This is a genomic window from Frankiales bacterium (genome assembly GCA_016125335.1).
GTDB lineage: Bacteria > Actinomycetota > Actinomycetes > S36-B12 > CAIYMF01 > Longivirga.
Genome location: WGLY01000016.1, coordinates 1 through 115,343, shown reverse-complemented (window position 1 = coordinate 115,343; position 115,343 = coordinate 1). Strand labels below are relative to the sequence as shown.

At 74.9% G+C, this 115,343-nt stretch carries 99 protein-coding genes and 2 tRNA genes (1 of these 101 running past the window's edge); 33 read left to right on the top strand and 68 right to left on the bottom strand.

Annotated elements, in window-relative coordinates; genetic code table 11:
• The 20 genes from GC157_09800 to GC157_09705 form a co-directional block, all read right to left on the bottom strand.
• Positions 1–2,242: the 5' portion of a [protein-PII] uridylyltransferase gene (locus GC157_09800; protein MBI1377758.1), read on the bottom strand. Its footprint begins 158 nt before the window's first position; only the first 2,242 of its 2,400 coding nucleotides appear in the window; its start codon is at positions 2,240–2,242; the stop codon falls past the left edge of the window.
• Positions 2,243–2,271: 29 nt separating this feature from the next.
• Positions 2,272–2,610 (bottom strand): P-II family nitrogen regulator, encoded by a 339-nt coding sequence (locus GC157_09795; protein ID MBI1377757.1) that lies wholly within the window; start codon positions 2,608–2,610, stop codon positions 2,272–2,274.
• Complete coding sequence (gene amt / locus GC157_09790) at positions 2,607–3,944, bottom strand: ammonium transporter (GenBank protein MBI1377756.1); 1,338 nt, start codon at positions 3,942–3,944, stop codon at positions 2,607–2,609. The genes GC157_09795 and amt overlap by 4 nt, the downstream gene beginning before the upstream one ends.
• A 239-nt stretch (positions 3,945–4,183) precedes the next feature.
• On the bottom strand, positions 4,184–4,702 hold the full coding sequence (locus GC157_09785; GenBank protein ID MBI1377755.1) for a GNAT family N-acetyltransferase: 519 nt from the start codon (positions 4,700–4,702) through the stop codon (positions 4,184–4,186).
• Positions 4,703–4,705: 3 nt separating this feature from the next.
• Positions 4,706–5,857: a signal recognition particle-docking protein FtsY gene (ftsY, locus tag GC157_09780; protein ID MBI1377754.1), complete on the bottom strand. Its 1,152-nt coding sequence runs from the start codon at positions 5,855–5,857 to the stop codon at positions 4,706–4,708.
• Entirely contained in the window at positions 5,854–7,197 is a 1,344-nt protein-coding gene (locus GC157_09775; GenBank protein ID MBI1377753.1) for a DUF2029 domain-containing protein, read from the bottom strand. Before GC157_09775 ends, ftsY begins: the two co-directional genes overlap by 4 nt.
• A 14-nt stretch (positions 7,198–7,211) precedes the next feature.
• On the bottom strand, positions 7,212–10,832 hold the full coding sequence (gene smc, locus GC157_09770) for a chromosome segregation protein SMC (protein ID MBI1377752.1): 3,621 nt from the start codon (positions 10,830–10,832) through the stop codon (positions 7,212–7,214).
• Positions 10,833–10,972: 140 nt separating this feature from the next.
• Positions 10,973–11,185, bottom strand: a complete 213-nt coding sequence (locus GC157_09765; GenBank protein MBI1377751.1) for a hypothetical protein — start codon at positions 11,183–11,185, stop codon at positions 10,973–10,975.
• Between the two features lie 190 nt (positions 11,186–11,375).
• Positions 11,376–11,684: an acylphosphatase gene (locus GC157_09760; GenBank protein MBI1377750.1), complete on the bottom strand. Its 309-nt coding sequence runs from the start codon at positions 11,682–11,684 to the stop codon at positions 11,376–11,378.
• Entirely contained in the window at positions 11,681–12,553 is an 873-nt protein-coding gene (gene mutM, locus GC157_09755; protein MBI1377749.1) for a bifunctional DNA-formamidopyrimidine glycosylase/DNA-(apurinic or apyrimidinic site) lyase, read from the bottom strand. Before mutM ends, GC157_09760 begins: the two co-directional genes overlap by 4 nt.
• On the bottom strand, positions 12,554–13,420 hold the full coding sequence (locus GC157_09750; GenBank protein ID MBI1377748.1) for a ribonuclease III: 867 nt from the start codon (positions 13,418–13,420) through the stop codon (positions 12,554–12,556).
• Positions 13,288–13,554 (bottom strand): hypothetical protein, encoded by a 267-nt coding sequence (locus tag GC157_09745; protein ID MBI1377747.1) that lies wholly within the window; start codon positions 13,552–13,554, stop codon positions 13,288–13,290. Before GC157_09745 ends, GC157_09750 begins: the two co-directional genes overlap by 133 nt.
• A 177-nt stretch (positions 13,555–13,731) precedes the next feature.
• Positions 13,732–13,908, bottom strand: coding sequence for a 50S ribosomal protein L32 (gene rpmF, locus GC157_09740; GenBank protein MBI1377746.1), 177 nt, complete (start codon positions 13,906–13,908; stop codon positions 13,732–13,734).
• A 5-nt stretch (positions 13,909–13,913) separates the two neighbouring features.
• Positions 13,914–14,552: a DUF177 domain-containing protein gene (locus GC157_09735; protein MBI1377745.1), complete on the bottom strand. Its 639-nt coding sequence runs from the start codon at positions 14,550–14,552 to the stop codon at positions 13,914–13,916.
• Between the two features lie 63 nt (positions 14,553–14,615).
• On the bottom strand, positions 14,616–15,083 hold the full coding sequence (locus GC157_09730; GenBank protein ID MBI1377744.1) for a hypothetical protein: 468 nt from the start codon (positions 15,081–15,083) through the stop codon (positions 14,616–14,618).
• A gap of 54 nt (positions 15,084–15,137) precedes the next feature.
• Positions 15,138–15,626 (bottom strand): pantetheine-phosphate adenylyltransferase, encoded by a 489-nt coding sequence (coaD, locus tag GC157_09725; GenBank protein MBI1377743.1) that lies wholly within the window; start codon positions 15,624–15,626, stop codon positions 15,138–15,140.
• Between the two features lie 39 nt (positions 15,627–15,665).
• Complete coding sequence (rsmD, locus tag GC157_09720) at positions 15,666–16,244, bottom strand: 16S rRNA (guanine(966)-N(2))-methyltransferase RsmD (protein ID MBI1377742.1); 579 nt, start codon at positions 16,242–16,244, stop codon at positions 15,666–15,668.
• A gap of 13 nt (positions 16,245–16,257) precedes the next feature.
• Positions 16,258–17,130, bottom strand: a complete 873-nt coding sequence (locus GC157_09715; protein ID MBI1377741.1) for an alpha/beta fold hydrolase — start codon at positions 17,128–17,130, stop codon at positions 16,258–16,260.
• A gap of 49 nt (positions 17,131–17,179) precedes the next feature.
• On the bottom strand, positions 17,180–19,405 hold the full coding sequence (gene recG / locus GC157_09710; protein MBI1377740.1) for an ATP-dependent DNA helicase RecG: 2,226 nt from the start codon (positions 19,403–19,405) through the stop codon (positions 17,180–17,182).
• Complete coding sequence (locus tag GC157_09705; GenBank protein MBI1377739.1) at positions 19,405–21,009, bottom strand: DAK2 domain-containing protein; 1,605 nt, start codon at positions 21,007–21,009, stop codon at positions 19,405–19,407. Before GC157_09705 ends, recG begins: the two co-directional genes overlap by 1 nt.
• Before the next feature lie 258 nt (positions 21,010–21,267).
• On the opposite strand from GC157_09705, the gene rpmB reads away from it, so the two are divergent.
• Positions 21,268–21,456, top strand: coding sequence for a 50S ribosomal protein L28 (rpmB, locus tag GC157_09700; GenBank protein ID MBI1377738.1), 189 nt, complete (start codon positions 21,268–21,270; stop codon positions 21,454–21,456).
• Positions 21,457–21,542: 86 nt separating this feature from the next.
• The gene (locus GC157_09695; protein MBI1377737.1) at positions 21,543–21,752 is read left to right on the top strand and encodes an RNA-binding S4 domain-containing protein; all 210 of its coding nucleotides are present in this window, start codon (positions 21,543–21,545) and stop codon (positions 21,750–21,752) included.
• A gap of 19 nt (positions 21,753–21,771) precedes the next feature.
• Here the strand turns inward: GC157_09695 and GC157_09690 are convergent, their stop codons facing one another.
• Positions 21,772–22,734, bottom strand: coding sequence for a thiamine-phosphate kinase (locus tag GC157_09690; GenBank protein ID MBI1377736.1), 963 nt, complete (start codon positions 22,732–22,734; stop codon positions 21,772–21,774).
• A gap of 204 nt (positions 22,735–22,938) precedes the next feature.
• Between GC157_09690 and GC157_09685 the strand changes: the two genes are divergently transcribed.
• Entirely contained in the window at positions 22,939–23,172 is a 234-nt protein-coding gene (locus tag GC157_09685) for an Lrp/AsnC family transcriptional regulator (GenBank protein MBI1377735.1), read from the top strand.
• 12 nt (positions 23,173–23,184) lie between these two features.
• Positions 23,185–23,673 (top strand): DUF3515 family protein, encoded by a 489-nt coding sequence (locus GC157_09680; GenBank protein ID MBI1377734.1) that lies wholly within the window; start codon positions 23,185–23,187, stop codon positions 23,671–23,673.
• 9 nt (positions 23,674–23,682) lie between these two features.
• On the opposite strand, the gene GC157_09675 is transcribed toward GC157_09680, so the two are convergent.
• The gene (locus GC157_09675) at positions 23,683–24,789 is read right to left on the bottom strand and encodes a D-alanine--D-alanine ligase (GenBank protein ID MBI1377733.1); all 1,107 of its coding nucleotides are present in this window, start codon (positions 24,787–24,789) and stop codon (positions 23,683–23,685) included.
• 51 nt (positions 24,790–24,840) lie between these two features.
• Here GC157_09675 and GC157_09670 point away from each other — a divergent pair, with 51 nt between their 5' ends.
• Positions 24,841–25,965 (top strand): aminotransferase class I/II-fold pyridoxal phosphate-dependent enzyme, encoded by a 1,125-nt coding sequence (locus GC157_09670; protein ID MBI1377732.1) that lies wholly within the window; start codon positions 24,841–24,843, stop codon positions 25,963–25,965.
• Positions 25,966–25,973: 8 nt separating this feature from the next.
• Here GC157_09670 and GC157_09665 read toward each other — a convergent pair whose 3' ends face one another.
• Positions 25,974–26,978, bottom strand: a complete 1,005-nt coding sequence (locus GC157_09665) for an NAD(P)H-dependent glycerol-3-phosphate dehydrogenase (protein MBI1377731.1) — start codon at positions 26,976–26,978, stop codon at positions 25,974–25,976.
• Positions 26,978–27,904, bottom strand: coding sequence for a 1-acyl-sn-glycerol-3-phosphate acyltransferase (locus tag GC157_09660; protein MBI1377730.1), 927 nt, complete (start codon positions 27,902–27,904; stop codon positions 26,978–26,980). Before GC157_09660 ends, GC157_09665 begins: the two co-directional genes overlap by 1 nt.
• On the opposite strand from GC157_09660, the gene cofC reads away from it, so the two are divergent.
• Complete coding sequence (gene cofC, locus GC157_09655; protein ID MBI1377729.1) at positions 27,894–28,550, top strand: 2-phospho-L-lactate guanylyltransferase; 657 nt, start codon at positions 27,894–27,896, stop codon at positions 28,548–28,550. The genes GC157_09660 and cofC overlap by 11 nt on opposite strands.
• A 91-nt stretch (positions 28,551–28,641) precedes the next feature.
• On the opposite strand, the gene GC157_09650 is transcribed toward cofC, so the two are convergent.
• From GC157_09650 to leuC, 3 genes are all read right to left on the bottom strand, one after another.
• Positions 28,642–29,058, bottom strand: coding sequence for an HU family DNA-binding protein (locus GC157_09650; GenBank protein MBI1377728.1), 417 nt, complete (start codon positions 29,056–29,058; stop codon positions 28,642–28,644).
• 217 nt (positions 29,059–29,275) lie between these two features.
• Entirely contained in the window at positions 29,276–29,863 is a 588-nt protein-coding gene (gene leuD, locus GC157_09645) for a 3-isopropylmalate dehydratase small subunit (protein MBI1377727.1), read from the bottom strand.
• A gap of 25 nt (positions 29,864–29,888) precedes the next feature.
• Positions 29,889–31,292, bottom strand: coding sequence for a 3-isopropylmalate dehydratase large subunit (gene leuC, locus GC157_09640; GenBank protein MBI1377726.1), 1,404 nt, complete (start codon positions 31,290–31,292; stop codon positions 29,889–29,891).
• A 77-nt stretch (positions 31,293–31,369) separates the two neighbouring features.
• On the opposite strand from leuC, the gene GC157_09635 reads away from it, so the two are divergent.
• Both GC157_09635 and GC157_09630 read left to right on the top strand, forming a co-directional pair.
• Positions 31,370–32,092 (top strand): helix-turn-helix domain-containing protein, encoded by a 723-nt coding sequence (locus GC157_09635; GenBank protein MBI1377725.1) that lies wholly within the window; start codon positions 31,370–31,372, stop codon positions 32,090–32,092.
• 65 nt (positions 32,093–32,157) lie between these two features.
• Positions 32,158–34,095, top strand: coding sequence for a hypothetical protein (locus tag GC157_09630; GenBank protein MBI1377724.1), 1,938 nt, complete (start codon positions 32,158–32,160; stop codon positions 34,093–34,095).
• Positions 34,096–34,105: 10 nt separating this feature from the next.
• Here GC157_09630 and GC157_09625 read toward each other — a convergent pair whose 3' ends face one another.
• Entirely contained in the window at positions 34,106–35,785 is a 1,680-nt protein-coding gene (locus GC157_09625) for a hypothetical protein (GenBank protein MBI1377723.1), read from the bottom strand.
• 9 nt (positions 35,786–35,794) lie between these two features.
• Between GC157_09625 and GC157_09620 the strand changes: the two genes are divergently transcribed.
• The gene (locus GC157_09620; protein MBI1377722.1) at positions 35,795–36,745 is read left to right on the top strand and encodes a 5,10-methylenetetrahydrofolate reductase; all 951 of its coding nucleotides are present in this window, start codon (positions 35,795–35,797) and stop codon (positions 36,743–36,745) included.
• An 82-nt stretch (positions 36,746–36,827) separates the two neighbouring features.
• Here the strand turns inward: GC157_09620 and GC157_09615 are convergent.
• From GC157_09615 to GC157_09595, 5 genes are all read right to left on the bottom strand, one after another.
• Positions 36,828–36,900, bottom strand: a tRNA-Glu gene (locus GC157_09615).
• Positions 36,901–37,030: 130 nt separating this feature from the next.
• Positions 37,031–37,102 (bottom strand) — tRNA-Gln (locus tag GC157_09610).
• Positions 37,103–37,239: 137 nt separating this feature from the next.
• Positions 37,240–38,832, bottom strand: coding sequence for a glutamate--tRNA ligase (locus GC157_09605; GenBank protein MBI1377721.1), 1,593 nt, complete (start codon positions 38,830–38,832; stop codon positions 37,240–37,242).
• Positions 38,744–39,538 carry a DUF2437 domain-containing protein gene (locus GC157_09600; GenBank protein ID MBI1377720.1) on the bottom strand — a complete coding sequence of 265 codons (795 nt, stop codon included), beginning with the start codon at positions 39,536–39,538 and terminating at the stop codon, positions 38,744–38,746. Before GC157_09600 ends, GC157_09605 begins: the two co-directional genes overlap by 89 nt.
• Positions 39,539–39,547: 9 nt before the next feature.
• Entirely contained in the window at positions 39,548–41,152 is a 1,605-nt protein-coding gene (locus GC157_09595) for a citramalate synthase (GenBank protein MBI1377719.1), read from the bottom strand.
• 267 nt (positions 41,153–41,419) lie between these two features.
• Here GC157_09595 and GC157_09590 point away from each other — a divergent pair, with 267 nt between their 5' ends.
• Entirely contained in the window at positions 41,420–42,712 is a 1,293-nt protein-coding gene (locus GC157_09590) for a hypothetical protein (protein ID MBI1377718.1), read from the top strand.
• An 11-nt stretch (positions 42,713–42,723) separates the two neighbouring features.
• Here GC157_09590 and GC157_09585 read toward each other — a convergent pair whose 3' ends face one another.
• Entirely contained in the window at positions 42,724–43,830 is a 1,107-nt protein-coding gene (locus GC157_09585) for a branched-chain amino acid aminotransferase (GenBank protein ID MBI1377717.1), read from the bottom strand.
• 74 nt (positions 43,831–43,904) lie between these two features.
• Entirely contained in the window at positions 43,905–44,948 is a 1,044-nt protein-coding gene (locus GC157_09580; GenBank protein ID MBI1377716.1) for a 3-isopropylmalate dehydrogenase, read from the bottom strand.
• A gap of 28 nt (positions 44,949–44,976) precedes the next feature.
• Between GC157_09580 and leuA the strand changes: the two genes are divergently transcribed.
• Positions 44,977–46,932, top strand: a complete 1,956-nt coding sequence (gene leuA / locus GC157_09575) for a 2-isopropylmalate synthase (GenBank protein ID MBI1377715.1) — start codon at positions 44,977–44,979, stop codon at positions 46,930–46,932.
• An 88-nt stretch (positions 46,933–47,020) separates the two neighbouring features.
• On the opposite strand, the gene GC157_09570 is transcribed toward leuA, so the two are convergent.
• Genes GC157_09570 through GC157_09560 form a run of 3 tightly spaced genes read right to left on the bottom strand, consistent with a single transcriptional unit; the run spans position 47,021 to position 49,866 of the window.
• Complete coding sequence (locus tag GC157_09570) at positions 47,021–48,022, bottom strand: reductase (GenBank protein MBI1377714.1); 1,002 nt, start codon at positions 48,020–48,022, stop codon at positions 47,021–47,023.
• A 40-nt stretch (positions 48,023–48,062) separates the two neighbouring features.
• Entirely contained in the window at positions 48,063–48,842 is a 780-nt protein-coding gene (locus GC157_09565) for a DUF4386 family protein (protein MBI1377713.1), read from the bottom strand.
• 37 nt (positions 48,843–48,879) lie between these two features.
• Positions 48,880–49,866, bottom strand: coding sequence for a zinc-binding dehydrogenase (locus GC157_09560; protein ID MBI1377712.1), 987 nt, complete (start codon positions 49,864–49,866; stop codon positions 48,880–48,882).
• 175 nt (positions 49,867–50,041) lie between these two features.
• Between GC157_09560 and GC157_09555 the strand changes: the two genes are divergently transcribed.
• Positions 50,042–50,707 carry a TetR family transcriptional regulator gene (locus GC157_09555; GenBank protein MBI1377711.1) on the top strand — a complete coding sequence of 222 codons (666 nt, stop codon included), beginning with the start codon at positions 50,042–50,044 and terminating at the stop codon, positions 50,705–50,707.
• Positions 50,708–50,744: 37 nt separating this feature from the next.
• Here GC157_09555 and GC157_09550 read toward each other — a convergent pair whose 3' ends face one another.
• On the bottom strand, positions 50,745–52,334 hold the full coding sequence (locus GC157_09550; protein ID MBI1377710.1) for a phosphoglycerate dehydrogenase: 1,590 nt from the start codon (positions 52,332–52,334) through the stop codon (positions 50,745–50,747).
• A 135-nt stretch (positions 52,335–52,469) separates the two neighbouring features.
• Between GC157_09550 and GC157_09545 the strand changes: the two genes are divergently transcribed.
• Positions 52,470–52,814 (top strand): DUF952 domain-containing protein, encoded by a 345-nt coding sequence (locus GC157_09545; GenBank protein ID MBI1377709.1) that lies wholly within the window; start codon positions 52,470–52,472, stop codon positions 52,812–52,814.
• Positions 52,815–52,848: 34 nt separating this feature from the next.
• On the opposite strand, the gene GC157_09540 is transcribed toward GC157_09545, so the two are convergent.
• Positions 52,849–53,718 (bottom strand): hypothetical protein, encoded by an 870-nt coding sequence (locus tag GC157_09540; GenBank protein ID MBI1377708.1) that lies wholly within the window; start codon positions 53,716–53,718, stop codon positions 52,849–52,851.
• Positions 53,715–54,032 (bottom strand): PadR family transcriptional regulator, encoded by a 318-nt coding sequence (locus GC157_09535; protein ID MBI1377707.1) that lies wholly within the window; start codon positions 54,030–54,032, stop codon positions 53,715–53,717. The genes GC157_09540 and GC157_09535 overlap by 4 nt, the downstream gene beginning before the upstream one ends.
• A gap of 125 nt (positions 54,033–54,157) precedes the next feature.
• Here GC157_09535 and GC157_09530 point away from each other — a divergent pair, with 125 nt between their 5' ends.
• Positions 54,158–55,096: a DUF1214 domain-containing protein gene (locus GC157_09530; GenBank protein MBI1377706.1), complete on the top strand. Its 939-nt coding sequence runs from the start codon at positions 54,158–54,160 to the stop codon at positions 55,094–55,096.
• Between the two features lie 79 nt (positions 55,097–55,175).
• Here the strand turns inward: GC157_09530 and ilvC are convergent, their stop codons facing one another.
• From ilvC to GC157_09500, 6 genes are all read right to left on the bottom strand, one after another.
• On the bottom strand, positions 55,176–56,204 hold the full coding sequence (gene ilvC, locus GC157_09525; protein MBI1377705.1) for a ketol-acid reductoisomerase: 1,029 nt from the start codon (positions 56,202–56,204) through the stop codon (positions 55,176–55,178).
• Between the two features lie 80 nt (positions 56,205–56,284).
• The gene (gene ilvN, locus GC157_09520) at positions 56,285–56,809 is read right to left on the bottom strand and encodes an acetolactate synthase small subunit (protein ID MBI1377704.1); all 525 of its coding nucleotides are present in this window, start codon (positions 56,807–56,809) and stop codon (positions 56,285–56,287) included.
• Positions 56,810–56,816: 7 nt separating this feature from the next.
• The gene (locus tag GC157_09515) at positions 56,817–58,559 is read right to left on the bottom strand and encodes an acetolactate synthase large subunit (GenBank protein MBI1377703.1); all 1,743 of its coding nucleotides are present in this window, start codon (positions 58,557–58,559) and stop codon (positions 56,817–56,819) included.
• A 230-nt stretch (positions 58,560–58,789) separates the two neighbouring features.
• Positions 58,790–61,120: an EAL domain-containing protein gene (locus tag GC157_09510; protein ID MBI1377702.1), complete on the bottom strand. Its 2,331-nt coding sequence runs from the start codon at positions 61,118–61,120 to the stop codon at positions 58,790–58,792.
• Positions 61,121–61,202: 82 nt separating this feature from the next.
• The gene (ilvD, locus tag GC157_09505; protein MBI1377701.1) at positions 61,203–62,888 is read right to left on the bottom strand and encodes a dihydroxy-acid dehydratase; all 1,686 of its coding nucleotides are present in this window, start codon (positions 62,886–62,888) and stop codon (positions 61,203–61,205) included.
• 88 nt (positions 62,889–62,976) lie between these two features.
• Entirely contained in the window at positions 62,977–63,894 is a 918-nt protein-coding gene (locus GC157_09500) for a dihydrofolate reductase (GenBank protein ID MBI1377700.1), read from the bottom strand.
• A gap of 88 nt (positions 63,895–63,982) precedes the next feature.
• On the opposite strand from GC157_09500, the gene GC157_09495 reads away from it, so the two are divergent.
• Complete coding sequence (locus GC157_09495) at positions 63,983–64,930, top strand: aldo/keto reductase (protein MBI1377699.1); 948 nt, start codon at positions 63,983–63,985, stop codon at positions 64,928–64,930.
• 158 nt (positions 64,931–65,088) lie between these two features.
• Positions 65,089–66,336 (top strand): L,D-transpeptidase family protein, encoded by a 1,248-nt coding sequence (locus tag GC157_09490; protein MBI1377698.1) that lies wholly within the window; start codon positions 65,089–65,091, stop codon positions 66,334–66,336.
• A 20-nt stretch (positions 66,337–66,356) separates the two neighbouring features.
• Here GC157_09490 and GC157_09485 read toward each other — a convergent pair whose 3' ends face one another.
• The 13 genes from GC157_09485 to GC157_09425 all read right to left on the bottom strand — a co-directional run bounded on the left by GC157_09485 (position 66,357) and on the right by GC157_09425 (position 82,703).
• The gene (locus GC157_09485) at positions 66,357–67,367 is read right to left on the bottom strand and encodes a phosphotransferase (GenBank protein MBI1377697.1); all 1,011 of its coding nucleotides are present in this window, start codon (positions 67,365–67,367) and stop codon (positions 66,357–66,359) included.
• A gap of 51 nt (positions 67,368–67,418) precedes the next feature.
• The gene (locus GC157_09480; GenBank protein ID MBI1377696.1) at positions 67,419–67,802 is read right to left on the bottom strand and encodes a hypothetical protein; all 384 of its coding nucleotides are present in this window, start codon (positions 67,800–67,802) and stop codon (positions 67,419–67,421) included.
• Between the two features lie 51 nt (positions 67,803–67,853).
• Positions 67,854–69,389 (bottom strand): Asp-tRNA(Asn)/Glu-tRNA(Gln) amidotransferase subunit GatB, encoded by a 1,536-nt coding sequence (gene gatB / locus GC157_09475; GenBank protein MBI1377695.1) that lies wholly within the window; start codon positions 69,387–69,389, stop codon positions 67,854–67,856.
• The gene (gatA, locus tag GC157_09470; protein MBI1377694.1) at positions 69,386–70,888 is read right to left on the bottom strand and encodes an Asp-tRNA(Asn)/Glu-tRNA(Gln) amidotransferase subunit GatA; all 1,503 of its coding nucleotides are present in this window, start codon (positions 70,886–70,888) and stop codon (positions 69,386–69,388) included. Before gatA ends, gatB begins: the two co-directional genes overlap by 4 nt.
• 8 nt (positions 70,889–70,896) lie before the next feature.
• On the bottom strand, positions 70,897–71,202 hold the full coding sequence (gene gatC / locus GC157_09465; protein ID MBI1377693.1) for an Asp-tRNA(Asn)/Glu-tRNA(Gln) amidotransferase subunit GatC: 306 nt from the start codon (positions 71,200–71,202) through the stop codon (positions 70,897–70,899).
• Positions 71,203–71,264: 62 nt separating this feature from the next.
• A complete protein-coding gene (locus GC157_09460; GenBank protein MBI1377692.1) occupies positions 71,265–73,337 on the bottom strand; it encodes an EAL domain-containing protein in 2,073 nt (690 codons plus the stop codon).
• A gap of 164 nt (positions 73,338–73,501) precedes the next feature.
• A complete protein-coding gene (gene ligA, locus GC157_09455; GenBank protein ID MBI1377691.1) occupies positions 73,502–75,664 on the bottom strand; it encodes an NAD-dependent DNA ligase LigA in 2,163 nt (720 codons plus the stop codon).
• A gap of 64 nt (positions 75,665–75,728) precedes the next feature.
• Entirely contained in the window at positions 75,729–76,781 is a 1,053-nt protein-coding gene (locus GC157_09450) for a methionine synthase (protein MBI1377690.1), read from the bottom strand.
• Between the two features lie 89 nt (positions 76,782–76,870).
• A complete protein-coding gene (gene mnmA, locus GC157_09445) occupies positions 76,871–79,165 on the bottom strand; it encodes a tRNA 2-thiouridine(34) synthase MnmA (protein MBI1377689.1) in 2,295 nt (764 codons plus the stop codon).
• Positions 79,166–79,229: 64 nt separating this feature from the next.
• Positions 79,230–80,183 (bottom strand): electron transfer flavoprotein subunit alpha/FixB family protein, encoded by a 954-nt coding sequence (locus GC157_09440; protein ID MBI1377688.1) that lies wholly within the window; start codon positions 80,181–80,183, stop codon positions 79,230–79,232.
• Between the two features lie 14 nt (positions 80,184–80,197).
• Positions 80,198–80,977: an electron transfer flavoprotein subunit beta gene (locus tag GC157_09435; protein ID MBI1377687.1), complete on the bottom strand. Its 780-nt coding sequence runs from the start codon at positions 80,975–80,977 to the stop codon at positions 80,198–80,200.
• Positions 80,978–81,143: 166 nt separating this feature from the next.
• Positions 81,144–81,917, bottom strand: a complete 774-nt coding sequence (locus tag GC157_09430; GenBank protein ID MBI1377686.1) for a maleylpyruvate isomerase family mycothiol-dependent enzyme — start codon at positions 81,915–81,917, stop codon at positions 81,144–81,146.
• 117 nt (positions 81,918–82,034) lie between these two features.
• The gene (locus GC157_09425) at positions 82,035–82,703 is read right to left on the bottom strand and encodes a methyltransferase domain-containing protein (GenBank protein ID MBI1377685.1); all 669 of its coding nucleotides are present in this window, start codon (positions 82,701–82,703) and stop codon (positions 82,035–82,037) included.
• Between the two features lie 130 nt (positions 82,704–82,833).
• Here GC157_09425 and GC157_09420 point away from each other — a divergent pair, with 130 nt between their 5' ends.
• From GC157_09420 to GC157_09400, 5 genes are all read left to right on the top strand, one after another.
• Positions 82,834–83,607, top strand: a complete 774-nt coding sequence (locus GC157_09420; protein ID MBI1377684.1) for a methyltransferase domain-containing protein — start codon at positions 82,834–82,836, stop codon at positions 83,605–83,607.
• Between the two features lie 17 nt (positions 83,608–83,624).
• Complete coding sequence (locus GC157_09415; protein ID MBI1377683.1) at positions 83,625–85,121, top strand: DUF1957 domain-containing protein; 1,497 nt, start codon at positions 83,625–83,627, stop codon at positions 85,119–85,121.
• A 54-nt stretch (positions 85,122–85,175) separates the two neighbouring features.
• The gene (locus GC157_09410; GenBank protein MBI1377682.1) at positions 85,176–86,438 is read left to right on the top strand and encodes a glycosyltransferase; all 1,263 of its coding nucleotides are present in this window, start codon (positions 85,176–85,178) and stop codon (positions 86,436–86,438) included.
• A gap of 95 nt (positions 86,439–86,533) precedes the next feature.
• The gene (locus tag GC157_09405) at positions 86,534–87,985 is read left to right on the top strand and encodes a PQQ-binding-like beta-propeller repeat protein (GenBank protein MBI1377681.1); all 1,452 of its coding nucleotides are present in this window, start codon (positions 86,534–86,536) and stop codon (positions 87,983–87,985) included.
• An 87-nt stretch (positions 87,986–88,072) separates the two neighbouring features.
• A complete protein-coding gene (locus GC157_09400; GenBank protein MBI1377680.1) occupies positions 88,073–88,636 on the top strand; it encodes a GNAT family N-acetyltransferase in 564 nt (187 codons plus the stop codon).
• A gap of 7 nt (positions 88,637–88,643) precedes the next feature.
• Here GC157_09400 and GC157_09395 read toward each other — a convergent pair whose 3' ends face one another.
• Positions 88,644–89,432 (bottom strand): acyltransferase, encoded by a 789-nt coding sequence (locus tag GC157_09395; GenBank protein MBI1377679.1) that lies wholly within the window; start codon positions 89,430–89,432, stop codon positions 88,644–88,646.
• Positions 89,433–89,551: 119 nt separating this feature from the next.
• Here GC157_09395 and GC157_09390 point away from each other — a divergent pair, with 119 nt between their 5' ends.
• Entirely contained in the window at positions 89,552–89,743 is a 192-nt protein-coding gene (locus tag GC157_09390) for a hypothetical protein (protein ID MBI1377678.1), read from the top strand.
• 19 nt (positions 89,744–89,762) lie between these two features.
• Here the strand turns inward: GC157_09390 and GC157_09385 are convergent, their stop codons facing one another.
• Entirely contained in the window at positions 89,763–90,731 is a 969-nt protein-coding gene (locus GC157_09385; protein ID MBI1377677.1) for a methyltransferase domain-containing protein, read from the bottom strand.
• Between the two features lie 71 nt (positions 90,732–90,802).
• A complete protein-coding gene (locus GC157_09380) occupies positions 90,803–91,582 on the bottom strand; it encodes an enoyl-CoA hydratase/isomerase family protein (GenBank protein MBI1377676.1) in 780 nt (259 codons plus the stop codon).
• Positions 91,583–91,769: 187 nt separating this feature from the next.
• Between GC157_09380 and glgX the strand changes: the two genes are divergently transcribed.
• On the top strand, positions 91,770–93,905 hold the full coding sequence (gene glgX / locus GC157_09375) for a glycogen debranching protein GlgX (GenBank protein ID MBI1377675.1): 2,136 nt from the start codon (positions 91,770–91,772) through the stop codon (positions 93,903–93,905).
• A gap of 13 nt (positions 93,906–93,918) precedes the next feature.
• On the opposite strand, the gene glgP is transcribed toward glgX, so the two are convergent.
• Complete coding sequence (gene glgP, locus GC157_09370; protein ID MBI1377674.1) at positions 93,919–96,537, bottom strand: alpha-glucan family phosphorylase; 2,619 nt, start codon at positions 96,535–96,537, stop codon at positions 93,919–93,921.
• A 112-nt stretch (positions 96,538–96,649) separates the two neighbouring features.
• Here glgP and GC157_09365 point away from each other — a divergent pair, with 112 nt between their 5' ends.
• Both GC157_09365 and glgB read left to right on the top strand, forming a co-directional pair.
• On the top strand, positions 96,650–98,707 hold the full coding sequence (locus tag GC157_09365) for a DUF3416 domain-containing protein (protein MBI1377673.1): 2,058 nt from the start codon (positions 96,650–96,652) through the stop codon (positions 98,705–98,707).
• A gap of 203 nt (positions 98,708–98,910) precedes the next feature.
• On the top strand, positions 98,911–101,163 hold the full coding sequence (gene glgB, locus GC157_09360; protein ID MBI1377672.1) for a 1,4-alpha-glucan branching protein GlgB: 2,253 nt from the start codon (positions 98,911–98,913) through the stop codon (positions 101,161–101,163).
• 31 nt (positions 101,164–101,194) lie between these two features.
• Here the strand turns inward: glgB and GC157_09355 are convergent, their stop codons facing one another.
• On the bottom strand, positions 101,195–103,348 hold the full coding sequence (locus GC157_09355) for a hypothetical protein (GenBank protein ID MBI1377671.1): 2,154 nt from the start codon (positions 103,346–103,348) through the stop codon (positions 101,195–101,197).
• A gap of 393 nt (positions 103,349–103,741) precedes the next feature.
• Here GC157_09355 and GC157_09350 point away from each other — a divergent pair, with 393 nt between their 5' ends.
• From GC157_09350 to GC157_09335, 4 genes are read left to right on the top strand one after another with little or no spacing between them, the layout of a single operon-like run.
• The gene (locus GC157_09350; GenBank protein ID MBI1377670.1) at positions 103,742–105,127 is read left to right on the top strand and encodes a PDZ domain-containing protein; all 1,386 of its coding nucleotides are present in this window, start codon (positions 103,742–103,744) and stop codon (positions 105,125–105,127) included.
• Positions 105,124–106,308 (top strand): AAA domain-containing protein, encoded by a 1,185-nt coding sequence (locus tag GC157_09345; GenBank protein MBI1377669.1) that lies wholly within the window; start codon positions 105,124–105,126, stop codon positions 106,306–106,308. Before GC157_09350 ends, GC157_09345 begins: the two co-directional genes overlap by 4 nt.
• Positions 106,305–107,330, top strand: a complete 1,026-nt coding sequence (locus tag GC157_09340; GenBank protein ID MBI1377668.1) for a DUF58 domain-containing protein — start codon at positions 106,305–106,307, stop codon at positions 107,328–107,330. Before GC157_09345 ends, GC157_09340 begins: the two co-directional genes overlap by 4 nt.
• On the top strand, positions 107,327–108,295 hold the full coding sequence (locus GC157_09335) for a VWA domain-containing protein (protein MBI1377667.1): 969 nt from the start codon (positions 107,327–107,329) through the stop codon (positions 108,293–108,295). The genes GC157_09340 and GC157_09335 overlap by 4 nt, the downstream gene beginning before the upstream one ends.
• Positions 108,296–108,307: 12 nt before the next feature.
• On the opposite strand, the gene GC157_09330 is transcribed toward GC157_09335, so the two are convergent.
• Positions 108,308–109,276: a tetratricopeptide repeat protein gene (locus GC157_09330; GenBank protein MBI1377666.1), complete on the bottom strand. Its 969-nt coding sequence runs from the start codon at positions 109,274–109,276 to the stop codon at positions 108,308–108,310.
• A gap of 188 nt (positions 109,277–109,464) precedes the next feature.
• Between GC157_09330 and GC157_09325 the strand changes: the two genes are divergently transcribed.
• The gene (locus tag GC157_09325) at positions 109,465–110,220 is read left to right on the top strand and encodes a DUF2127 domain-containing protein (GenBank protein ID MBI1377665.1); all 756 of its coding nucleotides are present in this window, start codon (positions 109,465–109,467) and stop codon (positions 110,218–110,220) included.
• A 55-nt stretch (positions 110,221–110,275) separates the two neighbouring features.
• Positions 110,276–110,683 (top strand): hypothetical protein, encoded by a 408-nt coding sequence (locus GC157_09320; GenBank protein ID MBI1377664.1) that lies wholly within the window; start codon positions 110,276–110,278, stop codon positions 110,681–110,683.
• 82 nt (positions 110,684–110,765) lie between these two features.
• Here the strand turns inward: GC157_09320 and meaB are convergent, their stop codons facing one another.
• Entirely contained in the window at positions 110,766–111,734 is a 969-nt protein-coding gene (meaB, locus tag GC157_09315; GenBank protein MBI1377663.1) for a methylmalonyl Co-A mutase-associated GTPase MeaB, read from the bottom strand.
• 36 nt (positions 111,735–111,770) lie between these two features.
• Positions 111,771–112,967, bottom strand: coding sequence for an acetyl-CoA C-acyltransferase (locus GC157_09310; protein MBI1377662.1), 1,197 nt, complete (start codon positions 112,965–112,967; stop codon positions 111,771–111,773).
• A 47-nt stretch (positions 112,968–113,014) separates the two neighbouring features.
• On the opposite strand from GC157_09310, the gene mce reads away from it, so the two are divergent.
• Positions 113,015–113,458, top strand: a complete 444-nt coding sequence (mce, locus tag GC157_09305; GenBank protein MBI1377661.1) for a methylmalonyl-CoA epimerase — start codon at positions 113,015–113,017, stop codon at positions 113,456–113,458.
• A gap of 205 nt (positions 113,459–113,663) precedes the next feature.
• Positions 113,664–115,001, top strand: coding sequence for a crotonyl-CoA carboxylase/reductase (gene ccrA / locus GC157_09300; GenBank protein ID MBI1377660.1), 1,338 nt, complete (start codon positions 113,664–113,666; stop codon positions 114,999–115,001).
• The last annotated feature ends 342 nt before the right edge of the window (positions 115,002–115,343 follow it).

Here is a 115,343-nt window from a genome sequence, read left to right as displayed (position 1 = left end):
CGATGGCCCGGGTCACGCGGTGCAGCAGCGCCGGCGCGTCGTGGGCCCGGACCTCGAGCACGGTGGCCCGCTCGCTGGCGCCCGGCACGACGTCCACGCGGGGTGCGGCGACCTCGCGGGGCCCGGCGTAGGCGGCGTCCCGCGCGTCGAGACGGGCCGCGACGTCCAGCGAGCCGGCCACGGCACGGGTCACGTCCTCGCGCAGCCGCTCGACGGGGGGCGGGTCGCCGTAGGCCGGCGTCACGGTCCACACCTGCACGGCCCGGCGGCCGCCGTCGGGGGCGGTCACGGTGTCGACCTGCGCCCCGCGCACGGCGAGGCGGTGCAGCGAGAGCACCCCGGCCACGGTGGACAGCAGGCCGGTGCGGTCCGGCGCGGCCACGGTGACCGTGACGACGCCGGCCTGCGGCTCGTCGTCGAGGAGCACCGCGATGCCCTCGGCCGACACCAGGCGCACCGCCTCGGCCACGCGCGCCTGGGCCATCGTGGTGCGCGGTGCCTCGGGCACGGGCCGCCCGGCGAGCACCGCTCGGGTCCGCGCCACGAGGTCGTCGATCAGCGAGCGCTTCCAGTCGCTCCACGCGGCCGGGCCGGTGGCGGCCGCGTCGGCCTCGGTGAGCGCGTGCAGCAGGTCGAGCACGTCCTGGGAGCCCACCGCCGCCGCGACCGACGCGACGGTCGCCGGGTCGTCGAGGTCGCGGCGGGTGGCCGTCTCCGGGAGCAGCAGGTGGTGGCGGACCAGCGACACCAGCACGTCGCAGTCGTCGGGCGCGAAGCCCAGCCGCGGCGCGATGTCCTGCACGAGCGCGACGCCCACGTCGGTGTGGTCGCCCGGCCGGCCCTTGCCGATGTCGTGCAGCAGCGCGCCCACCAGCAGCAGGTCCGGGCGTCCGACCCGCCGCGCGTGCGCCGCGGCCTGCACGGCCGTCTCGACGAGGTGGCGGTCGACGGTGAAGCGGTGCACGGGGTTGCGCTGGGGGGCGCTGCGCACCGGCGCCCACCCCGGGATCAACCGGTTCCACACCTCGGCCTGGTCGAGCGCCTCCCACACCGGGATCGCCGGACGGCCCGCGCCCAGCAGCGACACCAGCGCGTCGCGGGCCGGCGCCGGCCACGGCTCGGGCATCGGGGCGGAGTCGCGGGCCAGCCGGTCGACGGCGTGGGGCGCGAGCCGCAGGCCCGCCTGGGCCGCCGCGGCGGCCGCCCGCAGCACCAGCACGGGGTCGCGCTCGGGCCGGGCCTCGGCCGCCAGCACCGCCTCGCCGTCCTGCACCACGACGCCGTCGGCCAGCGGGGCCCGCTCGCCGCGGGAGCCGCGCAGCCGGCGTGCCGTGGCGGCGATGCCGTTGCGGACGCCGGTGCGCCGGGTCAGCCGCTCGACCCGGTGCCACGTGGTGTCCGCGGCGTACGACACGGCGCGGCCCGCGGCCGACACCCGCCGCAGCAGGGTGTCGGCGGGGTCCTGGCCCTCGACCTCCATCCGGGCGGCGACCGCGGTCTGCTCCTGCTGGAGCAGCCGGTCGGTGGCCCGGCCGGTCACGAGGTGCAGGGCGTCGCGGACGTCGAGCAGCAGCTCGCGGTGCGGCGCGAGCGCGGCCACCGGCGCGTCGGTGACCCACGACGCCGCGACGGCGCGCAGCGCCACGAGGTCGCGCAGGCCGCCGTAGCTGTCCTTGAGGTCGGGCTCGAGCAGGTGCGCGAGCTCCCCCGAGCGCGCGATCCGCTCGTCGACGCCGTGGTGCAGCTCGTCGAGCCGGCGCGGCGCGAGCGCGCGCCAGTCCCCCAGGACCGACTCGCGCAGCGCCTTCGTCAGGCCGTCGTCGCCCACGACGGTCCGCGCGTCGAGCAGGCCGAGCACCACCTTGATGTCCTGCGCCGCCAGGCGACGTGCCTCCGCCGGCGCCCGCACGGCGTGGTCGAGTCGCAGCCCGGCGTCCCACACCGGGTACCAGAGCCGGTCGGCGACGGCGGTGACCTCCTGCACGGCGACGTTCGCCGGGTGGAGCAGGAGCAGGTCGAGGTCGCTGCCCGGCGCGAGGTCGCCGCGGCCGTAGCCGCCCACCGCCACCAGCGCCGCCCCCACGTCGCCGGCACCGGCCGCCACGTAGAGGGCGTGCAGCCACTCGTCGGTGAGCGCGGTGAGCGCCCGGCGCCTCGCGGCGCCGGGCGCTCCCGGTCGTGCCAGGAGCTCGGCGCGGGCCTCGGCGTAGGAGCTCGTCGCCTCGTCCACCGTGACCCGCACCGCGCCTCCTCCCGTTGATGCTCCCCGCGCTAGAGGGCGGCGGGGCCGCGCTCGCCGGTGCGGACCCGGGCCACCGTCTCGACGGGGACCGACCACACCTTGCCGTCGCCGATCCGCCCGGTTTGGGCGGCCTTGACGATGACCTCGACCACGGAGTCGGAGTCGTCGTCCTCCACCAGCACCTCCAGCCGGACCTTGGGCACCAGGTCGACGGTGTACTCCGCCCCCCGGTACACCTCGGTGTGCCCGCGCTGGCGGCCGTAGCCGCTGGCCTCCGACACGGTCATGCCCTGGATCCCGTACGCCTCCAGCGCCGACTTCACGTCGTCGAGCTTGAAGGGCTTGATGATCGCGGTGACGAGCTTCATGCCGAGACCTCCTCGTCGGTCGTGATGGCGATCCTCTCCTTGACGGCGGTGCTGCCGCCACCGAGGCCGCCGCCGGCCAGGCCCTCGAACTCGTACGCGGTCTCCGCGTGCTCGGTGAGGTCGATGCCCTCGAGCTCGGCGTCGCGGCTGATCCGGAAGCCGATGGTCTTCTCGAGCAGGAACCCGAGCACCAGCGCGACCACGAACGAGTACGCGAGCACGGAGAACGCGCCGATCGCCTGGTTGCCGAGCAGCTCGGTGCCGCCGCCGTAGAACAGCCCGTCGGCGCCGCCGATCGCGGAGGTGCCGAAGAAGCCGATGAACAGGCAGCCGACGATGCCGCCGACCAGGTGGACGCCGACCACGTCGAGCGAGTCGTCGTAGTTGAACCGGTACTTCAGGCCCACGGCCAGGGCGCAGATCATGCCCGCGAGGACGCCGAGCAGCACGGCCGCCCACGGCGCCACGAACGCGCACGCCGGGGTGATGGCCACGAGGCCGGCGACGGCGCCGGACGCGGCGCCGAGGCTGGTCGGGTGACCGTCGCGGATCTTCTCCACGAGCAGCCAGCCGCCGAGCGCGGCGGCCGTCGCGACCTGCGTGTTGAGCAGGGCGACCGCGGCGGTGCCGTTGGCGCCGAGCGCCGACCCGGCGTTGAAGCCGAACCAGCCGAACCAGAGCATGCCCGCGCCGATGAGCACCAGCGGCAGGTTGTGCGGGCGGCTCGGGTTCTTCTTGAAGCCCACCCGCCGGCCGAGCACGATCGCGAGCGCCAGGCCCGCCGCACCGGCGTTGATGTGCACCGCCGTGCCTCCGGCGAAGTCCTCGACGCCGCGGGCTGCGAGCCAGCCGGCGCCGACGCCGTCGGCGTCACCGAAGTCGAAGACCCAGTGCGCGACCGGGAAGTAGACGATCGTCACCCACAGAGCGACGAAGATGCCCCAGGTGAGGAACTTCGCGCGGTCGGCGATCGCACCGCTGATGAGCGCCGGGGTGATCACGGCGAACATGAGCTGGAAGCCGGCGAACGCCAGCAGCGGGATCGGGTAGTCCCCGCCGTTGTACGTGAGCGCGTCGACCGACGTGCCGATGTCGGTGATGCTGAAGTCACCGAACAGGCTGTGGCCCTGCGAGCTCCCGAACGCGAGGTTGAAGCCGTAGATCACCCACAGCACGCTGACGATGCAGATCGTGATGAACGACATCATCATCATGTTGAGGGTGCTCTTGGCCTTGGTCATGCCGCCGTAGAAGAACGCGAGACCCGGGGTCATGAGCAGCACGAGCGCCGTGCTGGCCAGGACCCAGGCGGTGTCTCCCGAGTTCAGATCCATCGATCGATCTCCTCCCCAATGAGCAGCGGCGCGTGGGACGCGTCCGGCTGCACCCGACGCGTCCCTGCGCCGACCTGGGGTGAACTCCATCGGCGGGGTGTTCCAGCGCCGGGCACCCCGTGTTTCGCGTCGGTGACGTTTCGCCGCGGCGTGTTACGGGCGTGTGTCGCGCCCGGTCACCGGGTCGCCCGTCCGGCGCAGGCCGCCCGGCTTCAGCGGGGCAGGGCGCGGGGATCGCGTCAGAGCCGCCGGGCGAGGTGCAGGAGCCGGAAGTCCGTGCGCACCGGCGTGATCCCGGCGTGCCAGGGGAAGTCGTCGACCTCGCCGGTGGGGGCGTAGCCGCGCCGCTCGTACCAGGCGATGAGGTCGGTGCGCCGGTCGATCACCGTCATCTCGAGCCGGGCGCAGCCCCACTCGTCGCGCGCGAGCGTCTCGCAGGCGGCCAGCACGGCCGCGCCGGTGCCCAGCCGCTGGCGCTGCGGGTCGACGGCGAACATCCCGAAGTAGGCCGTTCCGCCGCGCCGCTGGAGCAGCGCGGTGCCGACGACCTCGTCGTCGAGCACGGCCACCACGAACACGCTGCCGGGGACGGCGGCCAGGCCGCGCACGGTCGCGACGTCGGTGCGCGGGCCGGCGATGTAGTCGGCCTCGCTGGTCCAGCCGTGCTCGGACCCGGGGCCGCGGTAGGCGCGCACCACGAGCGCGGCGACGGCCGGCAGGTCCTCGTCCGTCGCCGTCCGCAGCTCGAGGGCGCCCACCGGTCAGTCGAGCAGCGCGTCGACGAACGCCTCGGCGTCGAACGGCGCGAGGTCGTCGGGGCCCTCGCCGAGGCCCACCAGCTTCACCGGGACGCCGAGCTCGCGCTGCACGGCCACGACGATGCCGCCCTTGGCGGTGCCGTCGAGCTTGGTCAGCACGATGCCGGTGACGTCGACCACCTCGCCGAACACCTGCGCCTGGCGCAGGCCGTTCTGGCCGGTGGTCGCGTCGAGCACGAGCAGCACCTCGTCGACGGGCGCCTGCTTCTCCACCACCCGCTTGACCTTGCCGAGCTCGTCCATGAGGCCGGTCTTGGTGTGCAGGCGGCCGGCGGTGTCGAGCAGGCAGACGTCGGCGTGCTCGTCGAGCGCGTGCTTTACCGCGTCGAAGGCCACCGCCGCGGGGTCCGCGCCCTCCGGGCCGGTCACCACGGTGGCGCCGACGCGGTCGCCCCAGGTCTGCAGCTGCTGGCTGGCCGCCGCGCGGAAGGTGTCGGCCGCGCCGAGCACCACGGTGCGGCCGTCGGCCACGAGCACCCGGGCGAGCTTGCCGGTGGTGGTGGTCTTGCCGGTGCCGTTCACGCCGACGACCAGCACGACGGCGGGACGCTCGGCGTCGGTGTGGGTGGCGACCGACCGGTCCAGCGCGGGGTCGACCAGCGCGAGCAGCTCCTCGCGCAGGATCGCCCGCGCGCCGGCGGCGTCGGCGACGGACTCGGCCCGGGTGCGGGCCCGCAGCCGCTCGACGAGCTCCTGCGTCGGGCCGACGCCGAGGTCCGAGGCGAGGAGGGTCTCCTCGACCTCCTCCCAGGTGGCCTCGTCGAGCCGGTCGCGGGTCAGCAGGGCGAGCAGGCCCTTGCCCACCGCGGTGTTGGACCGGGCCAGCCGGGCGCGCAGCCGGGCCAGGCGCCCGGCGCTGGGCTCCGGGCGCTCGAGCACTGCTGTGGGCGCCTGCCCGCCGGGCAGCTCGACGTCCTCGATCACCGCGACGTGCGACGCGGGCTCGTGCGTGGGCGGTGCCGTGGGGTGGATCGGCGGGAGGGTCGGGGTGCGGTGCCCGCCCTCGCGGCCGCGGCCGCGCACGAGCGCGACGGCGACCACGGCGACGAGCAGGACCGCGACCGCGATCAGGACGTAGAGGAGCGCGGGGTTCACCCCGGCATCCTCCCATCGGCGGCCGGGCGCCCCGACCCGGCGCCGGTCGCAGCGGACGCCGGGACCGCGCCGGACGCGACGCGCTCCGAGGACGGTTCCGAGGGCAGGAGGCGGCAGTCGCGCCACATGACCGCCCACAGCCCGAGCAGGGGCAGCGTGCACCACGACGCGGCGAGCACGACGCCCGGCCACTCCAGCCCGCCGGCCCAGCGGTGCCGGGGCAGGCTCGACCAGGTGAGAGCAGCCATGAGCAGCAGCGACAGGCGCACGAACGGCCGGTCGTGCCGGTCGAGCACGACGAGCAGGGCCGGCAGGGCGACCACGAGGTCGTAGCCCAGCAGGTGCGGGTTCGCGACGACGGTGGTGAGCAGTCCGAGCGCCCACACCGGCACGACCGCCCCGCGGGGTGCGCGCCAGGCGACCACGAGCGTCGCGACGACGAGGGCAGCGGCCACGGCGTAGCCGACGGCGCCGGCGGCCGGCCCGAGCGCGGGCGGGACCACCGCCGTGAGGAACGACGGCACCCCCTGCATCATCCAGGCCTGGAACGACTGGATCCGGTCGTGGTACTCCTGCGACACCAGCACTGATGCCCAGTCGGCCACCGCGCGCGGACCGACCACGGCCACCGACACGAGCGCGAGGCCGCTCGCCGCGGCGCACCAGGCCGCGAGGCCGCGCCAGCGTCGCTGCACCAGCAGCAGGAGCGGCACCAGGGCGAACAGCTGCGGCTTGACCAGGCCGAGCGCGAGCACCGCGCCCGCCGCCGCGTCGCGGCCCGAGGCCAGCAGGCGCAGCCCGCACACCCAGAGGAACAGGCTCAGCGCCGAGTCCTGCCCGATGCCCACCACCTCGAGCACGGGTTGCGTGGCCGCGACCACGAGCACCACGGCCGGCCACGTCCGCGCGGACCCCAGGCGGGGCAGCAGCGGCCGGGCCAGCACGGCCGAGCCGACCAGCAGCGCGAGCGAGACCACGGTCCACGCCGCGGCGCTCGCCGGGTAGGGCAGGAGGGCGAACGGCGCGAACAGCACCGCCGCCACCGGCGGCCCGACGAACCACGACAGCTCCGTCGCGCTGCCGGTCACCGGCGTCTGCACGGTGTGCTGCACCGCGACGTCGTACAGCGTGTCGGTGCGCCCGTCGAGCAGCAGGCGCCCGCCGGTCCAGTGCGCCACGTAGTCGGGCAGCAGCGCCGTGCCGATGAACGTGCGCGGCGGGTGCCCCAGCACCACGTTGACGACGAGCCCGACGACGTCGAGCACCACGACGACCACCGCGCCGGTGAGCAGCACCCGACGGGTCAGCAGCGCGTCGAGGCGCAGGGCCGCGGCGCGCACGGGCCGACCCCGGCTCAGGCCGGGAGGGCGGCGGGCTCGGCCGAGCCGTCGGTGACGTCGACCTCCCCCGGCTCCGGGTCGCGCGCGTCGCGCAGCCGCTGCCCGATGACGGTGGTGACGCCGTCGCCGCGCATCGAGACGCCGTAGAGCGCGTCGGCGATCTCCATGGTGCGCTTCTGGTGCGTGATGACCAGCAGCTGGGAGTCCGCGCGCAGCTCCTCGAGGATGCCGAGCAGCCGCTGCAGGTTGACGTCGTCGAGCGCCGCCTCGACCTCGTCCATGATGTAGAAGGGGCTCGGGCGGGCCTTGAACAGCGCCACGAGGAAGGCGACCGCCGTCAGCGAGCGCTCGCCGCCGGAGAGCAGCGAGAGCCGCTTGACCTTCTTGCCGGGGGGCCGGGCCTCGACCTCGATGCCCGTGGTGAGCATGTCGCCCGGCTCGGTGAGCAGCAGCCGGCCCTCGCCGCCGGGGAACATCCGCGGGAAGATCCGCTCGAACTCGCGCTCGGTGTCGGCGTAGGCCTCCGCGAACACCTGCTGCACGCGCTCGTCGACGTCCTTGATGATCGAGAGCAGCTCGTCGCGCGAGCGCTTGAGGTCGTCGAGCTGCTCGTTGAGGAAGCGGTGGCGCTCCTCGAGCGCGGAGAACTCCTCCAGGGCGAGCGGGTTGACCTTGCCCAGCAGCGCCAGGGACTTCTCGGCGCTGCGCAGCCGCTTCTCCTGCTCGGCACGCACGTAGGGGTACGCCGCCGGCTCCGGCTCGTCGGGGTGGACCTCGTCGCCCGGGGCCACCGCGGACGGCGGGACGAGCACGTCCGGGCCGTACTCGGCCTCGAGGGTCTCGGCGTCGACGCCGTGGTCCTCCATCGCCTTGCCCTCGATGGCCTCGATGCGCAGCCGCTGCTCGGCGCGGGCCATCTCGTCGCGGTGCACGGACGACGTGAGCGACTCGAGCTCGGTCTGCAGCTCACGGGTGCGGCCCCGCAGCGCGAGCAGCTCGCCCTCCCGGCGCGTGCGGGCGCGCTCGGCGTCCTCGCGCTCGCTGGAGGCGATGGCCAGCGACACCTCGAGCCGTGCGAGCGTGGCGCGGGCACCGGCCGCGACGGCCGTGGCCACCGCCGCCGCCCGCGCGCGGGACTCGCGCCGCTGCACCGAGGCGGCCCGGGCGGCCCGCTCGGCCGTCGCGGCCCGCTCGAGGGACTCCGCCCGGCCGGACAGCGCACGGGCGCGCTCCTCCCCCGTGCGCACCGCGAGCCGGGCGTCGACCTCGGCCTGACGCGCCGCGACGGCGAGCCCGCCGAGCCGGTCGCGCTCGTCGGTGGAGGGCTCGTCGTCGGACGGGGCCGCCTCCGCGGCGGCGAGCCGGGCCGACAGCTCGTCGTGGGTGGCCTGGTCGGCGTCCTTCGCGGCGGTGGCCGAGGCGATCGCCGCGGCGAGCCGGTCGGCCTCGCCCGCCGCCGCCCGGGCCGCGGAGCCGAGCTGGCCGAGCTGCTCGGCGACGGCGGCCATCCGGGCGTCGGACTCGTGCAGGCGGGCGAGCGCCGCCTCGACGCGCTCCTGCGCCGCGTGCAGCGCCGACGCCGCCCCGCCGAGCTCGAAGCGCACGCGCTCGCAGCGGTGGCCGGCGCGCTCGAGGAACTCGCGCGCCTCGTCGACCGCCGCCTGCACCTCGAGCAGCGAGGGCGCCGACGACGAGCCGCCGTGCACCACCCCGGCGGACACGAGGTCGCCGGCGCGGGTGACCGCGACGACGTCCTGGCGGGCCAGCGCCCGGGCCGTGGCGAGGTCGTCGACGACGGCCACGCGCGCGAGCGCCACGGCCACCGAGCCGGCCAGCGCGTCGGGCGCGCGCACGAGGTCGACCGCCCAGCGGGCGCCCGGCGGCAGGGCCGGCCAGGCCGAGCGGTCCGGCGCCCCGGCTCCGCCCACGAGCAGCGCGGCCCGCCCGGCGTCGTCGTCCTTGAGCAGGGTGAGCGCGTCGACGGCGTGGTCGACCGTGCCGACCGCGACGGCGTCGGCCAGGGGCCCGAGCGCGGCGGACACCGCCGCCTCGAAGCCGGGCTCCACATGCACCAGCGCGGCCACGGTGCCCAGGACCCCGGAGAGCCGCTCGCCTGCGGCGAGCAGCGCGGCGCCGCCGTCCTTGCGGGCGAGGCCGAGCTCGAGCGCCTCGACCCGGGCGGTGAGCGCGTGGCGCTCCCGCTCGGCCTCCTGCTCCTCGAGCCGCAGCGCCTCGACCCGGGCCTCCACCTCGGCGAGCGCGGCGGCGGCGAGCTCGTGCTCCTCGTCGAGCCCCACCTCGCCCTCGTCGAGGCCGGCCACCTGGGACTCGAGGGCGTGGAAGTCGGCGGTCGCGCGGTCCGCGCGGGCGCGCGCGTCGGCGTGCTGCGCGGTCAGCCGCTCGACCTCGGCGGCACGCGCCTCGAGCCGCGACGTGGCCGCGTGCACCTGGCCGGTGAGCCGCACCAGGCCCTCGCGCCGGTCGGCGGCCGCCCGCACGAGCGCGGCCAGCCGGCGCTCCTCGGCGGCGTGGTCGGCCTCGGCCTGGGCCCGCGCCGAGACGGCCGCGGCCAGCACGTCGCGGTCGGCGGCCACCTGCCGGGCGAGCGCGGCCTCCTGCTCGCGGACCTCGTGCGCCTCGGCCTCGAGCTCCTCGGGGTCGCGCCCGCGGCGCTCCTCCTCCGGCTCGGGCTCGAGGTGGCGCACGCGCTCGCTCGCGAGGTCCGCGGTGCTGCGCACCCGCTCGCGCAGGCTCGAGAGCCGGTACCAGGTCTCCTGGGCGCGGGCGAGCGTCGGCGCCTCGTCGGCGATCTCGGCCTCGAGCACGGCCTCGCGCGCGGTGGCGCCGGCGAGCTCGGCCTCGACCTCGGCGCGCCGCTCGCGCAGCGCGGACTCGTCGGCGACCTCCTGCTCGAGCGCCTCGCGCAGGGTGACGAGGTCGTCGGCGAGCAGGCGCAGCCGGGAGTCGCGGACGTCGGCCTGGATCACCGCGGCGCGCCGGGCCACCTCGGCCTGCTTGCCCAAGGGCTTGAGCTGGCGGCGCAGCTCGCTCGTCAGGTCCTGCAGGCGGGTGAGGTTGGCCTGCATCGACTCGAGCTTGCGCAGCGCCTTCTCCTTGCGCTTGCGGTGCTTGAGGACGCCGGCAGCCTCCTCGATGAACCCGCGGCGCTCCTCGGGGGAGGCGGAGAGGATGTCGTCGAGCTTCCCCTGCCCGACGATGACGTGCATCTCGCGCCCGATGCCCGAGTCGGAGAGCAGCTCCTGGACGTCGAGCAGCCGGCACGGGGCGCCGTTGATGGCGTACTCCGAGCCGCCGTTGCGGAACATCGTCCGCGAGATCGTGACCTCGGCGTACTCGATCGGCAGGACGCCGTCGTGGTTGTCGATGGTGAGCAGGACCTCGGCCCGGCCCAGGGGCGGGCGGCCGGCGGTGCCGGCGAAGATGACGTCCTCCATCTTGCCGCCGCGCAGGCTCTTGGCGCCCTGCTCGCCCATGACCCACGCGATCGCGTCCACGACGTTGGACTTGCCGGACCCGTTCGGGCCGACGACGCAGGTGATCCCCGGCTCGAAGTGCAGCGTGGTGGACGACGCGAAGGACTTGAATCCGCGCAGGGTGAGGCTCTTGAGGTGCAAGAGAGGAACTCCAGGCGCGTCGGCGGCTACGGGTGTGGGGCGTGCGTCCGGGGAAGAGCCCTCACCCTACCCTCGCGGCCCGGGCGCGCGGCTGCCGCGCCACACCGGTCGGGTGGTGGGCAGCGGGCCGGACGGGGGCCTCAGGTCAGGGCCGGCTCGGCGGTGCCGAGCTCGCGCAGCGCGTGGTCGAGGTCGGCGTCGCGCAGCGCCACGACGTCGGCGCCCACCGCGAGGTCGGCCTCGTGGGCCGCGACCTGCTCCTCGAGCTCACGGACCCGGCGGCGCAGCCGCGCCACCTCGGCGAGGAGCTGGGCGTCCGGACCGCCCAGGTGGCCGTAGATCGCCTTGGACATCGGGTCTCCCTCGACACGTGTCTCGTTCAGGGCGCCGGACGGGCGCGCGACCGGTGCGCCGTCACCGGCGCGAGGTACGGATGCGTCGGCCGCGCTGTCGCAGGCGGCCTCGACACTCAGGGTGACAGCGGCGCTCCCGCAGCGTCAACCCGGCGGGACCGCCTGCTGCGTCACACCGGTGACGGCCCGCTCAGCGCTCCCGGAACCCGGTCTCGCCGCGCGGCGCCGACCACCGCTCGGTGACCGTGGCCACGAACCCCGGCGTCGTGCCGGAGCGCAGCGCGACGAGCAGCGCGCGGCAGCCCTCCACCGGGCCCTCGGCCACCACCTCCACCCGGCCGTCGTCGAGGTTGCGGGCCCAGCCGGTCAGCCCCAGCTCGAGCGCGCGGGCGCGGGTCCACCACCGGAACCCCACCCCCTGCACCCGCCCGCTCACCCACGCCGTGACCCGGGCCGGGCCCTCGGCCGGCGGCCCGCCGCGGGTGCCCGGCGCGCTCACGGGCGCGGGGCCCTGGGGGTGCGCTGGCACCGCGGGCACCGGTAGGACGAGCGGTTCATGAACGGCTCGCGCACGATCGGGCGACCGCACCGAGGGCACGGGCGGTCGGCCTGCCCGTAGGCGGCGAGGGAGCGGTCGAACCAGCCGGACTCGCCGTTGACGTTGACGTAGAGCGCGTCGAAGGACGTGCCGCCCTGCGCCAGGGCCTCCCCCATCACGTCGCGAGCGTGGCCGAGCAGCTCGCGGGCGCGTGCCGGGGCGAGGGCGTCCGTGGGTGCCGCCCAGTGCAGCCGGGCCCGCCAGAGGGCCTCGTCGGCGTAGATGTTGCCGATGCCCGAGGCCAGGGTCTGGTCGAGCAGGGCCCGCTTGAGCCCGGTGCGCCGGGCGCGCAGCCGGCGCACCCACGCGTCGTCGTCGAAGTCCGGGTCGAGCGGGTCGCGCGCGATGTGGGCCACCGACGCCGGCACCGCGCCGCCGCGGTCGTCCGGCACGAGCGGGTCGAGCATCAGCCCGCCGAAGGTGCGCTGGTCCACGAAGCGCAGCTCGCGGCCCCCGTCGGTGAACGCCACCCGCGCCCGCAGGTGGGTCTCGGCCGGCGCGTCGGGCGGCTGCACGAGCAGCTGGCCGCTCATCCCCAGGTGCGCCACGAGCGCCACGTCGCGGCCGTCGAGGGGCAGCCACAGGTACTTGCCGCGGCGGCTGGCGCCGGCCACGGTGCGCCCGACGAGCCTCGCCGCGAGGTCGGCGCCGCCGGCGGGGTGCCGGCGCGCGGCGCGCGGGTGGCGCACCTCGGCCTCGGCGACGGTCCGGCCGGACACCCAGCGGTCCAGGCCGCGGCGGACCACCTCGACCTCGGGGAGCTCGGGCACCTACGCGCCCTCGGCGGCCGGCGGGTCGTCGGCGTCCTGGAGCTCCGCGTACGCGGTGGACGCGGCCTGCTGCTCGGCCTCCTTCTTGCTGCGGCCCCGGCCGTCGCCGTAGAGCGCGCCGTTGACCCGCACCCGCGCGCGGAAGGACTTGGCGTGGTCCGGGCCGCTCTCGTCGACGACGTACTCCGGCACGCCGTAGGACCGGGCGGCGCACAGCTCCTGGAGGCTGGTCTTCCAGTCCAGGCCGGCCCCGAGCCCGGCGGACTCCGCGATGAGCGGGTCGAACAGCCGGTGGACGAGCCCGGTGGCGACCTCGAGGCCGCGGTCGAGGTAGACCGCGCCGATGACCGCCTCGACGGTGTCGGCGACGATCGAGGACTTGTCGCGCCCGCCGGTGGTCTCCTCGCCGCGGCCCAGCAGGAGGTGCTCCCCCAGGCGCAGCCCCCGGCCGATGCCGGCCAGCGCCTTGGCGTTGACCACCGCCGCCCGCAGCTTGGCCAGCTGGCCCTCGGGCAGGTCCGGGTGGGTGCGGTAGAGGGTGTCGGTCACCACGAGGCCCAGCACGGAGTCGCCGAGGAACTCCAGCCGCTCGTTGGTGGGCAGCCCGCCGTTCTCGTACGCGAACGAGCGGTGGGTGAGCGCCCGCTGCAGCAGCTCGCCGTCGACCGCGACGCCCAGGCGGTCGGTGAGGTCGTCCAGCGGGGGGCGCGACGGGTCGAGCGGGACGGCCGCGGTCACCGTCCACCCGCCGGGGCGAGGCGGGCGGCGAGGTCGCCGAGCGTGGTGGCCGTGGCGAGCGCGGCGTCGTCGTCGACGACGAGCGGGCTCCCCGCGGCTGCGGTCTGGTCCTCGACGGCGTCGGCCCACAGCACCCGGGCGATCGAGTCGGCACCCAGGTCGTCGAGCGGGCTGTCTGCCCGCAGGTCGTCGGCCTGGAGGTCGAGCACGACCGCGAGGGCCCGGGCCGCGACGTCGAGCGTCGGGTCGGTCCTGCCGGTCATGGGGGTCACGCTAGCCGGACACCCGGCCGCCCACCTCGCGGGTCGCCCGGGCGGGCGGCGCCGGGGCCCGGACACGCCACGACACCGGCTCGCCCCGGGGGCGCTCCGGTGTCGTGGGAGGTGTGCGGCGCGGTGCCCGCGGTGCTCGCGGGTCCGCGGCCCGGGCGGTGGCCCGGCTCAGACGTCGAGGACCTGGCGGCCGTTGTACTCGCCGTCGACGTCGACGCGGTGGGGCACCACGAACTCGACGCGGCCGTTGCGCACCACCTTGTTGATCTGCGGCAGCTTCGCCTTCCACTGCGAACGGCGGTGGCGCGTGTTGCTGCGCGAGGTCTTCCGCTTGGGGACGGCCATGGCCCTCAGCCCTCTTCCTTCTCGGTACCGATCTCTGTCTGCCCGACCGTGCCGAGGGCGCCGAGGGCGGCCCACCGCGGGTCGATCACGTCGTGCTGGTGGCCCGGGTCCTCCTCGAGGCGGAACCCGCACTGCGGGCACAGCCCCGGGCAGTCCTCCCGGCACACCGGTGCGAGCGGCAGGTCGAGCACCACCGCGTCGCGCAGCACCGGCTCGAGGTCGAGGTGATCCCCGACCACGTGGTACTGCTCGTCCTCCTCGTCGTCCTGCTCGGGCTCCACCGGGCGACCGCGCGCGTCGGTCTCCTCGTAGACGAAGAGCTCCTGCAGGTCGATCTCGAGCTCGTCGGAGACAGGGTCCAGGCAGCGGCTGCACTCGCCGGCCAGCTGCACCGTCGCCGTCCCCGACACGAGGACGCCCTCGATCACCGACTCGAGCCGGAGGTCTAGCTCGATGTCCGATCCCGGGGGCACGCCGATCGACATGATCCCGATCCCCTCCGGGGCCGGCACGGTGAGCGACACCTGCTTCATCGACCCCGCACGTCGTCCCAGCTCTCGGGTGTCGAGCACGAGAGGGGAACGGGGGTCGATCGCGGTCAGGTGACGCCTTCCGGGGCCGGGCACGGTGGGGCTCGGCCTCATGCAGGCCGACACGCCAGGGTAGCCGAGGGGGCCGGTCCGGCCCAAACCGGTCCGCGGCCGGGCTCAGCCCGGCAGCGGCCGGTCGTCCTCGTGCCCGGCCAGCTCCTCGAAGTCGTGCCGGCCGCGGATCTTGTCCCGGCCCTTCTGCACGGCGGCGATGGTCTTGTGCAGCGCCACCTCGAAGTTGGCCAGCTTGGCGTCGACGTAGTCGTCGGTCTCGCGGCGCATCCGGGCCGACTCGGCCTCGGCGACGGCGGCCCGGTAGACCTCGTGCTCGGACACCATCTCGGCCGCGTGCCGCCGGGCGTCGGCGAGGATCCCCTCGGCCTCCTCGCGCGCGGCGGCGACGATGTCCTCGCGGTTGCCGAGCAGGTCGTCGGCCTGCGCCAGCGAGTGCGGCAGCAGGGCGCGCACGTCGTCGAGCAGGTCGAGCACCTGCCCGCGGTTGACCACGCACGACGCCGACATCGGCATGGCGCGGGCGCCCTCCACCAGGGTGGAGAGCTCGTCGAGCTTGTCGTGGACGTCCACGTGGTTCCTTCGCTGTGAGGGGCGCCCGGGCGCGGGTCCGCCGCTGCTCCGGTGCTAGCCGTCGTGCCGCGCGCCCACCCGCTCGGTCAGCCGGGCGAGCACGGAGTCGGGGACCAGCCCGGACACGTCACCACCGTACGTCGCCACCTCCTTGACCAGGCTCGAGGACAGGTAGCTGTAGCGCGGGTTGGTGCTGATGAAGACGGTGTCGATCTTCGCGAGCCGGTGGTTCATCTGCGCCATCTGCAGCTCGTAGTCGAAGTCGCTGACCGCCCGCAGCCCCTTCACGATCGCCGGGATCTCGTGCTCGCGGCAGTAGTCGACCAGCAGGCCGTGGAAGGAGTCGACGACCACCGTGGGGTAGGGCGCCACGACCTCCCGGAGCATGTCCATGCGCTCCTCGACCGTGAACAGGCTGCTCTTGGTCTTGTTGATCAGGACCGCGACCGTGACCTCGTCGAAGATCTCCGCGGCGCGCACGAACACGTCGAGGTGCCCGTTGGTCACCGGGTCGAACGACCCGGGGCAGACAGCCTTGCGCACTCTCACGACCTCCTCGCGGACACCCCGGCAGCGGGTGGCTCAGGCGCCGCGACCGTACCAAAGGGCGCTCCTCACGACGGTGCCGCCGTAGCTGCGGTCGCGCAGGGGCTCGAACCCCGCCGGCCAGGCGAAGCCCTCGCCACGGCGCGCACGCTCCACCACCACGAGCGAGCCGTCGTCGAGCCAGCCGCCCTCCCCCAGGGCCGTCAGGACCTCGACCACCTCGGCGTCGGCGACCTCGTAGGGCGGGTCGGCGAACACGACGTCGTACGGCGCCCGCGCGGCGGCCGGCGGCGTGCGCGAGACGACGCTGCGCACGTCGCCGCGCACGAGCTCGGCGCCGGGCAGCGCGACCGCGGCCACGTTCGCGCGCACCACCTCCGCCGCGGCCCGGTCGCGCTCCACGAGCAGCACGTGCGCCGCGCCGCGCGAGAGGGCCTCGAGCCCCACCGCGCCGGACCCGGCGTAGAGGTCGAGCACGCGCAGGCCGCCGAGGGCGCCCAGGCGCGACTCGATCGCGCTGAACAGGGCCTCGCGCACACGGTCCGAGGTAGGCCGCGTGCCCGCCGCCGGCGGGGTCAGCCGGCGCCCGCGGGCGGCCCCCGCCACGATCCTCACGGCCGCGGCCCGCTCAGGCGCGCAGGAGGTCGTCGAGGATCTCGTCCATCCGGCCCACGAGCACCGAGAGGTGCCCGTCGCCCTCGAGCAGGTGGGCCCGGACGTCGGGCAGCCGCTCGGCCAGCCACCCGCCGTGCGCGAACGGCACCATCAGGTCCGCGCTGCCCTGCCACAGCGAGACCGGGACCTCCACCGCGGCGAGGTCGAACCCCCACGGCCGCACGAACGCGAGGTCGTCGTCGATCCAGCCGTCGACGCCCACCGACACCGCGTCGCGCATGATCGCGGCGAGGTCGTCGCCGAACTCGTCGGTGCAGTGGGCGCGGTCGACGTCGGGCAGCAGCGAGGCCATCGACTCGACCACCTGGTCGGCGGTGATCCGGGCGAGGACCGGCTGCTGCGGCTCGAGGTGGGCCCGCAGGGCCGCCTCGCCCCGCTCGGCCGCGCCGAACTCGTCGTGGTTGTCCTGACCCATGCCCTCGATCCACGCGAGCGAGCCCCACGACTCCGCGAACGGCGCGACCCCCGCGATGACGCCGACCGCGCGGAAGCGGTCCGGGCGCAGGGCGCCGCACGCCAGGGTGTGCGGCCCGCCGCCGGACCAGCCCAGCGTGACCGCCGTGCCGACGCCGAGCCCGTCGAGCACCTCGACCGCGTCGTCGACGACGTCGGCCACGGTGCGGCCCGGGCGGCGCGCGCTGTCGGCGTAGCCGGGACGCGACCACGACACCACCTGCAGGCCCCGCGCGAGGGCCGCCCGCTCGAGCACGCCGGAGATGCGGCTGCTGCCCGGCGTGCCGTGGTGGTAGACGAGGGCGGGCGCCGACGGGTCGCCGGTGCGCCTCACGTCGAGGGTGCGGCCGTCGGCGAGCGGGAGCGTCGTCATGACGGGAAACCTAGGCCCTGCGCCCCGCGGGGGCAGCCCGTGCCGGCGGTCAGGACTTGTCGAGGTAGTCGGCCCGCTCCTCGTCGAGGGTCGCGGCGACCGCGCGGGCGAGGGCGGGGTGCTCCACGAGGGTGGGGTCCTCGGCGACGATCACGCTCGCCTCCTCGCGCGCCGCCGCGATCACGTCCTCATCGCGCAACACGGAGAGCACCCGCAGGCTCGAGCGCTGCCCGGACTGCGAGACGCCGAGCACGTCGCCCTCGCGCCGTGTCTCGAGGTCGAGGCGGGACAGCTCGAAGCCGTCGAGGGTCGCGGCCACCGCGCCGAGCCGCTCGCGCGCGGGCGCGCCGGCCGGCAGGTCGGTGACGAGCAGGCACAGGCCCGGGTGCGCGCCTCGGCCCACGCGGCCGCGCAGCTGGTGCAGCTGGGAGACGCCGAAGCGGTCGGCGTCCATCACGACCATCACCGTCGCGTTGGGCACGTCGACGCCCACCTCGATGACGGTCGTGGCCACCAGCACGTCGAGGCCGTCGGCGGCGCCGGGACCCGCGGCGAAGCGGCGCATCACGTCGTCCTTCTCGTCCGGCGGCATGCGGCCGTGCAGGACGCCGACCCGGACCCCGGCCAGCTTGCCGTCGATGAGCTCCGGGGCCAGGTCCAGCACGGCGACGGGCGGCCGGTCGCCCGCGCCGCCGACGTCCTCGGCCGCGGCCCGGTCGCCGCCGATGCGCGGGCAGACGACGTAGGCCTGCCGTCCCTGGCCCACCTCCTCGACGATGCGCTCCCAGGCGCGGTCGAGGAACGCCGGCTTCTCCTGCGCGGGCACCACGTGGGTCTCGATCGGCGAGCGGCCCTGCGGCAGCTCGGTGAGCACCGAGGTCTCGAGGTCGCCGAACACCGTCATGGCGATCGTGCGCGGGATCGGCGTCGCGGTCATCACCAGCACGTGCGGCCGGCGGTCGTCTCGCGCCTTGGCCGCCAGCGCCGCCCGCTGCTCGACGCCGAACCGGTGCTGCTCGTCGACCACGACGAGCCCGAGGTCGAAGAACTGCACGGCCTGCTCGAGCAGGGCGTGCGTGCCGACGACGATGCCGGCCTCGCCGGAGGCGATGTCGAGCATCGCCTGACGCCGCCTGGCCGCGCCGGCCGACCCGGTCAGCAGCGCGACCCGGGTGCCCAGGTCGCCGCCGCCGAGCATGCCGCGCTCGGCCAGCGGGCCGAGCATGGCGGTGATCGAGCGGTGGTGCTGCTGCGCGAGCACCTCCGTGGGGGCCAGCAGCGCCGCCTGGCCGCCCGTGTCGACGACGGTGAGCATCGCGCGCAGCGCCACCAAGGTCTTGCCGGAGCCGACCTCGCCCTGCAGCAGGCGGTGCATGGGGTGCGGCCGGTCGAGGTCCTGGGCGACCACCTCGCCGACCTCCACCTGGCCGCGGGTGAGCTCGAACGGCAGGCGCCGGTCGAACGCCTCGAGCAGGCCCCCGGCGCGCGCCGGCCGGGGCACCGCCGGGAACGCGGACGCCGCGCGCCGCCGCTGCGCGAGGACGGCCTGGAGCACGAACGCCTCGTCCCAGCGCAGCCGGTCGCGGGCCCGGGCGATCTCGCGGTGGTCCTCGGGGCGGTGGATGCCGAGCAGCGCCTCGCGCAGCGAGGGCAGCCCGTGGCGCTCGCGGATCGACTCGGGGACCGGGTCGTCGAGCTCGTCGGGCAGCTGGTCGAGGACCACCCCGACGGCGCTGGCGATCTTCCAGGTCGCCAACGTCGCCGTGGCCGGGTAGACGGGGATCAGCGACCCGGCGTACCGGAGCACGGACTCGTCGCCGTCGATCGAGGACGGCGCCGCCGAGCGCGGGTCCGGGAGCAGGATGTAGTCCGGGTGGGTGAGCTGGCGGCGTCCGCGGAACACCGAGACCTTCCCGCTGAACAGGCCGGACCTGCCCGGCGCCAGCTCGCGGGCCCGCCACGACTGCTTGAAGAAGGTGAGCCGCAGCTCGCCGGTGCCGTCGGTGACGACGACCTCGAGGCGCTCGGCGCGCCGGCGCGTGCGCTGGTCGACGTAGGAGTGGGTGCTGGCCGCGGCGACCCTGGCCATCACCGTGACGTGCTCGTCCATCTCGAGCGACGCGAGGTCGGTGAGCTGCCCGCGCTCGGCGTAGCGGCGCGGGTAGTGGCGCAGCAGCTCCTCGACCGTGTGCAGCCCGAGGGCCTCGCCCAGCACCTTGGCGGTGCGCGCGCCGACCACCGGGCCGAGGCGGTCGCCCAGCGAGAGCTCGGGCATCACTCCACCCCGACGATGAGCGGCCACAGGGGCTGCCCGCCGGAGTACGCGACCACCTCCACACCGTGGTGGTCGCGGCGCATGCGGCGCTCCACCGTCGCCGCGACGTCGGCCGGGCAGTCCTCCCCCAGCACGAGCGTCACGAGCTCGCCGCCGCCCGCGTGCAGGATCCGGGTGAGGATCCGCACGGCGACGTCCTCGACCGTCTCGCCGATCTCGACGACGTCCCCCTCGACGATGCCGAGCACGTCGCCCACGCGGCACACGCCCGCGGAGGTGATCGCCTCGCGCGAGGCCACGGACACGCCGCCGTAGCGCGTGGCGCTCGCCGCCCGGGTCATGGCCACGACGTCGTCGTCGAAGCGCGTGTCGGGGTCGTGCACGGCGACCGCCGCGAGGGTCTGCACGATGGAGCGGGTGGGCACCACCGAGGCGCGCAGCCCCTCGGCGCGGGCCTCCTCCGCCGCGGCCTCCGCCACGGGCCGGCTGTCGGAGTCGCTGGGCAGCAGCACGATCTCGCGGGTGCCGGCGCGGTGCACGGCGTCGAGCATCTCCGCAGTGGACGGCGCGACGTTGGCGCGGGCGCGCACCACGGCGGCGCCGGAGGCCTCGAGCAGCGCGGCCGTGCCCGGGCCGTGGGCGACGGCCACCACCGAGCGGCCGCGGGCCAGCCCGCGCAGCGTCTCGACCTGCTCGCGCAGGTCCGTGACGCGCACCCGGTGGGGCCGGCCGGCCTCGATCCCCGCCTCGATCGCGGCGCCGACGTCGTCCACGTGGGCGTGGACGTTCCACAGGGCCGGGCCGCCGACGACCACGACCGAGTCGCCGAGGGCCACCAGGGCGGTGCGCAGGGCGTGCACCGCCGCCTCGTCGGCGTCGAGGAGGTACATGACCTCGTAGCGGCCGCCGCCGGCGTCGGGCTCGCCGTGGGCGTCGATCGGGATCGCGGGCGCGGTGGGGCCCGGGTCGCGGCGCACGCCGGTGACGGTCTCCACCAGGGCCTCGAGGACGACGACGAGCCCACGACCGCCGGCGTCGACCACGCCCGCGCGGGCGAGCACGTCGAGCTGCTCGGGCGTGCGCGCCAGCGCCTCCGCCGCGGCGTCGGCGGCCGCGGTCACGACGGCCGCCAGGCTGGTGCCCGGCCCGAGCCGTCCGACGGCGTCGGCCGCGGCGCGGGCCACGGTGAGCACGGTGCCCTCGCGCGGCTCGGCCACCGCGTCGTAGGCCGACTGCGCCGCCCGGCGGAAGGCCTGGGCGAGCACCTCGTGCTGGGCCAGGACGTCGGCGGAGAGGTCCACCGAGGACACGGTGTCGGCGAACCCGCGCACGAGCTGGCTGAGGATGATCCCGGAGTTGCCCCGGGCGCCGAGCAGGGCGCCCTGGGCGAAGGTGGCGACCGTGGCCGGCAGGTCGGCGGCGGCCTCGAGCCCGCACAGCGCCGTGCGCGCCGCGTCGAAGGTGAGGAACAGGTTGGTGCCCGTGTCGCCGTCGGGCACCGGGAAGACGTTGAGCGCGTCGATCTCGCCGCGGTGGCGCGCGAGGCCCTCGAGCCCGAGGTCGGCCCACCGGCGGATGCCGGCGGCGTCGAGACGCTCGAGCACGGTGGCGGGCTCCTCGGGATGGGCGGGGCCGCGGCGGGACCGGCCGCGCGGACCGGCCCCGGTCACGGCCGGGACGTCGTCGTGCCCGCGAGCGTAGTGTCGCCCCGCGACGCACGCCGGTGCTGCGCGCCGCCGGCCGCCGGTTTGGGGCTCGGCCGGGCGTCGCTGTAGTCTGTGCGGGCTGCCCGGTCGTCCCGGGCTCGCCCCGGCCCTCGCCGGGCGCGACGACACCCGATCTCGACCGTGAGGACTACGACTGTGGCTGCCACCTGCGACGTCTGCGGCAAGGGCCCCGGTTTCGGCCACTCGATCTCCCACTCGCACCGCCGGACCAAGCGCCGCTGGAACCCGAACATCCAGACCGTGCGCGCGATGGTGGGCGCGAGCCCCAAGAAGCTCAACGTGTGCACCTCGTGCATCAAGGCCGGCAAGGTCGCCCGCGTCTGAGCGTCCCAGGCTCCCCAGGAGGGCCGCACCCCGTCAGGGGTGCGGCCCTCCTGCCGTTCCCGGGGCCGCTGCGCCACACTGGCGCGGTGAGCGTCGAGGTCCCGATCGGCCCGGAGGGGATCCGCCTGGGCCAGTTCCTCAAGTACGCCGGCGCCGTCGAGTCCGGCGGCGAGGCCAAGTCCGTGCTCGAGGCCGGCGAGGTGACGGTGAACGGCCGGGTCGAGACCCGTCGCGGCGCGCAGCTCGGGCCGGGCGACGAGGTGTCCCTCGCCGGTCGCCGCTGGCGGCTGACCTGAGCGGCGGGCCCGCGGCGGGTCAGCCGGCGAAGTGGTCGTGCCCGGCCGCGCCGGCGTAGGGCTCGCCCCCCACGAGCACGGCCGGCTCGCCCTCGCGCACCGCGCCCACGGCGCGGAAGCCCTCGGGCAGCGTCGTCCCCGCGGGGAAGGCGGCGAGCAGGGCGTGGTCGTCGCCGCCGCCGAGCACCCAGCCCCGCGGGTCGAGGTTGAAGGCGGAGGCGGCCTCGGCCACCGGGCCGTCCGCCGGCAGCAGCCCCGGGTCGAGGTCCACCACGACGCCGCTGGCCCGGGCGAGGTGCCCGGCGTCCTGCACGAGACCGTCGGAGACGTCGATCATGGCCGTGGCCCCGGCCCGCGCCGCGGCCGGCCCGGCCGCGTAGGGCGGCTGCGGCACGCGGTGGGCGTCCACGAGCACCCGCGGCGACCGGAAGCCGCGCCCCAGCACCGCGAGGCCCGCGGCGGCCCAGCCCACCCGGCCGGCCAGCGCGACGACATCCCCGGGCCGGGCGCCCCCGCGCGTGACCGGGTCGCGGCCCTCGAGGTCCCCCAGGGCGGTCACGGCCACGACCACCGAGTCCGAGCGCACGACGTCCCCGCCCACCACGGTCGCGCCCACGAGCGCGCACTCCTCCGCCAGCCCGTCGGCGAGCCCGAGGGCCCAGTCGGCCGGGAGGTCGGGCGGGACGCCGAGCCCCACGAGGAGCACGGTGGGGCGCGCCCCGGTCGCCACGACGTCGGCCAGGTTCTGCGCCGCGGCCTTGCGCCCGACGTCGTGGGCGCTCGACCAGTCGCGGCGGAAGTGCCGGCCCTCGACGAGCAGGTCGGTCGAGGCGACCACCCGGCCGTCCGGGGCGGCCACGACCGCGGCGTCGTCGCCGGGACCCACCAGCACGTCGGCGGTGAGCGGGAACCGGCTCGCGACGGCGGCGACCAGGCCGAACTCGCCCAGCTCGCCCACCGTGCCGCGTGACCCCTCGGCCATCCCTGCCTCCTCGCCGCTCGCCGTCCGCTGCCGGGCCCCGCCCGCTGCGGGGAGCCGTGCCCGCCCGGCCGGGATCCGGTGCCCGGTCGCGCGCCGTCGGGCAGTAGTGTCCCGGGTACCGGCTCACCGGCCCCGTCCGGCCGTCCCCGGTGCGCGCCGGCGTCCGGGGTCCGCCCCCCGCCCAGACCAAGGAGGACGACCGTGGTGGTCCAGGCCTACATCCTCATCCAGACCGAGGTCGGCAAGGCGGCGAACGTCGCCGCCGAGATCGGACAGATCAAGGGCGTCACGCTCGCCGAGGACGTCACGGGGCCCTACGACGTCATCGTCCGCGCCGAGGCCCGCAGCGTCGACGAGCTCGGCAAGCTCGTCGTGGCCCGCATCCAGGCCGTCGAGGGCATCACCCGCACCCTCACCTGCCCCGTCGTGCACCTGTAGCCGGTGCCCGCCCTGCGCCTTCCGCGCCCGCTCCCGCCGCTCGGACTGCTCGCCCTCGCCGGGCTGCTCGCCGCCTGCTCGGCCGACGTCGCCGTGGCGCCGCCGGACCCGCCGCCCTCCGGCGCGGCCGCGTACGCCTGCGCCGCGCTGCACGGCCGGCTCCCCGAGCGGGTGGCCGGGGCCGACACCACCGCCACCAAGCCGCAGAGCCCCTACACGCAGGCGTGGGGCAGCCCGGCGATCGTGCTGCGCTGCGGGGTGGCGACCCCGCTGGCGCTGACCCCCACCTCGCAGCTGGTCACGGTCGACGGCGTCGACTGGCTGCCCGAGCAGCTCACCGCGGGGGTCATGTTCACGACGGTGGGCCGCGAGCTCAACATCGAGGTGAGCGTGCCCGACCACTACGCCCCCGAGGCCTCCGCGCTCACGGACCTCGCGCCGGTCATCACCGAGATGGACCCGGTCGCCGGGTCCGCGTCCCCGAGCCCCTCGGCGTCGTAGGCGCGCGACTCAGCGCAGGCCGGTGCCGCGGCGCAGCGCGTCGGCGACGAGGCGGTCGACGAGCGCGGGGTAGTCGACTCCGCTGGCGGCCCACACCCGCGGGAACATCGAGATCGCGGTGAACCCGGGCATCGTGTTGACCTCGTTCACCAGCACGCGGCCGTCGGCGGTGACGAAGAAGTCGCAGCGGGCCAGCCCCTCGCACGACAGCGCGTCGAAGGCGCGCACGGACAGCTCGCGCACCCGCTCGGACACCTCCGGGGGCAGGTCGGCCGGCACCACCAGGTCCGCGGCGTCCTCGAGGTACTTGGCCTCGAAGTCGTAGAACTCGTGGTCGCCGTGCACGACGATCTCGGCGCAGACGCTGGCCTGCGGCTCGCCGTGCTCGTCGACGAGCACACCGCACTCGACCTCCCGGGCGCCCTCCACGGCGGCCTCGACCACCACGCGCGGGTCGTGCTCGCGCGCGGCCTCGATCGCCGCGACCAGCCCCTCGGCGTCGCGCACCTTGGAGATGCCGACGCTGGAGCCGGCGCGGGCCGGCTTGACGAACAGCGGGAACCCCAGCTCCCAGGCGCGGGCGAGGGCCCCGGCGCGGTCGCGGCGCCAGTCGCGGTCGGTCACCACGGTGTAGGGCGCCTGCTCGAGCCCGGCGTGGGCGAGCAGCGCCTTCATGGCGCCCTTGTCCATGGCCGCGGCGGAGGCGAGCACCCCGGACCCGACGTAGGGGACGCCGGCCAGCTCGAGCAGCCCCTGGATCGTGCCGTCCTCGCCGTAGGGGCCGTGCAGCACGGGGAACACGACGTCGACGCCGGCGAGCGTGGCCGGCACGTCGCCGGGCGCGTGCACCTCGAGGTCGTGGCGGGTCGGGTCGCCGGCCAGCACGAGCGACACCCCGGTGGCATCCACCTCCGGCAGCTTGCCGTCGGTGATGCGCAGCCGCTCCGGGTCGTCGGCCTCGAGCACCCAGCGGCCGTCCGGGGTCAGCCCGATGGGCACGACGTCGTAGCGCCCGCGGTCGAGGGCCGACAGGACGGACCCGGCCGACACGCAGGAGATGGCGTGCTCGCTCGAGCGTCCCCCGAACACCACGGCCACCCGGATGCGCTGGTCCATCCCGCCACCCTAGGGGGGAGCCGCCCGAGCGGGTGGCGCTAGCGTCCTCGCGTGACCCACCCCACGCCCGTGTCCCCCGAGACCCTCGTCGTGGCCGCCGGCCGTCCCGAGCGCGCCCCGGACGCCCCCGTGAACACGCCCGTCGTGCTCAGCGCGACGTTCCACGCCGGCGGTCCCATCGCCTACGCGCGCACGTCCAACCCCACGTGGGAGGCGCTCGAGGAGGTCATGGGCGCCCTGGAGGGCGGCCGCGCGCTGGCCTTCGCCAGCGGCATGGGGGCGATCTCGGCGGTGCTCGACCTCGTGCCGACGGGCGGGGTGGTGGTGGTGTCGAGCCACACCTACTCCGGCGTCGCCGCCCGGCTGCGCGACCTCGAGGCCGCCGGCCGCGTCGTCGTGCGGCTCGCCCCGGTCGACGACGCCGAGTCCGTGCTGGCGTCCTGCGCCGGCGCGCACCTGCTGTGGATCGAGTCGCCCACCAACCCCGCGATGGAGGTGTGCGACCTCACGGCGGTCACCGCGGCGGCGCGCAGCCTCGGCGTGCTCACCGTGTGCGACAACACGTTCGCCGGCCCGCTCCTCCAGCGCCCCCTCGAGCTCAGCGTCGACGTCGTCGTGCACTCGGCCACCAAGTCCCTGGCCGGGCACAGCGACGTCCTCATGGGCATCGCCGTCGTGTCGGACGACGCCTACTACGACCGGCTGCTGCGCACGCGCACGCTGGTGGGGTCCATCCCCGGCCCGTTCGAGGCCTACCTGGCGCTGCGCGGGATCCGGACGCTCGCGCTGCGGGTGCGGCAGTCGCAGGCCTCCGCACTGGAGCTCGCGCGCCGGCTGCGCGAGCACCCGGCCGTCACCCGCGTGCGCTACCCGGGCCTGCCCGACGACCCCGGGCACGCGATCGCCTCACGGCAGATGCGCGGGTACGGCTCGATCGTGGCGTTCGAGACCACCGGCACGGCGGACGACGCCGAGCGCTTCTGCGAGTCGGTGCGCCTCGTGACCCACGCGACGAGCCTGGGCGGTGTCGAGACCCTCGTGGAACGGCGCCGGCGCTGGCCCGAGGAGCGTCCCGACATCCCGGAGACGCTCGTGCGCCTGTCCGTCGGGATCGAGGACGTCGAGGACCTGTGGGCCGACCTCGCGCAGGCGCTCGACACGATCGCCGCGGGCTGAGCCGCGGCTCAGCGCACCTCGGACTCGGGCTTGAGCGCGCGGCCCATGAAGTGGGTCAGCATCTCGCGGGGGTCGAGCCCGTGGTGGACGACCTCCACCACCTGCTCGGTGATCGGCAGGTCGACCCCGTTGTCGACGCCGAGCTGCAGGATCGACGCGCAGCTCTTGACGCCCTCGCAGGTCTGCGTCGCCTTCGCCGTGGCCTCCTCGATGGTCAGGCCGCGGCCGAGGTACTCGCCGAAGGTGCGGTTGCGCGAGAGGGGCGACTGGCAGGTGGCCACGAGGTCGCCGATGCCGGCCAGCCCCAGGAACGTCAGCGGCGAGGCGCCCAGCGCGACGCCGAGCCGGGTCATCTCGGCCAGGCCCCGGGTGATCAGGGCCGACTGCGCGTTCTCGCCGTAGCCCATCCCCACGGCCATGCCGTTGGCGAGGGCGATGACGTTCTTGGCCGAGCCGCCGATCTCGGTGCCGACGACGTCGGTGGTCCAGTAGGGGCGGAAGTACGCCGTCGTGCACGCGTCCGCGAGCCGCTCGGCGAGCTCGCCGTCCGGGCACGCCACGGTGGTGGCCGCGGGCTGGCGCACCATGATCTCGCGGGCCAGGTTGGGGCCGGAGACCACGGCGACCCGCTCCGCCGGGATGCCGCTGATCTGCGCGGCCACCTGGCTCATCCGCAGGGTCGTGCCCAGCTCGATGCCCTTCATGAGCGAGACCAGCACCGACTCGGCGGGCACCAGCCCGTCCCACGCGGTGAGGTTGTCGCGCAGCGACTGCGCCGGGACGGCGAGCACCACGACCTCGGCGCCGGACAGCGCCTCGCCCGCGTCCGCGGTCGCGCGCAGGGTCGCCGGCAGCTCGATGCCGGGGTGGTAGCGCGGGTTCTCGTGGGTGGCGTCGATCGTCGCGGCCAGCTGCGCCGACCGCGACCACAGGACGACGTCGTTGCCGGCGTCGATGAGCACCTGCGCGAACGCCGTGCCCCAGGAGCCGCTGCCCATCACCGCCACGCGCATCAGACCGCCCGCCCTCCCTCAGCCGCGCCGCCCTCGGCCGCCGCCCGCGCCGCCTCGGCGGCGCGGTGGGCGCGCAGGTCGAAGCGCTCCCGAGGGGCAGTCTCCCCCCGGACCTCCTCCAGGAGCGCGGTGATCGCCGCCATCAGCCGCTCCGTGGCGATCCTCAGGGTGTCGGCGTCCACCGGCCGGCCGCGCAGGTCGTCGAGGTCCACGGGCGGGCCGACGCGCACGCCCATGGTCTTGCGCGGGATGAGGCGCAGCTCGGCGGTGTAGGGGCGGATCACCGCCTGCGCGCCCCACTGCGCCATCGGCAGCAGGGGCGCCCCCGTGGCCAGGGCGATCCGGGCCGCGCCGGTCTTGCCGGTCATGGGCCACAGGCCGGGGTCGCGGCTCACCGTGCCCTCCGGGTAGACCACGACGCACTCGCCCCGGTCGAGGGCGGCCACCGCGTCGCGCACGGCGTGCACGGCGTCGGCGGTCTCGCGGTAGACCGGGATCTGGCCGGCGCCGCGGATGATCGCCCCCACCACGGGGATGCGGAACACCGCCTCCTTGGCCAGGAACCGCGGCGGGCGGCCGTTGTCGTAGAGGAAGTGCGCGCACTCCAGCGGGTCGAACCACGAGATGTGGTTCGGGCAGACGATGACGCCCTCCTGGGTGCCGTCGGGGCGCACGGTGGCCCGCAGGTGCTCGGCGCCGTGCCAGTCGCGCTTGGTCAGCGCGAGGAGGAGCGGGCGCAGGACGACGATGGCCAGGGTGTAGGAGAACCCCAGCCGCTTGCCGTGCCGCACCCTGGCCACGACGTCCTCCTCCCCGGCGGCCGCGCGCCGCGACCGACCTGCATCCTCGCACCGGCGCGCCGCCGCGTCCCGCCGCACAGGTCCGCGCGTCGGGCCCGCACGGCGATGGGACAGGATGGCGCACATGCCGCCCGTCCCCGAGCTCGAGTGGATCCTCCTGGCCCCGGTCAAGAGGCTCGAGCAGGCGAAGTCCCGGCTCTCGACCCGTCCCGCGGCGCAGCGGCGCTCGCTCGCGCTCGCGTTCGCGCTCGACTCCGTGCGCGCGATGGCCGCTGCCACGCGGGTGCGCGAGGTGGTCGTCGTCACCGACGACGAGCAGGTGCGCGGGGCGCTCACGGCGGTCGACGTCCGGTGGCTGCCCGACGGGCCCGAGCCGGGCCTCAACCCGGCCGTGGCGCACGCCGCCGACGTCGTGCGGGCGGAGCACCCGGGCGTCGGGATCGCCGTGGTGGCAGCGGATCTGCCCGCCCTGCGCTCGGACGAGGTGGACCGCGCGCTGCTCGCGGCCGCGGCCACGCCGCGCGGGTTCGTCGCGGACGCCGCCGGCACGGGCACCACGCTGCTCTCGGTGCGGCCGGGCGCGCTGCTCGACCCCCGGTTCGGGCCACGCTCGCGCGCGGCCCACGCGGCCTCCGGAGCCGTGCCGCTCTCCCCTCCCGCCGTCCCCGGGCTGCGCCGCGACGTCGACACGGAGGTCGACCTCTGGGACGCCGGGCGCCTCGGGCTCGGCAGCGCGACCGCCGCCGTGGTGGGCGCGTCGTCGCACGGGTGACGCGCGACCACGCCCAGGCACGACGGGACGGGCCGGGACCCGTGGGTCCCGGCCCGTCCGAGGTCGTGCGCGGCGCTGCTGCGCCGGTGGCCTAGCGCTTGGCGGCGCGCTTGGCCGGGGCCTTCTTGGCCGGAGCGGCCTTCTTGGCCGGGGCCTTCTTGGCGGCGGCCTTGGCCGGCGCCTTCTTGGCCGGGGCCGCCTTCTTGGCGGCGGTGCGGCGCTTGCCGGCCACGGTGGCCTTGAACTCCGCGCCCGCGCGGAACTTCGGCACCGAGGTGGCCTTGATCTTCACGGTCGCGCCGGTCTGCGGGTTGCGGCCCACGCGAGCGGCGCGGTCGGCCTTCTCGAACACGCCGAAGCCGCTGATGGCGACCTTGTCGCCCTTGGCCACGGCCTTGGTGATCTCGTCGACGAACGCCTCGATGGCCTCGCCGGCCAGCTTCTTGGTGACGTCGAGGCGAGCCGCGAGACGGTCGACGAGCTCTGCCTTGTTGACGCTCTCTGCCACGGTGTTCCTCCGGTAGGACTGCCGGACCCACCGCCCGGCTCACACGGCAACCTAACCCCGAGATGCGCGCGGATGCAGTCAGGCGCGCCGGGGATTTCCGGTGTGTCGCAACGAGTTCGGCGTGCCGTTCGTCACGCCGGGCGGTCCGTGGGCCGCCCGAGGCGCCACCCGAGCCGTTCGGAGCCCCTTCCGGGGCCTTCCGGAGGCCCCGCCGGCGTCAGCCGACGGAGGGCAGGAAGGCCGGCCGACGGGCCTCGAACGCCGTGATGCCGGCCTCGTGCTGGAGGGTGAGGCCGATGTCGTCGAGGCCCTCGAGCAGCCGCCAGCGGGTGTAGTCGTCGACGTCGAAGGGGGCCACCAGGTCGCCCGCGCGCACCTCGCGCGCCTCGAGGTCGACGGTCACCTCCGTGGCGGGCTCGGCGTCGAGGAGGTCCCAGAGCCGCTCGACGACGTCCTGCGGGACGACGGCGGTCAGCAGGCCGATCTTGCCGCTGTTGCCCCGGAAGATGTCGGCGAAGCGGGGCGAGAGCACGACGCGGAACCCGTAGTCCTGCAGCGCCCAGGCCGCGTGCTCGCGGGAGGAGCCGGTGCCGAAGTCCGGGCCGGCCACGAGCACGGAGGCGCCGGCGTACCGCGGGTCGTTGAGGACGAACGACGGGTCCTGCCGCCAGGCGGCGAACAGCGCGTCCTCGTAGCCGTGGCGGGTGATCCGCTTGAGGTACTCGGCCGGGATGATCTGGTCGGTGTCGACGTTGCTGCGGCGCAGCGGCACCGCCCTTCCGGTGTGCACGGTGAACGCGTCCATCGTGGTCTCCTCGTCGTCGGGGCGGTCAGGCGGGCAGGTCGGCGGGGGCGGCGAGGTGGCCGGCCACCGCGGTCGCCGCGGCGACCTGCGGCGAGACGAGGTGGGTGCGGCTGCCCGGCCCCTGACGGCCCTCGAAGTTGCGGTTGGACGTCGACGCGCTCCGGTGCCCCGGCGCGACCTTGTCGGCGTTCATCGCCAGGCACATGGAGCAGCCGGCGTTGCGCCACTGCGCGCCGGCGGCCTCGAACACCTTGTCGAGCCCCTCGGCCTCGGCGGCCAGGCGCACGCGCACCGAGCCCGGCACCACGAGGGCCGTGACGCCCTCCGCCACGGTGCGGCCCTCGAGCACCGCGGCCGCGGCGCGCAGGTCCTCGATCCGCCCGTTGGTGCACGAGCCGATGAAGACGGTGTCGACGGCGATCTCCTTCATCGGCGTGCCGGCGCGCAGGTCCATGTACGCCAGGGCGCGCTCGACGGCGGCGCGGTCGACCGGGTCCGTGCAGTCGTCCGGGGACGGCACCGAGGCCGAGAGCGGGACACCCTGGCCCGGGTTCGTCCCCCACGTCACGAACGGCGAGAGCGTCGAGGCGTCGATGCGCACCACGCGGTCGAAGGTCGCGTCGTCGTCGGTCACGAGGCTGCGCCAGTACGCGACGGCGGTGTCCCAGTCGTCGCCCTGCGGCGAGTGCGGGCGGCCCTCGAGGTAGTCGAAGGTGGTCTGGTCCGGCGCGACGAGACCGGCACGTGCGCCCGCCTCGATCGACATGTTGCAGACCGTCATGCGCGCCTCCATCGACAGCGCGCGGATGGCGGGGCCGCGGTACTCCAGGACGTAGCCCTGGCCGCCGCCGGTGCCGATCTCGGCGATGACCGCGAGGATGAGGTCCTTGGCGGTCACCCCCTCGGGCAGCTCGCCGTCGACCTCGATGGCCATGGTGCGGAACGGCTTGAGCGAGAGGGTCTGCGTGGCGAGCACGTGCTCGACCTCGCTGGTGCCGATGCCGAAGGCCAGCGCGCCGAACGCGCCGTGGGTGGAGGTGTGCGAGTCGCCGCACACCACGGTCATGCCGGGCTGCGTCAGCCCCAGCTGCGGACCGACCACGTGGACGATGCCCTGCTCGGTGTCGCCGAGGCTGTAGAGCGTGACGCCGAACTCCTCGGCGTTGGCGCGCAGCGCCTCGACCTGTGCCCGCGAGATCGGGTCGGCGATGGGCTTGTCGATGTCCGCGGTCGGGACGTTGTGGTCCTCGGTGGCCACGGTGAGGTCCGGCCGGCGCACGCGGCGCCCGGCGTCGCGCAGCCCGTCGAAGGCCTGCGGGCTGGTGACCTCGTGGACGAGGTGCAGGTCGATGTAGACGAGGTCGGGCTCGCCCTCGGCCCGGCGCACGACGTGCGCGTCCCAGACCTTCTCGGCCAGCGTCCTGCCCATGACCCGCTCCCTCACCGATGCGTCCTGCTGCCCGTCCTGACTTGCCATCTCGTATGGTGAGACGGCAGTATCACCACATGGACAACACTAGCGGAGTCGGCGTCCTCGACAAAGCGGCCGCGGTGCTGGGGGCGCTCGAGGCCGGGCCCCTCACCCTGGCCGGTCTCGTGCAGTCGACCGGGCTGGCCCGGCCCACCGCGCACCGCCTCGCCACGGCGCTCGAGCACCACCGGCTCGTGGCCCGCGACTTCCAGGGCCGCTTCGTGCTCGGGCCCCGACTCGCGGAGCTCGCCGCGGCCGCCGGCGAGGACCGGCTGCTCGCGGCCGCCGGCCCGGTGCTCACGGCCCTGCGCGACGCCACCGGCGAGTCGGCGCAGCTCTACCGGCGCCAGGGCGACCAGCGGATCTGCGTGGCCGCGGCCGAGCGGCTGTCCGGGCTGCGCGACACCGTGCCCCTCGGGTCGGTGCTCACGATGCACGCGGGCTCCGCGGCCCAGGTGCTGCTCGCCTGGGAGGAGCCGGAGCGGATGCACCGCGGGCTGATGGGGGCGAAGTTCAGCGCGACGACGCTGGCCGGGGTCCGCCGGCGCGGCTGGGCGCAGAGCGTGAGCGAGCGCGAGGTGGGCGTCGCGTCGGTCTCCGCGCCGGTGCGCGGGCAGGGCGGCCGCGTCGTCGCCGCCGTGTCGGTGAGCGGACCCATGGAGCGGCTCGGCCGTGCGCCGGGCCGCCTGCACGCCCAGGCCGTCGTCACGGCCGCCGCGCGGCTCACCGAGGCGCTGCGCCGCAACGGCGGCGTCTGAGCGCTGCCCGCACGGTCCGGGGCCGGGGCCGCGCATAGGGTCGGGGACGACCTCGAGGAGCCCTGATGACCCTGCGCGCGAGCGACCGCGACCCCTCTGCCGACCCCGGCGCCGACTTCTACAGGTTCGCCAACGGCGGCTGGCTCGACGCCAACCCGATCCCCGCCGGCTTCGGCGGCTGGGGCGTGTTCGAGGAGATCAGCGAGCGCAACCAGCAGCTCCTGCGCGAGCTGCTCGAGCGCGCCGCGCAGTCGCCGTCCGGCGACCTCGACCGCGCGCTCGGCGACTACTTCGCGGCGGGCATGGACACCGCCGCGATCGAGTCGCTCGGCCTCGAGCCGATCCGTCCCCTGCTCGACCGTGTGGACGCCGTGGCGTCCGTGGACGACGTGCTGGACCTGCTCCCGCTGCTGCACGGGCACGGCGTCCCCGCCCTGTTCCTGTCCGGGGTGACGGTCGACCACGACGACTCCACCCGGTACCTGCTCTGGATCGTGCAGGGAGGGCTCGGCCTGCCCGACCGCGACTCCTACGACTCCCCCGACGACGCGGCAGTCGCGCTGCGCGAGGCCTACGTCGGGCACGTCGCGAACCAGCTGCGCCACGTCGGCACGCCCGACGACGAGGCCGCGCGGCTCGCCGCGGCCGTCCTCGGGCTCGAGACCCGGCTGGCCGCCGAGCAGCTGCGCGCGCAGGAGCGCCGCGACCCGCGCAACACCCTCAACCGCGCCCCGGTCGACGCCCTCGACGAGCGCGCACCGGGCCTGCGCCTGCCGGCCTACCTCGAGGCCCTCGGCGCCGGTCCGGTCGAGTCGGTCAACCTCCAGAGCCCCCGCTACGTCGCCGCGCTGGCCGAGATCCTCGGGTCGACGGACCTCGAGGTGCTGCGGGCCTACCTCACGTTCCACGTCGTGCGGGCCACCGCGAGCGCGCTGCCCGCCGCCATCGACGAGGAGGCCTTCGACTTCTACGGCCGGCGCGTCGGAGGCAAGAAGGAGCAGAAGGAGCGGTGGAAGCGCGTCGTCGACGCCCTCGGCGAGGACATGGGCGAGGCGCTGGGACGCCGCTTCGTCGAGGAGCGGTTCCCCCCGGCGGCCAAGGAGCGCGCCGACGCGATGGTGGCCGAGCTGCGCGAGGAGATGCGCCGCTCGCTGCTCACCCGCGCGTGGATGACGGAGGCGACCCGCGAGCAGGGCCTGGCCAAGCTCGACGCCTTCACCGTGAAGATCGGCTATCCGGACGAGTGGCGCGACTGGTCCGGTCTGCGGATCGACCGGTCCTCCTACGCCGCCAACCGGTTCGCCGCGGCCCGCTTCGAGCTCGACCGCCAGCTCGCGGACCTGCACCGCCCCGTGGACCGCGGCGAGTGGGAGATGCCGCCGCACGCGGTGAACGCGTACTACCACCCCACCCGCAACGAGATCGTCTTCCCCGCGGGGATCCTCCAGCCGCCGATGTTCGACGCCGCGGCCGACGACGCGGTGAACTTCGGCGCCATCGGCGCGGTGATCGCCCACGAGATCACCCACGCGTTCGACGACGCCGGGCGCCGCTTCGACGACACGGGGGCGTTCCGCGACTGGTGGACCGACGAGGACGCCGCTCACTTCACCGGGCTCGCGGACCTGCTGGTGGCCCAGTACGACGGCTACGTCGCGGTCGGCGACGTCCACGTCAACGGGCGGCTGACCCTCGGCGAGAACATCGCCGACCTCGGCGGCGTCACGCTGGCGATGCGGGCGCACGAGCGCGTCTGCCACGACGCCCCCGACGTGGACGGGCTGAGCCCGGCCCAGCGGTTCTTCCTCGCCTACGCCACCATCTGGCGAGGTCACACCAGCGACGAGCTCGCGCGGACGCTCGCGCAGGTGGACCCGCACAGCCCGCGCCGGTTCCGGGTGCTCGGCCCGCTGTCGAACCTCACCGCCTTCGCCGAGGCCTGGGGGCTCGCACCGGACGCGCCGATGCTGCGGGCCGAGGCGGAGCGCATCGAGATCTGGTGACCGCCGTGGGTCACGCCTCGGCGCCGGCCGCGGGGCGCCCAGGCGCGGGCAGCCCGGACTGCCGCACCTGCCGGGCGAACACGTAGGCCCACACCAGGCCGTTGACGACGGTGAGCGACAGCGCCAGCACCCAACCGCGCACGCCGGGGACGACGGCCGCCGCCAGCCCGACCGCCATGCAGGCCAGCGCGCCCGCCCAGGCCGAGCGCGACACGGTGCCCACGAGCCCGCCCAGCGCGTCGCGGTAGTCGAGCGTGCGGACGAGCGCGCCGAGCAGACCGAGCAGCAGCGCGGACGAGCCCGCCAGCAGCCAGGCGGTGCCGGCCGGCACGTGGTCGTCGGCCGCGTGCTCGACCAGGCTCACCATGCCCGCCCCGGCCGCCGCGATGGCGCCCGTGAGCGGCAGGTGGATCACCAGCCACAGCGTGAACTGGCCGCGCCGGGCCTGCGGCGTGCGGCGGCCGACGGCGTCGAAGTAGTTCCACCAGAACCCGAACCCGACGCACAGCGCGAGCAGGCCGGTGGCGACCGCGACCGGGGTGGGGCCCACCTCGATGAGCCCGTCCGTGACGCCGACGACGACCTCGCCGAGCACGATGATGGTCAGCAGGCCGAAGCGCTCGGCCATCGACTCGGTGACCGGGACGTCCCACTCCGGCATCTCCGCGCGGTTGAACTCCACGACCGCGGAGAGCACCCAGCCCACCACGATCCCCGCCCACACCACGAGCCGAGGACCGTCGGGGAGCGCGGCGCTCGCGAGCATCAGCACCCCGACGAGGGCGATCGCGAGCACGTAGTGCACGGTGCTGCGGCGGAACGACTCCTCGACGTCGTAGCGCCGGATGGTCCACCACTGCAGCGCCAGCACCGCGAGGAGCAGCGTGTAGGTGACGGCGAACCCGGTGCTCTGCGAGCCCGTCGCCTCACCGGCGTACACCGCCAGCACCACGAGCAGCAGCATCTGCACGAAGATGTACGTGCGTCCCCGGCCGTCCTCGCGGCCGTGCATCTCGTGGTAGAGCGAGCCGTTGAGCCAGGCGATCCAGACCAGCCCGAACACGACGGCGAAGTCGGCCACCCCGGCCCAGCCGAGGTTGCCGGCGAGCGTGTGCGCCACCTGACCGACGAGCACCACGAACACGAGGTCGTAGAAGAGCTCGAGGAAGCTCACGACGCGGTCCGTCAGCACCTCGCCGTGACGGCGCGGCGGCCCGAGGAACCAGGCGCGCAGCGCCGGCGCGAGTCGCCCGTCGTCCGTCGGCTCGGTCCCCATGGCAGCCCTCCCGCCCAGGACCGTGCCCGACCCAGGGCGCCGCCGCCACCCGACACGCCACCGCCACCCTCGACGACGTGCTCGCCGGGCGCGTCGGACCGACCTCACCGGATCGAGCGCGACAGACAGGATGTCGCGCCATAATCGCGTGACCCTCAGGCCCCGGGAGGCCGCGTGAACCTGCTCGCCGCCGACACGTCGCTCGTCATCGGCTACACCATCGGCTTCATCCTCTGGATCCTCATCATCGCCTGGACGGCGGCGATCGCCCGGCGCAAGGGGCGGTCCTCGTTCCTCTGGGGGCTGCTCGCGTTCTTCTTCTCGTTCATCGCCCTGGTGCTCGTGCTGCTGATGCCCTCCAAGCGCGTCTGAGCAGGCGCGCCGAGCGCAGCGCGACGGCGCGCGCCTTGGCATGCTGTGCCGATGTCGGTGGACGGGACCGGGGCGGCACCCGAGCTGCTGCGACGCGCGGAGCACGGGCTGCTGCTCTACGGCATCACCCCACCCAGCCGGACGACGGAACCGCACCGTGCTGACGAGATCGCCGAGGCGACCCTCGAGCGCCTCGAGGCGGTCGCCCCGGACGCGCTGATCGTCTACGACGTCGACGCCGAGAGCGACCGCTCCCCCGACCCCCGGCCGTTCCCGTTCATGCCGATGATGGACCCGGCGGACTTCGTGGCCCGGCACCTGTCCGGCTGGACCGGCCCGGTGGTCGTCTACCGCGCCGTGAGCAAGTACGCCGAGGCCGAGCTCGGCCGCTGGATGAGCGGGGTCGACACCGACCGGGTGCTCACCGTCCTGGTCGGCGCCGCGTCCCGCCACCAGGCCGTGACGACCCGGCTCTCCGACGCCTACCGGCTGCACGCCGGACTGCCCCGGCGGCCGCTGATGGGCGGCGTCTGCATCGCCGAGCGGCACGTCGGCACGGGCCAGGAGCACCGCCGCATGATCGGCAAGCAGGACGCCGGCTGCGAGTTCTTCGTCTCCCAGGTCTGCTACGACCTCGACCACATCCGCGACCTGCTGTCCGACTACGCGTACGCCTGCCGCGACGAGGGCGTCCGTCCCCGTCCGGTCGTCCTCACCCTCGCGCCGTGCGGGTCCGTGAAGACGCTGGAGTTCATGTCGTGGCTCGGGATCGACGTCCCCCGCTGGCTGCGGACCGAGCTGCGCCGCTCACCCGATCCGCTGACGGACTCCTACGAGCTGTGCCTGGCCAACGCGCAGGCGCTCGTCGGCTTCTGCCGGCGGCTCGGGCTGCCCTTCGGCATCAACGTCGAGAGCCTGACCAACCGCCGGGTGGAGATCGAGGCGTCGGTCGCCCTCGCCGCGGAGGTGCGGCGGCTCCTCGACGCGCCGGCCCCGCGCTGACGTTCCGCCCGCACACGACGAACGGCCCGGTCCCTCCGAGGAGGGGCCGGGCCGTTCGGGATGCCGTGACGACATCGCCACGTAGCCCCGACGGGATTCGAACCCGCGCTACCGCCTTGAGAGGGCGGCGTGCTAGGCCACTACACAACGGGGCCGTGGGTGCCGGGACGGACGCGCCCTGACGAGCAGGAACGCCGTACCAGCGGATCGAGACGGTACCCGAGCCGCCGCGCGCGCACCAAATCTCGGTGTCCGCGGCGGGATTCGAGCGATCGAAGCGATCAGCTGGGGTACCAGGACTCGAACCTAGACTAACGGAGCCAGAATCCGTCGGGCTGCCAATTACCCCATACCCCAAGGCCTCCGACCCTCGCGGGTCGACGACCGGAGCAGCATAGCCGCAGGTCGCAGCGAGCCCCAAACCGGTGCCCCCGCGCGCGGGTCGCGGCGCCCCCGGTCCCGACGGCGTCCTCGCGGGCCGGCCCGGCCGGTCCTCAGGACAGCGCGGCGGCCAGCCGGGCGAGGGTGCGCTCGCGGCCGAGGATCTCGATCGACTCGAACAGCGGGGGCGACACGCGGCGCCCGGTGACCGCGACGCGGACGGGACCGAACGCGACCTTCGGCTTGAGCCCGAGACCCTCGACCAGCGCGGCGCGCAGCGCGGCCTCGACCTGCTCGTGGCCGAAGGAGTCCAGGGCCGCCAGCGCGTCGTACGCCGCCTGCACCGCGGGCAGCGCCTCGGGGGTGAGGACCCGCTCGCGGTCCTCGGCGTCCACGACGAAGTCCTCCTCGCGCACGAGCAGGAACGCGAGCTGCTCGGCGCCGGCGCGCAGGGTCTCCATCCGCTCCTGCACCAGCGGCACCGCGGCGTCGATGACGGCCTGCTGCTCGGAGGTGGGTGTCCCGTCGACGGCACCGAGCGCGGCCAGGTACGGCACGAGCCGGCGGCCCAGGTCGGCGGCGTCCACGTGCCGGATCCACTGCGCGTTGATCGCGAGGCACTTCTTGGGGTCGAACCGCGCCGGGTTGGGCTGCACCCGCGCGATGTCGAACAGGCCGGCCATCTCGCGGGGGGAGAAGAACTCGAGGTCGTCGCCCGGCGACCAGCCGAGCAGCGCGAGGTAGTTGAGCAGCCCCTCGGGCAGGTAGCCCTCCTCGCGGTAGAGGTTGAGCGAGCTCTGCGGGTCGCGCTTGGAGAGCTTCTTGTTCCCCTCGCCCATCACGTAGGGCAGGTGGCCGAACCGCGGCGTCGTGCCGTCGCCGACGCCGATCGCGGCGAGCGCCTCGTACATCGCGAGCTGGCGGGGCGTGCTGGAGAGCAGGTCCTCGCCGCGCAGCACGTGCGTGATCCCCATGAGCGCGTCGTCGACGGGGTTGACCAGCGTGTACAGCGGCTCGCCGTTGCCTCGCACGATCACGTAGTCCGGCACGTGCTCGGTGGCGAAGGACACCTCGCCCCGCACCAGGTCGTCCCACATCATCACGCGGTCGGGCATCCGCAGGCGCAGCACGGGAAGCCGCCCCTCCGCGCGCAGCGCCGCCTTCTGCTCGTCGGTGAGGTGGCGATCGGCGTTGTCGTAGCCCAGCTTCGGGTCCTGGCCGGCCGCACGGCGCCGCTCCTCCACCTCGTCCGGCGTCGAGAACGACTCGTAGGCGTACCCCGCCTCGAGCAGCCTGCGCGCGACGTCGGCGTACACCTCGAGCCGCTGGCTCTGCCGGTACGGCGCGTGCGGCCCACCGACCTCCGGGCCCTCGTCCCAGTCGAGGCCGAGCCACCGCAGGGCGCCGAGCAGGTCCTCGTAGGACTGCTCGGTGTCGCGCGCGGAGTCGGTGTCCTCGATGCGGAACACGAACGTCCCGCCGGTGTGGCGGGCGTAGGCCCAGTTGAACAGCGCGGTGCGCACCATGCCCACGTGCGGGTTGCCGGTCGGCGAGGGGCAGAAGCGCACGCGCACGGGCGAGGACCCCGCCGGCGGCAGCGACGGGGACGGGGAGCTCTCAGTCACGCAGGACCACCCGGTTGGTGAGGGTGCCGATGGAGGAGATGGAGACCGACACGGTGTCGCCCTCGACGAGCGGGCCGACACCGGCGGGCGTGCCGGTGAGGATCACGTCGCCGGGCAGCAGGGTCATGACGTTGCTGATCCACGTGACCAGCGCGGCCACGCCGAAGACGAGGTCCGAGGTGCTCGCGTCCTGGCGGACCTCGCCGTTGACCCGCGCGGAGACCCGCAGCGCGGCCGGGTCGGCCTCGGTGTCGATCCACGGCCCGAGCGGGCAGAAGGTGTCGAACCCCTTGGCCCGGCCCCACTGGCCGTCCGAGCGCTGCAGGTCGCGGGCCGTCACGTCGTTGGCGCAGGTGTAGCCGAGCACCACCTCCGGCACCCGCGCGGCGGGCACCTGGCTGCACAGCCGGCCGATCACGATCGCGAGCTCGGCCTCGTGCTCCACCCGCTCGGACTGCGGCGGCAGGTCGATGCGGTCGCCGGGCCCGATCACCGAGGTGGACGGCTTGAGGAAGATCATCGGCTCGAGCGGGACGTCGCCGCCCATCTCCGCGGCGTGCGCGGCGTAGTTCTTGCCGACGGCGATGATCTTGCTCGGCAGCACCGGCGCGAGCAGGCGGACGTCCGCGAAGGGCACCGGGGGCCCGGCCGGCTCGGCGGGACCGAACGGGTGGCCCGCGATGGGCGTCACGGTCGTGGCCGGACCCGGCTCGCCGTCGTCGCCGACCCCGTCGACCGTCCCGAACCCCACGACCCCGTCGGGGCCGGCAAACCTCGCGATGCGCACCCGCGCAGACTAGTCGGTGAGCGAGGGCGTCTCCGCCACGCGCCCGGCCTTGAGCAGGCCGTAGGCGACGGCGTCCTCGAGCGCGAGCCACGACGCGGCGATGACGTTCTCGTGCACGCCGACGGTGGTCCACTCCCGCTCGCCGTCGGTGGTGCCCACGAGCACGCGGGTGACGGCGTCGGTGCCCGTGACCCCCTCGAGGATGCGCACCTTGTAGTCCACGAGCTCGAGCGCGGCCAGCTCCGGGAACGCCGCGGTGAGCCCCGCGCGCAGGGCGTTGTCGAGGGCGTTGACCGGTCCGTTGCCCTCCCCCGTGCTGATGATCCGCTCGCCCCCGGCGTGCAGCTTCACCGTCGCCTCGCTCACGACCCGGCCGTCGGGACCCTGCTCGACGATCGTGCGCCACGACTCGACGGCGAAGTGCCGGCGCCGCTCGCCGGTGAGCTCGTCGCGCAGCAGCAGCTCGAAGGAGGCATCGGCAGCCTCGAACGTCCAGCCGGCGCTCTCCAGGGTCTTCACCCGCTCGACGACGCGGCCGAGCACGCCCGGGTCCTGCGAGAGGTCGATGCCGAGCTCGCGGCCCTTCAGCTCCACGCTGGCCCGCCCGGCCATCTCGGTCACGAGCACGCGCATGTCGTTGCCGACCAGGGCCGGGTCCATGTGGTTGTAGAGGTCGGCGTTGACCTTGAGGGCGCTGGCGTGCAGCCCCGCCTTGTGCGCGAAGGCCGAGACGCCCACGTAGGCCTGGTGGGTGTCCGGCGGCAGGTTGGCGATGTCGGCCAGCGCGTGCGACACCCGGACCATCTCGGCGAGGCGCCCCTCGGGCAGCACGCGCATGTCGAGCTTGGTCTCGAGGTTGCCGACGACGGCGAACAGGTCGGCGTTGCCGGTGCGCTCGCCGTACCCGTTGGCGGTGCACTGCACGTGCGTCGCACCGGCCTCCACGGCCGCGATGGTGTTGGCGACCGCGCAGGCGGTGTCGTCCTGGCAGTGGATGCCGACGCGCACGCCGGAGCGCTCGCGGACGTCGGCCACGATGCGGGCGATCCCGCTGGGCAGCGAGCCGCCGTTGGTGTCGCACAGCACGCCCACGGACATGCCGGCCTCGGCCGCCACCTTGAGCAGCTCCACGCCGTAGTCAGGGTCGTGGGCGTAGCCGTCGAAGAAGTGCTCGCAGTCGACGAACACGCGCCGGCCGTGGGCGACGAGGTGGGCGACGGTGTCTCGCACCATGGCGAGGTTCTCCTCGGGGGTGGTGCGCAGCGCCTCGGCCACGTGCCGCACGTCGGACTTGGCCACGAGCGTCACCACCGGCGCGCCGGAGTCGAGCAGCGCCTGCACCTGGGGGTCGTCCTCCACGCGGACGCCGGCGCGGCGCGTGGACCCGAACGCCACCAGCTGGGCGTGGCGCAGGTCGAGCTCGGTGCGCGCCCGGGCGAAGAACTCGGTGTCCTTGGGCAGCGCGCCCGGCCAGCCGCCCTCGATGAAGCCTACCCCCAGCTCGTCGAGCAGCCGCGCCACGGCCAGCTTGTCGGCGACGGAGTAGGAGATGCCCTCCCGCTGGGCCCCGTCGCGCAGCGTCGTGTCGTAGACGTGGAAGTCGTCGCTGGTCATGTCGGTCCTCGGTCTCGCGGTCGGTGCTGCTGGTGCTGCTGCTCGTGCTCCGGGTGCGCCCGGCTCCCCGTCCCCGCCCACAGAAAAAGCCTCCCGCGGGGGTGCGAGAGGCTGCGCGTCGGCGACGGGGTCGCGGACGCGCTACGTAATGATCACCTGGGTGCTCACCCGCTCAGGATGCCACACCGGTCCAGCGGGCGGACATACCTGTCTCGCCCCTCGGACCTCGACGCGGGGCCGGCCGAGCACGGACCGTACGCTTCGTCGGTGGACCCGACCCGGTGGGGCGCCGACGACGGCGACCTCGACGACACCGCGCCGCAGCCGGTCGTCGGCGCGGCGCCGGAGCCCGTCGCGCACCACCACGAGCGGGGGGCCCACCCCCACGAGGGCGGGCCGAGCCACCACCTGTCCGCCCCGGGCCACCACGTGGCCCCCGCCGTCCACGGCGCGGACCCCGACGTCGTGCCGCACCACACCGACGAGCCCCGGTTCACCCGGCGCACGCTCCTGGTCTCGGGCGCGGTGCTGGCGGTCGTGGCGCTCACCGCGGCGGCGGCCTTCGGGCTCACCCGCACCCCCGCGGAGGGCTCGGTCGTCGCGACGCCCACGGCGTCCCCGTCGTCCTCGTCCGCCGCGCCCTCGGCGCTGGTGACCCCGGCCGCCTCCGGCGTGCCGGACGCCACCGCCACCGGCGTCGCGCCGATGCTCCCGCCGGGCCAGCCGGTGCTCGTGCTCGGCGACTCCCTGGGGCTCGTCGTCTACCCCTACCTCGCCGAGGACCTGCCCGACCGCTACGTCAGCTACGAGGCCGTCGTCGGCCGCTCCACCCCCGACACCCTCGCCCGGCTCAAGCTGCTCACCAGCATCCCGCCGGTGGTGATCGTGAGCTCCGGCACCAACGACGAGTACGCCTCCGTCCTCGAGTCCGCGGCGCGCGGCATCCTCGAGCAGCTCGGCCCGCAGCGATGCGTGGTGTGGGTCGACGTCGTGCGGCCCGACAACATCGGCGACACCGCCGGGGCGCTCAACGCCGCGCTCGACCGCGCGGTCGCCGGACGACCCAACGTGCGCATGCTGCGGTGGAGCACGCTGGTCGCCCAGCACCCCGAGTGGATGGCCGGCGACGGGATCCACCCCAACGACGCCGGCGCCCAGGCCCGCGCCGCGGCCTACGCCGACGCCGCCACCGCCTGCTCGCCCTTCGACCCCTCGGCGCCCAAGGCCAAGCGCGAGTACCTGCCGCCCAGCGTCTTCTGGGGCCCCATCTCCCACCAGTACTCCGGGGCCGCGTCGTCCGGGTCCTCGGCGCCCGCCGCGGCACCGCCGGCTGCGTCGTCCTCGACGTCGGCCGGCTCGGCCTCGTCGTCCGCGACCGGCTCCGCGACGTCGAGCGCCTCGGGCGGGTCGTCGCACACCGCGCCGCCGTCCGGGTCCACGAGCTCGTCCCCGGCCGCCACGACTCCGGCCGCGACGACCCAGCCGCCGACGTCCTCGGCCACCGGCAGCGCGGGCGCGAGCGCGGCAGGCGCCGGCGGGTCGTCCCCGCCCCCCGGCTGACGCCGCCCCGGTCAGCCGGCGGCGACCAGCGTGCGCATCCAGCCGTGCACGTCGGCCGAGCGCCCGGTCTGGATGTCGAGCAAGGCGTGGCGCAGCCGCATCGTGACCTCGCCGGGGCTGCCGTCCCCGACGGTCCACGAGTGCTCCGCGCTCTTCACCGAGCCCACCGGGGTGATGACCGCCGCGGTGCCGCAGGCGAACACCTCGGTGATCTCCCCGGACGCGTTGCCCTCCCGCCACTCGTCGACGTTGATGCGCCCCTCCTCGGCGCCGAGGCCGAGGTCCTTGGCGACGGTGAGCAGCGAGTCGCGCGTGATGCCGGGCAGCAGGGCGCCGGAGAGCTCCGGGGTGACGATGCGCGCGTGCTCGCCCGAGCCGTGGACGAAGTAGAGGTTCATGCCGCCCATCTCCTCGACCCAGCGGTGCTCGTGGGCGTCGAGCCACACCACCTGGTCGCACCCCTTCTCCGCCGCCTGCGCCTGCGCGACGAGGGACGCGGCGTAGTTGCCGGCGCACTTGGCCTCGCCCGTGCCGCCGGGAGCGGCGCGCACGTACTCCGTCGAGAGCCACACCGACACCGGCTTGACGCCGCCGGAGAAGTAGGCGCCGGCCGGCGAGGCGATCAGCACGTAGAGGTACTCCGACGCCGGGCGCACGCCGAGCCCCACCTCGGTGGCGAACATGAACGGGCGCAGGTAGAGCGACTTCTCCGGGTCGTCCGGGACGTACGCCGCGTCCTGGGTCACCAGGGCCTCGAGCGAGCCGAGGAAGAGCTCCTCGGGCAGCTCGGGCATCGCCAGGCGGGCGGCCGAGCGCTGGAACCGACGGGCGTTGGCCTCCGGGCGGAACGAGGCGATGGAGCCGTCCGGCATGCGGTAGGCCTTGAGGCCCTCGAAGATCGCCTGCCCGTAGTGCAGGACGTTGACCGCGGGGTCCATGGCGATCGGCGCGTAGGGGACCAGCGCGGCGTCGTGCCAGCCGGCGTCCTCGCTCCAGCGGATGGTCACCATGTGGTCGGTGAACACGCGGCCGAAGCCGGGGTTCTCCAGCAGCGCGGCGATCTGCTCGGCGGAGCGGGGGGACGTCGAGATCGTGCGGGTGAAAGTCGTGGTCGACATGACGTGAACGTACCTCTCGGAGCGGATGGATGCGGGCGACGGGGCCTGATCCAGCCGGGGGGCGCGCGGCTGGATCAGCCGGCTACTCGCTCCGCGAGCGCGTCGCCGATCTCGGCGGTGCTGCGCACGGCCGACCCGCGCGCGGCGAGGTCGGCCGCGACGGCCGCCTCGACCTCCGCGGCCGCCTTCTCCTCGCCGAGGTGGTCGAGCAGCATCGCGACGGACAGCACGGTGGCCGTGGGGTCGGCCTTGCCCTGCCCGGCGATGTCCGGGGCCGAGCCGTGCACGGGCTCGAACATGCTGGGGTGGGTGCGGCTGACGTCGAGGTTGCCGCTGGCCGCCAGCCCGATGCCCCCGGCGATCGCGGCGCCGATGTCGGTGATGATGTCGCCGAACAGGTTGTCGGTGACGACGACGTCGAACCGCTCGGGGTTCGTGATGAAGAACATCGTGGCCGCGTCGACGTGGCAGTAGTCGGTCGCGACGTCCGGGAACTCCGCGGCGACGGCGTCGAAGGTGCGCTGCCACAGGCCGCCGGCGTGCACCAGCACGTTGGTCTTGTGCACCAGGGTCACCCGGCCCCGGCGGCGCTGCGCGCGAGCGAAGGCGTCGCGCACGATGCGCTCGACGCCGAAGGCCGTGTTGAGGCTCTCCTCGGTCGCCACCTCGTGCCGCGTCCCGGTGCGCAGGCTGCCGCCGGCACCGGCGTACGGCCCCTCGGTGCCCTCGCGGCAGACCACCATGTCGATGTGCTCGGGGCCCTTGCCGGCCAGCGGCGTGGCCACGCCAGGGAACAGCTTCACCGGGCGCAGGTTCACGTGGTGGTCGAGCGCGAAGCGCAGGCGCAGCAGCAGGCCGCGCTCGAGCACCCCCGGCGGCACGCTCGGGTCGCCCACCGCGCCCAGGAGGATCGCGTCCGCGCCGCCGAGCTCCTCGAGCACGGAGTCCGGCAGCACCTCGCCGGTGGCGTTGTAGCGGCGCGCGCCGAGGTCGTACTCCGTGCGGGCGAACGACAGCCCGTGCCGGGCGGCGACGGCGTCGAGCACCTTGAGTCCCTCGGCCACCACCTCGGTGCCGATCCCGTCGCCGGGGACCACCGCGAGGTCGTAGGTCGTCATGGCCGTGAGGGTACGGCGGCGTCCCACGATGCGACACCGGCGTCCCGCGATCCGAGACGATGCGCACGGGGCGGGCGGTCCGCGGCGCGGGGTTTGCTACCCTGCTCGACGATGTCGTTCGTGGCCCTCCTCCTTAGCGGCCGCAGCGAGGCCTAGGCCGGCCTCCTCGCTGCGGGGTGCTGTCGTGCCGGTCGATCGCCCGACCCCGGCACCCGCCCCGAACCCAGCGAGGAACCCCGTGACCAGCACCCCGTACGACGTCCGCAACGCGCAGCAGCCCTCCCCCATGGCGTGGCGGCGCTACTCCCCCTTCACGCCCGTGCCGCTCGCCGACCGCACGTGGCCGAGCCGCACGATCACGCAGGCGCCGCGCTGGTGCGCGGTCGACCTGCGCGACGGCAACCAGGCGCTCATCGACCCGATGACCCCGGCGCGCAAGCTGCGCATGTTCCAGCTGCTCGTCGGGATGGGCTACAAGGAGATCGAGGTCGGGTTCCCCTCGGCCAGCCAGACCGACTTCGACTTCGTCCGCCAGCTCATCGAGAGCGACCTCATCCCCGACGACGTCGTCATCCAGGTGCTGACCCAGGCGCGCGAGCCCCTGATCGAGCGCACCTACGAGGCCATCGCCGGCGCCCCGCAGGCGATCGTGCACCTCTACAACTCGACCTCGACCCTGCAGCGGCGCGTGGTGTTCGGCCTGGACCGCGACGGCATCAAGGACATCGCCGTGCACGGGGCCCAGCTCGTGCGCAAGTACGCCGAGAACCTCACCGGCACCGAGGTCTACTACGAGTACTCCCCCGAGTCGTTCACCGGCACCGAGCTCGAGTTCGCGGTGGAGGTGTGCGACGCGGTGTTCGACGTGTGGGAGCCGACGCCGGACCGCAAGGCGATCGTCAACCTCCCCGCCACGGTCGAGATGGCGACGCCGAACGTCTACGCCGACGCCATCGAGTGGATGCACCGCCACCTGGCCCGGCGCGACTCCCTGGTGCTCTCGCTGCACCCGCACAACGACCGCGGCACCGGGGTCGCGGCCGCGGAGCTCGGCTACATGGCCGGCGCGGACCGCATCGAGGGCTGCCTGTTCGGCAACGGCGAGCGCACCGGCAACGTGTGCCTGGTGACGCTCGGGATGAACCTCATGAGCCAGGGCATCGACCCGCAGATCGACTTCCGCGACATCGACGAGATCCGTCGCACCGTCGAGTACTGCAACCAGCTGCCGGTCAACGAGCGCCACCCCTACGGCGGCGACCTGGTGTTCACCGCCTTCTCGGGCTCGCACCAGGACGCCATCAACAAGGGGCTCGCGGCCATGCAGCGCGACGCCGACGCCGCGGGCGTCCCGGTCGACGACTTCCGCTGGGAGGTCCCCTACCTGCCGATCGACCCCAAGGACGTCGGTCGCACGTACGAGGCGGTCATCCGGGTCAACTCGCAGTCCGGCAAGGGCGGCGTCGCGTACATCATGAAGACCGAGCACAAGCTCGACCTGCCGCGCCGGCTGCAGATCGAGTTCAGCGCGGTGGTGCAGCGGGTGACCGACAGCGAGGGCGGCGAGGTCACGCCGGCGGCGATGTGGGAGTACTTCCAGGACGAGTACCTGCCCAACCCGGCCGCGCCGTGGGGCCGGTTCGCGCTGCGCAGCATCGCGCAGGACTCGACCGTCGACGGCGAGACCAGCGTGCGGGTCGCCATCACCGACCGCGGCGAGGACGTCGAGATCACCGGCGCCGGCAACGGCCCCATCGCGGCGTTCTGCGAGGCGCTGGCGGGCTACGGCGTCGACGTGCGCGTGCTCGACTACCACGAGCACGCGATGTCGGCCGGCGGCGACGCGGCCGCGGCGTCCTACCTCGAGTGCGCGGTCGGCGGCCGCGTGCTGTGGGGCGTCGGCATCGACCCGTCGATCGTGACGTCGTCGCTCAAGGCCGTGGTGAGCGCCGTCAACCGCGCGGAGCGCGACGCCGCCGGCTGATCCGCCCGAACGCGACGTCACGGGTGGAACGGTCGTCTCCCGCGCCGGGAAGCGACCGTTCCACCAGTGACATCGGTCGCGGTCGGGGTCAGCGGGCGGCCCAGGCGGCCAGCAGGGCGGCTTCCCTCGCCGGGTCGATCCCGATGCCGTCGCGGGGCGGCGGGGCGGTGCCGTCGCGGTCGACCGCCTGCACCCACGACCAGCAGTCGTCGACGGTCTCGGCCAGCGGGCGGATCCGCAGCCCCCAGTCGAGCGCGCGGGTGACGTCCGAGGTGTGCAGGGCGTAGGCCTCGTCGTCCTCGGGCAGCCAGACCGGGAGCTCGGTCCACGGCGCGACCTGCGCGTCGAGGAGGAACCGGGGCTCGACCCAGACCAGCTCGGCGTCGGAGCGGGTCGTCGCGATGCACGCGCCGAGCAGGTCGCCGAGGGTGGCCGCGCCGGGCGGGCTCACGACGTCGACCGGCCCGCTGCGGCCGTCGGCGGAGGCGTCGAGCCCGAGGGCGGCGAGGTCGCGGGGGTCGACGTACTGGATGGGCAGGCCGGGACGGTCCGGCGCGAGGGTGGGCCCCCCGAGGGCCATGCGGCGCAGCCACCACGGGAGGCGGCCGACGTTGTCGCGCGGGCCGAGGATCAGCCCCGCCCTCAGGTGCACGACGCGGTCGGCGCCCAGGGCGCGCTCCGCCGCCAGCTCGCCGCCGCGCTTGTCCTGGGCGTACTCCGTGGCCGCGGCGTCCGGGTCGCCGTCGACCACCGGCGCGCTCTCGTCCGCGCCGCGTTCGATCGGCCAGGCGTAGACCGACCGGCTCGACACGTACAGCCACCGCCCGGTCCGCCCCGCCAGCGCCCGCGCGGCGTCGCGCACCACCGACGGCGCCCCGGCCCAGGTGTCCGCGACCAGGTCGTACGTCGCGTCCCCCAGGACGTCGAAGGCGCCGGGCTGCGTGCGGTCGAGCACCACAGCGGTGACGCCCGGCGCCGGCGGCCCGGACAGCCCGCGGTTGGCGACCGTGACGTCCCAGCCGCGGGCGAGCGCCTCGGCCACCAGCGCGTGGCCCACGAACTGCGTACCCCCGAGCACCAGCAGCCTCATGCCGTGAGCCTGGCCGTCCCCCGGCGCCGCGTGCCAGCCCTTACGCCGACAGCGCACGCGCTCCCGACACGGCCGTACGTCCGACGCGGCGCGAGACGAGGAGCCACAGGCCCAGCCACACCTCTCCGACGATCGAGGTCGCCGCGACCACCACGAGCATCACGCCGGACACGACGTCGTAGTCCGGCAGGACGACGCGCAGCACGGTGTCGAGCACGTACGCCGTGCCGGCGGCGACGAGCAGGTGCCCGAGCGGCGCGGGTGCCAGCCGTGAGCGGGTGACGAGCCGACCCACCAGGACGAGGTGGAGCCCGAACAGCCCGAGGCCGAGCATCCACGTGGAGTGGAACGCCTCGAGCGCGGAGCTCGCCTGCGCGACCTCGACCTCGGTGGGTGCACCGGTCGCCCGGTCCACCAGCTGCGCCCCCAGCCACAGCTGCGCCACGGCCACGGCGAGCACCGCGGAGTACGCGAGCCGCAACCAGGCCGCCGCCAGCGAGACGTCCCGGTCGACCCGGCGCAGCAGCACGTGCAGGGCCCACGCGATGACGACGTCGAGCACCACGATGACCAGGAACGCGGCCACGCCCAGGCGCACCTGGCCCGGGGAGCCGGCGACCGCGTCCCACATGGCCCGGGGCCCGTCGGCGCCGAGCACGCCCTGCACCACGAGGGCGCTCCCCACGAGCGCGAGCAGGAACATGGCGAGGTAGGACGCACCCGCGATGCGGGCGACGCGGCGGGGGGACGACGCGGGCTGCGCGCGCACCGCGCCGGTGCTCGCGATCGCGCTGCTGTCGGTACGGACGGACGTGCTCATCAGGTCTCCTTCGGACGGGGCGGGACGGCGGGGGCGGTCAGGCCGGGCCGGTGCTGCGCACGACGACGACCGACTTGCCGCGGGCCCGGCCCGCGGTCAGGTCGGCGATCGCCTGCGGTGCCCGGTCCAGGGGGTAGCGAGCGCCGACGGCGGGCACGAGGTCGCCGGAGGCGAGCAGCGCGGCGAGGCGCTCGAGGTCCTCGCGGCGCTCGGCGCTGAGCATCCCGCGCAGCCGCTGGGAGACGAACGGCGACCACGCCGCCGCGCGGAGGCTGCGACCGACGCCGCCGGTCACGGCGCCTCCGCCCTCGCCGCCCACGATGACGAGCGTGCCGGTGCGGGTCAGCGCACGGCGCAGGCGGCGGACCGGGTTGAGCCCGCCCGTGTCGACGATGACGTCGTAGCGCACGGTGCCGTCGAGGTAGTCGTCGCTCGCGTGGTCGAGCACGTGGGCGGCGCCGAGGGAGCGCACGAGGTCGGCCTTCGGGGCGCTCGCGACACCGGTCACCTCGGCGCCGAGCGCCGTGGCGATCTGCACGGCGAAGCTGCCCACGCCTCCGGAGGCGCCGATGACCAGGACGTGGTCGCCGGGCTGCACCGACGCGACGTCGGTGAGCGCCTGCAGCGCGGTCAATCCGGAGATCGGCGTCACCGCGGCCTGGACGGCCGTGGTGGCAGCGGGGACGTGGGCCAGCTTCGCCTCGGGCGCGATCGCGTACTCGGCGAACGCGCCCCGACCGATGCCGAAGACCCGGTTGCCGACCGCGAACCGCGTGACCCCGGCGCCGACCGCGGCCACGACGCCGGCGAGGTCCATGCCGGGGACCGGGTTCCGGGGCCGGGTCAGCCCGAACAGCAGCCGGGCGACGTAGGGCCGGCCGGCCATGAGGTGCCAGACGCCGCGGTCGACGCCCGCGGCGTGGACCTCGACGAGCACCTCCCCCTCGCCCGGCGCCGGCACGGGCAGCTCGGCGGGGTGCAGGACGTCGGCCTCGCCGTAGCGGTCCTGCGCCACGGCGCGCATGACGGTGGGCAGGTCGGCACGCAGGGCGGCGGGGCGGTGGCTGCTCGAGGTGGTGGTCACGGCGGTCTCCTCACGACACGGTGTCGTACTTTGTACGATGATGCGTCGTACCGTACTCGTACTAAGTACGATGCGTCAACGTCCCCGACCGGAGGGGATCCACGGAAGGAGCGAGATGACCGAGAGGTCCCGGCGCCCCGCGCTGTCCGCGGCCCGCGTCGTCGCGTCCGCGATGGCCCTCGCGGACGCCCAGGGCCTCGAGGCCCTCACCATCCGGCGCCTCGCCGACGCGCTCGGCGCCGGGCCGATGAGCCTCTACCACTACGTGGCGTCGCGCGACGACCTCGTCGACGCGATGGTCGAGCAGGTGTTCGCCGAGATCGCCGTGCCCGATCCCGACCTCGACTGGCGCTCCGCCGTGCGCGCGCGCTGCGAGTCGATGCGCACGACCCTGCGCCGCCACCCGTGGGCCGCTCCCCTGATGGAGTCGCGCACCTCACCGGGCCCGCAGAGCCTGGCCCACCACGAGGCCGTGCTCGCCACTCTGCGCCGCGGCGGGCTGTCGTGGGCGCTCACGGCGCACGCCTACGCCGTTCTCGACGCGTTCGTCTACGGCTTCGCCTTCGAGGAGTCGGCCCTGCCCTTCGAGGACGGTGCGGACCTCACCGGGCTGGCCGACCAGATCATGGCCGGCTTCCCCGAGGGCGCCTACCCGACCCTCGCCGCGTTCACCCGCGAGCACGTGCTGCGCCCCGGCTACAGCTACGGCTCCTCGTTCGGCTACGGGCTCGACCTCATCCTGGACGGCCTTCAGGCCGCGCTCGAGCGCGAGCAGGGCTGAGCGAGCGCGACCACGGACCGCCTGCGGTGCCGGCCGGTCAGACCTCGAGGTCCACCGTGCGGGCGTAGCTCGCACCGATCGCCTCGACGATCTCCTCGAGCGCGCCGGCCGGGATCACGGAGTCGACGGTGAGGGCGATGAGCGCCTGGCCGCCGGCCTCGTCGCGGCTGACCTGCATGCCGCCGATGTTCACCCCGGCGTCGCCCAGGATCCGCCCGGCGACGCCGACGATGCCGGGCCGGTCGACGTAGCGCAGGAAGGCGAGGTGGGCGCTCACCGGCACGTCGACGTCGAACCCGTCGATCTCGACGAGCTTCTGCTGGTTGCGCGGTCCGGTCACGGTGCCCGCGACCGAGACGGTCTGGCCGTCGGTGAGGGCGAGCGTGACGCGCACGACGTTGCGGAAGTCGGGGCTCTCGGCGTCGGTCGTGAGGGTGATGGCCACGCCCCGCTCGGCCGCGAGCACGGGGGCGTTGACGTAGGAGACGGACTCGGTGGTCTGGGTGGAGAACACGCCCTTGATGGCGGAGAGCTCGAGGATCTTGACGTCGTGCTCCGCGATCTCGCCACGGGCCTCGACCTCCACCGCCTCCAGTGGCGACCCGGCGAGGGCGCCGGCCACGCGGCCGAGGTTCTCCGCCAGCGCGATGCCCGGCCGCACGATCTCCGCGATCGAGCCGCCCTGGACGTTGACGGCGTCGGGCACGAGCTCGCCCGCGAGGGCAAGCCGCACCGAGCGGGCGACGGCGATGCCCGCCTTCTCCTGGGCCTCGTCCGTGGACGCGCCGAGGTGCGGCGTGGCGACGACCTGGTCGAACTCGAACAGCGGCGAGTCGGTGCACGGCTCGCTGGCGAACACGTCGAGCCCGGCGCCGGCGACGCGGCCCTCCTTGATCGCCACGTAGAGGGCGTGCTCGTCGACGATGCCGCCGCGGGCGGCGTTGATGATGCGCACGCTCGGCTTGACCTTGCGCAGCGCCTCCTCGCCGATGAGGCCCACGGTGTCGGGCGTCTTGGGCAGGTGCACCGTGATGAAGTCCGACTCCGCGAGCAGCTCGTCGAGGCCGGCCATGCGGATGCCGAGCTGCGCGGCGCGGGCCGGCTGCACGTAGGGGTCGTAGGCGACCAGGCGCACGCCGAAGGCGGACAGCCGCTGCGCCACGAGGAGGCCGATGCGGCCCAGACCGACGATCCCGACGGTCTTGTCGCTGAGCTCGACGCCGGTGTACTTCGAGCGCTTCCACTGGCCGGCCTTGAGCGAGGCGTTGGCCGGGGCGATGTTGCGGGCGCTCGCGAGCAGCAGCGCCACGGCGAGCTCGGCGGCGCTGACGATGTTGGACGTGGGGGCGTTGACCACCATCACGCCGGCCTGCGTCGCGGCCTTGACGTCGACGTTGTCCAGGCCCACGCCCGCGCGCGCCACCACCTTGAGGCGACGGGCGGCGGCGATGGCCTCGGCGTCGACCTTGGTGGCCGAGCGGACGAGGATCGCGTCGACGTCGGCGATCGCGGGCAACAGCGCGGCGCGGTCGGCGCCGTCGACGTGGCGGATCTCGAAGTCCGGCCCCAGGGCCTCCACCGTGGCCGGGGACAGCTCTTCCGCGATGAGGACGACAGGCTTGCTCACGGTGGGCACCTTCGGGTCGGCGTCGGAGACGGCGTCATCGTAACGAGCGGCTTGTGAACCGCTTCACGAGGTCCGGATCGTGGGACGCCTCCCGCGAGGGGTTCGCAGGTGGCCCGGTGCCCTAGCCTCGCGGCCGTGCGGATCCTCCACATCGCCCTCGCCCCGGACTGGGAGCGCGCCGTGGCCGAGGGCGCCTACCGCACCTCCTCGCGCGGGCGCACCCTCGAGCAGGAGGGCTTCATCCACGCCTCCACCCCGGAGCAGGTGGCGGCCACCGCGGCGCGCTTCTACGCCGACGCGCCGGAGCCGCTCGTCGTGCTCGTCATGGACCGCGACCGGCTCGAGGCCGGCGGGGTCCCGGTGGTGCTCGAGGACGGCGGTGCCGGCGAGCTCTTCCCGCACCTGTACGCCGCGCTGCCGGTCGGGCTGGTCGACGAGGTGCGCCCGGCCACCCTCGGCCCGGACGGCCTGCGCTACTGACCGTCCGCCGGACCGCGGACGACCGGCGTCGGACTCAGGGGTGCGCGAGCAGGGCCGGCACGCCGCGGGCGAGGCTGGTCGCGGCGCAGGCCCAGGCGAGCACGACCGCGGCCACGCAGGTCCACACCAACGCCGCGTACGCCGGCCCCCACGCACCGCCGTGCGTCGCGGCCACGACCGACACGAGCACGGCCGGCACGAGGAGCAGCGGGACCACCGCCGCGGACACCCAGGCCGCCGGGCGCAGCCGGTCCGCGGACGGGGCCGCGCGCCGCAGCGCCACCGGCATGGCGACCGTCCACCACGCGGCGACGCCGGCGGATGCCAGCAGCCACGCCGCGGCACCGGCCAGGTACCACGTCGGCAGAGCTGTGCAGCAGTCGGAGGCCGGCATCGCCCGCCGCGCCGACACCAGCGCCTCGAAGCCCGCGCCGAGCAGCGCGAGAGCGACCACCGGGCCGAGGACGACGCGCCGGACGGCGCGGATGCGCAGTGCACGGACCCCGAGAGGGACCGCTGCCGCGACGACCAGCGCCAGTGACAGCCACAGCGCTGCGGCCGCGACGTCGTGCGCCCACGCCCAGGCGCCGGACGACGGGTCGAACCCGGGAGCGGGCGGGTCCTCGAGCAGGCGCAGCGTCCCCACCGTCCCGCACAGCACGAGGCAGAACCCCACCCACACCGTCGAGACGCTCGAGAGCAGGCGCAGGCGGCGGCGCTCGGCGGGGTCGCCGGAGTACGCCGGGCGCGCCCAGGCGCGCAGGGCGCCCACGAGCAGGTCCGTCGTCACGGCGGGCCCGCGCCGGCCGGCGTCCTCGACGAGCTGGGCGAGCTCGTCGCCGTAGCGCTCACGGAAGGCGGGCGGGTAGGCGCGCAGCGCCCAGCGCTGGGCCCGCGTGGTCACGCCGCTCCCCCGGCGGCCAGGCGGCGCAGGGCCGTGCGGCTGAACGACCGCATCGCCTCCGCGCGCTCGCGCAGCACCTCGGCCCCGGCCGCGGTGAGCTCGTAGGGCCGGCGCCGGTCGTCGCTGGGCAGCGCCCGCACGAGGCCGCGCTCCTCGAGCCGGGCCAGCGCGCCGTAGAGGGTGCCGGGACCGAGCCGCGCACCCGTGGTGGCCGCGACGTCCTCGGTGATCGCGTAGCCGTGCTTGGGCCCCCCCGCCAGGCTGCTGAGCACCAGCAGCCCCGGGTCGCTCCACCCGCCGTCGCTCGTCGCCATCCGCCCCTCCTCGGTCACTACGCGCCACGTTATATCGCCGCACGTACTAGTGGCAAGGCACGCTCGGAACGCCCGGGGACGCGGCACGAGGAGCGTCCCCGGGCGCGCGCGGTTACCGTCACCCCATGACTGCGCCCATCGAGGTCACCGTCGAGAACTTCGCCCGGGCCGAGAGCGACCGCATGCTCGCCGCCCTTCAGGCCCAGGCCGGCGGGGTCAACGTCCTCGGGCACAACCGCGCCCCGACGGCGGTGCACGAGCAGCCGGTGATCCGCATGAACCGCGACACGCTCTACAGCTACGCGGTCGTCGACCTCGCCGACGACGCCGTCCTCACCCTTCCGGACGCCGGGGATCGCTACGTGTCGGCGATGGTGGTCAGCCAGGACCACTTCGTGGAGCAGATCGAGCACGACCCCGGCGAGCACGTGCTGCGCCGCGACCGGATCGGGACGAGGTACGCGCTGGTCGCGGTGCGGATCCTCGTGGACCCGGCGGACCCCGCCGACACCGCCGCCGTCGTCGGGCTCCAGAACGGCATCGCGCTGCGCGCCGGCTCGGCCGATCCGTTCGAGCTCCCGGACTACGAGCAGCACTCCTTCGACGACACCCGCGACGCGCTGCTCTCGCTCGCGCGGGGCCTGCCGGACTTCAGCGGCGCGTTCGGCGCACGCTCGGAGGTGGACCCGGTGCGCCACCTCGTGGGCAGTGCCGCCGGATGGGGCGGGCTGCCCACCCGGGAGGCGCTCTACCTGAACGTCGCGCCCGGGCTGCCGCCCGACCGTTATGTCCTGCGCGTCCCGCCGGTGCCCGTCGACGGCTTCTGGTCGCTGTCGGTCTACAACGCCCACGGCTACTTCGAGCCCAACGAGCTCGACGCCTACTCCGTCAACAGCGTCACCGGCGTCACGGAGGACGACGGATCCCTCGTGGTGCACCTCGGCGACTGGGGACCGGAGGCGCCCAACCGCCTCCCGCTGCCGGACGGCTGGAACTACGTCGTCCGGCTCTACCGGCCGCGCCCCGAGATCACTGACGGACGCTGGACCTTCCCCACGCTGTGACGCGACTGCCGACGCCGCTCCCGCGGCGTCAGCGCGTCGCGAGCGCTCATGGCGTCGCCATGACGCCGCTCCCGCGGCGTCAGCGCGCCGCGGTGCCCTCGGTGTAGTCGGTGTCGTCCTTCGCGACCCAGCTCATCATCCCGCGCAGCTCGCGGCCCACGGTCTCGATCTGGTGCTGCTCGCCCTTGGCGCGCAGCGCCTTGAACTCCGGCGCGCCGGCGTCCTGGTCGGCGATGAACCGCGCGGCGAAGGCACCGGACTGGATGTCGGCAAGCACCGCCTTCATGTTCTCCTTCACGTGCGGGTCGATCACCCGGGGGCCGGAGACGTAGTCGCCGTACTCGGCCGTGTCCGACACCGACCAGCGCTGCTTGGCGATCCCGCCCTCGTACATGAGGTCGACGATCAGCTTGAGCTCGTGCAGGCACTCGAAGTACGCGACCTCGGGCTGGTACCCCGCCTCGACGAGCGTCTCGAAGCCGTACATCACCAGCTGCGAGGCACCGCCGCAGAGCACGGCCTGCTCGCCGAACAGGTCGGTCTCGGTCTCCTCGGTGAACGTCGTCCGGATCCCGCCGGCCCGCAGGCCGCCGATCGCCTTGGCGTAGGAGAGGGCGAGCGCCCAGGCGCCGCCGGTGGCGTCCTGCTCGACCGCGACGATCACCGGGACGCCGCGCCCCGCGGAGTACTCGCGGCGCACGAGGTGTCCCGGGCCCTTGGGGGCGACCATGATGACGTCGACGTCGGCCGGCGGCTTGATGTAGCCGAAGCGGATGTTGAAGCCGTGGCCGAAGAACAGCGCCTTGCCCGCGGACAGGTGCGGCTCGATGAGCTCGGCGTAGAGCCCGCGCTGCTTGTGGTCGGGCGCGAGGATCATGATGACGTCGGCCTCGGCGGCCGCGACGTCCGGCGTCACGACGCGCAGGCCCTCGGCCTCCGCCTTGGGACGCGAGGCACTGCCCTCGAGCAGGCCGACGCGGACGTCGACCCCCGAGTCGCGCAGGTTGAGGCTGTGGGCGTGGCCCTGGGAGCCGTACCCGATGACCGCCACCTTCTTGCCGGCGATGATCGAGAGGTCGGCGTCGTCGTCGTAGAACAGCTCGGCCACGGGGGCTTCTCCTTGCGGGTCGGGGACGTGCGAAGTCTGCCAGGGCGGGGCGGCGGTGCCCCAGGACGGGTGGGCGGTCGTCAGGCGGAGCGCTCCGCCGGGCGCAGAGTGCGGTCGGTGATGGACCTCGAGCCGCGGCCGACCGCGACCATGCCGGACTGCACGAGCTCCTTGACGCCGAAGGGCTCGAGCACGCGCAGGAACGCCTCGAGCTTGTCGCGGCTGCCGGTGGCCTCGATCGTGACGGTGTCGACGGCGACGTCGACCACCTTGGCGCGGAACAGCTCGACCGTCTCGATGACGTGGCTGCGGGTGTCGACGTCGGCCTTCACCTTCACCAGCAGCAGCTCGCGCTGCACCGCGGAGTCGGGGTCGAGCTCGACGATCTTCAGCACGTTGACCAGCTTGTTGAGCTGCTTGGTCACCTGCTCGAGCGGCAGGGCGTCGACGTTGACCACGATGGTCATCCGCGACACCCCGACGAGCTCCGTGGGGCCGACCGCCAGCGACTCGATGTTGAAGCCGCGGCGCGAGAACAGCGCCGAGATCCGCGCCAGGACGCCCGGCTGGTCCTCCACCAGCACGGAGAGGGTGTGTCGGCTCATCGGGTCCTCACTCCCCCCGGTCCCACGTGGGCGCCAGGTCGCGTGCGTGCTTGATGTCGTCGTTGCTCGTGCCGGCGGCCACCATCGGCCAGACCATCGCGTCCTTGTTGACGACGAAGTCCACGACCACCGGAGCGTCGTCGAGCGCCATCGCCTTCTCGATCGTGGCGTCCACCTCGTCGGGGGACTCGCACCGCAGGCCGTGGCAGCCGTAGGCATCGGCGAGCTTGACGAAGTCCGGGATGCGGTGGCTGTGCAGGTCGGTGTTGGAGTAGCGCGACTCGTAGAACAGGGTCTGCCACTGGCGCACCATGCCCAGCGACGAGTTGTTGATGAGCGCGACCTTGATCGGGATGTCGTTGATCGCGCTGGTGACCAGCTCCTGGTTGGTCATCTGGAAGCAGCCGTCGCCGTCGACGGCCCAGACCGTCGCCTCGGGCCGGCCGACCTTCGCGCCCATCGCCGCGGGCACGGCGTAGCCCATCGTGCCCGCGCCGCCGGAGTTGAGCCACGTGCCGGGCAGCTCGTACTGGATGAACTGCGCCGCCCACATCTGGTGCTGCCCCACGCCCGCGGCGTAGATCGCCTCGGGGCCGGCGATGCGGCCGAGGCGCTCGATGACGAACTGCGGGGAGAGCGAGCCGTCGGTGGGCATGTCGTAGCCGAGCGGGTAGGTCGCCTTCATGTGGTCGAGCAGCGAGACCCACTCCGCGTAGTCGCCGACGCGGCCCGCGTCGTGCTCGGCCTGGATCGCCACGACGAGGTCGGCGATGACCTCCCGGGCGTCGCCCACGATCGGCACGTCGGCCACGCGGTTCTTGGAGATCTCGGCCGGGTCGATGTCGGCGTGGATCACCCGCGCGCCCGGGGCGAACGAGTCGAGCCGGCCGGTGACCCGGTCGTCGAAGCGGGCGCCGAGCGCGATGATGAGGTCGCTCTTCTGCAGCGCGCCCACGGCCGCCACCGAGCCGTGCATCCCCGGCATCCCGAGGTGCAGCGGGTGGCTGTCCGTGAAGGCGCCGCGTGCCATCAGCGTGGTGGTCAGGGGGATGCCGGTGAGCTCGGCGAGGCGGCGCAGCTCGGCCGTCGCGTGCGCCTTGATCACGCCGCCGCCGACGTAGAGCACCGGCCGGCGCGCCTCCACGATCATGCGCGCCGCCTCCCGCACCTGCTTGGCGTGCGGTCGCGTCACCGGCCGGTAGCCGGGCAGCTCGAGCTGGCTCGGCCAGTCGAACGTGGTCGGGGCCTGGAGCGCGTCCTTGGCGATGTCGACCAGCACCGGGCCGGGCCGGCCCGTGCCGGCGATGTGGAACGCCTCGGCGATCGCGCGCGGGATCTCCGCGGGGTCCGTGACGAGGTAGTTGTGCTTGGTGATCGGCATCGTGATGCCGCGGATGTCGGCCTCCTGGAACGCGTCCGTGCCGATGGCCCCGCTGGGCACCTGGCCGGTGATGGCCACGATCGGCACGGAGTCCATGTAGGCGTCCGCGATGGGCGTCACGAGGTTGGTGGCACCGGGGCCGGACGTCGCCATGCAGACGCCGACGCGGCCGGTCGCCTGCGCGTAGCCCTCGGCGGCGTGCCCGGCGCCCTGCTCGTGGCGCACCAGGATGTGGCGCACCGACGGGGAGTCCATGAGCGGGTCGTAGGCCGGCAGGATCGCGCCACCGGGGATCCCGAAGACGACGTCGACGCCGGCGTGCTCCAGCGAGCGCACGAGGCTCTGGGCTCCGGTGATCGACTCGGTCATGGCGTCCTCTTCCGCTGGTGACGGTGCTGGCTGGTGCGGTTCTTGCGGGTCGGGCGGGTGGTGCTGCTGTGCCGGGTCCCCGGCGTCCTCGCACAAGAAAACCCCCCGGCCCGGGCGGGCGGCGAGGGGTGCGCGCAGACGTCGACGAGGTCCGTCAGGCTGCGCGCCTGCGAACTACGAGGAGGGTGGTGCCGGACACGTGCCCACGGTCGCGTGCGACGCCGGGGGTGTCAAGCGGTGACATGGCCCATCTCGTCATCTGAGACGAGCGTCCTGCTCTGCGAGACCGCCGGGGGGAGCAGCCGACGGCGCTCCGCGACGTGGGCGGTGGCCACCTCGGCCTCGAGCGGCAGGGAGAACAGGTAGCCCTGGCCCAGCGTGCACCCGGCCCGGCGCAGCAGCAGGAGCTGGTCGAGGGACTCCACGCCCTCGGCGACGACCGACAGCGAGAGGTCGCGGCCGAGCCGCAGGACCGCCGGCACCGTGTCGCGCGGTCCCCCGGCCCGGGCCACGAGGTCGCGGTCGATCTTGAGCGAGTCGAGTGGGAGCCGCGGGAGGTAGGACAGCGACGAGTACCCCGTGCCGAAGTCGTCCAGGGCGATCCGCACGCCGAGCCCGCGCAGCGCGGTGAGCTCCCGGGTGGAGTGCTCGAGGTCGCGGACGAGCTGGTGCTCGGTGATCTCGAGGGTGAGCGCGTCGGCCGGGACGTCGTAGCGCTCGAGCGCCCGGCGCACCTCGTCGGCGAGGTCGCCGGTCTCGAGCTGGCGGGCCGAGACGTTGACGGCCAGCCGCGTGGTGAGACCGCAGCTCAGCCACTCCCCCAGCTGGCGCACGCCGGCGTCGAGCACCCAGCGGCCGATCTGGACGATGAGCCCGCTCTCCTCCGCGGCGGCCACGGCGTCGGCCACGGCCCAGCCCGGCAGGTCGGCGACGTCGAAGCGCAGGAGCGCCTCGAACGCGACGATCTCGCCCGTGCGCAGGTCGACGATGGGCTGGTAGGCCAGGCGCAGGCGGTCGCGCACCAGCGCCGTGCGCAGCCGGGCCGCGCCGTCGAGGCGCCGCAGGGCGTTGGAGTGCATCTCCGGCTCGTACACCGCGACGCGGTCGCGCCCGCTGGACTTGGCCCGGTAGAGCGCGAGGTCCGCGTTGCGCAGGGTGGACTCGGCGTCGTCGTCGGCCTCCGGCCGGGCCAGGCCGATGCTCGCCGACACCACGACGTCGCGGCCGGCCAGCTCGTAGGGCCGCGACAGCGACACCCGCAGCCGCTCGGCCACCTCGAGCGCCTCGTCGTCGCTGCACCCGTCGAGGAGCGCGACGAACTCGTCGCCGCCGAAGCGCGCCACGACGTCGGTCTCCCGCACCTCGGCCGACAGGCGCGTGGCGGCCTCCACGAGCAGCTCGTCGCCCACCGCGTGGCCGAACGAGTCGTTGACGTCCTTGAAGCCGTCGAGGTCGACGAAGAGGACCGCGACCAGCGGGTAGCGGTGGCCGCGCAGCGCCAGCTCGACCCGGCCGGTGAACTCGTCGCGGTTGGGCAGGCCGGTCAGCACGTCGCGGGTCGCGCGGTGGCGGAACAGGTCGGCCTGGCGCGACACCTGGGTGACGAGCTGGCGGTTCTCGATCCCGAGGATCGCCTGCCCGGTCACCATCGAGAGCAGCAGCGTCATCACGACGAAGGCGAGCATGGCGTCGGGCGGGCGGCCCAGCGACCAGGCGAGCACCACGGCGCCCACGGCGGTGCAGGCGGCCAGGAACGAGCCGCGCACCGGGCTCACCATCGACCCGCGGTCGTCGAGCCGGGCGAAGGGGTCGGCGTCGATCCAGGGGATGAGCATGCCGAGGACCAGCGCCCCGGCCCACGACGCGACGTACATCGTGACGGCACCGTCGCCCATACCGGAGGTGCCGAAGAACGAGCGGTACATGTCGCCGTTGGCCAGGAGGGCGACGGTGATCGAGAGGGCGAGCGCGCCGTAGCGGCGCCCGGGCGGCAGCAGCCGGGTCAGCGCGAACACCACGCTGGCGACGACGAAGTCGACCAGCAGCCACGAGGTGCTGGCCACGAGGTCGCCGGAGAAGCCGACGGCGGCCGTCGGCGTGAGGGCGGTGAGCCACAGCAGGACGAACAGCGACCCGCCCAGCAGCCACCCGTCGAAGCCGAGCAGGAGCCACGCGTGCGCCGTGCGGTCCTTGCGCTGGAGCGCCACGAGGGCGACGGCGCCCGATCCGGCGCCGAGGAGCCGCACCGCGACCTGGGCCGGGGAGTCGGCGTCGAGCCCTGTCGACACGTGCAGGTACGCCGCGCAGACGGCCACGACGCCCATGAGCACCCAGGCCACGCGGAGCCGACCGGCCTGTCGCAGACCGGCCAGCACCAGGGCACCGGCGGCCACGAGGCCGAGCAGGCCTAGCCCCAGGTACGGCGCGCCGCCGTCGGCGCGGTGCAGCGCCGCATACGCCGCCACGCACGCCGCGACGGCGCAGGCGCCCAGGGCCACGGCGAAGCGCTGCCCGGTGCGCGCGGCCGCGCGCGCGGGCACGGCCGGGCCGGGAGCGCTCACCGTGTGGGCATCGGCGCGCTGCCGGGGATCTTGAGCCGGGCGCCCCTTCGTCGCAGGTCAGGGGCCGTTCGGCCGAGCCCGTTCAGTCGCAGACGGCGCCGTAGCGGGCCGAGCCCACGAGCTTGACGTACTTGGCCAGCACCCCGCGCTCGTGCTTGGGGGCGGGCGGGGTCCACGACGCGCGGCGCGCCGCGAGCTCGGCGTCGTCGACGAGCAGCTCGAGGGTGCGCCGGCCGGCGTCGAGCCGGATGCGGTCGCCGTCGCGGACGAGGGCGATGGGGCCGCCGTCGACCGCCTCGGGCGCGATGTGCCCCACGCAGAGACCGGTGGTGCCGCCGGAGAACCGCCCGTCGGTGACGAGCAGCACGTCCTTGCCGAGCCCGGCCCCCTTGATGGCGCCCGTGACGGCGAGCATCTCGCGCATGCCCGGGCCGCCCTTGGGTCCCTCGTAGCGGATCACGACGACGTCGTCCTTGCGCAGCGTGCCCTCCTCGACCGCCGCCATCGCCGCGGCCTCGCCGTCGAACACCCGGGCGTTGCCCTCGAACACGTCGCGGTCGAACCCGGCCGTCTTGACCACCGCGCCGTCGGGGGCGAGCGAGCCGGACAGGATGGCCAGGCCGCCGGTGTGGTGGATCGGGTCGCTCAGGGCCCGGAGGATCTTGCCGTCCGGGTCGGGCGGTGCGATCGCGGCGAGGTTCTCGGCCATGGTGCGCCCGGTCACGGTGAGGCAGTCGCCGTTCAGGAGCCCGGCGTCGAGCAGCGCCTTCATCACCACGGGCACGCCGCCGATGCGGTCGACGTCGCTCATGACGTAGCGGCCGAAGGGCTTGACGTCGGCCAGGTGCGGCACCTTGTCCGCGACCCGGTTGAAGTCCTCGATGTCGAGCTCGACGTGCGCCTCGTGCGCGATCGCGAGCAGGTGCAGCACGGCGTTGGTCGAGCCGCCGAGCGCGACCACCACCGCGATGGCGTTGAGCAGCGACTCGCGCGTGATGATGTCGCGCGTGGTGATCCCGCGGCGCAGCAGCTCGACCACGGCCTCGCCCGAGCGACGGGCGTAGCCGTCGCGGCGCCGGTCGACGGCGGGCGGCGCGGCGGAGCCGGGCAGCGACATGCCCATCGCCTCCGCGGCCGCGGCCATGGTGTTGGCGGTGTACATGCCGCCGCAGGCGCCCTCGCCGGGGCAGATGGCCCGCTCGATGGCGTCGACCTCCTCGCGGGTGATGAGCCCCCGCGCGCACGCACCGACCGCCTCGAAGGCGTCGATGATCGTGACCTCCTTGTCGCCCACCTTGCCCGGCAGGATCGACCCGGCGTAGAGGAACACCGCCGCGACGTCGAGGCGCGCCGCGGCCATGAGCATCGCCGGCTCCGACTTGTCGCAGCCGGCCAGCAGGACGGCACCGTCGAGCCGCTCGGCCTCGAACACGGTCTCCACCGAGTCGGCGATGACCTCGCGGCTCACCAGCGAGTAGTGCATGCCGACGTGCCCCATGGAGATGCCGTCGGATACCGAGATGGTGCCGAACTCCAGCGGGTAGCCGCCGCCGGCGTGGACGCCGTCCTTCGCCGCGTCGGCCAGCCGGTCGAGCGAGAGGTTGCACGGCGTGATCTCGTTCCACGACGACGCGACGCCGATCTGCGGCTTGCCCCAGTCGTCGTCGCCCATGCCGACGGCGCGGAGCATGCCGCGCGCCGCCGCGCGCTCGAGGCCGTCGGTGACGGTGCGGGACCGGGGCTTGATGTCGGGAGTCTCGGTGGTCACGGCGTGAGCCTACGAGCCCCCGCGTCCCCGCGGGCGTCCTGGTCCTGGTCTCGCGCCGGCGCCGGCAGCCCGGGATCCCGTCGCCGGGTCAGGGCCGGGTCATCACGTTCGCGAGCGGCTCGCCCGCCCGCCACCGGCGCAGCTGGGCGGCGACCAGGCGGCGGGCGCGCGGGAGGAAGGCCGACGTGTTGCCGCCCACGTGCGGCGACACCAGCACCCCGGGCAGCGTCCACAACGGGTGGTCCGGCGGCAGCGGCTCGGGGTCGGTGACGTCGAGGGCGGCGCGCACGTGACCGCGACGCACCGCGTCGACGAGGTCGTCGGTGACGACGACCGGCCCGCGGGCCACGTTCACCAGCAGCGCTCCCGGGCGCATCCGCGCCAGGAACGCGGCGTCGACCATCCCGGTCGTCTCCGGGGTCTGCGGCACGATGAGGACGACGACGTCGGCCTGCGGCAGCAGCGCGTCGAGCTCGTCCGTGCCATGCACGACGGTGCCGTCGTCGAGGGTGCGGGCGGTGCGCCCCACCCGCACCACCTCCGCCTCGAACGGGAGGAGCCGGCTCACCAGCGCCCGGCCGACGTGGCCCTGCCCGAGCACCAGCACCCGGCGGTCGGCCAGCGACTCGCGCCGCGAGGGGATCCACTCGCCACGGGACTGGGCCCGGGCGAAGTCGTCGATCCCCCGCAGGCTGGCCAGCACGAGGCCCACCGCGAGCTCGGCCGTGCTCGCGTCGTGGACGCCCGCGGCGTTGCAGAGGGTCACGCCGTCCGGCAGGTGCGGCCACACGTTGTCGACCCCGGCGGTGAGCGTCTGCACCACCTCGAGCCGCGGCATGCGCTCGATGAGCCGGAAGGCGGGAGCGGCGCCCATGTAGGGCGGCACGTAGAGGACGACGCGGTCGAGCACCTGCGCCGCCGGCTCGACCTCGCCGTCGAACACCGCGACGTCGAGCCCGTCGGTGGCGCCGTCGAGCACCTCGGCGTGGTCGGCCCAGGGCAGCATGACGACGGTCCCGCTCACCCGTGCGACGCTAGCCGCCCGCCGCCCCGGCCGCGGCGCCGGCCCGGCACCGCGCCGCTAGCCTCGTCCCGTGCGCACCAGGACCCTCGGCAGCAGCGGCATCGACGTCGGCGAGATCGGGCTCGGCTGCATGGGCATGACCCACGCCTACGACCTCGCCTCCCGTGACGACGAGGCGTCGGTGGCGGTGATCCACCGCGCGCTCGACCTGGGCGTCACGCTGCTGGACACCGCCGACGTGTACGGGCCGTACACGAACGAGGAGCTGGTCGGCCGCGCGCTGGCCGGGCACCGCGACCGGGCCGTGCTGGCCACCAAGTGCGGGCTCGTGCCCGACCCGACCTACCGCTTCGGCCGCAACGGCTCCCCGGAGTACGTCCGCGCGGCCTGCGACGCGTCGCTGCGGCGCCTCGGCGTCGACCACGTCGACCTCTACCAGCTGCACCGCGTCGACCCCGACGTGCCGCTCGAGGAGACGTGGGGCGCCTTCGCCGGCCTCGTGGCCGCCGGCAAGGTGCGCGCGATCGGCCTGTCGGAGGCGACGGTGGAGCAGCTCGAGCTCTGCCACGCGATCCACCCCGTGGCCACCGTGCAGAGCGAGCTCTCGCTGTGGACCCGCGACTGGGCCGCCGAGGTGCTGCCCTGGTGCGACCGGCACGGCGTCGCCTTCCTGCCCTACTCGCCGCTGGGCCGCGGCTTCCTCACCGGCGCGCTCACCTCCGACCAGATCGCGGGTGACGACTTCCGCAGCACGCTCCCCCGGTTCAGCCAGGAGGCGATGGACGCCAACCAGGCCATCGTGGACGCCGTCCGCCGCGTCGCGGACCGGGTCGGCGCCACGCCGGCCCAGGTCGCGCTGGCCTGGCTGCTGGCGCAGTCGCCGCGCGTGGTCCCCATCCCGGGCACCAAGCGCGTCGGCCGGCTCGAGGAGAACGTCCGGGCCGCGGACGTGGTGCTCGGCGAGGACGACCTCGCGGAGCTCGACGCCCTGCCGGCTCCCGCCGGAGGACGCTACTGAGCCCCTGCACGGGCCGCCCCTGCGCCGGCGCGCGCCGTACGGGTCCTGCGACCCCAGGGGCCCTGCGCCGTGAGGTGGACGTCGTCGGACGCGACGTGCCGCATCGCCCGATCGTGACTTACCGTGGAGTCCCTGTCCCCCGTCCGTGGAGCACCGCTGTGCAGCACCGGCCCGCACGTCGCGCCGCCGTCCTGGCGCTCGCGTCGTCGCTGCTGCTCGCCGCGTGCGCCGGGCCCTCCCTCAGCGTCGGCTCGCCCGGCGGCGGACCGTCCGGCGAGGCGTCGCCGTCCACGTCGGCGCCGGCACCGGTCACGCCGCGGCTGTCCGTGGCCAGGACCGCGTCGTGGAAGAAGCCGCTGCGGGTCGCCGTCACCGCCGGCGCGCTCACCAACGTCGTCGTCACCGAGCACGACGGCGCGACCGTGCTCGCCGGCCAGGTGAACCCCGCCGGCACGGCGTGGCTCAGCGACACCCACCCGCAGCCCGGCACGCGCTACGACCTGTCCGCCGACGTCGTCGTCGCGGGCCGGCCCACCCACCTCACGGGCTCGGTGACGGTGGCCGAGCAGCCCGACTCCGCCCGCATGCTCTACGGCGTGCTGCCCGGGCCGGGCGCCGTGGTCGGGGTGAACGCCCCGATCGTCATCCGCTTCCACCACGAGGTGCAGGACCGCAAGACGGTCGAGGAGCACCTGCTCGTCGCCACCGAGAAGCCGCTCATCGGCTCCTGGCACTGGATCAACTCCAGCGAGGTGCACTTCCGGCCGCAGACCGCGTGGCCGGCGCACTCCAAGGTGCGCGTCACCGTCGCCCTCGACGGCGTCAAGGTCAGCTCCACCCGGTGGGGCACCCGCGACGCCGTCATCGACTTCCAGATCGGCGCGGCGCAGACGGTCGTGGTCGATGACAAGACCAAGACCTTCACGCTGTCGGTGGACGGCAAGAAGAAGTACGTCTGGCCCACGAGCCTGGGGCGCCCCGAGTACGTCACGCGCACGGGCAACTACATCGTGCTCGAGCACAACAAGGTGCGCGAGATGACCTCCTGCTCGGCCGGGATCACCTGCGACAAGAAGAGCCCGGACTACTACGACCTCCAGGTCCAGTTCGCCACCCGGCTGTCGTGGTCGGGCACGTTCATCCACGCGGCGCCGTGGTCGGTCGCCAAGCAGGGCCTCGTCGACAGCTCGCACGGGTGCATCCACCTCACCACCGACCGCGCGCAGATCTACTTCGACCTCAGCCAGTACGGCGACCTCGTCGTGGTGAAGAACACCGGCCGGCCGATCGACGACCTCGTGCAGCACGGCGACCCGGGTGCCGACGACTGGAACAGCAGCTGGTCGAGCTACGTCGCCGGGTCCGCCCTCGGCTCCTCGGTCACCACCGAGCAGCTCGAGTCCTGAGCCACCGGCGGCCGCACCGGTCAGCCGGCGAGCCAGTCCTCCACCCTCTCCGCGACGCCGACGCGCCGGTCGAGGTCCTCGAGCAGCCCCACCAGGTCGAGGTCGTACGGCGGACCCGCGTCGATCGAGCGGTCGACGCTGAAGCGGATCCAACCCAGCCGCGACGCCAGAGCCGGCCCGAGGTCGCTCCCCCGGACGCGGGGCGCCGCGCCGGCGACGGCGGCGTACCCGTCGAGCACGGCGCGCGCGGCGCGCGGGTCGCGCCAGGCCGCCATCGTGAGGGCCGCGTGCGCGAGGTCGTGCGCCGGCAGCGACGGCAGCACGACGTCCCAGTCGAGCAGCACCGGCCCGTCCGGCCCGAGCAGCAGGTTCTTCTGGTCGAGGTCGCCGTGCACGAGCACGGCGTCCGCGTCGTCCCACGGCTCGAGCAGCGCCGAGGCGCGCGCGGCCAGCGGCTCGGACGACGCCAGCAGCCCGGCCCACGGCGCCCCCGCCTCGCGCGCCCGGGACACCAGCGCGGGCCAGTGGGCGACGGTCGTGAGCCCGGCACGATCGGCGTAGAGCTCGGGCCGGAGGGGCTTCATCGCGAGCGCGTGCACCCGCGCGACCGTCTCACCGGTCCATCGGGCGAGCGCGTCGCCCACCGGCTCCCGCGCCACGGCCTCGCCCGGCTGCCACCGGTGCAGCCGCACCGGCAGGCGCACGGCCGCGTCGGCCGAGGGCACCCACGCGACGCACCCGCCGTCGCCGGGGACGGCCACCGGCTGGGGCACGCGCACACCCCCGGCGGCGGCCGCGTGCTCGAGCAGCCAGCCCTCCGCGAGCCAGTCGAGCCACTCCGGCACGCCCCACGGGTTGCGCACGACCTTGAGCGCGAGGTCGCCCGCCGTGGTCCGCATCCGCAGCACGAGGTTGGACCACGACCCGGCGACGACGTCGGCCCCGAGCACCCGGCCCGGCAGCGCGAACGCGTCGCGGACGGCGAGGAGGTCCGGCACGCCCGCGGGCTCGAGCTCCTCGGCGCGCGTCACGCGCAGAACCCTAGGTGAGCGGCCCCGACGCCGAGCCCGCGCGCGGCCCGGTCACAGCACCGAGCGCACGAGGTGCACGAGGGCCCCGAGCGCGACGGCAGCGAGGCCGCTGACCACCGCCAGCAGCGCGAACGGCAGCACGCGCGTGACGAGCGCTGCCTCGCCGGTGTAGCCGAAGCACAGGAACGAGAAGCCGAGCACGAAGCCGAACAGCCCCAGTCGCAGCGCCTTGCCGCGCGCCGTGCCCGGGACGTTGCCCAGCACGACCACGGCCACCGCCCACACGACCACGGTCCACCCGCCGAGGCCGGCCAGCGGGTGCGCGCTGAGCCAGCCGAGCACCAGCGCCGCCGGGGCCGCGACGGCGAGCACACGGGCCTCACGGCCCGTGCGGGCCCCGGGCGACGGCTGCGGCCGGTCGGCGGGAGCGGTCATGCCCGGCACTCTAACGTGCGACGATGCATCGCCGCACGTAGTAGTGGCGGATCAGGCCTGCTCCTCCGTGACGCCGAGGCGCTCGAGCAGCAGCGCGCGCACCCGAGCGGCGTCGGCCTGGCCGCGGGTGGCCTTCATGACCGCGCCGACGATCGCCCCGGCCGCGGCCACCTTGCCGCCCCGGATCTTGTCCGCGACGTCCGGCTGGGCGGCCAGCGCCTCGTCGATCGCCGCCAGGAGCGGCCCGTCGTCGCTGACGACGGCCAGCCCGCGGGCGGCGACCACGGTGCCCGGGTCGCCCTCGCCGGCCAGGACGCCGTCGATCACCTGGCGCGCCAGCTTGTCGTTGAGCGCCCCCTCGCCGACCAGCTGCTCCACGCGCGCGACGTCCGCCGGCGTGATCGGCAGGTCGCCCACCTCGACGCCGCGCTCGTTCGCGACGCGGGCGAGCTCGCCGAGCCACCACTTGCGCGCGGACGCCTGGTCGGTGCCGAGGGCCACGGTGGCCTCCACGACGTCGAGGGCACCGGCGTTGACCACGGCGGACATGTCGAAGTCGCTGATCCCCCAGGCCGCCTGCAGCCTCGCACGTCGCACTGCTGGGTTCTCCGGCAGCGTGGCGCGCAGCTCCTCCACCCACTCGCGCGACGGCGCGATCGGCACGAGGTCGGGCTCGGGGAAGTAGCGGTAGTCCTCCGCCTCCTCCTTGCTGCGGCCCGAGGTCGTGGTGCCGGTGTCCTCGTGCCAGTGCCGGGTCTCCTGGGTGATGTGCCCACCGGCCGTGAGCACGGCCGCCTGGCGGGTCATCTCGTAGCGCACGGCGCGCTCCACCGAGCGCAGCGAGTTGACGTTCTTGGTCTCCGTCCGCGTGCCGTAGGGGTCGGACGGCGTGCGCCGCAGGGACACGTTGGCGTCGCAGCGCAGCGAGCCCTGCTCCATCTTCACGTCGGAGACGCCCAGCCCGCGCAGCAGCTCGCGCAGCGCCGTCACGTAGGCCCGGGCCACCTCCGGCGCGTAGCGGCCGGTGCCCTCGATGGGCTTGGTGACGATCTCGATGAGCGGGATGCCCGCGCGGTTGTAGTCCACCAGCGAGTAGTCCGCGCCGTGGATCCGGCCCGTGGCGCCGCCCTGGTGCGTGGTCTTGCCGGTGTCCTCCTCCATGTGCGCCCGCTCGATGCCCACCCGGAACGTGCGCACGCCCTCGTCGGTCTCGACGTCGACGTCGAGCCAGCCGTCGAAGCAGATCGGCTCGTCGTACTGCGAGGTCTGGAAGTTCTTCGGCATGTCCGGGTAGAAGTAGTTCTTCCGCGCGAAGCGGCACCACTCGGCGATCGAGCAGTTGAGCGCCAGCCCGATGCGGATGGCCGACTCGACCGCGACCTCGTTGACCACGGGCAGGGACCCGGGCAGCCCGAGGCAGGTGGGGCACACCTGGGTGTTGGGCGGGGCGCCGAACAGCGTGGGACAGCCGCAGAACATCTTGGTCGCGGTGCCGAGCTCGACGTGCACCTCGAGCCCGAGCACGGGGTCGAAGGCCTCGACGACCTCGTCGTAGGGCAGCACGGCGTCGTTGGTGGTGGTGCTCACAGCGCCGGGGCCTCCTCGAGGATCGGGTGCCCCCAGCGGTCGAGCAGCGCGGCCTCGACCGCGGCGCCGACGTTGTAGAGGCGGTCGTCGGCCATGGCGGGAGCCATGATCTGCAGGCCCACCGGCAGGCCGTCCTCCGGGGCGAGCCCCACCGGCAGCGACATCCCCGGCGTGCCGGCGAGGTTGGCCGGGATCGTCGCGATGTCGTTGAGGTACATGGCCAGCGGGTCGTCGAGCTTCTCGCCGAGCCGGAAGGCCGTGGTGGGCGCGGTCGGCGACACGAGGACGTCGGCCTGCTCGAAGGCAGCGGCGAAGTCGCGCTGGATCAGCGTGCGCACCTTCTGCGCGGAGCCGTAGTAGGCGTCGTAGTAGCCGGCCGACAGCGCGTACGTGCCGAGCATGATGCGGCGCACCGTCTCGTCGCCGAAGCCCGCCGCACGGGTGCGGCCCATCACCTGCTCGATCGACGGGTCGCCGTCGTCCTCGCCCACCCGCAGGCCGAACCGGACGCCGTCGAACTTGGCGAGGTTGCTCGAGCACTCGCTCGGCAGGATCAGGTAGTAGGCGGCGAGCGCGTAGGGGAAGTGCGGGCAGGACACCTCGACCACCTCGGCCCCGAGGGAGCCGAGCAGCTCGACGGTCTCCTCGAACCGCTGCCGGACCCCCGCCTGGTAGCCCTCGCCGCCGAGCTCGCGCACCACGCCGATGCGCATGCCGCGCACGTCGCCGCGCCGTGCCGCGCCCACGACGTCGGGCACCGGGGCGTCGATCGAGGTGGAGTCCAGGGGGTCGTGGCCGCCGATCACCGAGTGCAGCAGGGCGGCGTCGAGCACCGTGCGGCTGCACGGGCCGGCCTGGTCGAGCGAGGACGCGAGCGCGACCAGGCCGTAGCGGGAGACGCCGCCGTACGTGGGCTTGACGCCCACCGTGCCGGTGACGGCCGCCGGCTGGCGGATCGAGCCACCCGTGTCGGTGCCGATGGCCAGCGGCGCCTCGTACCCGGCCACCGCCGCCGCGCTGCCTCCCCCGGAGCCGCCGGGGATCCGGTCGAGGTCCCAGGGGTTGTGCGTGGGGCCGTAGGCCGAGTGCTCGGTGGAGGACCCCATGGCGAACTCGTCCATGTTGGTCTTGCCGAGGATCACGACGCCGGCCTCCTTCAGCCGGCGCGTGACGGTGGCGTCGTAGGGCGGCCGCCAGCCCTCGAGGATGCGCGACCCGCAGGTGGTGGGCACGCCGCGCATGGTCAGGACGTCCTTGAGCGCGAGCGGGACGCCGGCCAGCGGGCCGAGCACCTCGCCGGAGGCCCGCGCCGCGTCGACGGCCCCGGCGGCCGCGAGGGCGCCCTCGGTGTCGACGTGCAGGAAGGCGTGCACGCGGTCGTCGACCGCGGCGATGCGGTCGAGATGGGCCTGCGCCACCTCGACGGCGGACACGCTGCCGTCGGCGACCGCGGTGGCGGTCTCGGCCGCGGTGAGCCGGACCAGGTCGGTGGCGGCCATGCCGGGGCTCACTCCTCGTCCAGGATGCGCGGGACCCGGAAGCGCTCGGACTCGACCGACGGGGCGCCGGCGAGGGCCTCAGCGTTGCTGAGCGTGGGACGCACGACGTCCTCGCGGAAGACGTTGACCAGCGGCAGCGGGTGGCTGGTGGGCGGGACGTCGGCGGTCGCGACCTCGGACACCTGGGCGACGGCCCCGAGGATGACGCCGAGCTGCTCGGCGTAGTGGTCGAGCGACTCGGGCGGCAGGTCGATGCGGGCGAGACGGGCGAGGTGCGCCACGTCCTCGCGCGTGATCGAGGGGGTGTCCGGCATGGCGGTCATCCTACGGAGCGCAGCACGTCGCCCCGACCGCGGTGCCGGGCGTGCTCGAGGCCTCAGCCGCCGCCCTGACCCTCGCCGCCGCCCACCACGCGCAGGCCGGCCCGCTCGGCCGGGCCACGCACGACCCGCTCGACGAGCCACTGGGTCGCCTGGGCGGCGCCCATGGGCCGCGCCACGCGGTAGCCCTGCGCCACGTCGCAGCCCATGTCGCGCAGCGCCTTCCAGGTCAGCGACGTCTCGACGCCCTCGGCGACCACCGACAGGCCCAGCCCGTGGGCGAACCCGACGATCGAGCGCACCATCGCGGGGTCCGCCCCGCTCTCGTCGAGGCGGCGCACGAACGAGCGGTCGATCTTGATCTCCGCGACCGGCAGGCGCTCGAGGAGCACGAGCGAGGAGTAGCCGGTGCCGAAGTCGTCGAGCGAGCTGAGCACGCCGAGATCGGCCAGCTCGCGCAGGGTCGCGACGGCCCGGGCCGGGTCGTGGGCCAGCACGCTCTCGGTCAGCTCCAGCACCAGGGCGGCCGGCGGCAGGTGGTGCGCGTCGAGCTCGGCGGCGACCAGTCCGGCCAGGTCGGTGTCCTGCACGTCGCGCATGCTGACGTTGATCGCGACCGGCACCTGGATGCCGTGCCGCCACCACTCGGCGACCTGGTCGAGCGCGGAGGTGAGCACGAACGACGTCACGCGGTGCACCAGGCCCGTGCGCTCGGCGAGCGGGATGAACTCGTCCGGCGGCACGAGGCCGCGCTCGGGGTGCCGCCAGCGCACGAGCGCCTCGACCCCCACCACGGTGCCGTCGCCGAGGTCGACCTTCGGCTGGTAGTGCAGCTCGAGCTGGTGCTGGTCCAGCGCCTCGCGCAGGGCCGTGACGCTGCCGAGCCGGCTCGGCGAGTTGGGGTCGCGGGCCGCGTCGTAGATCTCGATGCCCGTCTGCTCGCCCTTGGCGACGTACATCGCGACGTCGGCGTGGCGCAGCAGCACGTCGACGTCCTCGCCGTGCTGGGGGCTCAGCGCGATCCCGATGCTGACGTCGACGTCCATGAGCAGGCCCTCGAGCCGGATCGGCTCGGACAGCGCCTGCTTGATCCGGCCCGCGACCTCCACCGCGTCCGTGGGGTGGTCGACGTCGGGCAGCAGCACCGCGAACTCGTCGCCGCCGAGCCGCGCCACGGTGTCGCCAGGCCGCACCGCGCCCACGAGCCGGCGCGCCACCACCTCGAGCAGCGCGTCGCCCGCGGCGTGCCCCAGGGTGTCGTTGACCTCCTTGAAGCGGTCGAGGTCGAGCAGCACCAGGCCCAGCGACCCGCCGTCGCGACGGCTGAGCGCCAGCGACTCCTCGACGCGCTGCTGGAGCAGCGTGCGGTTGGGGAGGTCGGTCAGCGCGTCGTGCAGGGCCTGGCGCTCCTTGTCGCGCGAGATCGCCGCGGTCTTGTAGACGCCGACGAGCGGCAGCAGCAGGAGCGGCACGAACTGCCAGGCCGTGGACGCCATCACGACGACGAACGGCGAGACCGCGAGGACGGACAGCGTCGAGAAGGTGTAGTACCAGAAGTCCTCGGTGAACGACTCCCACCAGGTCTGCCCCTCGGAGGCGCCGGTGCCGGCGACGAGCGCCAGGTTCACCAGGTGGTAGGCCAGCCACGACGCGAGCACCCAGGCGATGTCGACGCCGGCGAACTGCGTGCGCGGCACGGCCGAGGTCGTGGCCACGCCGGCGGCGTAGAGCACCAGCCACGCCGCGGCGACGCTGATGACGTACTGGCCCACGTTGAAGAGGACCTTCCACACCGCCTTGCGCTGCACCAGCTCGCCCAGCAGGATCGCCACCGCCTGCAGCACCACGGCGGTGGCGAAGCCCCACAGGTAGAGAGCGGCGAACACGAACGCGGTCGAGATGGCCACGCCCGAGCCCACGTAGTTGCTCGAGGCGATGACCGGGCGCAGCTCGCCGAGCATGGCCAGGGCGCCCACGACGACCAGGGGCCAGCCGATCGCGGCCAGGTCGACGTGGCGCAGCTCGGACAGCGCGACGGCGACGAGCACCCATCCCACGAGGACGCTGAACTGCCAGGTCAGGGCGAACAGGGACCACCCCCACAGGGACGGTCGTTCGCGCGCGCCCATGCGCCCTCCAGGCTCGGGACGGCAGGGCACGCGAGGTCGCCTCGCCTGCCGTCCCCTGGGAGATCGGCCGGACGGGCGACGACTTGAGCCCTCGTGCCGGTCCGGCCAGGCCCGCACCGTCCGCCCGTCCGGCCTCCCACCTGCGGGGACGCCGGGTCGCGGGCTCAGGCCGGGGGCGGTGAGGCCACCTCGCGGGCGGCGTCGGGGCCCTGCTCGAGCAGGACGCGGAAGCCGCCGGCGTCGAGCACCGGGCGGCCCAGCTCGACCGCCTTGTCGTACTTGGAGCCGGGGTTCTCGCCCACCACGACGAAGTCGGTCTTGCGCGAGACCGACCCGCTGACCTTGCCGCCTGCCTCCTGCACGGCGGCGGTCGCGCCGTCGCGCGACCACCCCTCCACCGTGCCCGTGATGACCACGGTGACGCCGTCGAGCGGGCGCGGGCCGGTGTCGGCGCGCTCCTCGGCCAGGCGCACCCCGGCGGCGCGCCACTTCTCGACCACCTCGCGGTGCCAGTCGACCGAGAACCAGTCCAGGAGCGCCTCGGCGATGACCGGGCCGACGCCCTCCGTGGCCGCGAGCTCCTCGACCGAGGCGGCCGCGATGCGGTCGAGGTCGCCGAACTCCCGCGCCAGCGCCTGGGCCGCGGTGGGGCCGACGTGCCGGATGGACAGCGCCACGATCACCCGCCACAGCGGCCGCTCGCGCGCGGCGCGCAGCTCGGTGAGGAGCTTCTCCGCGTTGGCCGTGAGCACCCGCTGCCCTCCCCCGCCGTCGCGGGTGAAGAACGCGGAGCGGGCGAGGTCCTCGCCGGTGAGGCCGAGCACGTCGCCCTCGTCGGAGACGATGCCGTCGTCGAGCAGCGCGACGGCGGCCTTGAACCCGAGGCCCTCGATGTCGAGCGCCCCGCGCGAGGCGACGTGGAACACCCGCTCGCGCAGCTGCGACGGGCAGGACCGCTGGTTGGGGCAGCGGATGTCGACGTCGCCCTCCTTCGCGGGCGCGAGCGGCGTGCCGCACGACGGGCAGCGGGTGGGCATGACGAAGGCGCGCTCCTGGCCGGTGCGCTCCTCGACCACCGGGCCGAGCACCTCGGGGATGACGTCGCCGGCCTTGCGCAGGAACACCAGGTCGCCGATGAGGACGCCCTTGCGGACGACCTCCTCCTGGTTGTGCAGGGTCGCCATCGACACCGTCGAGCCGGCCACCCGGACGGGCTCCATCACGGCGAACGGCGTCACGCGTCCGGTGCGCCCGACGTTGACCATGATGTCGAGCAGCCGCGTGCGCACGACCTCGGGCGGGTACTTGTAGGCGATCGCCCACCGCGGAGCGCGCGAGGTCGACCCCAGCCGGCCCTGGGTGGCGAGGTCGTCCACCTTCACCACGACGCCGTCGATCTCGTGCTCGACGTCGTGGCGGTGCTCGCCGTAGAAGGCGACGTACTCCTCGACCCCGGCGAGGTCCGCGACGACGCGGGCCCGGTCGCTGGTGGGCAGCCCCCAGCCCCGCAGCGCGGCGTAGGCGTCGGACTGGCGCGACGGCTCGTGCCCCTGCCACTCGCCGACGCCGTGCACCACGAGGCGCAGCAGCTCCAGGCGCCGGGTGGCGCGGGCCAGCTCGCCCTCGAGCCGCTCGACGGACGAGGCGCCGCGCTCGCGCGCCGCGGCGAGCTCCTGCTCGCGGCGGTCGACCCGCTGGCGCAGCGTGCCCGCACCGGCGTTGCGCGCGTTGGCGAACGGGGAGCGGCCCAGCTCGAGCATCTCGGCGTTGAGGGCGTCGAAGTCGGCGACCGGGAAGTACACCTCGCCGCGCACCTCCACGAGGTCGGGCACCGGGTGCTCGGCGGTGCCCGAGAGCGTGCGCGGGATCGCCGGGATGAAGCGCACGTTGTAGGTGACGTCCTCGCCGACGCGGCCGTCGCCGCGGGTGGCCAGCGAGCGCAGCCGGCCGCGCTCGTAGACGATGTCGACGGCCAGGCCGTCGACCTTCAGCTCGCAGAGCAGCTCGGGCACCGAGCCGAGGTCGCGCTCGATGCGGGCGGCCCAGGCGGCGAGCTCCTCGCTGCTGAACGCGTTGTCGAGGCTGAGCATGCGCTGCAGGTGCTCGACCGGCTCGAACATCTCCGACCGCTCGCCGCCGACCGCCTGCGTGGGCGAGTCGGCCGACACCAGCTGCGGGTGGGCCGCCTCGAGCTGCTCGAGCTCGCGGAACAGCGTGTCGTACTCGGCGTCGGACAGGGTGGGCGCGTCCTGCACGTAGTAGCGGCGGCGGGCGTCCTCGACCAGCTCGACCAGCTCGCGCCAGCGCGCGGCCGACTCGGCCGGCACGCCGTCGTCGGGACTGTCGGCGGCAGGGTCGACCGGGAGGTCCCCGGGCGTCGGGGCCGCGCGCTCACCCCTCGCCACGATCGGGCTCCTCGTCGCGCAGCGCCCGGCCGACCTCGCGCAGCCGCTCCAGGGTGGCGCGGGCACGGGCCGGCGAGGCGCCCGCCATCCCGCACGTGGGCGAGACCTGCACCCACGAGGCCGTCGCCTCCGGGCCGTGGCCGAGGCGGTGTCCGAGGTCCTGCACGAGCCCGACGCTAGCGCCCACCGGTGACGCTGCCGGGCCGGTCGGGTCCTGCACGCCCGCCACCAGGACGCGTCCGGCCTCGACGAGCTCGCCGACCGCGTCGTCGTCGCGGCGGTCGTGGCGGGTGAGGTCGACCGACACCGCCGCGGCGCCCGACCGCACGAGCAGGTCGTAGGGCGGCCGCTCGGCGCAGCAGTGCACCACCGGCTCGGCGCCCGCCGCGCGGATCGCGTCGAGCACCGTGCGCAGCCCGGCCTCCACGACCGGGTCGTCCACCGCGGCGAGCCGGCCCAGGCCGCTGCGGGTGGGCAGCGACCCGGCCAGCACCGCGGGCAGCGCCGGCTCGTCGAGCCACAGCCCGATCCGCGCGCCCGGGAGCCGGCGGCGCAGCTCGGCGACGTGGTCGGCGACCGCCGCCGCGAGCGCCTCGGCGAGGTCGCGGCAGGCACCGGGGTCGCGCACCGCGCGCTCCCCGCTGCGCAGCTCCACCGTGGCGGCGAGGGTCCACGGACCGGCCAGCGAGGCGTCCACGCGGCCGCGGAAGCCGGTGAGCGCCTCCTCCCAGGCATCGAGGTCCTCGCCGAGCCAGCTCGCGGCCCGGCGCGCCTCGCGCCCCGGGGCGTCGGCGAAGCGCCACCCGGTGGGGGTCGTCTCCACGGCCAGGTCCGGGCTCACCGCGGCGAGCAGCCCCGCGGTGCGGCCCACGAGGTCGGCCCCCGGCCCGCGGGCCGGCAGCTCGGGCAGGTGCGGGACGCCGTCGCCCTGGCCGAGCTCGCCGACGACGACGGCCACGGCCTCCCGGACGTCGGTGCCGGGCATGGAGCCGACCGCCGTCGCAGCGGCCGGGAGCGGGTCGGGCGGAGTGTCGGCCACGCGCCGACCCTATGCCGGTGCGAGGCCGTGCTCAGGCCGGGAGTGCTGCGGTGACGTCCACCGGCCGCGGCCCGGCCAGGCCGTCCGTGCTACGTCGCCGGGCCGGTGCGCGCGGTGCGGGAGATGGTGGCGCTGCCGACGACGCGCGTGCCGTCGTAGACGACGACGGCCTGCCCGGGCGCGACGCCGCGCACGCGCGAGCGCAGGGACGCGACCAGCGTCGCGCCGTCGTGCTCGACCACGGCCTCGACGGGCTCGCCGTGCGCACGCAGCTGCACGTGGCACTCGAGCGGGCCGTCGGGCGCGGGGCCGCACCAGCGCGGACGCTCGGCCTCGACGCGGTCGACCTCGAGCAGCACCGGCGGACCGACGAGCACCGTGGACGTGGCGACGTCGACGTCGACGACGTAGCGGCGGCCGCCGTCGGCGGCCGGGGCGCCGAGGTGCAGGCCGCGGCGCTGGCCCACCGTGAACGCGAAGGCGCCGTCGTGACGGCCCAGGGTACGGCCGGACTCGGCGTCGACGACGTCGCCCGGAGCGGCGCCGAGGCGCTCGCGCAGCCAGCCCGCGGTGTCGCCGGACGGCACGAAGCAGATGTCGTGGCTGTCGGGCTTGTCCGCCACCAGCAGCCCGCGCCGCGCGGCCTCGGCCCGCACGTCGGCCTTGACCGTGTCGCCGAGCGGGAACATGGCCCCGGCGAGCTGGTCCGCGTCGAGCACGGCGAGCACGTACGACTGGTCCTTCGCCACGTCGGCCGCCCGGTGCAGCTCGCGGCCGCGCGGGCCGTCGGCCAGCCGGGCGTAGTGGCCGGTCGCGACGGCGTCGAACCCGAGGGCGAGCGCGCGGTCGAGGACGGCGGAGAACTTGATGCGCTCGTTGCAGCGCAGGCACGGGTTGGGCGTGCGTCCCGCGGCGTACTCCGCGACGAAGTCGTCCACGACGTCCTCGGCGAAGCGCTCGGAGAGGTCCCACACGTAGAAGGGGATGCCGAGCACGTCCGCCACGCGGCGGGCGTCGCGCGCGTCGTCGAGCGTGCAGCACCCGCGCGAGCCGGTGCGGTGGCTCTCCGGTGATCGCGAGAGCGCGAGGTGGACGCCGGTGACCTCGTGGCCGGCGTCGACGGCGCGCGCGGCCGCCACCGCGGAGTCGACGCCGCCGGAGAGCGCGGCCACCACCCTCACGGCGACATCCCGGCGCGGCGGGCGCGGGCGACGACGGCCGGCAGGACCTCCACGAGCCGGTCGACGTCGGCGTCGGTCGAGGTGCGGCCGAGCGAGAAACGCAGGCAGCTGCGCGCGGCCCGCGGCTCGACCCCCATGGCCAGCAGCACGTGGCTGGGCTGCGGCACACCGGCCGAGCAGGCCGAGCCCCGCGAGCAGTCGACACCGGCGGCGTCGAGCAGCAGCAGCAGGGCGTCGCCCTCGCAGCCGTCGAAGGACAGGTGCGCGATGCCGGGGAGGGTGTCCACCGGGTCGCCGTTGCGCGTGACGCCGTCGACCGACGCCGAGACCTCGGCGACGAGCCGGTCGCGCAGCCGCGCCACGTGCGCGGTGCGCTCCTCGCGGTCGAGCACGGCCGCGCGCACCGCCGCCGCGAACCCGGCGATGGCGGGGGTGTCGAGCGTGCCGCTGCGCACGTCGCGCTCCTGCCCGCCGCCGTGCAGCAGCGGGTCGACCTCGAGGCCCCGCCGCAGCACCACGGCACCCACGCCGAGCGGGCCGCCGAGCTTGTGACCGGTGAGCGCGAGCGAGTCGACCACCGAGGCGTCCACGTCGAGCGAGCCGACCGCCTGCACCGCGTCGGAGTGCAGCGGCACGCCGTGCTCCGCGCACAGCGCCGCGACCTCGCGGACGGGCTGGACCGTGCCGACCTCGTTGTTGGCCCACATCACGGTGACGAGCGCGACCGAGCCGGGGTCCTCCCGCAGCTGCTTCTCGAGCCAGTCGAGCCGCACCCGGCCGAGCTCGTCGACGGCGAGCCACGTGACGTCGGCGTCCTCGGCGCGCCCGAGCCACTCGACCGGGTCGAGCACGGCGTGGTGCTCGACCGACGAGGCCAGGATGCGGCGCCGGCGTCCGTCCGCGCGCCGGCGCGCGCGGTAGAGGCCCTGGATCGCGAGGTTGTCGGCCTCCGTGCCGCCCGAGGTGAACACGACGTCCCCGGCAGCGACGCCGAGGTCGGCCGCGATGCTCTCGCGGGACTCCTCCACGACCCGGCGGGCGCGGCGTCCGGAGGTGTGCAGAGAGGACGGGTTGCCGACCGCCGCGAGCTCGGCCGTCATGGCGGCCAGGGCCTCGGGCCGCATCGGCGAGGTCGCCGCGTGGTCGAGGTAGACCCGGGCGTCGGACACCCCGGCAGTCTAGGTCAGCACGTCCGCACCGCATGTCACCGGCGGAACGGCTGCGTCCCGCTGCGGGAGGCAGCCGTTCCGCCGGTGAGGCCGCGGGATCAGCCCTTGCGCTTGGCGATCTCGTCGGTGAGCTGCGGGACGACGTCGAACAGGTCGCCCACGACGCCGAAGTCGGCGAGCTCGAAGATCGGCGCCTCGGAGTCCTTGTTGACCGCGACGATGGTCTTCGAGGTCTGCATGCCGGCGCGGTGCTGGATCGCGCCGGAGATGCCGTTGGCGATGTAGAGCTGCGGGCTCACGGTCTTGCCGGTCTGCCCCACCTGGAAGGCGTGCGGGTACCAGCCGGCGTCGGTCGCGGCGCGCGAGGCGCCCACGGCCGCGCCGAGCGAGTCGGCGAGCGACTCGATGACGCCGAACCCCTCGGCCCCGCCGACGCCGCGCCCGCCGGACACGACGATCGCGGCCTCGGTGAGCTCGGGCCGGCCGGACTTCTGCCGCGGGGCGACGTCGGTGATGCGCGCCGCGGTGGCGGCCGGGCTGAACGTCACCTCGACGTTCTCGACCGCTGCCGCCGCGGGCGCCTCCTCGGGCGTCGCGGCGTTGGGCTTGACCGTGATGATCGGCGTGCCGTGCGTGACCTTCGAGGTGACGACGTAGGACGCCGCGAACACCGACTGCGTGGCGACGCCGTCGCCGTCGACGTCGACGGCGTCGGTCACCAGGCCGGAGTCGAGCCGGACCGCGGCGCGCGCCGCGATCTCCTTGCCCTCGGCGCTGGAGGTCACCAGGATCGCGACCGGCGACGCCTTCTGCGCCACGGCGACGAGCGCCTCGGCCTTGGGCGCCACCAGGAACCCGGTGATCTCCGGGGCGTCGACGACGTAGACCTTGGCCGCGCCGTAGCGGCCGAGGGTCTCGGTCGCCTTCTCCGCGCCCGGGCCGAGCACGACGGCCGAGGGCTCGCCGAGCCGGCGGGCGAGGGTGAGCAGCTCGGTCGTGGTCTTGCGGACAGCACCGTCGACGTGGTCGACGAGCACGAGAACCTCTCCCATGGGACCCACGCCTCTCAGATGAACTTGCCGGCAGCGAGGAACTCGGCGAGCTTCACGCCGCCGTCGCCCTCGTCGGTGACCACGACGCCGGCCGCGCGCGGCGGCCGCTTGGTGGCGGCCTCGACGGCCGACCAGGCGGCGGACAGGCCCACCTCGCCGGCGTCGACACCGAGGTCGGCCAGCGACCACGTGGTGACCGGCTTCTTCTTGGCGGCCATGATCCCCTTGAACGACGGGTAGCGGGCCTCGCCGGTCTGGTCTGTGACGGACACGAGCGCGGGCAGCGGCGCCGTGACGGTGGTCGAGGCGTCGTCGCCGTCGCGGCGGATGGTGACCGTGCCGTCGGCGACGGTCAGCTGCGAGGCGAGGGTGAGCCCCGGCACCCCGAGCCGCTCCGCGAGCATCGCGGGGACGACGCTCATCGTGCCGTCGGTGGAGGCCATGCCGGCCACGACGAGGTCCCACTCGAGCTTGCCGAGCGCGGCCGCGAGCACCTTGCTGGTGGCCAGGGCGTCGCTGCCGTGCAGCGCGTCGTCGACGACGTGGACGCCGGCGTCACCGCCCATCGACAGCGCCTTGCGCAGCGCCTCGGCGGCGGCCTCCGGGCCCATCGTGAGGTACGTGATCTCGCCCTCGCCCGCCTTCTCGACCAGCTGGAGCGCCTGCTCGACGGCGTACTCGTCGAGCTCGGAGAGCCGGCCGTCGACCGCGGCGCGGTCGCTGGTCAGGTCGGCGGCGAAGGACCGGTCGCCCGCGGCGTCCGGGACGTGCTTCACCAGTACGACGATCTTCATGGTCGGTGCCCGACCTCCCTCGTCCGTGGGGCGCCGTCGCCCCACTCCGTTGCCGTGCGCCAGGATGCCGGACCTGCCTCCCCTGCCGGGCGGCGGGGTCCGGGCGTCTCCCGCTGATGTTACCCGTGGGTAACTCCGGGGGCGAACCGGGCCCGCCCCGTGCCGGTCAGTACCCCGGGAACGCCGCGCGCAGGTCGGCGAGCCCGCGCGCGCCCGACTCGCTGAACGGCGGCGTGTGGTCCGGGTCGAGCCGGCCGGTCACGAGCCGCAGGAACGCCTCGGCCGGCAGGTCCACCGAGCCGTCGTAGGAGTCGTCCTGCTCGGCCGGCGCGATCGTGACGCCGTCGGCCACCGTGACGACGAGGTCGCGCGCCGGGTCCGTCGTGCCCACGCGCACCCGGAACGGCGTCGCCGACCCGCGGCCCGCGCGGGCGGCGGTGGCGCCCAGGCCGTCGAGGAGCAGCGCGACGGCGTCGGGCGAGACCGTGGCGGCGGGGTCGAGCGCCACGGCCACGTCCCACGTGTGCACCGCGTGCTCCGCGAGGCGGAACCGGACGTAGCCGGCCACGTCGTAGTCGGTGCCGAACAGCGGGATGCGCACGTCGGGGTCGAGCGACTCCACCCGCTCGAGGTGCGCGCGGTCGGCGCGCAGCAGGTCGTCGCGCCACTGCACCGGGGCCTTGGCGTCCCAGCGCTCCCAGACCGGGCCGAACACCTCGTTGCCCGGCACCGGCTCCCCCGCCGCCGCGGCCGCGACCATGAGGTCGAAGATCTCGGCCTGGCTGCCGAGGTGCGAGAGCACCTTGCCGATGCTCCAGTCGTCGTCGTAGGAGGGGGCGAGCAGCGCGTCCTCGTCGAGGCCCGTCACGAGGGCGGCGAGCCGCTCGTGCGAGGCGCGCAGGGGGGCGGCGGCGTGCTGGCTCGACGGCGTGGTGCTCACGTGGCGGTCCTCGGGGCGGGCGCCCCGGCGGTGCGGGGATCGCCCCCAGTCGACCACGCCGGCCGCCGGCCCTGCGGGGCCGGGGTCCCCCGGGCGGACGCTGCGCGACGGGGCGGTTCAGGTCCGCGCGGTGACGACGTAGCGCGAGTCCTCGATGGGACCGCCCCACAGCAGCGGGTCGTCGAGGGCCGCCACGGCCACCTGCACCCCGGGTCGCTCGACCAGGGCGCGCAGCTCGTCCGCGGGGATCCCCGCGCCCGTGTGCCAGAAGCCCTCCACCAGCACGAGCCGGCCGCCGGGCGCGAGCAGCCCGAACCACCCGTCGATCGCGGCCCGGCGATCCTCGAGGGCCCACAGCACGTGGCGGGTGAGCACGACGTCGACGCTCCCGGGGGCGATCGGCGGGCTGGCGGCGTCGCCGTGGCGCAGCGCGACGCGCACGCCGTGGCTGCGGGCCTTCGCCCGCGCGAGCTCGAGCATGCGCGGCGAGACGTCCACGCCGGTGACCGCATAGCCGCGCTCCGCGAGCAGGACCGCCACGGAGCCGGTGCCGCAGCCGAGGTCGGCGACGCGGGCGCGGGGCGTGGGGAGCACGCCCTCGAGGACGTCCCACCAGGCCTCGCGCAGGGTGGGCTCGTCGAGGGCGTGGTGGGCCTCGGCGTCGAAGGCGTCGGCCTCGGCGTCCCACGCCCGTGCGGCCTCGCGGGCCGACGGGGCGAGGTCGTCGGGCGCGCCCGTGGGCTGGGCGGGGACGGTGCTGTGGGAGTCGCCGCGGGCCTGCGGCACGCCGTCGCCCCCGGCGCCCGCCCGTCGCGCCCGGGCCCCCTGTCCCTCGGTCACAGGGCCAGTCTGCCCGTCGCCACCGACGGTTTCCGCCCGAAGGAGAGGACGTTGCCGAGCACGGCACCTGCCTAGGGTGGGCGCCGTGGCGCACCCCCTCCCGCTGACCGGCGAGCGCACGCTGCCGGGCGTGCCCGGCGAGGAGTACTGGTTCGCCCGGCACGAGGCCGCCTACCGCTGGGCCGTGGCGACGCTCGGCGGCCTGCCCGTCGCCGGGGCCGCCGTGGTCGAGGCCGGCAGCGGCGAGGGGTACGGCGCCGACCTGCTGCGCGCCGCCGGCGCCCGCGTGGTGGTCGCCCTCGAGTACGACGAGGCAGCCGTGCGGCACGCCGCCTCCGCGTACCCGGACGTCCGCTCGGTGCGGGCCAACCTCGCGGCGCTGCCGATCGCGCCCGGGCGCGCGGACGCCGTGGTGAGCCTCCAGGTGGTGGAGCACCTCTGGGACCTGCGCGGGTTCCTGGCCGGCTGCGCGGCGGCGCTGCGCCCCGGCGGGCGGCTCGTTCTCTCCACGCCCAACCGGCCGGTCTTCTCCCCCGGCCTGGGCCGCGGGGAGCGGCCGACGAACCCGTTCCACGTCGAGGAGTTCGACGCCGAGCAGCTGAGCGCTCTCGTGGCCGCGGCCGGGTTCGAGCGGACGGCCGTCGTCGGGCTGCACCACGGGTCGCGCGTCGCGGCCTGGGAGCGCCGCCGCGGCGAGCCGGTGGTCGCCGCGCAGGTGCGGGCGGTGGTCGGCCCGGCCGGGGCGGACGCGGAGCTCGCCGCGTTCGTGTCGACGGTCCGCGCGGACGACTTCGTCGTGGGCGGGGCCGAGGACGCCCAGGACCTGCTGCTCACGGCGGTGCGGCCGTGAGCAGGGCTCAGGAGCCCGTGGGCACGTTCTGCCTCGTGCTGCACACCCACCTGCCCTGGCTCGCCCACCACGGCGCCTGGCCGGTCGGCGAGGAGTGGCTGCACCAGGCGTGGGCCACCAGCTACCTGCCCGTCGTCGAGGTGCTCGAGCGGCTCGCCGACCGGGGCCGCACCGAGCTGCTCACCCTCGGCGTCACCCCCGTGCTCGCCGCCCAGCTCGACGACCCGTACCTGCTGCGGCAGTTCCGCACCTGGCTCGGCTTCTGGCAGGTGCGCGCCGAGGGCCTGGCCACGCACCGCGACCCGGCCATGCGCGAGCTCGGGTCCCGGGAGTTCCGCGCGTCCCAGCACGCGCTGGAGGCGGCCGGCTCCGCTTGGTCCGCCGGCTTCTCGCCGGTGCTGCGGCGGCTGCTCGACTCCGGCGCCGTCGAGCTGCTCGGCGGCCCCGCGACCCACCCGTTCCAGCCGCTGCTCGACGACGACTGGGCGCGCTTCGCGCTGCGCACCGGACTCGACGACACCACGGTGCGGCTCGGCGTGCGGCCCGAGGGGATCTGGGCGCCGGAGTGCGGCTACCGGCCGGGGCTGGAGTCCGTCTACGCCGGCGCCGGCGTGCGGCGGTTCCTCGTCGACGGGCCCACCATGCTCGGCTCCGGCGGCAGCACCGCCGCGGCGGTCACCGTCGGGGGCAGCGACGTCGTGGCCTTCGCCCGCGACCTCGACGTCACCTACCGCGTGTGGTCGCCGCGCAAGGGCTACCCCGGCGGCCGCTGGTACCGCGACTTCCACACCTTCGACCACGACTCCGGCTTCCGGCCGGCCCGCGTCACCAGCACCACCACGCCGCCGCACGAGAAGGCGCCGTACGACCCGGGGCGCGCGGCCGAGGCGGTGGCGCGCGACGCGGCCGACTTCGTCGACGTCGTGCGCCGCCGGCTGGTCGACCTCGCGGCCGCGCGCGACGGCCGGCCGGCGCTCGTGGTGGCCGCCTACGACACCGAGCTGTTCGGCCACTGGTGGCACGAGGGGCCGGCGTGGCTGGAGGCGGTGCTGACGGCGCTGCCGCGCGCCGGGGTCCGCGTGACCACCCTGGCGGGCGCCGTGGAGGCCGGGCACGTCGAGGGGTCGCTCGAGCTGCGGTCCGGCTCCTGGGGCTCCGGCAAGGACTGGCGGGTGTGGGACGGCGAGGCTGTGGCCGACCTCGTGCGCGACCACGACGACCTGCGGCAGCGGGTGGCCAAGGTGCTGGCCGTGCCCACCGACGCGCGCGACGCCGCGCGCGACCAGCTGGCCCGCTCGACCCTGCTGGCGCTCGCCAGCGACTGGGCCTTCATGGTCACCAAGGACTCCGCGGCCGGGTACGCCCGCGACCGGCACGCCCGCCACCACCACGAGGCGCGCGCGCTCGCCGACCTCGTCGAGCGCGGCGACGGGGCGGCGGCGCTGCGGCTCGCCGAGCGGCTGCGCGTCGTCGACGGGCCGTTCGGGTCGCTGGACGCCCGCCTGCTGGCCTGACCGCGACCGGCCCCAGGGAGGCGACGTGCGCCTCGGGCGCCTAGCCTGCCGGGCGTGCGGGTGCTGCATCTGTCGTGGGAGTACCCGCCGCTCGTCTACGGCGGCCTCGGCCGCCACGTGCACGCGCTGGCCGAGGCGCAGGCCGAGGCCGGGCACGACGTCGTCGTGGTGACCCAGCACCCGGGCGGCGAGGGCGTGGCGACGGACGAGGTGGTGCGCGGGGTCCGGGTCGTGCGCGCGCCGCACGACCCGCCGGTGGTCGGGATGAGCGACTTCCTCGCCTGGGTCGTCTCGCTCGAGCACGCCCTGACGCGGCGCGCGCTCGCCCTCGGGGAGCAGTGGCGCCCCGACGTCGTGCACGCGCACGACTGGGTAGTCGCCCACGCCGCGGCCACCTTGCGGCAGGACTGGCGCGTGGCCGTGGTCGCCACGGTCCACGCGACCGAGGCCGGGCGGCACCAGGGCTGGCTGCCGTCGGACCTGTCGCGCTCGATCCACACCACCGAGTGGTGGCTCACCTTCGAGGCGAGGCGTGTGATCACCTGCTCGCCCGCGATGCGCGAGGAGGTCGTGCGGCTCTTCGACCTGCCGCCCGGCAAGGCCGACCTCGTGCCCAACGGCGTCGACGCGGCGCGCTGGCGCGCCCCTCGGCGCGAGGTGGCGCGCGCCCGCGCGACCCACGCCGGCGACGGCCCGCTGCTGGTGACGGCCGGGCGCGTGGAGTGGGAGAAGGGCGGCCACGTGCTGCTCGACGCCGTGCCTGCCCTGCGCCGGCGGCACCGGGGGCTGCGGGTGCTGGTCGTGGGGCGCGGGTCGCAGGAGGAGGCGCTGCGCGAGCAGGCGCGCCGGCTGCGCCTGGGACGCGCGGTGCGCTTCACCGGCTGGCTGCCCGCCGACGAGCTCGCCGCGGTGCTCGGGGCGGCGGACGCCGTCGTGGTGCCGAGCGTCTACGAGCCGTTCGGCCTCGTCGCGCTCGAGGCCATGGCCGCGGGCACGCCGCTGGCGGCGGCACGCACCGGGGGCCTGGCCGACGTCGTCGAGGACGGCGTGACGGGGCTGCTGTTCGAGCCTCTCGACGCGCGGGCGCTGGCGACCGCCGTCTCGGCGCTGCTCGACGACGACGTCCGCGCGCGCCGCATGGCCCGCACCGCCCGCGCCCGGGTGCTGGCCGGGAACGCGTGGCCGGACCTCGCGCAGCGCACCGTGCAGGTGTACCGGCGCGCGGTGGTGGAGGAGCGCGACCTGCTCGGCGCGCCGGCGGCGCCGGCGCTGCGGATGGTCGTGCGCGACGGCAACCTCCTGCGCGACGCCACCTGAGGCCTGCCGCACGGCGCTGGGGCCGGGGCTCCGGCCATCGGTCACGGTCGGGTCGCGACGCCGGCCGCGGCGCGCACGCGTGGTGAGACTGGGGCGTGCGCGCTCACCGGACCCGGCTCCTCCCGACACCCCAACGCGCCACCGCCCTCGCGCTGATGCCGGCGCTGGCCGTGCTGCTCGCCGCGTGCAGCTCGGGCGCGACGCCGGGCTCGGACGGCAGCGGGCCGGCCTCCTCGGCGCCGACCGCGGCCTCCTCGCCCCCGGCGTCGTCGAGGGCGGCCCCGCCCCCGGCGCGCGACTGGCCCGCCTACCACGGCGACGCCCGCCGGTCCGGGGTGGCCGACATGCCGGCCGCCGCAGGCGACCCGGTCGTGCTCGCCCGGGTGGACGCGGGCGCGGCCGTGTACGCCTCGCCGCTCGTGCTGGACGGCACCGTGGTGGTCGCCACCGAGGCCGACGTCGTGCTCGGGCTCGGCACCGACGGGTCGACGCGCTGGCGCACCGAGCTCGGCACGCCTGCCTCGCGGTCCGAGCTGCCCTGCGGGAACATCGACCCGCTCGGCATCACCGGCACGCCGGCGTACGACGCGGGCACAGGTCTGGTGTACCTCGTGGCCGAGCACGGCGGCCCGCCGCGGCACGAGCTGGTGGCGCTCGACCCCCGCGACGGCTCGGTCGCGTGGCGGCGCGACGTCGACCTGCCGGGCGTCGACCGCACGGCGATGCAGCAGCGCGGGGCGCTGGCCGTCGCCGCGGGTCGTGTGTGGGTGCCCTTCGGCGGGCTCGCGGGCGACTGCGGCGACTACAAGGGCCGGCTGGTCGGCGCCCCGCTCTCGGGCACCGGCGAGCTGGTGGAGTACACCGTGCCGACCCGGCGCGAGGCCGGGATCTGGACGCCGCCCGGCGCCGTCGTCGACGGCCGCGGGCACCTGCTCGTCGCCGTGGGCAACGGCGCCTCCGGGCCGGGCGACCCCTACGACCACAGCGACTCGGTCCTCGACATCGACCCGTCCGGGGCGGGCGGCCCCGTGCTCGCGGACTCGTTCTCGCCGGCCACCTGGGCCGCCGACAACGCCGCCGACCTCGACCTCGGCTCCCAGGGGCCGGCACTGGTCGGCGACCGCTGGGTGTTCGCCGCGGGCAAGTCGGGGACGGCGTACGTGCTGCGCCAGGGCGACCTCGGCGGCATCGGCGGGGAGGTGTCGCAGGCGCAGGTCTGCGCGTCGTTCGGCGGCACCGCGGTCGACGGCGACGTCGTCTACGTCCCGTGCACCGACGGGGTGACCGCCGTGCGCATCGGCGCCGACGGCGGGATGTCCGTGCTGTGGCGCGCGGACGGGTCAGTGACCGGCTCCCCCGTGGTGGGCGGCGGCGTGGTGTGGTCGCTGGACCCGGGCGGCACCCTGCACGCGCTGGACCCCGCCACCGGCGAGAGCCGGTCCGCGACCGATGTCGGAGCGGCCTCGCGCTTCGCCACGCCCGCCGCGAGCGGGCCGCTGCTCGTGGTGCCCACGCTCGCCGGGGTGACGTTCGTGCGCACCTCGTGAGGGCCGCCCCGGCGGAAACGGCGTCGTGACCCGCGCTGCGGCGTGCCTAGGGTGACGCGCACGCGACGACGCACGACGAGGAGGGTCATGGACACCGGCGGTACGGGGTTCGACGAGCCGGTGCGCCTGCGACCGCTCTCGCTCGACGACGAGGCCCAGGTGACGGCCGCCCAGGCCGAGCTCGCCCGCGACGGCTTCCGCTTCGCCTTCCGCGAGGACGGCGAGGACTGGTCCGCGTTCGTCGAGCGCACCGCCGCCGAGGAGCGCGGCGTGGTGCCGGCCGACTGGGTGCCGACGACGTTCCTCGTCGCGCTGCGCGGCGAGGAGATCGTGGGGCGCGTCTCGATCCGCCACGAGCTCAACGACTTCCTGCTCCGGCTCGGCGGTCACATCGGCTACGGCGTGCGCCCCGGCCACCGGCGGCGCGGCTACGCGGCGTCCATCCTGCGGCAGGCGCTCACCGTCACCGACGGGCTCGGTGTCGAGCGCGTCCTCGTGACGTGCGACGACGACAACGTCGGCTCGGCCCGCACCATCGAGGGCGCCGGCGGCGTTCTCGAGGACGTCGTCGCCGACGGCGAGGAGTCGCCCAAGCGGCGCTACTGGATCGACCGCAGCGCGCAGGTGGCCCGGCTGCGCGGACGGTCCTAGCGCGTCGTCACCGACCGGGCGACCGGGGCCCGGGCTCGCCGCCGGGTGCTGCGGCCGTGACGACGGGATCGGCGGCGACGCCGGCGGCCCGTGCGGTCTTGCGGGCGATGTCCTCGAGCGCGGCCCGGGTCGCGGCGGTGGCCGCGTAGACCTCGCGCCGGTCCTTGAGCACCCGGCCCGGCACTCCCCCGACGACGGACAGCGGCGGCACCGGCCCGCGGACGACCGTGTGCGCGGCGAGCACGCTCCCGTGGCCCACGGTGGAGCCGCGCAGCACCGTCGCCTTGGTGCCCACCCAGCAGTCGGGCCCGATGCGCACCGGTGTCTTGACGATGCCCTGGTCCTTGATCGGCACGTGGACGTCGTCGTAGACGTGGTCGAAGTCGCAGACGTAGACCCAGTCCGCGACGATCGTCGCGGCACCGATCTCGACGTCGAGGTAGCAGTTCACGGTGTTGTCGCGGCCGAGCACCACCTTGTCGCCCACGCGCAGCGTGCCCTCGTGCGCCCGCAGCCGGTTCTCGTCGCCCAGGTGGACCCAGCGCCCCAGCACCAGCCGCGCGTACCCGGTGCGGGCGTACAGCTCCACCCGGCGGCCGATGAACACCATGCCCTCGGTGACGACGTCGGGGTGGCGCAGCCGCAGCCGCAGCAGCCGCAGGTAGCGCACCAGGTACCAGGGCGTGAACGCACGGTTGCGCCAGCACCACCGCAGGGACGCCCAGGTGAGGAACGCCGCCTGGCGCGGGTCGCGCGGCGGCAGCCGCCGCAGCCGGCGGAATGTGGAACCGATCACACCGAGCAGCACGTCACGACCTCACAAGCGCCGGAAGTGCTTGCGGCTGCTGGGGATCCGACACAGGACCGTCGACGGCCCGACACGAGCACGACACACGCAGGGGCGACACTGGACCCATGACCGACGTGATCGCCGACCTCGCCCCGCTGGCCCCGCACGTCCTCGAGGCCGTGCACCTCGAGGCGCTCGACCGCGAGCTCGACGCCGCGACCCTCGCCCCCGAGGCGCCGGTCGTCGTCGACTGGTCCGACCGGCCCCCGCTGGTCTCGCCCATGGCCGGGCTCACCACCAACGTCTGGTACGAGTGACCCCCGGCGCGCACGCGCCTCACCCCGCCGCGGGCTTCGTGCCCGTGACGCACACGTTGTAGAAGAGCTCGTCGGGCACCACCCGCGCCAGCACGTGCTCGTCGAGCCACGACAGCCGCATCCAGCCCTTGTAGGCGAACATCGCCCACCGCCAGCCGAGCGCGCCCGGCCGCACAGCGGCCTCGAAGGTGCGCACCGGCCAGCCGAACCACGAGGCGGTCAGCTCCTCGGTCACGGTGCGCACGTCGACGGCGCCCGCGCGCAGGCACAGCGCCGCGAGCCGGTCCGGGTCGAAGGTGTGGATGTCGACGACGGACTCCAGCGCCGCCGCGCGCGAGGACTCGTCGAGCTCGGCCTGGGGCCGGGCCCAGCGCTCGCGCAGCGGTGCGAGATGGGTGACGCGCGACGCGGTCCACCACGTCAGCCGCGAGAGCCGGCGCGCCACCCAGTCGCCCTTCTCGGTGGGCTCCCCCGCGAACACGAACCGGCCGCCGGGGCGCAGCACGCGCAGCACCTCGCGCATCGCGACGTCGAGGTCCGGGATGTGGTGCAGCACGGCGTGGCCGACCACGAGGTCGAAGCTGTCGTCGTCGTACGGGATGCTCTCGGCGTCGGCCACCCGGCCCTCGACCTCGAAGCCGAGACCGCGCGCGTTGCGCACGGCGACCTCGACCATGCCCGGCGAGAGGTCGGTGACGTGACCGCGGTCGAGCACCCCCGCCTGCTTGAGGTTGAGCAGGAAGAAGCCTGTGCCGCAGCCGATCTCGAGCGCGTCCCCGTAGGGCCAGCCGGCGCTGCCCGCGACGTGGGTGAACCGGTCGCGGGCGTAGTCGATGCAGCGCTCGTCGTAGGAGATCGACCACTTCTCGTCGTAGGTCGCCGCCTCCCAGTCGTGGTAGAGCACGTTGGCCAGCTTGGGGTCGTCCCAGGCGGCCGCCACGTCCTCGGCGGTGACGGGCGCGGAGCCACGGGCGGGGTCCGGCGTCATGGCGCGAGTCTGTCACGACGGACCGGCCCGGCCGGTGCCGAGCCGACGGCGGGAACGTACGGCCGGGGCACTCAGTGCCCGGTGAACGTCGCCTTGCCCGGGCCGTGCTCCATGAACGACTGCATGCCGATGGCGCGGTCGTCGGTGGCGAAGAGCGCGGAGAACTGCACCCGCTCGATCTCCAGGCCGGTGTCGAGCTCCACCTCGAGGCCGCGGTCGATCGCCTCCTTCGCCGCGCGCAGCGCGTACGCGGGGCCGTGGGCCAGGCTGCGGGCGAGCTCGAAGGCCGCGGAGTAGACGTCGTCGGGGGCGACCACGCGGTCGACCAGTCCGATGCGCAGCGCCTCCTCGGCCCCCACGAAGCGACCGGTGAAGATCAGCTCCTTGGCGCGCGACGGCCCGATGAGCCGCGGCAGGCGCTGCGTGCCCCCGGCGCCCGGGATGATCCCGAGCAGGATCTCGGGCTGGCCCAGCTTGGCGTTGTCGCCCGCGACGCGCAGGTCGCAGCACAGCGCCAGCTCGCAGCCGCCGCCGAGCGCGTAGCCGGTGACGGCGGCGACCGTGGGCTTGGGGATGCGGGCGACCGCGGTGAACGCCGACTGGAGCGCGGCGGAGCGGCCGACCATCTCCTGGTAGGACCAGGCGGCCATCTCCTTGATGTCCGCCCCTGCCGCGAAGACCTTCTCGCCGCCGTAGACGACGACGGCCCCGATGTCGGTACGCACGGAGACCTCATGGGCGGCGTCGCGGATCTCCTGCTGGAGCTGCGCCGACAGCGCGTTCATCGGCGGCCGGTCGAGGCGGATCGTGCCGACGCCGTCCTCGAGCTCCACGCGCACGAACTCGCCCACGGTGACCTCCTCGTCGCCTGCAGCCCCGGTCCGGGACGGCGCCCCGACTCTAGCGAGGCGGCACCCCCGGCCGGCCCCCGGCGGCGGGGCCGGGCGCGCGAGGCAGCGTGGACGGGCAGACTGTCCCCCTGCACCCGCGGCCGGCGGCAGCACCACCCCGGGCCGCACGACCCGAGGAGGCCCGACCATGGCACCCGACGAGGTGGTGCGCGCCGGCACCGGCGCCGTGCGTCCCCCCGGGGCCCCCTCGCCGCTGGGCGCCACCTGGACCCCGGAGGGGCTCAACCTCGCCGTCCGCGCCCCCAGCGCCGAGCTGGTCGAGGCGTGCCTGTTCCTCGGCGACGGCGAGGTGCGCGTGCCGCTCGAGGCACGCAGCCACGGCGTGCACCACGGCTTCCTCCCGGGCGTCGAGCTCGGCACGGCGTACGGGCTGCGCGCGCACGGACCGTGGGCGCCCGAGGAGGGCCTGCGCTTCAACCCGGCCAAGCTGCTCATGGACCCGTACGCCCGCGCCATCCACGGCGGGGTGACGTGGTCCGACGTCCTCATGCCCGGCACGCCGCAGGACCGGCGGACGCCGGACCCGCGCGACTCGGCCGGCTCGATGCCGCGCTCGATCGTCGTGCCGGACGGGTTCGACTGGGGCGACGACGAGCCGCCGGCGACCGCCTGGGGCGAGACCGTCGTCTACGAGCTGCACGTGAAGGGCTTCACCGCGCGGCACCCGTCGGTCCCGCCGGAGCTGCGCGGCACGTACGCCGGCCTGGCCCATCCGGCGGCGGTCGAGCACCTGCTCTCGCTCGGCGTCACCGCCGTCGAGCTGCTGCCCGTGCACCAGTTCGTCAGCGAGCCCCCGCTGGCCGACCGCGGCGTCTCCAACTACTGGGGCTACAGCACGCTGGGCTTCTTCGCCCCGCACGCGGCGTACTCGTCGGACCGCACGCCCGGCGCGCAGGTCGACGAGTTCAAGGCCATGGTGAAGGCGCTGCACGCCGCGGGCATCGAGGTGATCCTCGACGTCGTCTACAACCACACGTGCGAGGGCGGCCCGGACGGACCGTCGCTGATGTTCCGCGGGCTCGGCGAGCGCGACCACTACAAGCTGGCGCCGCACAGCGGGTCCTACGTCGACACCACGGGCTGCGGCAACACCCTCGACGTCGGCGACCTCGGCGTCCTGCGCCTGGTGATGGACTCGCTGCGCTACTGGGTCACCGAGATGCACGTCGACGGCTTCCGGTTCGACCTCGCCACCGCGCTCACCCGCGAGCGCATGGACGTCGACGAGCGTGCGCCGTTCCTCGCCGCCGTGCACCAGGACCCCGTCCTGCGCCAGGTGAAGCTCGTGGCCGAGCCGTGGGACGTCGGCCCCGGCGGCTACCGGCTCGGCATGTTCGGCTCGCCGTGGGCTGAGTGGAACGACGCCTTCCGCGACGACGTGCGCGGCTTCTGGCGCGGCGGCTCGGCGCCGCGCGAGGCGCCGGCCGACATGGGGTGGCGGCTCACCGGCTCGCAGGACGTCTTCCACGGCCGTGCGCCCGCGGCGTCGGTCAACTTCCTCACCGCCCACGACGGCTTCACGCTGCGCGACCTGGTCACCTACGACCGCAAGCACAACGAGGCCAACGGCGAGGACAACCGCGACGGCAGCGACGACAACCGGTCGTGGAATCACGGCGTCGAGGGACCCACGGACGACGCCGGGGTCGAGGCCGCGCGCCGGCGCACGATCCGGGCGATGCTCGCGACGCTGCTGCTCTCCACCGGCACGCCGATGCTCGTCATGGGCGACGAGACGGGCCGCTCGCAGGGCGGCAACAACAACCCCTACAACCAGGACAACGAGACGTCCTGGATGCAGTGGGACCTCGAGCCGTGGCAGGCCGACCTGCTGCGGTGGACCACCACGCTGCTCAACGCGCGACGGGTGCACCCCACGCTGCGCCAGACCGAGTTCTTCGACGGCCGGCCGGTCGCCGAGGGCCGTCCCGCGGACCTCGCCTGGCTGCGCCCCGACGGCACGCCCATGACCGACGCCGAGTGGCACGACCCGGCCACCGGCACCCTCGTGATGGCGCTGTCCGGCGAGCTGTTCGTGCGCGACGCCGAGGGCCACCCGCTGCGCGACGCGGCGTTCCTCGTGGTGCTCAACCGCGACGACGCCGACGTCCCGCTCACCCTGCCGGCCACGCCCTACGGCACGGCCTACCGGCGTCTGCTCGACACCGCGCTCGAGCGGCCCGCGACCGAGCCCCCGACCGCGCGGGTCGGGTCCACCGTCTCGGTCGCGGCGCGGTCGGTCGCCCTCTTCCGGGTGGAGTAGCCCGCCCCCGCCGTCAGTAGGTGGGGGCGAACGGCGCGGCGACGTCCTGGCCGACGGCGCTGGGCGCGGGCAGCGCCTGCAGGCCGAGCTCGGCCGGGTCCTGAAGCCCCCGGTGCGCCGGCAGCACGCGGACCGTGTAGCCGAACGGTCCGGTGTCGTCGAGGGTCACCGTCACCTCGAAGCGCCAGCGGTTGCCCTCGTAGGACTCCGCCGGCGCGAGCGCCGTGAAGGTGGGCCGCACGATGCGGTCGTTGTGGTCCACCCGGCCGCTGGCCAGCTCGACCAGGACGTCCTCCGGCTTCAGCTCGCCGAGCGCCACGAACGCGCGGACCGTGAGCTCGGTGCCGCGCTCGGGCACGTCGGCCACGCCGGAGGTCTCGACGTGCTCGACCCGCACGTGCGCCCAGGCCGCCCGCGCCCGCGCACCGTAGGCCGCGAGCTCGCGCGCGAGCGCCGCCTTGCCGGCCAGCACGGTGCGCGAGGACGCCGCCGCCGGTGCGTACAGCCGCTGCACGTAGTCGCGGACCATGCGGTTGGCCAGCACCTTCGGGCCGAGCGTGGCCAGCGTGTGCTGCACCATCGTGAGCCAGCGGGTCGGCAGGCCGGCGGAGTCGAGGTCGTAGAACCGCGACGCGACGCTCTTCTCGATGAGGTCGTAGAGCGCGGCGGCCTCGAGGTCGTCGCGGCGGTCCGGGTCGGCGACGCCGTCGGCGGTGGGGATCGCCCAGCCGTTCTCGCCGTCGTACCACTCGTCCCACCACCCGTCGAGGATCGACAGGTTGAGACCGCCGTTGAGCGCGGCCTTCATGCCGGACGTGCCGCAGGCCTCCAGCGGGCGCAGCGGGTTGTTCAGCCAGACGTCGCAGCCGGGGTAGAGCAGCCGCGCCATCCCGATGTCGTAGTCGGGCAGGAACACGATGCGGTGCCGGACCTCCGGGTCGTCGGCGAACTGCACGAGCTGCTGGATCAGCTTCTTGCCGCCGTCGTCCGCGGGGTGGGACTTGCCGGCGATGACCAGCTGCACCGGCCGGTCCGGGTGCAGCAGGAGGGACTTGAGCCGGTCCGGGTCGCGCAGCATGAGCGTGAGGCGCTTGTAGGACGGCACGCGCCGGGCGAAGCCGATGGTGAGCACGTCGGGGTCCAGGACGTCGTCGATCCAGCCCAGCTCGGCGTCCGACGCGCCGCGCTGGCCCCACGACTCGCGCAGCCGTGCGCGCACGTCGCCGACGAGCCGCTCGCGCAGCAGCCGCTTGGTGGCCCACAGCTCGCCCGCCGGGATGGCGCGCGACGCCTCCCAGCCCTCGGTCTTCTCGGCGAGCTCCGTGCCCACCTGCACCGCGAGCAGGTCGCGGATCTCGCGGGCCACCCAGGTGGGGGCGTGCACGCCGTTGGTGATCGAGGTGATGGGCACCTCGTCGATGTCGAAGCCCTCCCAGAGCCCGGAGAACATCCCGCGGCTCACCTCGCCGTGCAGCAGGCTCACGCCGTTGGCGCGCTGGCCGAGGCGCAGCCCCATGACGGCCATGTTGAACACGGTCGGGTCGCCGCCGTCGTAGTCCTCCGCGCCGAGGGCGAGGATGCGCTCCACCGGCATGGCCTCGACCGCGTTGTCGCCGCCGAAGTACGTCGCGATCAGCTCGCGCGGGAACCGGTCGATGCCCGCGGGCACCGGCGTGTGCGTGGTGAACACCGTGCCGGCCCGGGCCGCCTGGAGGGCCTCGTCGAAGGTGAGCCCGAGGGTGCTGACCAGCTCGCGGATGCGCTCGAGGCCGAGGAAGCCGGCGTGCCCCTCGTTGGTGTGGAACACCTCCGGCTCCGGGGCGCCGGTGATCCGGCTGAACGCCCGCAGCGCGCGGACGCCGCCGACGCCGAGCAGCAGCTCCTGCTGGAGGCGGTGCTCGCCGCCGCCGCCGTAGAGCCGGTCGGTGACGTCGCGCTCGGCGGAGTCGTTGGCCTCGACGTCCGAGTCGAGCAGCAGCAGCGGGACCCGGCCGACCTCGGCGCGCCACACGTGCGCGTGCAGCGTCCGGCCACCGGGCAGCCCGACGGAGATCAGGACGGGCGAGCCGTCCGGCTCGCGCAGCAGGCTCAGCGGCAGGCCGTCGGGGTCGAGGATCGGGTAGGTCTCCTGCTGCCACCCGTCGAGCGAGAGCGACTGGCGGAAGTAGCCCGAGCGGTAGAACAGCCCGACGCCCACGATCGGGGCGCCGAGGTCGCTCGCGGCCTTGAGGTGGTCGCCGGCGAGGATCCCGAGGCCGCCGGAGTACTGCGGCAGCACCTCGGTGATGCCGAACTCGGGCGAGAAGTACGCGATCGAGCGCGGCGCGTCCGCGCCGAGCGCCTGGTACCAGCGGTCGCCCGTGAGGTAGTCGTGCAGGCCGCCCGCGATCCACTGCAGGTGCCCCACGAAGTCGGCGTCGGCGGCGAGCTCGGTCCAGCGCGCGGACGGGACCTCGCCCAGCAGCCGCACCGGGTCGTGCCCCACCTCGTCCCACAGGGCGCCGTCGATGCGGGCGAAGAGGTCCTGGGTCTCCGGGTGCCACGACCAGCGCAGGTTGCTCACGACGTCGGCCAGCGGCTCGAGGGCCGCGGGCAGGACGGTTCGGACGGTGAATCGTCGGATCGCTCTCACCCGGCACACCCTAGGGCGCCCGCGCGGGTGCGACGCGCTCCGCCCGGCGGTTACATGGGTTCCATCGGTTTCAGCGCTCGCGACATCCCGTTACGTCGCTAGGGTGGACGTGATGCCGCCTCGCCGACGCACGTCGTCCGACGCCACCGACGCCGCGACGCCCGCTGCCGCCGCAGCCGGGCCGTCCGTCGACGTCCCGGAGCCGCTGCGCCCGCCGAGCACCGGGCGCTACGCCATCGAGGACCTCTCACCGCTGGTCGCCTGCGGCACCCGTCCGGTGAAGGCCGTCGTCGGCGAGAGGTTCACCGTGTCCGCCACGGTCTTCCGCGAGGGGCACGACGCCGTCGCGGCCACGGTCGTGCTGCGCGGTCCGGACGGCCGCGGGTCGTCGGTGCCGATGCACCCGGTCGAGGGGGTCGACCGCTGGGCGGCCGAGGTCGCGGCGGACGCCGAGGGCGAGTGGACCTACACCGTCGAGGCCTGGGGCGACCCGGTCGAGACCTGGCGGCACCGGGCGCAGATCAAGGTGCCGGCCGACCTCGACGTCGAGCTCGAGCTGCGCGAGGGCGCGATCCTGCTCGAGCGGGCGACCAAGGGAGTGCCGCGCGGCAAGGCCCGCGAGCCGCTCAAGGCGGCGGTGGCCGCGCTCAAGGACACGGCGCGTCCCGGCGCTGCCCGGCTCGCGGTGGCCCTCGACCCCGACGTGACCGCCGTGCTCGAGGAGCACCCGCTGCGCGAGCACGTGTGCGAGTCGCGCCCGGTGCCCGTGCGCGTCGAGCGCGAGCGCGCCCTCTACGGCGCCTGGTACGAGTTCTTCCCGCGCTCGGAGGGCGCGAGCCTCGACCCGCCGCGCTCGGGCACGTTCGCCACGGCTGCCGAGCGGCTGCCCGCGATCGCGGCGATGGGGTTCGACGTCGTCTACCTGCCGCCGATCCACCCGATCGGCACCACGGCGCGCAAGGGCCGCAACAACACGCTCACGCCCGGGCCCGGGGATCCGGGCGTGCCGTGGGCCATCGGCTCGCCCGAGGGCGGGCACGACGCCGTCCACCCCGACCTCGGCACGGTCGAGGACTTCCGCGCGTTCGTGGCGCGCGCGGGCGAGCTCGGGCTCGAGGTGGCCCTCGACCTCGCCCTTCAGTGCTCGCCGGACCACCCCTGGGTGACCGAGCACCCGAACTGGTTCGCCCACCGCGCGGACGGCACGATCGCCTTCGCCGAGAACCCGCCCAAGAAGTACCAGGACATCTACCCGCTGTACTTCGACGACGACCTCGACGGCATCCTCGCCGAGGTGCTGCGGGTGGTGCGGCACTGGATGGACTGCGGGGTGCGGATCTTCCGCGTCGACAACCCGCACACCAAGCCGGTGGCCTTCTGGGAGCGGCTGTTCGGCGCGATCCACGCGACCGACCCCGACGTCGTCTTCCTCGCCGAGGCCTTCACCAAGCCGACGATGATGCGCCTGCTCGGCGAGATCGGCTTCCAGCAGTCCTACACGTACTTCACCTGGCGCAACGACGTCTGGGACCTCACCGAGTACTTCCGCGAGCTGTCCGGCCCGCTCGCGGCGTCCATGCGCCCCAACGTGTTCGTCAACACCCCCGACATCCTCCACGCCTACCTCCAGTACGGCGGTCCCGCGGCGTTCGCGATCCGCGCGACGCTGGCCGCGACGCTGTCCCCCACGTGGGGCGTGTACTCGGGCTTCGAGCTCTTCGAGCACGTGGCGCTGCGGCCCGGCAGCGAGGAGTACCTCGACTCCGAGAAGTACCAGTACCGGCCGCGCGACTGGCAGGCGGCCGAGGAGTCGGGGCGCACGCTCGCGCCCTACCTCACCTCGCTCAACGCGTGGCGCCGAGAGCACCCCGCGCTGCACCGGCTGCGCAACCTCACCTTCCACGGGTCGACCAACGACAAGCTCATCGCCTACAGCAAGCGCGAGGGCGACGACGTCGTCCTGGTGGTGTGCACGCTCGACCCGCACGGCGCCCGCGAGGGCGTCCTCGACCTCGACATGGCGGCGCTCGGGCTGCGCCCCGGCGACAACTTCGCCGCGCGCGACCTCGTGAGCGGGAACACCTGGGTGTGGGGCCAGTACCCCTACGTCCGGCTCGACCCGCACCAGCAGGTGGCGCACGTCGTGCACGTACGAGCCGGGGCGGTGTAGTCGTGGCCGCCTCGGGAAGGTCCGGCCGGGGCGAGCGCGGCGGCGGGCAGCCGTCGGACCCCGACGAGAAGGCGGCGCGCCCCAAGGCCGCGAAGGACAAGAAGAAGAACGCGAAGGACGCGAAGCACAAGAAGCACAGGAAGAAGCACCGGGAGCGCGAGAAGGAGCACCGGGAGCGCGCCACGGGCACGGGCACGGAGGCCATCGAGCAGGGGAAGAAGGTCGAGGACGTGGAGAAGGGCAGGAAGACCACGGCAGCCGGCACCGCGGCGCGCCCGTCCGTCCGGCCGGTCGACCAGGCCGACCTGCAGCGGGTGGTCGAGGGTCGCCACCACGACCCGCACTCGATCCTCGGCCCGCACCCGCACGACGGCGGCATCACGATCCGCACGCTGCGGCCGTGGGCCACATCCGTCGCCGTGGTCGCGCGGACCGCAGACGGCCAGGAGACGCGCGTCGAGCTCCAGCACGAGCAGGGCGGCGTCTTCACGGGCGTGCTCGACACGGCCGAAGTCCCCGACTACCGGCTCGAGGTCGCCTACGGCGGCGAGCCGCAGCGGGTGGACGACCCCTACCGTTTCCTGCCGACGCTCGGCGAGGTCGACCTGCACCTCATCGGCGAGGGGCGCCACGAGACGCTGTGGACCGTTCTGGGCGCGCACGAGCACACCTACGCCTCGCCGCTCGGCGACGTCCACGGGACCTCCTTCGCGGTGTGGGCCCCCTCGGCGCTCGGCGTCCGCGTCGTCAGCGACGCCAACCACTGGGACGGCACCGGCACGCCCATGCGCTCGCTCGGGTCGAGCGGGGTCTGGGAGCTCTTCGTGCCGGACCTCGGTGCGGGCACGCGGTACAAGTTCGCCGTGCTCGGCCGCGACGGCGTGTGGCGCACCAAGGCAGACCCGCTGGCGCGGCACACCGAGCACCCGCCGGCCACCGCCTCGGTGGTGTTCACGTCCCGCTACGAGTGGGGCGACGAGGACTGGATGTCGGCCCGCTCGGGACGCGATCCCTACAACTCCGCGATGTCCACCTACGAGGTGCACCTCGGCTCCTGGCGCCCGGGCCTCTCCTACACGCAGCTGGCCGAGGAGCTGACGGCGTACGTCGTCGAGATGGGGTTCACCCACGTCGAGTTCCTCCCCGTGGCCGAGCACCCGTTCGCGCCCAGCTGGGGCTACCAGGTCACGTCCTACTACGCCCCCACGTCGCGCTTCGGCTCGCCCGACGAGTTCCGCCACCTCGTCGACCGGCTGCACCAGGCCGGCATCGGCGTGATCCTCGACTGGGTGCCGGCCCACTTCCCCAAGGACGACTGGGCGCTCGCCCGCTTCGACGGCACGCCGCTCTACGAGCACGCGGACCCGCGACGCGGCGAGCAGCCCGACTGGGGCACGTACGTGTTCGACTTCGGCCGTCGCGAGGTCCGCAACTTCCTCGTGGCCAACGCGACGTACTGGCTCGAGGAGTTCCACGTCGACGGCCTGCGCGTCGACGCCGTCGCGTCGATGCTCTACCTCGACTACTCGCGCAAGGACGGCGAGTGGACGCCCAACCAGTACGGCGGCCGCGAGAACCTCGACGCCGTCTCCTTCATCCAGGAGGCGAACGCCACCGCGTACAAGCGCTCCCCCGGCGTGGTGATGATCGCCGAGGAGTCCACCGCCTGGCCCGGCGTCACCCGGCCCACCCACCTCGGCGGCCTCGGCTTCGGCCTGAAGTGGAACATGGGCTGGATGAACGACACGCTCCACTACATGGCGCGTGAGCCGATCCACCGCCAGTGGCACCACAACGAGATGACCTTCTCGCTGGTGTACGCCTGGAGCGAGCAGTACTGCCTGCCGATCAGCCACGACGAGGTCGTGCACGGCAAGGGGTCGCTGCTGAGCAAGATGCCCGGCGACCGCTGGCAGCAGATGGCCAACCTGCGCGCCTACCTCGCCTTCATGTGGGCGCACCCCGGCAAGCAGCTGCTGTTCATGGGCTCCGAGCTCGCGCAGTACGCCGAGTGGAGCGAGGCGCGCGGCCTGGACTGGTGGCTGCTCGACAACGCCGACCACCGCGGCGTGCAGGCCTGCATCGCGGACCTCAACCGCGTCTACCGCGAGACGCCCGCGATGTGGTCGCGCGACAACGACCCCGCCGGCTTCGAGTGGATCGACGCCGACGACTCCGCCGGCAACACGTTCAGCTGGCTGCGCTGGGGCCACGACGGCGCGGCGCTGGCGTGCCTGGTCAACCTCTCCGGCGGCCCGCACGAGGGCTACCGCGTGGGCCTGCCCTTCGGCGGCACCTGGCACGAGGTGCTCAACACCGACGCCGAGCAGTACGGCGGCTCGGGCGTCGGCAACATGGGCGCCGTGCAGGCCGAGGAGGTGCCCTGGCACGGCCGGCCCTTCTCTGCGGAGGTCCGGATCCCGCCGCTGGGCGCGCTCTGGCTGCGCCCGGCCTGACCGCGCAGCGACCGGCGAGCGGCGGACCGCGTCAGGCGTCGAAGGCGCCGGCCAGGCACGCCGGCAGGTCGGAGCTGCGCACGATCTCGAGCCGCGAGGTCGCGCGCGTGAGCGCCACGTAGAGGTCGGCCAGCCCGCTCGGGCCGGCCCCCAGCACCGCGGGCTCGACGACCACGACGTCGTCGAACTCCAGGCCCTTCACCTGTGTCGCGCTCATCACCGCCGCGATCGAGTCGAGCCCGTCGGCGCCGAGCCCGGCGTCGACACCGGCGTCGGACAGGGCGCGGTGCAGCGACGGGACGAGGGCGACGGGTGCGACGACGCCGACCCGGCCGGGCGACGCGGTCAGCCGCCGCACGACCTCGACCGTGCCGGCGACGACGTCGGTGACGTGGTGGTCGGCGGGGTCGTGCTCGCCCTCGCGCACGGCCCGCGGCGGGGTCACGACCCGGTCCATGGCCGCCAGCACCCGCTCCGCGACCCGGCTGATCCGTGCCGGGGTGCGGTAGTTGATGGACAGCTCCTCGATGCGCCACACGCCGCGCGTGATCGTGTCGAGCGCCTGGGCCCAGCTGCGGGCACCGACGCCGCTGGAGGTCTGCGCCAGGTCGCCGACGACGGTCATCGAGCGCGAGGGCACCCGGCGCGCCACGGACCGCCACGCCATGGGCGAGAGCTCCTGCGCCTCGTCCACCACGACGTGGCCGTAGGCCCACTCGCGGTCCTCGGCCGCGCGCTCGGCGAGCGTGCGCAACGGCCCGGACTCCGCGAACCGCTCGGCGAGCTGGCGCCCGGACACCATGCCCTCGTATGCCTCCAGGCCGCCCTCGTCGCTCACGTCCGCCGTGCCCTGCAGCACCCGCGAGGCGAACGCCTCGGCCCGCACCTCCTCCGCGGCCCGGCGCGCGCGGTCGGCCTCCGCGGCCACGGGGTCGTCGCCGAGCAGCTCGGCCAGCTCGTCGAGCAGCGGGACGTCGTCCACGGTCCACGCGGAGTCGGCCGGGCGGCGCAGCAGCCGGCGCTGGTCCGCGGTGAGCAGCCCCTCGGCCGCCTCGGCCAGCCGCTCCGGCTTGGCCCACAGGTCGGCGAGCAACCGCTGGGGTGTGAGCGGCAGCCAGAGCAGGTTGAGCTCGCGGCGCACCGCCGTGGTCTCGCGCAGCTCGTCGAGCACTTCCTCGCGCACGTAGCCGTCGCCCGGGTCCTGCCGGCGCTTGCGGGCCAGACGGGTCGCCAGCTGGTTGAGCAGGTGCGTGAGGAAGGTGATGCGCGCCGCGTTGTGCGTCTCGTGCTCGTGCCGCGCATCCCGTGCGGCACGCGCGATCACGCCGGAGGGCAGGTGCAGCTCGGTCTCGTCCACCAGCACGGTGACGCCTCGGGAGGGCACGCGCTGGCGCGCGCGCACGGCCCGTGCCAGCACCTCGGCCATGACGAGGTCGCCCTTCACCACCGCCACCTCGTCGCGGTCGCGGCCGCGGCCCACCACGCCCGGCACGAGCTCGGCGATCGAGCTGAGCACGACGCCGGTCTCGCCCAGCGACGGGAGCACCGCCTCGACGTAGCGCAGGAACACGCTGGTGGGCCCCAGGACCAGCACGCCGGAGCGCTCCATGCGCTCGCGGTGGGTGTAGAGCAGGTAGGCCGCCCGGTGCAGCGCGACGGCGGTCTTGCCGGTGCCCGGGCCGCCCTGCACCACCAGCGCGCCGCGCGCCTCGGACCGGATGATGCGGTCCTGCTCGGCCTGGATCGTGGCCACGATGTCGCCCATGCGGCCTGTGCGCACGGCACCCAGCGCGGCGAGCAGGGCGCTGTCGCTGCTCGCCGGCACGACGCCCTCCTGCACCAGGTCGGGGTCGAGCACCTCGTCGCTGAGCGCCGTCACCCGGCGGTCGTGGGTGCTGATGTGCCGGCGGCGCTCGAGGCCCAGCGGGTTCGCCGCGGTGGCCTGGTAGAACGACGCCGCGGCCGGCGCGCGCCAGTCGATCTGGAGCACGCGCTGCGCGTCGTCGGTCAGCCCGATGCGCCCGATCCACGTGGGGCCGTCCGCGTCGTCCGTGCGGCCGAAGACCAGGCGCGACTCGACCGCGTCCAGCGCGGCGATGCGGTCGGCGTACATGCTCACGAAGGAGTCGCGCTCGGACCGGTTCTGGTGGGTGCCGCCGGCCTCGCCGCCCATCGCGTCCGACATGCGGCGGCGGGCCAGGGCGCGCAGCGCGTCCAGGCGCGTGTAGGTGAGGTCGAGGTGGTCCTGCTCGGCTGCGGCGTCCGGGTGGTCGGGGAGGCGACCCCTGCCGACGTCCCCGGCGACAGGGCCCGTCGCGGCAGGCTCAGGCACCCCGGAACGCTAACACCCGCACCGGTTGCCGCCCGCCGACGGCAGGGCCGCCCCATGGCGGCTCACGGCACCCCGGGCGTGACCGGGATCACGGCCCCAGGAGGGAACCGCGGGCCCCGTGACGCGACCGTGACGGCACCGGGGGCGACTCACGGGATTCCGTGGGAGTTTTCTCACGGTCGTCACATGATGGGTGGGTCATATCGGTCGTACGGCGGTCACCCCGCTGCCACGACGGAGGGCACCATGGACGAGACGTACGAGCCGCGCGAGCTCCCGCCGGTCGAGCCGGCACCCACGCACGACGTGTGGACCTCTCCCCTCTGGGGGAGCCCGGAGACGGTCGCGGGCTACTGGAGCGAGGCCCGGGCCTCGCACACCCTCCCGCCGCCCGTGCAGGTCGAGGAGGCGGCGCCGCCCGCCCGCACCTCGCGCCGGCTGATGGTGGGCACGGCGCTGTTCCTCGCCGCCCTGCTCGCCGGGGTGGGCATCGCCCTGGCCATCCCGCGCGACTCCGCCACGCAGGTGGCCTCTCCCCCCGCCGCCACGCCCACGCCCGGCATCTCGGCGCCGAGCATCCCCGGCCAGGGCGACGGCTCGCAGGGCCAGGGTCTGCTCCCCGGGCAGGGGCAGCTGCCGGGCCAGGGCCTCCCCGGCCAGGGCCAGCTCCCGGGGTCGCAGACCGGGTCCTCGGTCGACCAGGCCGCGGTCGACGCCGTCGCCCCCGGGCTGGTGAACATCATCAGCACCGTCGGGTACGACGGCAGCGAGGCCAGCGGCACCGGCATCGTCCTGACCTCCGACGGCGTGATCCTCACCAACCACCACGTGGTGGCCGGGTCCACCTCGCTCAAGGTCGCCGTCGCCGGTACCAGCACCTACTACGCGGCGGACGTGCTCGGCTACGACGCCTCGCACGACGTCGCCGTCATCAAGTTGCGCGGCGCGTCCGGCCTCACCACGGCCCCGCTCGGCGACTCCGGCAGCGTCCAGGTGGGCGACACCGTCATCGGCCTCGGCAACGCCGGCGGCCTGGGCGGCAAGCCGATCGCCGCGGGCGGCAGCGTGACCGGGCTCGACAAGCAGATCACCGCGATGGACTCCGAGAACGGGGTCTCCGAGCAGCTGAGCAACCTCATCGAGACCAACGCCAACATCCAGCCGGGCGACTCCGGCGGCGCGCTGGTGAGCAGCGACGGCAAGGTCGTCGGCATGATCACGGCCGGGTCCGTGTCGACCGGGCGCGGGCTCTCCCACACCACCGACGGCTACGCCATCCCGATCAACCAGGCGCTGCAGATCGCGCAGGACATCCGCGACGGGCGGTCCACGAGCACCAACCACCTCGGCAGCAGCGCCTTCCTCGGCGTCACGGTGTCCGGCTCCGCGCTCGGCTCGTCCGACGGCGTCACCATCGCCGGGGTCGTGAACGGCTCGGCCGCCGAGAAGGCGGGCCTCGTCGCCGGTGACCGGATCACCGCGCTCGACGGCCACCGCGTGACCGACAACGCCTCGCTGCGCTCGCTGATCGCGCCCCACCACCCCGGCGACACCGTGTCGCTCACGTGGGTCACCGCCAACGGCCGCTCCCACACGGCCTCCATCACCTTCGGCTCCGGGCCCGTCGGATGACCGACGCCCACGCCGCCTCACCCGACGGACCCCAGCAGGAGACCACCGTGACCATCCCCGACCACTCCCCCCAGGCCGCACCGGCGCCGACCGGACCGGCGGTGGCGGGTCCCCCGCCCGCCGCAGGCCCGACACCGGGGCAGGCCCACGCCGCCGACTCCGCCGCGCTGCTCGAGGACGCGCTCTTCCAGGTGAAGCGCGTCGTCGTCGGGCAGGACCGCCTCGTCGAGCGCGTGATGGTCTGCCTGCTCGCGGGCGGCCACGTGCTGATCGAGGGCTTCCCCGGCCTGGCCAAGACGCTGACCGTGTCGACCATGGCCCGTGTGATCGGCGGGTCGATGACCCGCATCCAGTTCACCCCGGACCTCGTGCCGGCCGACCTCGTGGGCACGCGCATCTGGCGCCCGTCGAGCGAGGACTTCGACATCGAGTGGGGCCCGATCTTCGCCAACCTGGTTCTGGCGGACGAGATCAACCGCGCGCCCGCGAAGGTGCAGTCGGCGCTGCTCGAGGCCATGGCCGAGCGCCAGGTGAGCATCGGCGGCCACACCCGTGCCCTGCCCACGCCCTTCGTGGTGCTCGCGACCCAGAACCCCATCGAGTCCGAGGGCGTCTACAACCTGCCCGAGGCCCAGCGCGACCGCTTCCTCATGCACGTCGTGGTGCCGCACCCGACCTACGAGGAGGAGACCGCGATCGCGACGAGGATGAGCGCGCACGCCCCGCAGGGCGAGCAGGTGCTCACCACCGACCAGCTGCGCGACCTGCAGGCCCTGGTGACCGACGTCTTCGTGCACCACGCGGTGCAGGACTACGCCGTGCGCCTCGTGATGGCCACGCGCGACCCCGCGCGCTGGGGGTTCGAGCACCTCCAGCGCCACGTCGCGCTCGGCGCGAGCCCGCGCGGCACGCTCGGCCTCATCGCCTCGGCGCGCGCGCTGGCCGTGCTGCGCGGCCGTCGCTTCGTCGTGCCGCAGGACGTCTTCGACGTCGCCCCCGAGGTGCTGCGCCACCGCGTGACGCTCACCTACGACGCGCTCGCCGAGGGCATGACGCCCGACGACGTGCTGCGCGAGATCCTCTCGCGCGTGCAGGCGCCGCGCATCGCCCCGCGCACGGACTCCGGCGTCCGCCAGGACACCGTCGTCGTGACGCCGTCGCCGTACCCGGCCGCGGGATGAGCCCGCGGCCCACGGAGGCCGCCACCGAGGTCGCGTCCGTCCCGGTGGCGCAGGTCGCCACGCGCTCGGACGTGCTGCGCCGGCTCGAGCTCGAGGTGCGCCGGCGCGTGGAGGGCCGGCTCAGCGGCGACCACGCCACGCTCGCCGTCGGCCCCGGCAGCGAGCGGGCCGGTGCCTGCGCCTACGAGCCCGGCGACGACGCGCGCCTCATCGACTGGAACCTCTCGGCCCGCTCGGGCGAGACCTACGTGCGGCAGACCGAGGCCGACCGCGAGGCGCAGACCTGGATCGTGGTGGACCGCTCGGCGAGCCTGGACTTCGGCACAGCACGCGCGGAGAAGCGCGACGTGGCCCTCGGCGCGGTGGCCGCCTTCGGGATGCTGCGCCTCGGCGGCGGCAACCGGATCGGCGTCGTGATGAGCGGCACCGGCACGCTGCGGCACCTGCCGGCGCGGCAGGGGCGGGCTGCGTTCATGGCCGCGCTGAGCGCCGTGCACGACACCCCGCGCATGGCCGCGCCGCCCGGCGAGGGCACCGACCTCGCAGCCGCCTGCCGGTGGCTGCAGGGCGCCGCCCGGCGCCGCGGCCAGGTCGTCGTCGTCTCGGACTTCCTCGACCCCGACACCTGGCAGCGCGAGCTGCGCCTGCTCTCGCTGCGCCACGAGGTGGTGGCGGTCCACGTCACCGACCCGCGCGAGCTCGCGCTGCCCGACGTCGGCATCCTCGCCGTCGTCGACGCCGAGACCGGGCGGCAGCGCTACGTCGACGCCGGCTCGCGAGGGCTGCGCGAGCGCTACGCCGAGGCCGCGCGCTCCCGCGACCACGCGATCCGCACGGCGATCCACTCGGCGGGCGCCGAGTACCTCGCCCTGTCCACCGAGCGCGACTGGCTCTCCGACACCGTGGCGTTCGTCCTGCGCCGGCGCGCGATCCGCCGGCAGCCCGCGATGGCCGCCTACCCCCGCACCATGCCCGTGGCGCCCGGCGGCGCCCCCTCCCGAACCGGAACGGACCTGCGATGACCTTCCTGTCCGCCTGGCGGCTCCTGCTGCTCGTGGCACCGATCGCGCTGCTCGCGGCGTACGTCGTGGTGCAGCGACGCCGGCACACCCAGGTGCTGCGCTTCACGAGCGTCGCGATGCTCGACTCGGTGGCGCCGAAGCGGTCCGGCTGGAAGCGGCACGTGCCGGCCGCGCTGGCGGTGCTGTCGATCGCGGTGCTCACCGTCGCGTTCGCGCAGCCGGTCATGGCGCTGCGCACGCCGCGCGACGCCTCGACGATCCTGCTCGTGCTCGACACCTCGGCGTCCATGACCGCGACCGACGTCGCGCCCAACCGGCTCGCCGCCGCGGAGGCGCAGGCGACGAGCTTCGTCGAGGGGCTCCCGGACGGCGTGCAGGTGGGGCTCGTGACCTTCGACCAGGCTGCCCGGCTCGTGGTGGCGCCGACCTCGGACAAGGCGCCGGTGACCGACGCGCTGACCACGCTCGAGGTGGGCCCCGGCACGGCCACCGCCGCCGGCATACGCACCGCGCTCGCCGCGATCGAGGGGTTGCCCAAACCGGACTCCGGCAAGACCCCGCCCACCGCGATCGTGCTCATGAGCGACGGCACGCCCACCGTCGCCGACTTCGGCCAGGACCCGGTGCAGGCGGCGAACGCGGCCGCGGCCGACGCCCGGGCCGCCGGCGTCCCCGTGGACACCATCGCCTTCGGCACGCCCGACGGGATCGTCAACGTTCAGGGTCAGGACGTGCCGGTGCCCGTGGACGTCCAGGCGATGCAGGCCATCGCCGACACCAGCGGCGGCCAGAGCTTCACGGCCGAGACCGCCAACCAGCTGGGCTCGATCTACGACTCGATCGGCAAGGACGTCGCCTACGAGGTGAAGACGCAGGAAGTCACGGCGCTGTTCGCCGGCGTCGCCCTGCTGCTCGCCATCGCCGCCGCGACGGCCGGGATCCTCTGGAACCAGCGCCTGGTCTGACCGCGGCGTCGATCAGAACAGGGCGTTGGCCAGCGCGGTGCGGGCCTTGGCGACGCGCGGGTCGTCGTCGCCCACGAGGGTGAACAGCGAGAGCAGGTGGTCGCGCGCGGCGCTGCGCTCGTCGCCCGCGCTGCGGCGCACCAGGTCGACGATGCGCGCGAACGCCTCCTCCACCCGGCCGTCGAGCAGCTCGACGTCGGCGGCGAGGGCCTGCGCGTCGAGCGAGTCGGGCGCGGCGTCGGCGGCGGCCAGGGCCTCCACCGGGTCGGCGCCGTCGGTGCGCCGCAGCAGCGCCACCTGCGCGAGGCCGGCCTTGGCGTCGGCGTCCGCGGGCGAGTCGGCGAGCACCTGCTCGTAGGCGGCCTGGGCGGCGTCCCAGTCGCCGGCCTCGATGGCCTCGTACGCCGCGTCGAACCGCGGGTCGCCCTCCGGCTCCGCGTCGGCCTCGGCGGCCGGCTCTCCGGCGTCGCCGCCGACGCGCCCGGTGACCCCGTTGGCCGCGGCGGCGCGCAGCAGCTCGTCGAGGTACTGGCGCACCTGCGCCTCGGGCAGCGCGCCCTGGAACAGCGGCACCGGCTGGCCCTTGATGACGGCGTAGATGGTGGGGATCGACTGCACCTGGAAGGCCTGCGCGATGCGCGGGTTGGCGTCGACGTCGACCTTGGCCAGCAGCCAGGCCCCGCCGTCGGCGGCAGCGAGCCGCTCGAGGATCGGCGAGAGCGTCTTGCACGGCTGGCACCAGTCGGCCCAGAGGTCCACCACGACGGGCACCTGGAACGACAGGTCGATCACGGTGGCCTGGAAGTCGGCCTCCGTGACGTCGACGACGACCCCGGGCGGCGCGGCCACCTCGCCGGCGGCGATGCGCTGCTCGGCGCGGGCCTGCGCCTCGCGGGCGGCGGCGAGGGCGCCGAGGTCGACGGCGCCGTGGAGCGGGAGTGACGACGGAGTGCTCACGCGAGCCATCCTGTCATCCGCCATGGGGCGCCCGCGAACCCGTCCGCCGAGAGCGATCGCGCCCGCGGGCTGCTGCGCGAGGGCGCGCGACGCCGCGGTGCCTCGTGCGGCAGCGCGGCCTCTGGGACGCCGGCTGCGGGGTGCGTCGTACCGGTCGCGGCGCACTCAGGTCGTGGGGAGGGCCCGGCACGCGCACCGTCTATCGTGCGCGCGTGGACTGGAACTTGCGCTACTGCTCGCGCCACGGGCACGCGACGTACGCCCCCGACGAGCAGGAGCTGCGGGACCGGCTGCACGTGACGACGCCCGCCGGCGAGGCGTGGCGGTGCCTGCGCTGCGCGACGTTCGTGGTCGGCGAGCCGGCCGGGCGCGGGCCGGCGCAGGACGCGCCCGAGGTGCCGCGCGGGCGGCTGCTGCGCGACCGGGTGATCATGCGGCTGCTCGCCACGGAGCGGGGGTTCAAGGCGGTGCTGCTGCTCGCGCTCGGCATTGGGATCCTGCGGTTCCGCGGGCAGCGCGACGCCGTGGCGGCGGCGTACCAGGTCGACCTCCCGCTGCTGCGCCCGTTCGCGGACCAGATCGGGTGGAACATCGACGGCTCGTTCCTCACCCGGTGGATCGAGGAGGCCCTCGGGCTCTCCGAGTCGGCGCTCACCTGGATCGCCGTGGCCGTGCTCGCCTACGCCGCGCTCCAGGCCGCGGAGGCGGTCGGGCTGTGGACCGTGCAGCGCTGGGGCGAGTACCTCGCCGTCGTCGCCACCAGCGTCTTCCTCCCGCTCGAGGTGCACGAGCTGCTCAACCGCGTGACGGTGCTGCGCCTGCTCGCGTTCGCGGTCAACGTGGCGGCGGTCGTCTGGCTGCTGTGGAGCAAGCGCCTGTTCGGCCTGCGCGGCGGCGGCGCGGCGTACCACGCCGAGCACGCGGAGGAGAGCCTGCTCACCGTCGAGCGCGCTGCCGCGGCAGGCTGATCCCCTCCCTCCCGACGACCGTCAGTGCACGCCTTGGCCCCCGGAGGTCCCTGCCATGACCCGGTTCGTGATCACGCCCGACGTCGCCCTCGCGCTGGCCCGCGACCGCGTGGCCGTGCCGACGCAGCACCAGCTCGTCGCCCCTGCACTGATCCGCTCGCAGCTGGTGTCCGGGCTCTACCGCGCCGTGCGCGCCGGGGAGCTCTCGCGCACCGAGGCGACGCGCCGGCTGACCTACACGCGCGGCCTGCGCATGCGCCTGCTGGGCGACCGCGTGCTGCAGAGCGAGGCGTGGCGCATCGCGGACCAGCTGGGGTGGGAGGACACCTTCACCGCGGAGTACGTCGCGCTCACGGGCCTTCAGGCCGACGCCCTCGTCACCCTCGACGCGGCGCTGGCGGCGCAGGTGGCGCGGCTGGTGACGGTGGCCCCGGCGTCCGTGCTCGGCCTCGCCGTCCCCTAGGGACCCGGGCGGATGTCACTGGTGAAACGGCTGCTTCCGGCGCCCGGAGACGACCGTTTCACCAGTGACATCGAGCGGGGGGTCAGCCGGCGAGGCCCTCCACCAGGGTGTCGGCGGCGGCGTAGGGGTCGAGCTCGCCGGCGACGACGCGGGCCGCGAGCGCGTCGAGCCGCGCGTCGCCGTGCAGGTCGCCGATGCGCCGGCGCAGGGCGGCGAACGCGATCGCCTCGATCTCGCCGGCGGCCCGGGCGCGGCGCCGGGCGGCCAGCTCGCCGGTGCGCTCCAGCCAGGCCCGGTGCTCCGTGACGGCGGCCAGGACGTCGTCGATCCCCTCGCCCCTGCTGGCGACGGCGCGCACGACGGGCGGCGACCACGGGTCGTCGGACGACCCGGCCCGGGGGCCCGTGCCGAGCGTGATCATGTGCCGCAGCTCGCGCAGCGTGGTGTCGGCGCCCTCGCGGTCGGCCTTGTTGACCACGAACACGTCGCCGATCTCAAGGATCCCGGCCTTCGCGGCCTGCACCCCGTCGCCCATCCCGGGCGCCACGAGCACGAGGGTGGTGTCGGCCTCCGCGGCCACCTCCACCTCGCTCTGGCCGACCCCGACCGTCTCGACGATGACGACGTCGACCCCCGCGGCGTCGAGCACGCGCACGGCCTGCGGCGTGGCCCACGACAGCCCGCCGAGGTGCCCGCGGGAGGCCATCGAGCGGATGAAGACCCCCGGGTCGGTGGCGTGCTCCTGCATCCGGACGCGGTCGCCGAGCAGCGCGCCGCCGGAGAACGGCGAGGACGGGTCCACCGCGAGCACGCCCACGCGCAGCCCCTGGGCGCGGTAGGCCCCGACCAGCGCCGAGGTGGTCGTGGACTTGCCGACGCCCGGCGCCCCGGTGATGCCGACGACGTGGGCGTGTCCTGCGTACGGCGCGAGCGCCGCCGTGGCCTCGCGCATCACCGGCGAGGCGTCCTCGACGTAGGAGATCAGCCGGGCGACGGCGCGCGGCTGCCCCTCGCGCGCCCGGGCGACGAGGTCGGCGACGTGGTCGGTCACGGGCGGCGCGTCAGGCGGGAGCGATGTCGGCCGGCGTCAGGCGCCGGGCACGCGCAGGACGAGGGCGTCGCCCTGCCCGCCGCCGCCGCACAGGGCCGCCGCGCCGATCCCGCCGCCGCGGCGCTTGAGCTCGAGGGCGAGGTGCAGCGCGATCCGCGCCCCGCTCATGCCCACCGGGTGGCCCAGCGCGATGGCACCGCCGTTGACGTTGACCTTCTCGGGGTCGAGCCCGAGCTTGTCGGTCGACACGATGCCGACGGCGGCGAACGCCTCGTTGATCTCGACGAGGTCGAGGTCCGCCGGGGTGAGGCCCTCGCGGCCGAGCGCCTTGAGGATCGCGTTGGCCGGCTGCTCCTGCAGGGAGGCGTCCGGACCGGCGACCACACCGTGCGCGCCGATCTCGGCCAGCCACGTGAGGCCGAGCTCCTCGGCCTTCGCCTTGCTCATCACGACGACGGCGGCCGCGCCGTCGGAGATCTGCGACGACGAGCCCGCGGTGATGGTGCCGTCCTTGGTGAAGGCCGGACGCAGCCGCGAGAGGGACTCGGCGGTGGTGTCGGCGCGGATGCCCTCGTCGTCGGTGACCAGGATCGGGTCGCCCTTGCGCTGCGGCACCGAGACCGGCGCGATCTCCTCGGCGAACACACCGTTCTTCTGCGCCACGGCGGCGAGCTGGTGGGAGCGTGCGGCGAAGGCGTCCTGCGCCTCGCGCGTGGCCACCGGGTAGCGGGCATTGTGGTTCTCCGTCGAGAGCCCCATCGCGACCTGGTCGAACGCGCAGGTGAGCGCGTCGAACGCCATGGAGTCGACGAGCGCGGTGTCGCCGTACTTGAAGCCCTCGCGGGACTTCGGCAGCAGGTGGGGCGCCTGGGTCATCGACTCCATGCCGCCGGCGACGACGATCTCGAACTCCCCGGCGCGGATGAGCTGGTCGGCCAGCGCGATGGCGTCGAGGCCCGAGAGGCAGACCTTGTTGATCGTGATGGCCGGCACGTCCATCGAGATGCCGCCCTTGACGGCGGCCTGCCGCGCGGTGATCTGGCCGGCACCGGCCTGGATGACCTGGCCCATGATCACGTAGTCGACCTGCTCGGGCGAGACGCCGGAGCGCTCGAGCGCGGCCTTGATCGCGACGCCGCCGAGGTCGGCGGCCGAGAAGTCCTTGAGGGCGCCGAGCAGGCGGCCCATCGGCGTGCGTGCTCCCGCGACGATGACGGTCGGACCGGTGCTCATGGGACCCTCCTGACGACACGGGGCTGGCTACGCGTCACGATACTGCCGTGAGCTCCCCCAGCCCGTCCGAGGTGCTCGGACCCGTCGTCACCGCCATCGACCACGTCGGCCTCGCCGTGCGCGACCTCGACGAGGCCGTGGCCTTCTACGCCCGTACGTTCGGGCTCGCGAAGACGCACGAGGAGGTCAACGAGGAGCAGGGCGTGCGCGAGGCGATGCTCGGGATCGGCGACGCCGCGATCCAGCTGCTCGCGCCGCTGCGCCCGGACTCGGCGATCGGGAAGTTCCTCGAGCGCAACGGCGAGGGCATCCAGCAGGTGGCGTTCCGGGTCACCGACGTCGAGGTCGCCGCGCAACGGCTGCGCGAGGCAGGGCTGCGCCTGCTCTACGACGCGCCGCGGCACGGCACGGCCGGCTCCCGCGTGAACTTCGTGCACCCCAAGGACTGCGGCGGCGTGCTCGTCGAGCTCGTCGAGCCCGCCGGCTCCTGACCGGCCCCCACGTCACTGGTGAAACGGTCGCTTCTCGCCCTGGGAAGCGACCGTTTCACCAGTGACATCGCACCGGGGCGGATGCAAGCGGTTTCGGGACGGCCGGTCCACCCCTGAGGGGCGTCGCGGGAGACCCCGTGGGTAGCGTGCCGAACGGACGCGAACGCCGCGTACCGCACCACCAGCGCCGGCCCCGGAGGGCGACGTGAAGCAGATCCTCGAGGCGATCCTCAGCGGCACCGCGACGTCGGAGGACTTCGCCGCGCTCGAGATCCCGGAGTCCTACCGCGCCGTCACGGTGCACAAGGACGAGGAGCACATGTTCGACGACGTGCCCACCCGCGACAAGGACCCGAGGCGCAGCCTGCACGTCGAGGACGTCCCCGTGCCCGAGCTCGGCCCGGGCGAGGCCCTCGTGGCCGTGATGGCGAGCTCGGTGAACTACAACACCGTGTGGACGTCGATGTTCGAGCCGGTCTCCACCTTCGGGTTCCTCGAGCGCTACGGGCGCACCAACCCGCTGGCCAAGCGGCACGACCTGCCCTACCACGTCGTGGGGTCGGACCTCTCCGGCGTCGTGCTGCGCACCGGCCCGGGCGTGCACACCTGGCACCCCGGCGACGAGGTCGTCGCCCACTGCCTCTCGGTCGAGCTCGAGAGCCCGCTCGGCCACAACGACACGATGCTCGACCCGGAGCAGCGCATCTGGGGCTTCGAGACCAACTTCGGCGGCCTGGCCGAGATCGCCCTGGTGAAGGCCAACCAGCTGCTGCACAAGCCGGCCCACCTCACGTGGGAGGAGGCTGCGGTCCCCGGACTGGTGAACTCCACCGCCTACCGACAGCTGGTGTCGCAGAACGGCGCCGGCATGAAGCAGGGCGACCTCGTCCTGATCTGGGGCGCCTCGGGCGGGCTCGGCTCCTACGCCACCCAGATGGCGCTCAACGGCGGGGCCACGCCGATCTGCGTGGTGTCCTCGCCGGAGAAGGCCGAGATCTGCCGCCGCATGGGCGCCGAGCTCATCATCGACCGCAACGCCGACGACTACCGGTTCTGGAAGGACGACCAGACCCAGGACCCCAAGGAGTGGCGCCGCCTCGGCGCGCGCATCCGCGAGCTCACCGGCGGGGACGACGTCGACATCGTCTTCGAGCACCCGGGCCGCGAGACGTTCGGCGCGTCGGTGTACGTCGCGCGCAAGGGCGGCACCATCGTCACCTGCGCGTCGACGTCGGGCTTCCTGCACGAGTACGACAACCGCTTCCTCTGGATGAACCTCAAGCGCATCGTCGGCTCGCACTTCGCGAACTACCGCGAGGCGTGGGAGGCCAACCGGCTCATCGCGCGCGGCAAGATCCACCCCACGCTGTCGAAGACCTACGCCCTCGCCGACACCGGCCAGGCGGCCTACGACGTCCACCGCAACCTGCACCAGGGCAAGGTCGGCGTGCTCGCCCTCGCGCCCGAGGAGAACCTCGGCGTCCGCGACGCCGCGATGCGCGCGCAGCACCTCGACGCGATCAACCGCTTCAAGGACGTCTGAGGTCTCACCGCCCGGGCGCCTCTCGTGCGGAGGCACCCGGCGGAGGCGGTCGCAGCGCGCCGGGCCGGGCGGACTCGAGCACCACGTCGTCGTGGTGGCGACACCGACGGCCCGCGCCTGTCCACAGCCTGTGGACGATGGATCGGCGAAATCCCGTGGGATTGCTGGGGTTTGGGGGTTGTGCCTGTCGGTGGACTTAGGTAGCATTCCTACATTCGTTCGAACCCCAGCCGGACCTGTGGGAGGTGCCCGATGACCGTCCTCGACGACCGGGACACCACGGGTCCTGCGGGTTCGCACTGGGAGATCTACCTGGAGCTGGGGAAGGCGGCGGTCGGTCCG

Bases quoted from the DNA above. Each gene is read 5' to 3' on its own strand.
- GC157_09635 (MBI1377725.1), top strand. From the start codon at position 31,370: ATGGACAACACTAGCGGAGTCGGCGTCCTCGACAAAGCGGCCGCGGTG.
- GC157_09675 (MBI1377733.1), bottom strand. From the start codon at position 24,789: ATGGACCAGCGCATCCGGGTGGCCGTGGTGTTCGGGGGACGCTCGAGC.
- GC157_09580 (MBI1377716.1), bottom strand. From the start codon at position 44,948: ATGACGACCTACGACCTCGCGGTGGTCCCCGGCGACGGGATCGGCACC.
- GC157_09385 (MBI1377677.1), bottom strand. From the start codon at position 90,731: ATGACGCCGGACCCCGCCCGTGGCTCCGCGCCCGTCACCGCCGAGGAC.
- GC157_09665 (MBI1377731.1), bottom strand. From the start codon at position 26,978: ATGCGCGTGGCGGTGATGGGCAGCGGCTCCTGGGGCACGGCGTTCGCG.
- GC157_09535 (MBI1377707.1), bottom strand. From the start codon at position 54,032: ATGGCGACGAGCGACGGCGGGTGGAGCGACCCGGGGCTGCTGGTGCTC.
- GC157_09355 (MBI1377671.1), bottom strand. From the start codon at position 103,348: ATGTCGGACGCGATGGGCGGCGAGGCCGGCGGCACCCACCAGAACCGG.
- GC157_09365 (MBI1377673.1), top strand. From the start codon at position 96,650: ATGCCGCCTCGCCGACGCACGTCGTCCGACGCCACCGACGCCGCGACG.
- GC157_09570 (MBI1377714.1), bottom strand. From the start codon at position 48,022: ATGAGGCTGCTGGTGCTCGGGGGTACGCAGTTCGTGGGCCACGCGCTG.
- GC157_09585 (MBI1377717.1), bottom strand. From the start codon at position 43,830: ATGTCGACCACGACTTTCACCCGCACGATCTCGACGTCCCCCCGCTCC.
- GC157_09555 (MBI1377711.1), top strand. From the start codon at position 50,042: ATGACCGAGAGGTCCCGGCGCCCCGCGCTGTCCGCGGCCCGCGTCGTC.
- ilvN (MBI1377704.1), bottom strand. From the start codon at position 56,809: ATGAGCCGACACACCCTCTCCGTGCTGGTGGAGGACCAGCCGGGCGTC.
- GC157_09400 (MBI1377680.1), top strand. From the start codon at position 88,073: ATGGACACCGGCGGTACGGGGTTCGACGAGCCGGTGCGCCTGCGACCG.
- GC157_09335 (MBI1377667.1), top strand. From the start codon at position 107,327: ATGACCTTCCTGTCCGCCTGGCGGCTCCTGCTGCTCGTGGCACCGATC.
- GC157_09320 (MBI1377664.1), top strand. From the start codon at position 110,276: ATGACCCGGTTCGTGATCACGCCCGACGTCGCCCTCGCGCTGGCCCGC.
- GC157_09460 (MBI1377692.1), bottom strand. From the start codon at position 73,337: ATGGGCGCGCGCGAACGACCGTCCCTGTGGGGGTGGTCCCTGTTCGCC.
- rpmF (MBI1377746.1), bottom strand. From the start codon at position 13,908: ATGGCCGTCCCCAAGCGGAAGACCTCGCGCAGCAACACGCGCCACCGC.
- glgX (MBI1377675.1), top strand. From the start codon at position 91,770: ATGGCACCCGACGAGGTGGTGCGCGCCGGCACCGGCGCCGTGCGTCCC.
- gatC (MBI1377693.1), bottom strand. From the start codon at position 71,202: ATGCCGGACACCCCCTCGATCACGCGCGAGGACGTGGCGCACCTCGCC.
- GC157_09330 (MBI1377666.1), bottom strand. From the start codon at position 109,276: ATGGCGGATGACAGGATGGCTCGCGTGAGCACTCCGTCGTCACTCCCG.
- GC157_09480 (MBI1377696.1), bottom strand. From the start codon at position 67,802: ATGACCGCTCCCGCCGACCGGCCGCAGCCGTCGCCCGGGGCCCGCACG.
- cofC (MBI1377729.1), top strand. From the start codon at position 27,894: ATGGCGCACATGCCGCCCGTCCCCGAGCTCGAGTGGATCCTCCTGGCC.
- GC157_09745 (MBI1377747.1), bottom strand. From the start codon at position 13,554: ATGACCGGCAGGACCGACCCGACGCTCGACGTCGCGGCCCGGGCCCTC.
- recG (MBI1377740.1), bottom strand. From the start codon at position 19,405: ATGCCCGAGCTCTCGCTGGGCGACCGCCTCGGCCCGGTGGTCGGCGCG.
- GC157_09560 (MBI1377712.1), bottom strand. From the start codon at position 49,866: ATGCGCGCCGTGGCGCAGGACCGCTACGGCGAGGCCGACGTCCTGCAC.
- GC157_09435 (MBI1377687.1), bottom strand. From the start codon at position 80,977: ATGAAGATCGTCGTACTGGTGAAGCACGTCCCGGACGCCGCGGGCGAC.
- leuD (MBI1377727.1), bottom strand. From the start codon at position 29,863: ATGGACGCGTTCACCGTGCACACCGGAAGGGCGGTGCCGCTGCGCCGC.
- GC157_09735 (MBI1377745.1), bottom strand. From the start codon at position 14,552: ATGAGGCCGAGCCCCACCGTGCCCGGCCCCGGAAGGCGTCACCTGACC.
- GC157_09595 (MBI1377719.1), bottom strand. From the start codon at position 41,152: ATGACCAGCGACGACTTCCACGTCTACGACACGACGCTGCGCGACGGG.
- GC157_09440 (MBI1377688.1), bottom strand. From the start codon at position 80,183: ATGGGAGAGGTTCTCGTGCTCGTCGACCACGTCGACGGTGCTGTCCGC.
- gatA (MBI1377694.1), bottom strand. From the start codon at position 70,888: ATGGCCGCCACCGACCTGGTCCGGCTCACCGCGGCCGAGACCGCCACC.
- GC157_09530 (MBI1377706.1), top strand. From the start codon at position 54,158: ATGACTGCGCCCATCGAGGTCACCGTCGAGAACTTCGCCCGGGCCGAG.
- GC157_09690 (MBI1377736.1), bottom strand. From the start codon at position 22,734: ATGGCCGAGGGGTCACGCGGCACGGTGGGCGAGCTGGGCGAGTTCGGC.
- GC157_09715 (MBI1377741.1), bottom strand. From the start codon at position 17,130: ATGACGACGCTCCCGCTCGCCGACGGCCGCACCCTCGACGTGAGGCGC.
- GC157_09515 (MBI1377703.1), bottom strand. From the start codon at position 58,559: ATGACCGAGTCGATCACCGGAGCCCAGAGCCTCGTGCGCTCGCTGGAG.
- GC157_09565 (MBI1377713.1), bottom strand. From the start codon at position 48,842: ATGAGCACGTCCGTCCGTACCGACAGCAGCGCGATCGCGAGCACCGGC.
- GC157_09660 (MBI1377730.1), bottom strand. From the start codon at position 27,904: ATGTGCGCCATCCTGTCCCATCGCCGTGCGGGCCCGACGCGCGGACCT.
- mnmA (MBI1377689.1), bottom strand. From the start codon at position 79,165: ATGCGGTGCGGACGTGCTGACCTAGACTGCCGGGGTGTCCGACGCCCG.
- GC157_09620 (MBI1377722.1), top strand. From the start codon at position 35,795: ATGTCGGTGGACGGGACCGGGGCGGCACCCGAGCTGCTGCGACGCGCG.
- GC157_09765 (MBI1377751.1), bottom strand. From the start codon at position 11,185: ATGTCCAAGGCGATCTACGGCCACCTGGGCGGTCCGGACGCCCAGCTC.
- GC157_09625 (MBI1377723.1), bottom strand. From the start codon at position 35,785: ATGCCAAGGCGCGCGCCGTCGCGCTGCGCTCGGCGCGCCTGCTCAGAC.
- GC157_09630 (MBI1377724.1), top strand. From the start codon at position 32,158: ATGACCCTGCGCGCGAGCGACCGCGACCCCTCTGCCGACCCCGGCGCC.
- leuC (MBI1377726.1), bottom strand. From the start codon at position 31,292: ATGGGCAGGACGCTGGCCGAGAAGGTCTGGGACGCGCACGTCGTGCGC.
- GC157_09310 (MBI1377662.1), bottom strand. From the start codon at position 112,967: ATGAGCACCGGTCCGACCGTCATCGTCGCGGGAGCACGCACGCCGATG.
- amt (MBI1377756.1), bottom strand. From the start codon at position 3,944: ATGGATCTGAACTCGGGAGACACCGCCTGGGTCCTGGCCAGCACGGCG.
- GC157_09340 (MBI1377668.1), top strand. From the start codon at position 106,305: ATGAGCCCGCGGCCCACGGAGGCCGCCACCGAGGTCGCGTCCGTCCCG.
- GC157_09345 (MBI1377669.1), top strand. From the start codon at position 105,124: ATGACCGACGCCCACGCCGCCTCACCCGACGGACCCCAGCAGGAGACC.
- GC157_09795 (MBI1377757.1), bottom strand. From the start codon at position 2,610: ATGAAGCTCGTCACCGCGATCATCAAGCCCTTCAAGCTCGACGACGTG.
- GC157_09390 (MBI1377678.1), top strand. From the start codon at position 89,552: ATGACCGACGTGATCGCCGACCTCGCCCCGCTGGCCCCGCACGTCCTC.
- leuA (MBI1377715.1), top strand. From the start codon at position 44,977: ATGCGACACCGGCGTCCCGCGATCCGAGACGATGCGCACGGGGCGGGC.
- GC157_09350 (MBI1377670.1), top strand. From the start codon at position 103,742: ATGGACGAGACGTACGAGCCGCGCGAGCTCCCGCCGGTCGAGCCGGCA.
- GC157_09500 (MBI1377700.1), bottom strand. From the start codon at position 63,894: ATGCTGCCCTGGGCCGACCACGCCGAGGTGCTCGACGGCGCCACCGAC.